This window comes from Micromonospora sp. NPDC051227 (genome assembly GCF_044455385.1).
Lineage (GTDB): Bacteria > Actinomycetota > Actinomycetes > Mycobacteriales > Micromonosporaceae > Micromonospora.
The window spans coordinates 228453-341986 of the sequence record NZ_JBITET010000005.1 but is presented as its reverse complement, the minus strand read 5'-3'; the positions used below and the strand labels follow the sequence as shown (position 1 = coordinate 341986).

Annotated in this window: 105 protein-coding genes and 6 pseudogenes (2 of these 111 cut by a window edge); 63 read left to right on the top strand and 48 right to left on the bottom strand. The window is 69.2% G+C overall.

Going from position 1 to position 113534, the window contains the following annotated elements; all coding sequences use genetic code 11:
- The 7 genes from ACIA47_RS16475 to ACIA47_RS16445 all read left to right on the top strand — a co-directional run.
- A protein-coding gene (locus ACIA47_RS16475) for a MurR/RpiR family transcriptional regulator (RefSeq protein WP_112674899.1) crosses the window boundary here: on the top strand, nt 1-416 show its 3' portion. Its footprint begins 502 nt before the window's first position; the window shows 416 of its 918 coding nt (coding positions 503-918); the start codon falls outside the window, past its left edge; its stop codon occupies nt 414-416.
- On the top strand, nt 413-1162 hold the full coding sequence (locus tag ACIA47_RS16470; RefSeq protein ID WP_203119494.1) for an SIS domain-containing protein: 750 nt from the start codon (nt 413-415) through the stop codon (nt 1160-1162). Before ACIA47_RS16475 ends, ACIA47_RS16470 begins: the two co-directional genes overlap by 4 nt.
- Nucleotides 1163-1178: 16 nt before the next feature.
- Nucleotides 1179-2603, top strand: coding sequence for an N-acetylglucosamine/diacetylchitobiose ABC transporter substrate-binding protein (gene ngcE / locus ACIA47_RS16465; protein WP_396708658.1), 1425 nt, complete (start codon nt 1179-1181; stop codon nt 2601-2603).
- Nucleotides 2603-3511 (top strand): carbohydrate ABC transporter permease, encoded by a 909-nt coding sequence (locus tag ACIA47_RS16460; RefSeq protein ID WP_203119492.1) that lies wholly within the window; start codon nt 2603-2605, stop codon nt 3509-3511. The genes ngcE and ACIA47_RS16460 overlap by 1 nt, the downstream gene beginning before the upstream one ends.
- A complete protein-coding gene (locus tag ACIA47_RS16455) occupies nt 3508-4395 on the top strand; it encodes a carbohydrate ABC transporter permease (RefSeq protein WP_396708655.1) in 888 nt (295 codons plus the stop codon). Before ACIA47_RS16460 ends, ACIA47_RS16455 begins: the two co-directional genes overlap by 4 nt.
- A 38-nt stretch (nt 4396-4433) precedes the next feature.
- Nucleotides 4434-5624, top strand: coding sequence for a glycosyl hydrolase (locus tag ACIA47_RS16450; protein ID WP_396708653.1), 1191 nt, complete (start codon nt 4434-4436; stop codon nt 5622-5624).
- A gap of 121 nt (nt 5625-5745) precedes the next feature.
- Entirely contained in the window at nt 5746-5877 is a 132-nt protein-coding gene (locus ACIA47_RS16445; RefSeq protein ID WP_396708651.1) for a hypothetical protein, read from the top strand.
- Between the two features lie 47 nt (nt 5878-5924).
- On the opposite strand, the gene ACIA47_RS16440 is transcribed toward ACIA47_RS16445, so the two are convergent.
- Both ACIA47_RS16440 and ACIA47_RS16435 read right to left on the bottom strand, forming a co-directional pair.
- The gene (locus tag ACIA47_RS16440) at nt 5925-6824 is read right to left on the bottom strand and encodes an AraC family transcriptional regulator (protein ID WP_203117866.1); all 900 of its coding nucleotides are present in this window, start codon (nt 6822-6824) and stop codon (nt 5925-5927) included.
- Between the two features lie 189 nt (nt 6825-7013).
- Nucleotides 7014-7772: an SDR family oxidoreductase gene (locus ACIA47_RS16435; protein ID WP_203117864.1), complete on the bottom strand. Its 759-nt coding sequence runs from the start codon at nt 7770-7772 to the stop codon at nt 7014-7016.
- 338 nt (nt 7773-8110) lie between these two features.
- Between ACIA47_RS16435 and ACIA47_RS16430 the strand changes: the two genes are divergently transcribed.
- Complete coding sequence (locus ACIA47_RS16430; protein ID WP_203117862.1) at nt 8111-8572, top strand: nitroreductase/quinone reductase family protein; 462 nt, start codon at nt 8111-8113, stop codon at nt 8570-8572.
- A 189-nt stretch (nt 8573-8761) separates the two neighbouring features.
- Here the strand turns inward: ACIA47_RS16430 and ACIA47_RS16425 are convergent, their stop codons facing one another.
- Nucleotides 8762-10186, bottom strand: a complete 1425-nt coding sequence (locus ACIA47_RS16425; protein ID WP_396708648.1) for a PLP-dependent aminotransferase family protein — start codon at nt 10184-10186, stop codon at nt 8762-8764.
- A 47-nt stretch (nt 10187-10233) separates the two neighbouring features.
- Here ACIA47_RS16425 and ACIA47_RS16420 point away from each other — a divergent pair, with 47 nt between their 5' ends.
- On the top strand, nt 10234-11583 hold the full coding sequence (locus ACIA47_RS16420) for an FAD-binding oxidoreductase (protein WP_396708646.1): 1350 nt from the start codon (nt 10234-10236) through the stop codon (nt 11581-11583).
- 107 nt (nt 11584-11690) lie between these two features.
- Here ACIA47_RS16420 and ACIA47_RS16415 read toward each other — a convergent pair whose 3' ends face one another.
- Nucleotides 11691-12188 carry an LURP-one-related family protein gene (locus ACIA47_RS16415; RefSeq protein WP_203117852.1) on the bottom strand — a complete coding sequence of 166 codons (498 nt, stop codon included), beginning with the start codon at nt 12186-12188 and terminating at the stop codon, nt 11691-11693.
- Here ACIA47_RS16415 and ACIA47_RS16410 point away from each other — a divergent pair.
- The 6 genes from ACIA47_RS16410 to ACIA47_RS16385 all read left to right on the top strand — a co-directional run bounded on the left by ACIA47_RS16410 (nt 12178) and on the right by ACIA47_RS16385 (nt 18566).
- A complete protein-coding gene (locus ACIA47_RS16410; protein ID WP_396708644.1) occupies nt 12178-13911 on the top strand; it encodes a protein kinase in 1734 nt (577 codons plus the stop codon). The two genes, ACIA47_RS16415 and ACIA47_RS16410, sit on opposite strands and share 11 nt — an antisense overlap.
- Nucleotides 13912-14117: 206 nt before the next feature.
- Entirely contained in the window at nt 14118-14954 is an 837-nt protein-coding gene (locus ACIA47_RS16405) for a lysostaphin resistance A-like protein (RefSeq protein WP_396708642.1), read from the top strand.
- Nucleotides 14951-16111 (top strand): sensor histidine kinase, encoded by a 1161-nt coding sequence (locus tag ACIA47_RS16400; RefSeq protein ID WP_396708640.1) that lies wholly within the window; start codon nt 14951-14953, stop codon nt 16109-16111. Before ACIA47_RS16405 ends, ACIA47_RS16400 begins: the two co-directional genes overlap by 4 nt.
- Entirely contained in the window at nt 16108-16767 is a 660-nt protein-coding gene (locus ACIA47_RS16395; protein WP_203117843.1) for a response regulator transcription factor, read from the top strand. The genes ACIA47_RS16400 and ACIA47_RS16395 overlap by 4 nt, the downstream gene beginning before the upstream one ends.
- A gap of 32 nt (nt 16768-16799) precedes the next feature.
- The gene (locus ACIA47_RS16390; protein WP_396708638.1) at nt 16800-17126 is read left to right on the top strand and encodes a DUF1963 domain-containing protein; all 327 of its coding nucleotides are present in this window, start codon (nt 16800-16802) and stop codon (nt 17124-17126) included.
- Between the two features lie 336 nt (nt 17127-17462).
- On the top strand, nt 17463-18566 hold the full coding sequence (locus tag ACIA47_RS16385; protein WP_396708636.1) for a winged helix DNA-binding domain-containing protein: 1104 nt from the start codon (nt 17463-17465) through the stop codon (nt 18564-18566).
- A 69-nt stretch (nt 18567-18635) separates the two neighbouring features.
- Here the strand turns inward: ACIA47_RS16385 and ACIA47_RS16380 are convergent, their stop codons facing one another.
- Nucleotides 18636-18866, bottom strand: a complete 231-nt coding sequence (locus ACIA47_RS16380) for a hypothetical protein (protein ID WP_396708634.1) — start codon at nt 18864-18866, stop codon at nt 18636-18638.
- A 168-nt stretch (nt 18867-19034) separates the two neighbouring features.
- Here ACIA47_RS16380 and ACIA47_RS16375 point away from each other — a divergent pair, with 168 nt between their 5' ends.
- From ACIA47_RS16375 to ACIA47_RS16345, 7 genes are all read left to right on the top strand, one after another.
- A complete protein-coding gene (locus ACIA47_RS16375) occupies nt 19035-20261 on the top strand; it encodes a sensor histidine kinase (RefSeq protein ID WP_396708632.1) in 1227 nt (408 codons plus the stop codon).
- Nucleotides 20249-20905, top strand: a complete 657-nt coding sequence (locus ACIA47_RS16370; protein WP_030333728.1) for a response regulator transcription factor — start codon at nt 20249-20251, stop codon at nt 20903-20905. The genes ACIA47_RS16375 and ACIA47_RS16370 overlap by 13 nt, the downstream gene beginning before the upstream one ends.
- Before the next feature lie 111 nt (nt 20906-21016).
- A complete protein-coding gene (locus tag ACIA47_RS16365) occupies nt 21017-21778 on the top strand; it encodes an ABC transporter ATP-binding protein (protein WP_396708629.1) in 762 nt (253 codons plus the stop codon).
- Nucleotides 21775-24246 carry an FtsX-like permease family protein gene (locus ACIA47_RS16360; RefSeq protein WP_396708627.1) on the top strand — a complete coding sequence of 824 codons (2472 nt, stop codon included), beginning with the start codon at nt 21775-21777 and terminating at the stop codon, nt 24244-24246. The genes ACIA47_RS16365 and ACIA47_RS16360 overlap by 4 nt, the downstream gene beginning before the upstream one ends.
- 349 nt (nt 24247-24595) lie before the next feature.
- On the top strand, nt 24596-25555 hold the full coding sequence (gene pip / locus ACIA47_RS16355; RefSeq protein WP_396708625.1) for a prolyl aminopeptidase: 960 nt from the start codon (nt 24596-24598) through the stop codon (nt 25553-25555).
- 537 nt (nt 25556-26092) lie between these two features.
- Nucleotides 26093-26569 (top strand): hypothetical protein, encoded by a 477-nt coding sequence (locus tag ACIA47_RS16350; RefSeq protein ID WP_203120858.1) that lies wholly within the window; start codon nt 26093-26095, stop codon nt 26567-26569.
- Nucleotides 26570-26640: 71 nt separating this feature from the next.
- Nucleotides 26641-28455 (top strand): glycoside hydrolase family 15 protein, encoded by a 1815-nt coding sequence (locus ACIA47_RS16345; protein ID WP_396708623.1) that lies wholly within the window; start codon nt 26641-26643, stop codon nt 28453-28455.
- Here the strand turns inward: ACIA47_RS16345 and ACIA47_RS16340 are convergent.
- The 4 genes from ACIA47_RS16340 to ACIA47_RS16325 form a co-directional block, all read right to left on the bottom strand.
- Complete coding sequence (locus ACIA47_RS16340; protein ID WP_203120852.1) at nt 28412-28618, bottom strand: hypothetical protein; 207 nt, start codon at nt 28616-28618, stop codon at nt 28412-28414. The genes ACIA47_RS16345 and ACIA47_RS16340 overlap by 44 nt on opposite strands.
- 327 nt (nt 28619-28945) lie before the next feature.
- Nucleotides 28946-29458 (bottom strand): hypothetical protein, encoded by a 513-nt coding sequence (locus tag ACIA47_RS16335; protein ID WP_396708620.1) that lies wholly within the window; start codon nt 29456-29458, stop codon nt 28946-28948.
- Entirely contained in the window at nt 29448-31247 is a 1800-nt protein-coding gene (locus ACIA47_RS16330) for a RyR domain-containing protein (RefSeq protein WP_203120848.1), read from the bottom strand. Before ACIA47_RS16330 ends, ACIA47_RS16335 begins: the two co-directional genes overlap by 11 nt.
- Nucleotides 31248-31323: 76 nt before the next feature.
- Nucleotides 31324-35535 carry a HEAT repeat domain-containing protein gene (locus tag ACIA47_RS16325; protein ID WP_396708617.1) on the bottom strand — a complete coding sequence of 1404 codons (4212 nt, stop codon included), beginning with the start codon at nt 35533-35535 and terminating at the stop codon, nt 31324-31326.
- A gap of 297 nt (nt 35536-35832) precedes the next feature.
- Between ACIA47_RS16325 and ACIA47_RS16320 the strand changes: the two genes are divergently transcribed.
- Nucleotides 35833-36789 carry an SCO2521 family protein gene (locus ACIA47_RS16320; RefSeq protein WP_203120844.1) on the top strand — a complete coding sequence of 319 codons (957 nt, stop codon included), beginning with the start codon at nt 35833-35835 and terminating at the stop codon, nt 36787-36789.
- Between the two features lie 6 nt (nt 36790-36795).
- On the opposite strand, the gene ACIA47_RS16315 is transcribed toward ACIA47_RS16320, so the two are convergent.
- From ACIA47_RS16315 to ACIA47_RS16295, 5 genes are all read right to left on the bottom strand, one after another.
- Nucleotides 36796-37752 carry an SCO2522 family protein gene (locus ACIA47_RS16315; RefSeq protein WP_238410928.1) on the bottom strand — a complete coding sequence of 319 codons (957 nt, stop codon included), beginning with the start codon at nt 37750-37752 and terminating at the stop codon, nt 36796-36798.
- A gap of 5 nt (nt 37753-37757) precedes the next feature.
- Entirely contained in the window at nt 37758-38687 is a 930-nt protein-coding gene (locus tag ACIA47_RS16310; RefSeq protein WP_203120842.1) for an SCO2523 family variant P-loop protein, read from the bottom strand.
- Nucleotides 38688-40529 (bottom strand): SCO2524 family protein, encoded by a 1842-nt coding sequence (locus ACIA47_RS16305; RefSeq protein ID WP_396708615.1) that lies wholly within the window; start codon nt 40527-40529, stop codon nt 38688-38690. It lies immediately after the preceding gene.
- Between the two features lie 228 nt (nt 40530-40757).
- Nucleotides 40758-41549: an SCO2525 family SAM-dependent methyltransferase gene (locus ACIA47_RS16300; RefSeq protein ID WP_203120836.1), complete on the bottom strand. Its 792-nt coding sequence runs from the start codon at nt 41547-41549 to the stop codon at nt 40758-40760.
- Between the two features lie 147 nt (nt 41550-41696).
- Nucleotides 41697-42926 (bottom strand): MFS transporter, encoded by a 1230-nt coding sequence (locus ACIA47_RS16295; RefSeq protein WP_396708612.1) that lies wholly within the window; start codon nt 42924-42926, stop codon nt 41697-41699.
- A 317-nt stretch (nt 42927-43243) separates the two neighbouring features.
- Here ACIA47_RS16295 and ACIA47_RS16290 point away from each other — a divergent pair, with 317 nt between their 5' ends.
- The 5 genes and pseudogenes from ACIA47_RS16290 to ACIA47_RS16270 all read left to right on the top strand — a co-directional run bounded on the left by ACIA47_RS16290 (nt 43244) and on the right by ACIA47_RS16270 (nt 48629).
- Nucleotides 43244-43963, top strand: coding sequence for a VOC family protein (locus tag ACIA47_RS16290; protein WP_203120834.1), 720 nt, complete (start codon nt 43244-43246; stop codon nt 43961-43963).
- A 394-nt stretch (nt 43964-44357) separates the two neighbouring features.
- Nucleotides 44358-45851: a glucose-6-phosphate dehydrogenase gene (gene zwf, locus ACIA47_RS16285; protein WP_203120833.1), complete on the top strand. Its 1494-nt coding sequence runs from the start codon at nt 44358-44360 to the stop codon at nt 45849-45851.
- A 109-nt stretch (nt 45852-45960) separates the two neighbouring features.
- Nucleotides 45961-46118, top strand: a pseudogene (locus tag ACIA47_RS16280) (cupin); the annotation flags it as partial.
- A 74-nt stretch (nt 46119-46192) separates the two neighbouring features.
- Complete coding sequence (locus ACIA47_RS16275; RefSeq protein ID WP_396708609.1) at nt 46193-48013, top strand: hypothetical protein; 1821 nt, start codon at nt 46193-46195, stop codon at nt 48011-48013.
- 80 nt (nt 48014-48093) lie between these two features.
- Nucleotides 48094-48629 (top strand): annotated as a pseudogene (locus tag ACIA47_RS16270) (PP2C family protein-serine/threonine phosphatase).
- On the opposite strand, the gene ACIA47_RS16265 reads toward ACIA47_RS16270, so the two are convergent.
- Nucleotides 48541-48903 (bottom strand): STAS domain-containing protein, encoded by a 363-nt coding sequence (locus ACIA47_RS16265; RefSeq protein WP_396708811.1) that lies wholly within the window; start codon nt 48901-48903, stop codon nt 48541-48543. The pseudogene ACIA47_RS16270 and the gene ACIA47_RS16265 overlap by 89 nt on opposite strands.
- Before the next feature lie 218 nt (nt 48904-49121).
- On the opposite strand from ACIA47_RS16265, the gene ACIA47_RS16260 reads away from it, so the two are divergent.
- Nucleotides 49122-49547 (top strand): ATP-binding protein, encoded by a 426-nt coding sequence (locus ACIA47_RS16260; RefSeq protein ID WP_203120829.1) that lies wholly within the window; start codon nt 49122-49124, stop codon nt 49545-49547.
- A 651-nt stretch (nt 49548-50198) separates the two neighbouring features.
- On the opposite strand, the gene ACIA47_RS16255 is transcribed toward ACIA47_RS16260, so the two are convergent.
- On the bottom strand, nt 50199-51152 hold the full coding sequence (locus ACIA47_RS16255; protein ID WP_396708607.1) for a hypothetical protein: 954 nt from the start codon (nt 51150-51152) through the stop codon (nt 50199-50201).
- Between the two features lie 1221 nt (nt 51153-52373).
- On the opposite strand from ACIA47_RS16255, the pseudogene ACIA47_RS16250 reads away from it, so the two are divergent.
- A pseudogene (locus ACIA47_RS16250) lies at nt 52374-52694 on the top strand (sigma-70 family RNA polymerase sigma factor); the annotation flags it as partial.
- A gap of 131 nt (nt 52695-52825) precedes the next feature.
- Nucleotides 52826-53302: a response regulator gene (locus ACIA47_RS16245; protein ID WP_396708605.1), complete on the top strand. Its 477-nt coding sequence runs from the start codon at nt 52826-52828 to the stop codon at nt 53300-53302.
- Between the two features lie 474 nt (nt 53303-53776).
- On the opposite strand, the gene ACIA47_RS16240 is transcribed toward ACIA47_RS16245, so the two are convergent.
- Nucleotides 53777-54733, bottom strand: coding sequence for a LysR substrate-binding domain-containing protein (locus tag ACIA47_RS16240; RefSeq protein ID WP_396708603.1), 957 nt, complete (start codon nt 54731-54733; stop codon nt 53777-53779).
- 70 nt (nt 54734-54803) lie between these two features.
- Between ACIA47_RS16240 and ACIA47_RS16235 the strand changes: the two genes are divergently transcribed.
- The 3 genes from ACIA47_RS16235 (at nt 54804) to ACIA47_RS16225 (ending at nt 56926) form a co-directional block, all read left to right on the top strand.
- Complete coding sequence (locus tag ACIA47_RS16235; protein WP_396708601.1) at nt 54804-55688, top strand: hypothetical protein; 885 nt, start codon at nt 54804-54806, stop codon at nt 55686-55688.
- Nucleotides 55689-55715: 27 nt separating this feature from the next.
- Nucleotides 55716-56345, top strand: a complete 630-nt coding sequence (locus tag ACIA47_RS16230) for a LysE family translocator (protein ID WP_396708599.1) — start codon at nt 55716-55718, stop codon at nt 56343-56345.
- Between the two features lie 68 nt (nt 56346-56413).
- Entirely contained in the window at nt 56414-56926 is a 513-nt protein-coding gene (locus ACIA47_RS16225) for a GNAT family N-acetyltransferase (RefSeq protein ID WP_396708597.1), read from the top strand.
- 173 nt (nt 56927-57099) lie between these two features.
- Here ACIA47_RS16225 and ACIA47_RS16220 read toward each other — a convergent pair.
- The 4 genes and pseudogenes from ACIA47_RS16220 to ACIA47_RS16205 all read right to left on the bottom strand — a co-directional run.
- Nucleotides 57100-57224, bottom strand: a pseudogene (locus ACIA47_RS16220) (IS3 family transposase); the annotation flags it as partial.
- 69 nt (nt 57225-57293) lie between these two features.
- Nucleotides 57294-57857, bottom strand: a complete 564-nt coding sequence (locus ACIA47_RS16215) for a GerMN domain-containing protein (protein ID WP_396708595.1) — start codon at nt 57855-57857, stop codon at nt 57294-57296.
- Complete coding sequence (locus ACIA47_RS16210) at nt 57854-59209, bottom strand: sensor histidine kinase (protein ID WP_396708593.1); 1356 nt, start codon at nt 59207-59209, stop codon at nt 57854-57856. The genes ACIA47_RS16215 and ACIA47_RS16210 overlap by 4 nt, the downstream gene beginning before the upstream one ends.
- Nucleotides 59206-59895 carry a response regulator transcription factor gene (locus ACIA47_RS16205; protein WP_396708591.1) on the bottom strand — a complete coding sequence of 230 codons (690 nt, stop codon included), beginning with the start codon at nt 59893-59895 and terminating at the stop codon, nt 59206-59208. Before ACIA47_RS16205 ends, ACIA47_RS16210 begins: the two co-directional genes overlap by 4 nt.
- A gap of 148 nt (nt 59896-60043) precedes the next feature.
- Between ACIA47_RS16205 and ACIA47_RS16200 the strand changes: the two genes are divergently transcribed.
- The 5 genes from ACIA47_RS16200 (at nt 60044) to nhaA (ACIA47_RS16180) (ending at nt 63519) form a co-directional block, all read left to right on the top strand.
- Nucleotides 60044-60466: an STAS domain-containing protein gene (locus ACIA47_RS16200; protein ID WP_396708589.1), complete on the top strand. Its 423-nt coding sequence runs from the start codon at nt 60044-60046 to the stop codon at nt 60464-60466.
- Nucleotides 60467-60616: 150 nt separating this feature from the next.
- The gene (locus ACIA47_RS16195) at nt 60617-61234 is read left to right on the top strand and encodes an STAS domain-containing protein (RefSeq protein WP_203118308.1); all 618 of its coding nucleotides are present in this window, start codon (nt 60617-60619) and stop codon (nt 61232-61234) included.
- Between the two features lie 12 nt (nt 61235-61246).
- On the top strand, nt 61247-61522 hold the full coding sequence (locus tag ACIA47_RS16190; protein ID WP_396708587.1) for a GlsB/YeaQ/YmgE family stress response membrane protein: 276 nt from the start codon (nt 61247-61249) through the stop codon (nt 61520-61522).
- A 193-nt stretch (nt 61523-61715) separates the two neighbouring features.
- Entirely contained in the window at nt 61716-62015 is a 300-nt protein-coding gene (locus ACIA47_RS16185) for a BON domain-containing protein (protein WP_203118304.1), read from the top strand.
- A 184-nt stretch (nt 62016-62199) separates the two neighbouring features.
- The gene (nhaA, locus tag ACIA47_RS16180; protein ID WP_396708585.1) at nt 62200-63519 is read left to right on the top strand and encodes a Na+/H+ antiporter NhaA; all 1320 of its coding nucleotides are present in this window, start codon (nt 62200-62202) and stop codon (nt 63517-63519) included.
- Between the two features lie 15 nt (nt 63520-63534).
- Here nhaA (ACIA47_RS16180) and ACIA47_RS16175 read toward each other — a convergent pair whose 3' ends face one another.
- From ACIA47_RS16175 to ACIA47_RS16165, 3 genes are read right to left on the bottom strand one after another with little or no spacing between them, the layout of a single operon-like run.
- Nucleotides 63535-64584, bottom strand: coding sequence for a PucR family transcriptional regulator (locus ACIA47_RS16175; protein ID WP_396708583.1), 1050 nt, complete (start codon nt 64582-64584; stop codon nt 63535-63537).
- A gap of 60 nt (nt 64585-64644) precedes the next feature.
- The gene (locus tag ACIA47_RS16170) at nt 64645-65433 is read right to left on the bottom strand and encodes an ABC transporter permease subunit (protein WP_203118293.1); all 789 of its coding nucleotides are present in this window, start codon (nt 65431-65433) and stop codon (nt 64645-64647) included.
- On the bottom strand, nt 65411-66337 hold the full coding sequence (locus ACIA47_RS16165) for an ABC transporter ATP-binding protein (protein WP_396708581.1): 927 nt from the start codon (nt 66335-66337) through the stop codon (nt 65411-65413). The genes ACIA47_RS16170 and ACIA47_RS16165 overlap by 23 nt, the downstream gene beginning before the upstream one ends.
- A 208-nt stretch (nt 66338-66545) precedes the next feature.
- On the opposite strand from ACIA47_RS16165, the gene ACIA47_RS16160 reads away from it, so the two are divergent.
- Nucleotides 66546-67436 carry an ABC transporter ATP-binding protein gene (locus ACIA47_RS16160; RefSeq protein WP_396708579.1) on the top strand — a complete coding sequence of 297 codons (891 nt, stop codon included), beginning with the start codon at nt 66546-66548 and terminating at the stop codon, nt 67434-67436.
- Complete coding sequence (locus ACIA47_RS16155) at nt 67433-69034, top strand: ABC transporter permease (RefSeq protein ID WP_396708577.1); 1602 nt, start codon at nt 67433-67435, stop codon at nt 69032-69034. Before ACIA47_RS16160 ends, ACIA47_RS16155 begins: the two co-directional genes overlap by 4 nt.
- Nucleotides 69035-69353: 319 nt before the next feature.
- Here the strand turns inward: ACIA47_RS16155 and ACIA47_RS16150 are convergent, their stop codons facing one another.
- From ACIA47_RS16150 to ACIA47_RS16130, 5 genes are all read right to left on the bottom strand, one after another.
- Nucleotides 69354-69632: a BON domain-containing protein gene (locus ACIA47_RS16150; protein ID WP_203118285.1), complete on the bottom strand. Its 279-nt coding sequence runs from the start codon at nt 69630-69632 to the stop codon at nt 69354-69356.
- Nucleotides 69633-69713: 81 nt separating this feature from the next.
- Entirely contained in the window at nt 69714-70142 is a 429-nt protein-coding gene (locus ACIA47_RS16145) for a PRC-barrel domain-containing protein (RefSeq protein WP_203118283.1), read from the bottom strand.
- Nucleotides 70143-70325: 183 nt separating this feature from the next.
- Nucleotides 70326-71210, bottom strand: coding sequence for a glycine betaine ABC transporter substrate-binding protein (locus ACIA47_RS16140; RefSeq protein ID WP_396708574.1), 885 nt, complete (start codon nt 71208-71210; stop codon nt 70326-70328).
- 78 nt (nt 71211-71288) lie between these two features.
- Complete coding sequence (locus ACIA47_RS16135) at nt 71289-72182, bottom strand: ABC transporter permease subunit (protein ID WP_203118268.1); 894 nt, start codon at nt 72180-72182, stop codon at nt 71289-71291.
- A complete protein-coding gene (locus ACIA47_RS16130; RefSeq protein ID WP_396708809.1) occupies nt 72179-73429 on the bottom strand; it encodes a glycine betaine/L-proline ABC transporter ATP-binding protein in 1251 nt (416 codons plus the stop codon). The genes ACIA47_RS16135 and ACIA47_RS16130 overlap by 4 nt, the downstream gene beginning before the upstream one ends.
- Before the next feature lie 573 nt (nt 73430-74002).
- On the opposite strand from ACIA47_RS16130, the gene ACIA47_RS16125 reads away from it, so the two are divergent.
- Nucleotides 74003-75982 (top strand): acyl-CoA dehydrogenase, encoded by a 1980-nt coding sequence (locus ACIA47_RS16125; RefSeq protein ID WP_396708572.1) that lies wholly within the window; start codon nt 74003-74005, stop codon nt 75980-75982.
- Between the two features lie 49 nt (nt 75983-76031).
- On the opposite strand, the gene ACIA47_RS16120 is transcribed toward ACIA47_RS16125, so the two are convergent.
- The 4 genes from ACIA47_RS16120 to ACIA47_RS16105 all read right to left on the bottom strand — a co-directional run bounded on the left by ACIA47_RS16120 (nt 76032) and on the right by ACIA47_RS16105 (nt 79991).
- Nucleotides 76032-77498 carry a metallophosphoesterase gene (locus tag ACIA47_RS16120; protein ID WP_203118258.1) on the bottom strand — a complete coding sequence of 489 codons (1467 nt, stop codon included), beginning with the start codon at nt 77496-77498 and terminating at the stop codon, nt 76032-76034.
- A 127-nt stretch (nt 77499-77625) separates the two neighbouring features.
- Nucleotides 77626-77964: an STAS domain-containing protein gene (locus tag ACIA47_RS16115; RefSeq protein WP_203118256.1), complete on the bottom strand. Its 339-nt coding sequence runs from the start codon at nt 77962-77964 to the stop codon at nt 77626-77628.
- Between the two features lie 127 nt (nt 77965-78091).
- The gene (locus ACIA47_RS16110) at nt 78092-79150 is read right to left on the bottom strand and encodes a PP2C family protein-serine/threonine phosphatase (protein WP_396708569.1); all 1059 of its coding nucleotides are present in this window, start codon (nt 79148-79150) and stop codon (nt 78092-78094) included.
- A 49-nt stretch (nt 79151-79199) separates the two neighbouring features.
- On the bottom strand, nt 79200-79991 hold the full coding sequence (locus tag ACIA47_RS16105) for a potassium channel family protein (RefSeq protein ID WP_203118251.1): 792 nt from the start codon (nt 79989-79991) through the stop codon (nt 79200-79202).
- A 48-nt stretch (nt 79992-80039) separates the two neighbouring features.
- Between ACIA47_RS16105 and ACIA47_RS16100 the strand changes: the two genes are divergently transcribed.
- The 3 genes from ACIA47_RS16100 (at nt 80040) to ACIA47_RS16090 (ending at nt 81823) form a co-directional block, all read left to right on the top strand.
- Complete coding sequence (locus ACIA47_RS16100; RefSeq protein ID WP_203118249.1) at nt 80040-80552, top strand: MarR family transcriptional regulator; 513 nt, start codon at nt 80040-80042, stop codon at nt 80550-80552.
- 95 nt (nt 80553-80647) lie between these two features.
- Entirely contained in the window at nt 80648-81004 is a 357-nt protein-coding gene (locus tag ACIA47_RS16095) for an STAS domain-containing protein (protein WP_203118239.1), read from the top strand.
- Nucleotides 81005-81010: 6 nt separating this feature from the next.
- Nucleotides 81011-81823 carry an ATP-binding protein gene (locus ACIA47_RS16090; protein WP_203118237.1) on the top strand — a complete coding sequence of 271 codons (813 nt, stop codon included), beginning with the start codon at nt 81011-81013 and terminating at the stop codon, nt 81821-81823.
- Here ACIA47_RS16090 and ACIA47_RS16085 read toward each other — a convergent pair.
- Both ACIA47_RS16085 and ACIA47_RS16080 read right to left on the bottom strand, forming a co-directional pair.
- Nucleotides 81755-83002 (bottom strand): cation:proton antiporter, encoded by a 1248-nt coding sequence (locus ACIA47_RS16085; protein WP_203118235.1) that lies wholly within the window; start codon nt 83000-83002, stop codon nt 81755-81757. The two genes, ACIA47_RS16090 and ACIA47_RS16085, sit on opposite strands and share 69 nt — an antisense overlap.
- A 137-nt stretch (nt 83003-83139) precedes the next feature.
- Nucleotides 83140-83655: a DUF421 domain-containing protein gene (locus ACIA47_RS16080; protein ID WP_396708565.1), complete on the bottom strand. Its 516-nt coding sequence runs from the start codon at nt 83653-83655 to the stop codon at nt 83140-83142.
- A 214-nt stretch (nt 83656-83869) separates the two neighbouring features.
- Here ACIA47_RS16080 and ACIA47_RS16075 point away from each other — a divergent pair, with 214 nt between their 5' ends.
- Nucleotides 83870-84265, top strand: a complete 396-nt coding sequence (locus ACIA47_RS16075) for a hypothetical protein (protein ID WP_203118225.1) — start codon at nt 83870-83872, stop codon at nt 84263-84265.
- 210 nt (nt 84266-84475) lie between these two features.
- Nucleotides 84476-85402, top strand: a complete 927-nt coding sequence (locus ACIA47_RS16070; protein WP_396708563.1) for a mechanosensitive ion channel family protein — start codon at nt 84476-84478, stop codon at nt 85400-85402.
- Here the strand turns inward: ACIA47_RS16070 and ACIA47_RS16065 are convergent.
- Nucleotides 85380-86609, bottom strand: a complete 1230-nt coding sequence (locus tag ACIA47_RS16065) for a cation:proton antiporter (RefSeq protein WP_203118222.1) — start codon at nt 86607-86609, stop codon at nt 85380-85382. The genes ACIA47_RS16070 and ACIA47_RS16065 overlap by 23 nt on opposite strands.
- A gap of 137 nt (nt 86610-86746) precedes the next feature.
- Here ACIA47_RS16065 and ACIA47_RS16060 point away from each other — a divergent pair, with 137 nt between their 5' ends.
- Nucleotides 86747-87952, top strand: a complete 1206-nt coding sequence (locus ACIA47_RS16060) for a DUF2254 domain-containing protein (protein WP_396708561.1) — start codon at nt 86747-86749, stop codon at nt 87950-87952.
- A 49-nt stretch (nt 87953-88001) separates the two neighbouring features.
- On the opposite strand, the gene ACIA47_RS16055 is transcribed toward ACIA47_RS16060, so the two are convergent.
- Complete coding sequence (locus ACIA47_RS16055) at nt 88002-88277, bottom strand: hypothetical protein (RefSeq protein ID WP_396708559.1); 276 nt, start codon at nt 88275-88277, stop codon at nt 88002-88004.
- A gap of 95 nt (nt 88278-88372) precedes the next feature.
- On the opposite strand from ACIA47_RS16055, the gene ACIA47_RS16050 reads away from it, so the two are divergent.
- A complete protein-coding gene (locus tag ACIA47_RS16050; protein WP_396708557.1) occupies nt 88373-89674 on the top strand; it encodes a low temperature requirement protein A in 1302 nt (433 codons plus the stop codon).
- 157 nt (nt 89675-89831) lie between these two features.
- On the opposite strand, the gene ACIA47_RS16045 is transcribed toward ACIA47_RS16050, so the two are convergent.
- On the bottom strand, nt 89832-91031 hold the full coding sequence (locus ACIA47_RS16045; protein WP_396708555.1) for an aromatic acid exporter family protein: 1200 nt from the start codon (nt 91029-91031) through the stop codon (nt 89832-89834).
- 164 nt (nt 91032-91195) lie between these two features.
- Here ACIA47_RS16045 and ACIA47_RS16040 point away from each other — a divergent pair, with 164 nt between their 5' ends.
- Nucleotides 91196-91738: a hypothetical protein gene (locus tag ACIA47_RS16040; RefSeq protein ID WP_396708553.1), complete on the top strand. Its 543-nt coding sequence runs from the start codon at nt 91196-91198 to the stop codon at nt 91736-91738.
- Nucleotides 91739-91770: 32 nt separating this feature from the next.
- Here the strand turns inward: ACIA47_RS16040 and ACIA47_RS16035 are convergent, their stop codons facing one another.
- The 3 genes and pseudogenes from ACIA47_RS16035 to ACIA47_RS16025 all read right to left on the bottom strand — a co-directional run.
- Complete coding sequence (locus tag ACIA47_RS16035) at nt 91771-92859, bottom strand: Rieske 2Fe-2S domain-containing protein (RefSeq protein ID WP_203118206.1); 1089 nt, start codon at nt 92857-92859, stop codon at nt 91771-91773.
- Complete coding sequence (locus tag ACIA47_RS16030) at nt 92856-93686, bottom strand: c-type cytochrome (protein ID WP_396708551.1); 831 nt, start codon at nt 93684-93686, stop codon at nt 92856-92858. Before ACIA47_RS16030 ends, ACIA47_RS16035 begins: the two co-directional genes overlap by 4 nt.
- Before the next feature lie 149 nt (nt 93687-93835).
- A pseudogene (locus tag ACIA47_RS16025) lies at nt 93836-94184 on the bottom strand (cbb3-type cytochrome c oxidase subunit I); the annotation flags it as partial.
- Nucleotides 94185-94587: 403 nt separating this feature from the next.
- Between ACIA47_RS16025 and ACIA47_RS16020 the strand changes: the two are divergent.
- The 3 genes from ACIA47_RS16020 (at nt 94588) to ACIA47_RS16010 (ending at nt 96380) form a co-directional block, all read left to right on the top strand.
- A complete protein-coding gene (locus ACIA47_RS16020) occupies nt 94588-95325 on the top strand; it encodes a hypothetical protein (protein WP_396708549.1) in 738 nt (245 codons plus the stop codon).
- A 136-nt stretch (nt 95326-95461) separates the two neighbouring features.
- Nucleotides 95462-95878: a hypothetical protein gene (locus tag ACIA47_RS16015; RefSeq protein WP_203118202.1), complete on the top strand. Its 417-nt coding sequence runs from the start codon at nt 95462-95464 to the stop codon at nt 95876-95878.
- 175 nt (nt 95879-96053) lie between these two features.
- Nucleotides 96054-96380 carry a hypothetical protein gene (locus ACIA47_RS16010; protein ID WP_396708547.1) on the top strand — a complete coding sequence of 109 codons (327 nt, stop codon included), beginning with the start codon at nt 96054-96056 and terminating at the stop codon, nt 96378-96380.
- Nucleotides 96381-96466: 86 nt separating this feature from the next.
- Here ACIA47_RS16010 and nhaA (ACIA47_RS16005) read toward each other — a convergent pair whose 3' ends face one another.
- The 5 genes from nhaA (ACIA47_RS16005) to ACIA47_RS15985 form a co-directional block, all read right to left on the bottom strand.
- On the bottom strand, nt 96467-97798 hold the full coding sequence (gene nhaA / locus ACIA47_RS16005; protein WP_396708545.1) for a Na+/H+ antiporter NhaA: 1332 nt from the start codon (nt 97796-97798) through the stop codon (nt 96467-96469).
- Nucleotides 97799-98042: 244 nt separating this feature from the next.
- The gene (locus ACIA47_RS16000; RefSeq protein ID WP_238410431.1) at nt 98043-98645 is read right to left on the bottom strand and encodes a TetR/AcrR family transcriptional regulator; all 603 of its coding nucleotides are present in this window, start codon (nt 98643-98645) and stop codon (nt 98043-98045) included.
- Nucleotides 98646-98946: 301 nt separating this feature from the next.
- Nucleotides 98947-99279, bottom strand: a complete 333-nt coding sequence (locus ACIA47_RS15995) for a hypothetical protein (protein WP_396708543.1) — start codon at nt 99277-99279, stop codon at nt 98947-98949.
- 481 nt (nt 99280-99760) lie between these two features.
- Complete coding sequence (locus tag ACIA47_RS15990) at nt 99761-101356, bottom strand: peptide chain release factor 3 (RefSeq protein ID WP_396708541.1); 1596 nt, start codon at nt 101354-101356, stop codon at nt 99761-99763.
- A 90-nt stretch (nt 101357-101446) separates the two neighbouring features.
- Entirely contained in the window at nt 101447-101881 is a 435-nt protein-coding gene (locus ACIA47_RS15985) for a MerR family transcriptional regulator (RefSeq protein ID WP_238432701.1), read from the bottom strand.
- A 406-nt stretch (nt 101882-102287) separates the two neighbouring features.
- On the opposite strand from ACIA47_RS15985, the gene ACIA47_RS15980 reads away from it, so the two are divergent.
- The 4 genes from ACIA47_RS15980 (at nt 102288) to ACIA47_RS15965 (ending at nt 107450) form a co-directional block, all read left to right on the top strand.
- Entirely contained in the window at nt 102288-104447 is a 2160-nt protein-coding gene (locus ACIA47_RS15980; protein ID WP_396708539.1) for a HelD family protein, read from the top strand.
- A gap of 465 nt (nt 104448-104912) precedes the next feature.
- A complete protein-coding gene (locus ACIA47_RS15975) occupies nt 104913-106205 on the top strand; it encodes an MFS transporter (protein WP_396708537.1) in 1293 nt (430 codons plus the stop codon).
- An 83-nt stretch (nt 106206-106288) separates the two neighbouring features.
- Nucleotides 106289-106498 (top strand): DUF2795 domain-containing protein, encoded by a 210-nt coding sequence (locus ACIA47_RS15970; protein ID WP_203118185.1) that lies wholly within the window; start codon nt 106289-106291, stop codon nt 106496-106498.
- A gap of 70 nt (nt 106499-106568) precedes the next feature.
- Nucleotides 106569-107450, top strand: a complete 882-nt coding sequence (locus tag ACIA47_RS15965) for an ADP-ribosylglycohydrolase family protein (protein WP_396708535.1) — start codon at nt 106569-106571, stop codon at nt 107448-107450.
- Between the two features lie 257 nt (nt 107451-107707).
- Here ACIA47_RS15965 and ACIA47_RS15960 read toward each other — a convergent pair whose 3' ends face one another.
- On the bottom strand, nt 107708-108226 hold the full coding sequence (locus tag ACIA47_RS15960) for a VOC family protein (protein ID WP_203118169.1): 519 nt from the start codon (nt 108224-108226) through the stop codon (nt 107708-107710).
- Between the two features lie 328 nt (nt 108227-108554).
- Between ACIA47_RS15960 and ACIA47_RS15955 the strand changes: the two genes are divergently transcribed.
- From ACIA47_RS15955 to ACIA47_RS15945, 3 genes and pseudogenes are all read left to right on the top strand, one after another.
- Entirely contained in the window at nt 108555-109526 is a 972-nt protein-coding gene (locus ACIA47_RS15955; protein WP_396708533.1) for an ADP-ribosylglycohydrolase family protein, read from the top strand.
- Between the two features lie 111 nt (nt 109527-109637).
- Nucleotides 109638-109826 (top strand): annotated as a pseudogene (locus tag ACIA47_RS15950) (hypothetical protein); the annotation flags it as partial.
- On the top strand, nt 109823-110725 hold the full coding sequence (locus ACIA47_RS15945; protein ID WP_396708531.1) for an ADP-ribosylglycohydrolase family protein: 903 nt from the start codon (nt 109823-109825) through the stop codon (nt 110723-110725). The pseudogene ACIA47_RS15950 and the gene ACIA47_RS15945, both read left to right, overlap by 4 nt.
- Before the next feature lie 65 nt (nt 110726-110790).
- Here the strand turns inward: ACIA47_RS15945 and ACIA47_RS15940 are convergent, their stop codons facing one another.
- Nucleotides 110791-110979 (bottom strand): hypothetical protein, encoded by a 189-nt coding sequence (locus ACIA47_RS15940; protein ID WP_203118162.1) that lies wholly within the window; start codon nt 110977-110979, stop codon nt 110791-110793.
- 121 nt (nt 110980-111100) lie between these two features.
- Here ACIA47_RS15940 and ACIA47_RS15935 point away from each other — a divergent pair, with 121 nt between their 5' ends.
- The 3 genes from ACIA47_RS15935 to ACIA47_RS15925 form a co-directional block, all read left to right on the top strand.
- Complete coding sequence (locus tag ACIA47_RS15935) at nt 111101-111961, top strand: hypothetical protein (RefSeq protein ID WP_396708529.1); 861 nt, start codon at nt 111101-111103, stop codon at nt 111959-111961.
- Between the two features lie 48 nt (nt 111962-112009).
- Nucleotides 112010-112342, top strand: a complete 333-nt coding sequence (locus ACIA47_RS15930) for a phosphatase PAP2 family protein (protein ID WP_396708527.1) — start codon at nt 112010-112012, stop codon at nt 112340-112342.
- A 234-nt stretch (nt 112343-112576) separates the two neighbouring features.
- Nucleotides 112577-113534, top strand: the 5' portion of a protein-coding gene (locus ACIA47_RS15925; RefSeq protein ID WP_396708525.1) for a SulP family inorganic anion transporter. It continues 542 nt past the right edge of the window; 958 of the gene's 1500 nt are visible here — the first part of the coding sequence; the start codon lies at nt 112577-112579; the stop codon falls past the right edge of the window.

Genomic DNA, 113534 nt, shown 5'->3' with positions numbered 1-113534 from the left:
GGTACCGCGCCGACACGCACACCGCCCTCACCAACGCCGCACTGCTCGGGCCGGGCGACGTCGCGATCAGCCTGTCGCACTCCGGTCGGACCCGAGAGGCGATCGAGATGCTGGCCGAGGCCGCCGATCACGGCGCGCTGACCGTGGCAGTCACCTCGTACGCCCGCTCACCACTGGCCGAGGTCGCCGACGTCGTCTTCACCACCTCGGTGCACGAGACCACGTTCCGGCTCGCAGCGCTCTCCGCGCTGCACTCGCAGTTGCTGATCCTCGACCTCATCTACGTCGCCGTCGCACAGCGCACCTACGAACGCACCACCGAAGCTCTCGAACTCACCGTGCGGGCCGTCGACGCACACCGAATGCCGGACACCAATGCGAACCGCAAGCGAGCACGGAAGGAAAGGCCGCTGTGACGATCACAAGCGCGGACTATGTCGAGGTCATCACCAAGGCGATCGAACGTGTCGGGACCACCCAGGGCGACCGGGTGGCGCGGGCCGCCGATCTGCTGACCGCGACGCTGCAGGCCGGCGGGGTGATCCAGGCGTTCGGCTGTGGACACTCCGAGGCACTCGCCATGGAGATCGCCGGTCGGGCCGGCGGCCTCGTGCCCACCAACAAGATCGCCCTACGCGACATCGTCCTGTACGGCGGCGAGCCGACGAACGTGCTCGGTGACCCGCAACTCGAGCGCACGCCCGATGTCGCCCACCGCCTCTACGCGCTCGCCCCGATCAAGCCCGACGACGCGTTCGTCATCGCCTCGAACTCCGGCGTCAACGGCGCGGTCGTGGAGATGGCACACCTGGTGAAACAGCGCGGACACCCGTTGATCGCGATCACCTCGGTCGAACACTCCGCCCGGGTCGAGTCGCGGCACGACAGCGGGCTCAAGCTCGCCGACCTCGCCGATGTCGTGCTCGACAACGGCGCACCGTACGGCGACGCGTCCCTCGACTACGGCGACGGCGCGGTCGGGGCCGTCTCGTCGATCACCGCGGCGCTGCTGGCCCAGCAGATCGTCACCGAGGTGGTGGCACGGCTGTTGGCGCTCAACGTCACCCCGCCGGTCTATCTGTCCGACAACGTGCCGGGCGGGCGGGAGCACAACAAACTCATCGAAGCGCGGTACGCCGGGCGCATCCGGCGTACCGCATAGGGAAAAGGCCCAGCTGATGAACCGTTCACCCCTGTCCGGACCGTACCCCACAAGACGAACCGTGCTGCGCGCGGCGGTGACCGCCGGTGTCACACTGCCCCTGCTGAGCGCCTGCGTGACCGGTGGTAGCGAGGACCAGGACCGATCCGCCGGAAACACCGGCGCCAAGAGCGCCGACAACCCGCTGGGCGTCAAGGCGGACGCGCCGCTCGAGGTCGTGATCTTCAAGGGCGGGTACGGCGACGAGTACGCCAAGCGCGCCGAGACGCTCTACACCCAGAAGTACACGGGCGCGAAGATCGACCATCAGGGCATCCAGAAGATCGGCGAGGCGTTGCAGCCGAGATTCGTCGCGAACACCCCGCCGGACGTCGTGGACAACACCGGTGCCAGCCGCCTCGATATCGCGACGCTGGTCTCCGCCAAGCAGGTCACTGATCTCAGCGAACTGCTCGACGCTCCCGCCTTCGACGACCCGGGCAGGACGGTGCGCGACACGCTACTGCCCGGCGTGGTCGACGACGGCACGTTCGACGCGGTCCCGCTGACGCTCAACTTCACGTACACCGTCTGGGGACTCTGGTATTCCAAGCCGCTCTTCGCGGCGAAGGGCTGGACCTTCCCGACGACCTGGGACGACATGCTCGCGCTCTGCGCGACCATCAAGGCGGCCGGCATCGCGCCCTGGACCTACCAGGGCAAGTACCCGGAGTACATCAACGACCCGCTGCTCAGCATGGCCGCCAAGACCGGCGGACCGGCGCTGATCAAGGCCGTCGACAACCTGGAGCCGAACGCGTGGAAGGCGCCGGGGCTGATCGGCGCCGCCGAGGCGTTCGCCGAGCTGGCCGGCAAGGGTTACCTCATGTCCGGCTCCGAGGCGCTGTCGCACACCGAAGCGCAGGCCGCCTGGTCGCAGGGCAAGGCAGCGATCATCCCGTGCGGGTCCTGGCTGGAGAGTGAGCAGAAGGGTGTCACGCCCGCAAATTTCGACATGGTCATGGCCCCGGTGCCCGCACGGACGACGGCGGACGCCCTGAAGCACACTGCGGTGCAGGCGGCGAGCAGCGAATCCTTCCTGGTGCCGGCGAAGGCCAAGAATCCCGCCGGTGGCATGGAGTATCTACGGATCCTGTTCTCCAAGCAGTCAGCGAAGGCGTTCGCCGAGACCGCCGGGACCCTGCCCGCCGTGGCCGGGGCCACCGACGGCCTCACCCTGAGCAGCGGCCTCGGCTCGGTGCGCGACGTGGTCCAGGCGGCCGGCACCGAGACCTTCACCTACCGCTTCCGCACCTGGTACGCCCCACTGGCCAAGGCCGTCGACGACGCCACCGGCGAGTTGGTGAACAGGCGGATCACCGCCGGTCAGTGGTCCGACCGGATCCAGAAGGCGGCCGATGGGCTGGCCAAGGACTCCACTGTGAAGAAGTACGCCCGCTGATGAGACACGGTCGGTGGCGGTTTCTGGCCGGCGCGCTGGTGCCCGCGCTGGTGCTGCACGCCGTGTTCGTGCTGTCGCCGTACGCGCAGGCCTTCTACCTGTCGCTGACCGACTGGACCGGCGTCGCCGGCGAGGCGCGTTTCGTCGGGGCGGGCAACTACGCCCGCCTCGGCGGCGACTCCCTGTTCCTGCACGCGGTCCGGAACAACGCGGTGATGCTGGTCGTGGTGCCACTGGTGACCATCGGCATCGGGTTGTTCCTGGCGAGCATGATGCACCTCGGTGGCCGCGGTGGACGACGGGGAATCGCGGGCTCCGGGGCGTACCAGATCATTTATTTCTTCCCGCAGTTGTTGTCCCTGGTGGTCATCGCGGTGCTGTGGGGGTTCGTCTACAACCCCAACAACGGGCTGCTGAACGGGGCGCTGCGGTCGGTCGGCCTGGAGGGGTTGACCCGGAGTTGGCTCGCGTCGCCGTCTCTGGCGCTGATCGCGGTGATGGCGGTCCTGGTCTGGTCGTCGGTGGGCTTCTACGTGGTGCTGTTCAGCGCGGCGATCGACAGCATTCCGCGGGAACTGTTCGAAGCGGCGTTGCTCGACGGAGCCGGCGGCTGGGCGACCTTCCGCACTGTGACGTTCCCGCTGATGCGAGAGGGCGTGCACGTCGCGTTCGTGTACCTGGGCATAGCCGCACTGGACGCCTTCGCCGTCGTCCAGGTGATGACCGTCGGGCCCGGCGGACCGGACGGCGCGACCGAGGTGATCGGGCTGTCGCTCTACCGCAACGCCTTCCAGTACGGGAAGTTCGGCTACGCCTCAGCCATGGGAGTCGCCCTGTTCTTCGCCACGCTGACCCTGGCCGTGCTGGCACTGCGGTCGGGCCGCAAGGAGAGGCTGGAGCTGGCATGACCGTGACACGTGAGCGAGCGGCGGCGGTCACTGCCCGGCCCGGCCCGGTACGTCGCGGTCGGCGCCCCGGAACCTCTTTCCCGGTGCACCTCGCCATGCTGGCCTGGGCCGTCGTCACCGCGCTTCCGCTGCTCTGGGCGGTGGTCAGTTCCTTCAAGACCGACGACGAGATCCTCAACGACCCATGGTCATTGCCCGCCGCACCACAGTTCGACAACTGGTCCCGGGCATGGACCCAGGCCAGCATCGGTAGCTACTTCCTCAACAGCGTCGTCGTCGTGGGTGGCGCGCTCGCGCTGACCATGCTGTTGGGCTCGCTGGTCGCCTATGCCCTGGCACGCTACGAGTTCCGCGGCAACCGGTTCATCTACTACACCTTCGTCGCGGCGATGTTCTTCCCCGTGTTCCTGGCACTGGTGCCACTGTTCTTCGTCGTCCAGCAGCTGGGCCTGCTGGGCACGTACCACGGTCTGATCCTGGTCTACGCGGCGTACGCCGTACCCTTCACGGTCTTCTTCCTGCACGCGTTCTTCCGCACGCTGCCTGGCGAGGTGGCGGAGGCGGCATTCATCGACGGTTGCTCGCACGGCGGGGTGTTCTTCCGCGTGATGCTGCCGATGGCCCGGCCGGGCCTGGTGGCGGTCGGCATCTTCAATTTCCTCGGGCTCTGGAACCAGTACCTGCTGCCACTGGTTCTCAATCCCGACCCGGACCGGTACGTCCTGGCACAGGGTCTGGCCGCCCTGTCGGTCAGCCAGGGGTATCGCAGCGACTGGAGCGGTCTGTTCGCCGGTTTGACCATCGCCATGCTGCCGGTGCTCGTCGCCTACGTCGCGTTCCAACGGCACATCCGCGCCGGTATGACCGCCGGCGCGGTCAAGTAGGTCCCCTTTCCACCCCCACCCATCGGAGGACCCAGCTCATGTCCATCGACAAACGTAGATCAATAGGGTTCGCGGGAGTAGCGGCCCTGCTCGGCACGCTGGCAGTTTTCGCCAGCGCACCGAGTGCCTCCGCCGCCGAATGCGGCTACCTGTTCGACGACTTCTCCTACACATCGTCGAGTGACAACTCCCTGACCGCGCACGGCTGGACCCCGCGCAGCTACGCCGGCGGTCCGGGCGTGCCCGGGGCGACCTGGTCACCGAACAGCATCACCTTCCCCACCGTCAGCGGCCAGAAGGTCATGCAGCTCACCGCCTCGACCGACGGCACCGGCGCCGGCACCAACCAGGCGGAGCTCTACAGCACCCAGAAGCGCTACCTCGAGGGCACGTACGCCAGCCGGGTGCGCTTCACCGACACCCCCACCAGTGGGAACGACGGCGACCACATCAACCAGACGTTCTTCACGATCAGTCCGTTGAACGGTGACCTCGACCCGACCTACAGCGAGCTGGACATCTCCGAGTACCTGCCCAACGGCGGGTGGGGCGAGACCGGCCCGATCAACTACCAGACCACCTGGTACACCTACCGCAACGACCCCTGGTACGCGGACAACATGCACTCGGAGCAGCGCAGCAGTCTCAACGGTTGGCACGACCTGGTGGCGACCGTCGCGAACGGACACGTCATCTACTACATCGACGGCGTCCAGGTGGGCGACCACTCGGGCAAGTTCTACCCGCGGCAGACCATGACGATCAACTGGAACCTCTGGTTCATCGACACGGCGGCCCACACCGGCGGACTGAGCACCTACATCCAGCAGGTCGACTGGGTGTTGTTCGCGAAGAACCAGGTCCTGACCCCGGCGCAGGTGACGTCGAAGACGACGGCGTACCGGTCGGCGGGCAGCACGTTCGCGGACACTGTCGCCACGACGGGCACCTGCTCAAACCCGACGAACCCACCGACCACGCCGCCGACGAACCCGCCCACCACACCGCCCACCACGCCGCCGCCAGCCGGCAATTGCTCCACCGCACCGGAGTGGGCTTTCGGCACCGTCTACACGGGCGGACAGACCGTGAAGCACGAGAAGAGCAGGTACGGCGACCCGAGCGGTCCGTCGTCGGGTGACGGCAAGCACCTGTGGCGGGCACGGCACTGGACGCAGGGATCCGAGCCCGGCTGGACCCAGCAGTGGGAGGACCTCGGCCGCTGTTGAGCGGCAGCTGAACGAGGGTACCGACGGCCGCCCGCCCAGGCACGGCGAGCGGCCGTTCGGCCCGACTCGACGAGATTGCGACGTCTCTGTTCGCACTCGTCGGTCGCCCTCCGCTGTGGCGATGGTCCTCGCCGCCACGGACCCGCGGGAACAACGTCCTGATCTGGTCGCCCTGACCGAGAAGCAGGTGACGGAGGAGCTGCGCCGCGGCGGCTGCATCGGCCTTCGAAACAGCTCCGAGCATGTCCGCTGATCATGCTGCCGCACCGGGAAACACCAAGATCCCCGACAGGGTCAAGCTCAGGGCAGCGCAGTGACGAGTTCTGCTGGCGGAGTGCGGAGTTGGGTGTCCTTGCTGGGCGGTGTGCCGAACATGCGGCGGTATTCACGGCTGAACTGGGAGGGGCTGTCGTAGCCGACGCTGCGGCCCACGCCGGTGATGTCCGTGGGGTGGCTGGCGAGCAGGAGCCGGGCTTCTTGCAGGCGAATGCGTTTTTGAAACTGGATGGGGCTCATCCCTGTGACGGTCTGAAAGTTGCGGTGGAACGCCGAAACGCTCATGCCGGCGATTTCCGCCAGGTCCTCCACGCGGAAGGCCGTGGCGTAGTTCTCCCGGATCTGACGCACGGCGCGGTTGATGTGGGCCAGTCCGCTGTCGGCGAGACCGAGCTGGCGGATGGAGACTCCCTGCTCGCCGCGCAGGAGATGCCAGAGGATTTCCCGTTTGACCATGGGAGCGAGGATCTTGCGGTCTGCGGGCTGCTCCAGCAGCCGCAGCAGGCGCACGATGGCGTCCAGTAGTGAAGGCGAGGCCGTGGAGACGGCGATGCCGGGTGATGCGGTGCGTGGGGTGACCGGCAGGTCTCGGGGGTCGGCTTCCAGGAGGAGTTCAGCAAGGGCTGAGGGGTTGAGAGTCATGCCGAAGCCCAGGGTGGGCTCCCCGGTGTCCAGGACATGGCCGGTAACGGGGAGGTCGGCAGAGGCGATCAGGTACTCGCCGGGCCCGTACTCGTAGAGGCGCTCGCCCAGGGCGAGGCGCTTGCCGCCCTGGGCGATGACTGCGAGCACGGTCCCGGACATCCCGGCCGCCGAAGCATTCGGATGGGTGAATTTGCATACCCGGATGCCGTCGATGGCCGTGCTCATGTCGGGCCGCGCATGCCGGTTAAGAAGCTCACGCATCTCGTCCAGGTCAGACATGACTCCATTCTTGCATGAACCTCCAGATAGGGACGATTGCCAGGCAGGATTGGGCACACATTGATCGCTACAGGCGGGGCGGCCTGTCGGCGGCTGTCTGGGCCCGTCGCGGAGTGAGCCGTGCGCGCGCCTGCGTGGACGAAAGGGGCTTGGCGTGGCGCACAGCTCACAGCTCACAGCAGGAGCAGTTCAGAGGTTCTGGCCTCCGGAGACTTCGATGTCCTGGGCGGTGATCCACCGGCCTTCCTCGGAGACCAACATGGCGATGACCATGCCGATGTCGTCGGGCTCGCCGACGCGGCCGAGAGTGAAGGTCTTCGCCAGTTCCGGGATGATCTGCGGGTTCTTGCTGAACGCGTCGTCGGCGAAGCGGGTGACGGTGGCTCCCGGTGCGACCGAGTTCACGCGGATGCCGCGGGGACCGAACTCCTTGGCCATGTAGCGGGTGAGCACCGCCACGGCACCTTTGAGCGCCGCGTAGACGGAGTATCCCGGCGCGGTCACCTGGGGCAGCGTGGAGTTGCTGGTCACGTTGACGATGGCGCCGCCGTCAGCGAAGAGCGGCAGCAGGGCCTGGGTGAGGAAGAAGGGCCCCTTGAACAGGCCGTCCGTGAGCCGGTCGAATTCCTCCTCGCGGGTGTCCTCGATCATCGCCATGCCGGCGAATCCGGCGTTGTTGACCAGGTGGTCGAAGGAGTGCCGCTGGAAGGTCTCGCGGAGCACCTCGGAAACGGTCTCCCGGAAGATGGTGAATCCCGCCGTGTCGCCGAGATCCAGGTGCAGCGCCACGGCAGTGCCACCCTGCTGCTCGATCCGCGCGACGGTGTCCTTGGCGCCCTGTTCGTTGGAGTTGTAGGTCAGGATGACGCCGGTACCGCGCCGGGCGATCTGCAGGGCGGCGCTCTGACCGATGCCTGAGCTTGCACCGGTGACGACGGCTACCTTCATGGTGTGCCTCCTGGGCATGAGGATTCGTCGGAATCCGTGAGAGCGTGTCCCTTCCAGGAGACCGCTATGGCGGGCTCGCGAAAAGAATGGTCCTCTTCGCCTCTTGCCCAATCCTCTTGGATGGACGGGGCATGGGCCGCTTCAGCCGTGCCTGGCCACTGCCCGAGGGTGCAGGGGTGCGTTGGGCCTTGCGTGACTGCCCGGCTCGTCGCCGTGCTGTGCCTGGGTGTGGGGAGGATCGTGCAAGGATCCGCCAGGATGTCCCTAGCAGCCCTTCCGCCGTGACGGTTGACTTGCACCAAAGCCATTTTCGTCAGGCACGAGTGAGGCAGCCGATCATGACCGACACCGCGGACAGAAGCTACGACGTGGGCGCGGTCAGGCGCGCTCTGGCCATCGGCCCGGGCTCGCCGCGCGAGGCACGCACCATCGACATCACCACCCTGGGCCGGCACACCGGTCGCCCGCGGCGCATCGAGATCTGGTTCCACCATGTCGACGGCCGCTGGTACCTCAGCGGAATGCCGGTGCCCCGAAGCTGGCACGCCAACCTGTCGGCGCACCCGCACTTCACCTTCCACCTCAAGAACGGCGTCCGGGCAGACCTGCCGGCCACGGCAGTGCCGGTCAAGGATCCCGCGGTGCGCCATCGCGTACTGTCCGCGGTGGTCGCCCTGCAGGACGAGCCCGGTTTGCGCACGCGCGTCACCCAGCGCCAGCGCCTGGAGGACTGGCTCGAGCACAGCCCCCTGATCGAGATCGTTTTCGACGACGAAAGGCTGCGCCCGCCGCTGAGCTGATCGCCTTGGGCGACATGGAGCCGCAGTCCGCGCGAGCATGGCCGCCCGGGCCACCTCGTCGGCTGTCCGCTCCCCGCAGCTGGACCGGCACGCACCAGAGTCTGGGTGCACCCCGCCGCCGGATTCGGACGGCCGCCTCGCTCGCCGTCTGTCACCAAGGCCTTCACGACGCGGCAGGCGGGGCCACCGTCAGCGGCAGATCTGCGCGCGGACCTCTGCGACCGCGTCGGCCAGGGCTTCCACTCCGTCGGTGATCAAGCGTTCGGTGAGGGTGGCGTAGCCGAAGATCAGCCCGCCGGGTCCAGCGGGGCTCAGTCGGTACCGGGAAACGCCTTGCACGACCAGTCCGCGCCGGGCGGCAGCAGCCACGACCGGGGCCTCGTCGAGGTCGCGCGGGAGCCAGGTGACGACGTGTTGGCCCGCCGCGACACCGACCGGCTCCAGTTCGGGCAGGCGTGCGCGCAGCGCGGCCAGGAGTGCGTCGCGGCGGCGACGGTAGACCGGGCGCATGCGCCGTAGGTGCCTGTCGAACTCGCCGCGGGTGAGGAAGTCGGCGAAGGTCAGTTGGTCGATGACGGGAGAGCCGCGGTCGGCCCGTACCTTGGCCGCCGTGATGTCGTCGACCAGGTGTGACGGCGCGAGCAGCCACCCGAGACGCAGCCCTGGCGCCAGGGTCTTGCTCGCTGTGCCGCAGTAGACGACGGAGTCGGGTGCCAGCCCTTGCATGGCGCCGACCGGCGAGCGGTCGTAGCGGTACTCCGCGTCGTATTCGTCCTCGATCACCACGGCGCCGCGACGCTGCGCCCAGCCGATGACGCGGGCCCGTGCGGTGGCCGACAGGACGCCGCCGGTGGGCCACTGGTGCGAGGGCGTCAGCACGACGGCGTCCGCGTCGGTCCGTTCGAGCTTCTCGACGAGGATGCCGTCCGGACCGACCGGGACGCCGATCACGTCCAGGCCGAGGGCGGCCGCGACGAGGCGGGCGTCGTCGTCCGCGGACGGGTCCTCGACGGCCACCCTGCGGGCGCCGCGCGCCGCGAGCACCTGGAGTATCAGCGCGACGCCTTGGCCGTAGCCACTGCAGATCACGACGTTCTCCGGGCGGGCCGATGTGCCGCGGACCCGGCTGAGGTAGTCGACCAGGGCTGTGTGCAGTTCGGGTACGCCACGCCCGTCGAGGTAGGCGAAGCGTTCGTTAGGCGTGGTGGTGAGGACCGTTCGCACCGAACGCAGCCAGGCGGCGCGGGGAAATGACGTCACGTCGGTGCGGCCGTACCCGAAGTCGATCCGGGCCGCCGGCCGATTCCCGCCGCGCCGACCCGTTGACGGAGGAACCGGCTCGACCGCGACCTGGGTGTAGCCGCCCGCCCGACTGGTGAGGTAGCCCTCGGCGACGAGTTGCTGGTAGGCCTCGACCACGACGCCGCGTGAGACTCCCAGATCGGCGGCGATGGTGCGGGTGGGCGGCAGGGACGTCCCGAGAGGCAACCGGCCGGCCCTGATGCTGCCCCGGATCGAGGCGGCAATCTGCCGGTGCAGCGGTTCGGCCGCGGACCGGTCGACATGGATGAGCAGGTCCTCCGCCGTGCTCGAATTGGTCCTGGTACGGCCCATGAAATCGGACCTTACCGGCTGTACCGATTTCCGTCAGGCTCAGACGTATGACAACGACCAGTCCCCGCTTCGACGGCCGCCTCCTCGCCCCGGGTGATCCGGGTTACGACGCGGCCCGCACCGTCTGGAACGCCATGATTGACCGGCGCCCGCGGATGATCGTGCAGGCCGCGAGCATCACCGACGTGGTGGCCGCGGTACGCCTGGCCCGCGAACTCGACCTGGAGATCGGGGTGCGCTGCGGCGGGCACAACGTGGCCGGCCTCGCCGTCCCCGCGAACGGCCTGATGATCGACCTGACCCCGTTGAACGGCGTTCGGGTCGACCCGATCCGGCGACGTGCCCGAGTCCAGGGCGGCGCGCTGCTCGGCGCACTCGACCGAGCGTCGCAGCCATACGGCCTCGCCACGACCGCCGGCAACGTCTCGCACACCGGGGTCGGCGGCCTGACCCTCGGCGGCGGTATGGGCTGGCTCGCCCGCCAACACGGGTTGGCCTGCGACAACGTCGTTTCCTACACGATGGTCACCGCGGACGGGGAGGTGGTGACCGCGAGCCGAACCGAGAACCCCGACCTCTACTGGGGCCTGCGCGGTGGGGGCGGCAACTTCGGCATCGTCACCGACTTCGACTTTCAACTGCACCACACCGGAACGCGGACCCTCGTCGCCGAGTTCGACTTCCGCGCCGAGGACGCCGTACCGGTGCTCGAAGGCTGGCGGAACCTCAACGGCGTCGCACCGCGGCAGGCGACCTTCACCGCCGACGTCCACAGCACGGCCAAGGGCCCTCTCGCCACCGTCGGCTTCGTATGGGTCGGCGACCCGGCACAGGGCCACCGGTTGCTGCCGGCACTGCGCGCGCTCGGCCGCCCGGTCGCCGAACGGGTCAGCACACCGTCGTACCTCGAACTGCAACAACGCGACGACACTGTCGGCGGCCACGCCTACCGCCGGTACTCCGGTGCGCACTACCTGCGGCAGTTCCCCACCGCCGCGATCGAGGCGTTCCTGCTGCGCGGCGCGTCGGACCTGCACACCGGCGCCCACCTGGCCAACGTCGGCCTACAGGCGCACGGCGGCGCCATCGCCGACGTCGCGGATGCCGAGGCCTCGTTCAGCCACCGCGGCACAATGTTCGAGTTCGGCGCCGGCTCCCGCTGGACCGAGCCATCCGAAGACGACATCCGGATGGCAGCGGCTCGCAGTGCCGCTGCCGCGCTCGACCCGTACGCCGACGGCGTCTACGTCAACTCACTCGCCGCCGACGAGGGGCAACGCGGGGTACGCCGCGCATACCCGGGCGACAAGCTCGCCAGGCTCACCGCGCTGAAGACGATCTGGGACCCGCACAACATGTTCCACCTCAACCACAACATCCAGCCCCACAGCCAGTAACGCAGCCGGCTGCTCCTGCCCAGCCCGGTGATGAGCTGTTCGCGGCGTAGGAACGCGTCAGACCGTCCTGGCCACGAGCCTCAGCAATGCGGCTGGCGCCCAGGGGGTCAGTCGTCGTCGCCCTTCTTCTTGTCGCGGTTCATGGCCAGGTCGAGGGCGAGGACGCTGCCGATGATGAGCAGCGGGTCGACGCCGGCGGTGACCTGCACGGCGTAGGTGTCCCGGATCGTCAGCCACCGCTTGGAGACCGAGGCCACCTCGGTGCCGCCGCGTTCGATCACGTACTCGTGGTCGAGCAGGTCACCCTTCATCTCCAGGTCGTCGGGCCCCGGCACGTCGATGGTGAACTTGTCGCGGAACGGGGTGAGGAGCTTCTTGCGGACCTCTGCGGCCTTCTCGCCGCCGATCCGGATCTCGTACGTCTGACGCAACGCCACCAGGTGCCGGTGCAGCGTGGCGACCTCATGGCCGGACGCGTCCTCGATGACGACCTTGTTGCGGACGCTGAGCACCTTGCCGTCGACATGGAAGACCTTGGTGCCGTGCTCGTCGAGCACGTCGAAGTCGTCGCCGATCGAGAAGAACCGCTCCTTGATGACAAACATGATTCGATTCTCCCCCACCGCGGCGACGAGTCGAGTCGTCCGCAGCGAACCGGTCACGCCTCGGTGGCCTCGACGAAAGCCTCGATCAGGTGCGGGGGGACTCGTGACGCAGTTGGTCAGGCGCCGGGCGATGAGGCGGGTAGAGCCGAGCGGACGGCCGGTGACCAGCATCGGAGTAGACAGTCATGCCGCTGCGAGTCCACTCTGGCAAGCTGTCCCAGTGATGGTCGGTGATCTATTGGACGACAGGTATCAGGTCGAGAGCCGTCTCGGTACTGGTGGCATGTCGGCCGTCTGGCGGGCGTGGGACCGGGTCCTCGAACGCGCGGTGGCCGTCAAGGTCCTGGCCGGCGCGCAAGCCACCGCTCGAGGCGCACGACAACGCATCCAGGCAGAGGCCCGGGCCGCTGCCGGCCTCTGGCACCCGCACGTGACGAGTGTGTACGACTATGGCGAGCACACCGATGCCGCCGGCCGCCAGGTCTCGTACGTGGTGATGGAACTGCTGCCCGGCCAGACCCTGTCCCAGCGACTTGCCGCCGGTCCGCTGCCGCCGGCCGCCGCGATGCGGACGTGCGCGCAGGTCGCCGAGGCGCTCGCCGCCGCGCACGAACGTCAGCTGGTGCACCGGGACATCAAGCCGTCCAACGTGATGCTGACACCGGCCGGTGTGAAGGTGGTCGACTTCGGTATCGCCACCACTGTCGGCCGGCCGGAGCTGGAGGCGGACGGACGGCTGTTGGGCACTGCGGCCTACCTCGCGCCCGAACGGCTCGCCGGTGGCAATGTCCTGCCTGCCTCCGACGTCTACGCGCTCGGACTGTTGCTGTACCGAACGCTGACCAATGAGCTGCCTTGGTCGGCGGAGACCCCCACGCAGATGTTGACCGCTCACGTGTACGTCGATCCGGCACCGCTGCCTGACATCGAGGGAGTGTCCCCCGAGGTTCACCACCTCCTCGACCGTTGCCTCGCCCGGGATCCGGCGGATCGGCCGGACGCCGCGGAGGTGGCCACGGCCCTGCACGGTTTGACCGATGACGCCGAACGGCGGGTGAAACAGGCGGAGCAGTCGGCAGCCGTCTCGACCGTGTCGGCCCCGACCACCGCCGGTCCCCCTCCCGGTCGGCGTCGCCGCATCCCGAACGCCGTGTTGATCCCCGTCCTCATCGCGACGGCGGGGACCATTTCGCTCCTGCTCCCCCAGTTCATACCCTTCGATGGCAGATCGGGCGGGGTCGCCACACGTGACGGTGCCACCCCGCCCGACGCCGCCTTCGATGTGTCTGCCACTGAGGCACCTCTTCCCCGCCAGGCCTCCGCGGGGCCCACACCAGTCTCACGACCGAGCCGCACGGTGACCGCTCCGGCTGGGCCGGCTGAACCAACCGCCAGAGCCGGTTCGACGGCCGGCCCTGGCCCTGCAACGTCACCCGGTGCCGAACAGCCGACGGGGCCGTCCAGTGCCGCGTCGGCGCCGATCTCTCCGAATCCAGGTACGCCTCTTCGGGCACTCGGTGGCGTGGTGACTGTGCTCTGCACCGGCGATCAGGCTCGCGTTGTCGACGTCGCTCCTGCCCCCGGCTACCGCCTCAAGGATTACAACGCCGGGCCCGTGAAGGAGATCCACGTGGTGCTGCTGTCCGCGGGCAACAAGAGTGAGATCAGGGCGCGGTGTGACGACGGCACGCTATTGCCAAAGATAAAGGAGAGCCGTCAGTGAGCGGATGACGCGCGCCCTGAGTGGTCATGGAGGCCCACCGGTTGGTGTCGTCATCTTCGGATGCCGTTCGACCCCCCGTAGGCTCGGCTGTCCCCCGTGCGAGCTACCCGCAAGTGTCCACTGCACGGTGACGATTGTGGCGGCGGAAAACCATAGGTTTCTTCGTGTCCGCCGGCGCTCCGGTCGCGGTCTACAAAGGAGTCGCCATGCGATTCGTCAAACAGTTTCTCGCCGTCGCCGTCGCCGCCCTCGTCGGCTGGCAGAGCGTCGCCGCCGTCGAGGGCAGCTTCTTCCTCACCTTGGTGATCGGCGCTGCGGCGGCAGTGCTGGGCGTGGTCGTCTACCGGTGGGTCGTGCGGCGCACCGAGCGCCGTGAGCCCACCGAGCTCGGCCTGGACGGCTGGGGCGGGAAGCTGGGCCGCGGGACGCTCATCGGCTTCGCCATGTTCGCGGCCGTCATCGCCAACATCGCGTTCCTCGGCGGTTACCACGTCGAGGGCTGGGGTTCGCCGACGGGAGCGTTGGGTCTGCTCGGGTTCATGGCGGCCGCCGCCGTCACCGAGGAGCTGCTGTTCCGGGGGGTGCTGTTCCGCATCATCGAGGAGCGTACGGGCACCTGGATCGCTCTCGCCCTGACCGGCGTGGTGTTCGGTGCGATCCACCTGGCGAACCCGGACGCCACCCTGTGGGGGGCGACCGCCATCGCCATCGAGGCCGGGTTCATGCTGGCCGCCTGCTACGCCGCCACCCGGAACCTGTGGGTCCCGATCGGCCTGCACTTCGGCTGGAACTTCGCCGCCGGCGGCATCTTCAGCGTCGTGGTCTCAGGCAACGGCGAGTCGAAGGGGCTGCTCGAGGCCTCGACGTCGGGGCCGGTCGCGCTGAGCGGCGGTGCTTTCGGGCCGGAGGGCAGCCTGTACGCGGTGCTGGCCGGCGTGGTGCTGACCGCGGTATTCCTGTGGCTGGCCAAGCGCCGCGGGCACATCATCCCGCGCCGCCACCGCACGGCGCAGGCCCCGGCAACCGCTACAGTCACCCAGTGATCAAGCTCCGGAGGCTCCCGGATCTGTGGCGGCAGTGGCCGATCACGGTCCGGGATCTCCCGATCGCCCTGGCCCTCGCCCTCGCGACTGTGGTCCCGGCCCTGGAGCGACAGGGGACGCAGCTCGGCGACCTCCCGGACCGCCCGTACGACGCGCTGACCATCGGTGTCGTCGCCCTGGAGTGCCTGCCGCTGGCCGTACGCCGTCGGTGGCCGGCTGTCTGCCTCGCGCTGGTGTCGCTCGGCTTCGCGATCGACCAGCTCCGCGGCTACCACACCATCGCGGGTACGGGACTGGCCATCGCGCTCATCAGCGCCGGCACCCACCTGGAACGGCGCCGCTGGACCGTCGCGGGTCTCGCCTCGGCGGCGTACGTGCCCCTGGCGATCTCCCTCGACCGGCTCGGATCTGGTGAGGGCGTCGCGGGGTTCACCACCTTCTACCTGCTGCTGGCGCTCGCGTGGGGCATCGGGGCGTGGCTGCGCCAGAACCGGGCCACCGAGGCGGAGCGCCGCCGCCATGTCGAGGAGGCCACCCGTACCGCAGAGCGCACACGCATCGCCCGGGAGCTGCACGACGTTGTCACCCACCACGTGACGGCGATGGTCGTGCAGGCCGAGGCGGCGCGCTACCTGACGGGCGCCCCGGACAAGTTGAACCAGACCTTGACCGCGATCACCGGGACCGGCCGCCGGGCCATCGGCGACCTGCGGCAGCTGCTCGACCTGCTCAATCCGGATCACAACAGCACAGGCGATCCGCGTACGCCCTCCGTCGGCGACCTGGACGCCCTCGTCGAGCATTCCCGGCAGGCCGGGCAGCCGGTCGAGCTCGTCCGGGAGGGCACGCCGGCGGCGGTCACCGACAGCGCCGAGGTGGTGGTGTACCGGGTGGTGCAGGAGGCGCTGACGAACGCGCTGAAGTACGCGCACGGCAGCCGGACCAGGGTTCACGTTCACCACGGGGAAGGAGAGACGACCGTGGAGATCAGCACCGACGGCTCCGGATCTGACAGCGCGTCCCCGGGCGGCAGCGGGCGCGGCCTCGCCGGGCTCCGCGAGCGGGTCACCGTCCTCGGTGGCGACTTCAGCGCGGATGCGCAGGCTTGCGGTGGCTTCCTCGTGCGGGCCCGGATCCCGGCTGGAAACGCGTCGTGACCGCGCCGGTCCGGGTGCTCGTCTGCGACGATCAGGAGCTGATCCGCGCCGGATTCGCGACGATCATCGACGCCCAGCCCGACATGGAGATCGTCGGCGAGTGCGGCGACGGGCGCGCGGCAGTCGACCTGGCCACTCGGCTCCGGCCGGACGTGGTGGTGATGGACATCCGGATGCCGGTGCTCGACGGCATCGAGGCGACCCGCCTGCTGGCCGGCGCGGGGGTCCCCGTGCCGGTGAAGGTCCTCGTGGTGACGACGTTCAACCTCGACGAGTACGTCTACGAGGCGCTGCGCGCGGGCGCCAGCGGCTTCCTGCTCAAGGACGCCCCACCGGCGCAGCTGCTCCACGGCATTCGCACGGTAGCGACGGGTGCCGCGCTGCTTGCCCCGGAGGTGACCAGGCAGCTGGTGGGCAGGTACGCGGCCCGCATCCGTCCGGCCGAGGGTGACCCGGACGGCGGCGCGCTGACCCCACGCGAGCTGGAGGTGCTCCGGCTCATCGCGGAGGGGCTCTCCAACAGCGAGATCGCCGCGGCCCTGGTGATCAGCCAGGAGACGGTCAAGACGTACGTGTCCCGCATCCTCACCAAGCTCGACCTGCGCGATCGGGTGCAGGCCGTGGTGTACGCGTACCGCCGGGGCCTGGTGACCTGAGACGCTGAAGGCCTGGCTTCGATGGCACCCGGGTGTTGAGGAGGTCTGCCGGGACCGTCTGCTGCGGCACGACCATAGCCGGTACACCGGTGGCCGCCCACCGTACGGCTACGCCGCTGGCGGACGGCGCTCGGTGGCGGCAGGTTGCAATCTGGGTGGGTGCCGGCAGTGACTGGGACGGAGATGTCGTCGGGCAGAGCGGTGGGCTGCCCCGGCTACGGGCGGGCGCGGAGTGGCCGTCCCACGGCGGGGATCCGTTGCCGTTCGTCGCTTCCCTCGACTGCGCGGCGCTTCCGAAGATCGAGAAGCTCCCCTTGCCGGTCCGGCGCCGGGCCTGTGCCGTGAGGTCCTGGGCGTAGTCGGTGGAATCGTCAGGTCAGGCGTTGGGCTTGACCTCTTTCGACGGGATCCCCGGTCGGGCAACTCGGCTGGAACGCGCAACTGCTCGGCCCGAACCTCGACCCGGACCACGTGCTGACCAACACGATGGTCTACTGGCTCACCGACACAGCCGCAGTCGGCCCGCCTCTACCGCGAGGACTTCCCATGCGGCTGACAAGCCGACCGAGCCGACGACGCTGGTGAGCGACATCCGTGGCTTCTTTCGCCAACTCCACTGACCCACACCCAGCAGGTACGCGCGGCGGGCGCCCGCCGCGCATACCCCTGATCTCAACCCTTCGGGAAGGCCACCCGTGCAGACCCTGACCCGCCGCGCCCTCAACCGCGCCACCCTCGACCGGCAGTTGCTCCTGCGCCGCGCCGACCTCACCCCGCTGCAGGCCATCGAGCACCTCGTCGGCCTTCAGGCCCAGACCCCGCACACCTGGTACGTGGGGCTGTGGACCCGACTCAGCGAGTGCCGACCCGAGGACATCGGGACGCTGCTCACCCAAGGACGGTTAGTGCGGATCGCGCTCATGCGCTCGACGATTCATCTCGTCAGCGCGTCCGACGCGCTGGCGCTACGCCCGCTCGTGCAACCGGCGCTGGACCGCGACCTGTTCACCAACCAAACACACGGCCGGTCCATGCGCGGACTGGACACCGCGGACCTCGTCGCTGCAGGCCGGGAACTCCTCGACGAGCAGCCGCGCACCCCGAGCGAACTCGGCCGGTTGCTGGCCCAGCGGTGGCCAGATCGGAACCCAGCGAGCCTCGCCTACGCGGTGCGCAACCTGCTGCCGGTCGTGCAAACGCCGCCGCGCGGCGTGTGGGGCGCCAGTGGCCAGACCGTCCACGCGCCGCTCGAATCGTGGGTCGGCGCGCCGCTGCGCACCGACCAGCCGATCGACCAGATGATCCTGCGATACCTGGCCGCGTTCGGCCCGGCGACCGTACGCGACGCGCAGACCTGGTGCGGTCTCACCCGGCTGGCGGAGGTGCTCGACCGGCTCCGGCCCCGCCTGGCCACGTTCCGCGACGAGAACGGCGTCGAACTGTTCGACCTACCCGACGCACCCCGACCCGACCCGCAGGTCAGCGCGCCTGCCCGGTACCTGTACGACTTCGACAACCTGCTGCTGTCCCACCACGACCGGTCCAGGGTGGTCACCGACGGGCTCCGCCAGCAGAACTTCGCCCCGCACGGTCCCGTCCCCCGCCTGGTACTCCTCGACGGCTTCACCGCAGCGACCTGGACGGTCGCCACGGCACGAGGCGCGGCGACCCTGACCGTGCATCCGTTCGAACCATTGTCCGCGTCCGACCGCGAGGCATTGACCACCGAGGGCAGCGAGCTGCTGGACCTGCTCGCCCCCAAAGCGTCACACGGAATCCGTTTCACCGCACCGACCTGAGAACCGCCCTCCCGACACTGGAGGACACGCTGCCGAAGAGGGTCGCCGCCGGGGGTGAGGTTTGTGTCCCTACGACTCTCGCGCGCGGTTACGGCGGTGTTGGACGATCAGCGCGACCGCGCAGAGCAGCGCCACCAGGCCGAACCCGGAGCTGATCCACTGGTTGTCCGCCGCTGTCGACAGCACCACGTTGGCCGCCGCGCTGACGAAGAGCACCAGCCACAGCAGCGGGCGTAGCAGGCCGCCCGGCTTCTTCGACGCGGCGACCGGGGCCTCGGTGATGCGGTACGGATCGGTCATGACTGCCTCCTTCGGCGAACGTTCCTCGACGCCGTCAACGCTAGGTAGGCGGCGCGGCGGGGACGATCCCGCCAGCTCGACGACAGTGGTACAGCAGGCTGTACCTTCCGCGCCGGGCGTTGCCGGGCGGGGCCTGCGGTGGCCTATGTTGGCGGGGGAGGTGGGTCGATGGCGTACGTGCGGGGCCGGGTTCGCGCCTCGGTCGACGCCCTGGAGCACCTCGTCGGAGGGCTGGGCACCGCCACGCTGGCTCTGGGCGCGCTGCTCTGGGCGGCGATCGTGGCGGTGGCCTGCCTGGGCGGGGTGGGGTTGCTGGCGGCGCCCGGTGCGTTGCGGGCGGTGCGCACGGTGGCCGACCGCGAGCGGGCCCGGCTGTCCCGCTGGGGCGAGCCGATCCCCACGCCGGGGCCGGTGCCGGCCGCATTACGGACGGCGACGCGCGATCCCTTCGTGCGCCGGGAGCTCGGCTGGGTCGGGCTGTACTCCCTCATCGGCCTGGTGACCGGGCTGGTTGGCATCGCGCTGCCGCTCTATGCCGTGCAGGACGTCACCTTCCCGCTGTGGTACCGGCTGATCCCTGCCGACGCCGGCGCGCCGGGGATCGTCTGGTGGCGCATCGACGGATTGTCCGAGGCACTCGCGGTCGGCCTGCTCGGGGTGGGCTGGCTGGCCGCCGCGATCTGGTTCAGCCCGGTCCTGGCCCGTCTCCAGGCCTGGCCGGGCCGGTGGCTGCTGCCTCCGCCGCCGGGTGTCGACCTGTCGTTGCGGGTGGCCGAGCTGACCGCCACCCGCGCTGCGGCGCTGGACGCCCACGCTGTCGAACTGCGCCGGATCGAGCGGTCGCTGCACGACGGCACCCAGAACCGTTTGGTCGCGGTCAACGTGTTGCTGGGCGCCGCGCGGCGGGCCGTGCGCCGCAATCCGGACCGCGCCGACGAGATCCTCGGGCAGGCGCAGGACGCTGCGGAACAGGCGCTCGGCGAGCTGCGTACGGTGGTGCGCGGGATCCTGCCGCCGGTGCTGGACGACCGGGGTCTCGCCGGCGCGCTGGCGGGGCTGGCCGGCAGCTGCGCGGTGCCCTGCCGACTGGAGGTGGACGTGGCGGTGCGGTGCGCGGCCTCGGTCGAGGCCACCGCGTACTTCGTGGTGGCCGAGGCGCTGACCAACGTCGTCCGGCACAGCGGTGCGAGCCGCGTGGACGTGGCCGTGCGCCGCGAGCGCGGCCGGCTGCTGGTGAGCATCGAGGACGACGGGCACGGCGACGCGGACGAGACACGTGGCTCAGGGCTCACCGGTATCCGGCGGCGGGTCGAGGCGTACGACGGCCGGATGACACTGACGAGCCCACCGGGAGGGCCGACGAGAATGGACGTGGAGCTGCCATGCGGATCGTGATCGCCGAGGACGACCCGCTGCTGCGTGAGGGTTTGGCGCTGCTGCTGCGGGCGGAGGATCTGGACGTGGTCGCCACGGCCGGTACTCCTGGCGAGTTCCTGGTCGCCGTCGACGAGCATGCGCCGGACGTCGCGATCGTGGACGTACGGATGCCGCCGACCCACACCGACGAGGGCATCGTGGCCGCGGTGGAGGCCCGGCGGCGGCGCCCCGGCCTCGCGGTGCTGGTCCTGTCGGCGTACGTGGAGCAGGCGTTCGCCACCGACCTGTTCTCGGTCGGCGCCGTCGGGCTGGGCTATCTGTTGAAGGAGCGGGTGGGCCGGGTCGAGGAGTTCCTCGCCGCATTGCACCGCGTCGCGGGCGGCGGCAGCGTGATCGACCCGGAGGTGGTGGCGCAGTTGCTCGCCCGCAACCGCCGGACGGACACGGCGCTGAGCGAACTGTCGCCGCGTGAGCGTGAGGTGCTGGGGCTGATGGCCGAAGGGCTCGGCAACAGCGCGATCGCCGAGCGGCTGTTCGTCACCGACGGCGCGGTGCACAAGCACATCCGCAGCATCTTCTCGAAGCTTCAGCTTCCACCGGACGACAGTGCCGACCGCCGGGTCACCGCGGTGCTGCGCTACCTGGACGGCGATCGGCGGTAGCGCCTGCTGTACCCGGACCTGGCAGCCCGCGGGATGGTCGCCGTTCTCCCACGTCAATAGCGTTTCTGGTGCGCGCAGTTCTTGCCGATGACACGGAAAGAGGCCACCAGAATGCCGGACTATCCGGGACAGACCATCGAAGCAGCGGTACGCGTCGAACAACTCACCCGCGTGTACGACGCCGGCCGTAACCAGGTGACTGCGCTGACGGGCATCGATGTCGGCTTCGACCGGGGCACCTTCACCGCGGTGATGGGCCCCTCGGGCTCCGGCAAGAGCACGCTGCTGCAAACCGCGGCCGGGCTCGACCGGCCCACCTCGGGGCGGGTGGTCATCGGAGGCACCGACCTGTCCGGGCTGTCCGAGACCCGCCTGACCGAGCTGCGTCGTACCCGGATCGGGTTCGTCTTCCAGGCATTCAACCTGATCGGCGCGCTCACCGTCGAGGAGAACATCGTGCTGCCCCTGCGCCTGGCCGGCGTCCGTCCGGACCGGGCCTGGCTGACCCAGGTGGTCGAGCGGGTCGGCCTCACCGACCGACTGCACCACCGGCCGGCCGCGCTCTCCGGCGGCCAGCAGCAGCGGGTGGCGATCGCCCGGGCGCTGGCCACCCGCCCCGAGGTGATCTTCTCGGACGAGCCCACCGGCGCCCTCGACTCGCGGACCGCGGCGGAGGTGCTGACTCTGCTTCGCGCGGTCGTGGACGAACACGGGTTGACAGTGGTGATGGTGACCCACGATCCGATCGCCGCGTCGTACGCGGACCGGGTGCTCGTGTTGGCCGACGGTGCGATCGTCGCGGACCTTCCGCAGCTCGGAGCCGCCGGTATCGCCGAGCACCTGGCGTCGCTGGATCGGCGGGTCCTCCGATGACCGGGCTCGCCGCCCGCCTGCTGCGGCACCGCGCCGGCCCCGCCGCCGCGACCCTGCTGGCCCTGATTGTCGGCGTGCTGATCCTGGTGGCGATGGGCACCCTCGTCGAGTCCGGGCTGCGTTTCCGCGCGGAGCCACGGCTCTGGGCGGCGGCCGACGTGGTCGTCGCCAACCGCACGGTCAGCCACACGTTCAAGGAATTCGACGGCGAAACCACCACGAGCACCGTCACGCTGCCCGAGGGCGGCACTGTGGACGCGGCAGTGGTGGACCGGATCCGCCAGGTGCCGGGCGTCGCGGCCGTCGCCGGCGACGAAGGGGTGCTGATCGGCTCACCCGCCGCCGTGGGCCACGGCTGGGACACGTACGCCTTCACCGGTCGTCCCCTCGCCGCGGGTGCCGCGCCACGAACCGACGACGAGGTGCTGGTCGACACCCGGCTCGGCGTGGCACCCGGCGACCGCATCGACCTGGTCGTCGGCGGGGTCGGACGGTCGTACCGGGTGAGCGGAACCGCCGAGACCGGTTCGGCGGCGGTGTTCTTCACCGACGCGCAAGCCACCCGGTTGTCCGCCCATCCGGGCCAGGTGGATGCGATCGGCGTGCGGATGGTGCCCGGCTCCGACGTCGGCGCGGTCCGCGAGATCGCGTCGGCGGCCGGTGCCACGACGTACGCCGGAAAAGACCGTGGGAACGTCGAGCAGTCGGAGAACCAGGCCGCCCGGACGTTGCTGGTCGAGGCCGGATCGGCCTTCGGCGGGTACGTCGTCCTGCTGATCGTCTTCGTGGTGGCCGGCACCATCGGGCTGTCCGTCCGGCACCGTCGACGTGACCTGGCGCTGCTGCGCGCGGTCGGGGCAACGCCGGGGCAGGTGCGCCGCATGCTGATCGCCGAGGCCGCGCTGCTCGCCCTGGTCGGCTCCGCCATCGGCGGCCCGGTCGGCCTGCTGGCGGCCCGCTGGGTGCACGGCGAGCTGGTCGGGCGGGGCTTCGTGCCGGCCAGCTTCCCAATGGTCGGCGGCCTGTTCGCGGTGCCGGCCGCTGTCGGTACGGCGGTCCTCGTGGCGGTGCTCGCCGCGTTGGTCGCCGCACGCCGGGTCACCGGGATCAAGCCGATCGAGGCGCTCGGCGAGGTCGCTGTCGAGCCTCGGCGTAGCGGCCGGGTGCGGCTGATCGCCGGCGTACTGACGCTGGCGGCGGCCGGCACCTCCGGGGCGTTCACGCTCGGTGCCGCCGGGTCGACCGGGGCACTGGCCGGCGCGGTCGGCATGCTGTACCTGTTCGTCATCGCGGTGGCGCTGCTCGCACCGACGATTAACGCGTACGCGGCACGCCTGCTCACACCGTTGTTGCCGCGGGTGTGGCGGGTCAGCGGCTACCTGGCTGCGGCCAATCTGCGGGCCAACGCGCAGGGCATGGCGACCGTCCTGACCGCCCTCGTGCTGTCCGTGGGGTTCGGCGGCTCGGTCTGGTTCCTGCAGACCAACCTGGAACGGCAGACCACCACGCAGAGCAGCGCGGGAACCCTCGCCGAGCGGGTGATTGTCGCTCCGGGTGGGCTGCCGGCGGACACGGCGCGGAAGATCCGCGAGTTGCCCGGGGTGCAGGCGGCCACTGGTGTGCACCGTACGCAGGTGGTGGTGCGAGGGCTCGACGGCATCGAGCCGGTCAGCGCGCAGTCGGTCGACCCGGCGGGCATCACGTCGACGATGGACCTCGACGTGCGCGAGGGCAACCTGGCCGACCTGCGCGCTGGCACTGTCGCCCTGTCCGCGATGCAGGCGTCCTCGTCCGGTTGGGACGTCGGCGATCAGGCGGAACTCTGGCTGGGCGACGGCACCCCGGTCACGTTGGACGTCATCGCGATCTACGGCCGTGGCCTCGGCTTCGGCGACGTCACACTGGCTGCCGATACGGTCGCCGGGCACACGGCCGGGGACACCAACGACGAGGTCCTGGTCAGCGCCGGCCCCGAAGCCGACACCGCGTTGGCCACGTGGTCGGCTGGGCAACCGGGCACCACAGTTCTCGACGCCGCCACCCGTACCCGCCTGATCAGCACCGATCTGGCGCTCGGTGCCTGGCTGAACCGGCTGCTGATCGGCGTGATGGTGGGGTACGCGGCGCTGGCGGCGGCCACCACGATGGTGATGGCCGCGCTGGCCCGCCGCCGCGAGTTGGCGTTGCTCCAACTGGTCGGGGTCACCCGCCGTCAGATTCGGGGAATGATCCAGGCCGAACAGGTCGGGCTGCTCGGCACCGCGGTGCTGATCGGCGCGACGATCGCGGCGCTGACCCTGAGCGCGGTCGTCAACGGACTGACCGGCAGCCCGATCCCGTACGTCCCGCCGCTCGGTTGGGTGGCGGTGCTCGGTGGCACGACGCTGCTGGCGTTGGCAACCACTGTGTGGCCCGTCCGACGGCTGCTCAGCGCCCCTCCGATCGACAACATCGGTGTGAAGGAGTAGGCGTCGCGGCAAGAGTATCGGCGACCGTGCCGCCTCCGCGTACATCGCTGGGGCGACACGGTCGCCCTGGTGTCCCAGCTACGGGTAGACCACCCCGGCGAGTTGGGCGGCTGCGCAGCACCGCAGAGCACTTCACCGCAGAGCACTTCGTGGGAAACAGGACGCCGCACTCCCGGCTTGTACCTCAGATCGCTGGGTGCGGGCATCGGCCCACCATCGCGTCAGGGGTGAGCCACCCTCAGCGTTCTGAGCACCGACGGCTGGCTTGTCCCTGGCTACTACCATGCCCACAGGCATGAGCGTCGTATTGGGCGGACGTATCCAAACTAAAATTCGACGGAGTTGAATAATGGACTGGTATCCGCCCATCGAGCCGTACGACTCCGGGATGCTCAGTGTCGGCCACGGTAATGAGCTCTACTGGGAACTGTGCGGGAATCCGGGCGGCAAACCCGCAGTGTTCCTGCACGGCGGTCCCGGCGGTGGGCTGCTCCCGGACAATCGGCGGTACTTCGACCCGTCCGGCTACCGGGTCGTGCTGTTCGATCAGCGAAACTGCGGTCGCAGCCGGCCCTTCGCGGGCGACCCGAAGACGTCACTGGAACACAACACCACCCCGCACCTGGTGGCGGACATCGAGCGGCTGCGCGAGCACTTGGGGATCGAGCGTTGGCTTGTCTTCGGCGGCAGTTGGGGCAGCACCCTCGGCCTGGCCTACGCGCAGGCCCATCCCGAGCGGGTCAGCGAACTCGTGCTTCGTGGGGTGTGGCTGGTTCGCAGGTCAGACGAGGCATGGGCGTTCACCCCGGCGGGCGCGGCGCACCTGTTCCCCGCCGAGTGGGCGGCATTTCGTGCTGCGATCCCCGTCGCGGAACAGGACGACCTCGTCGGCGCCTATGGCCGCCGCATCACCGACCCCGACCCCGCGGTCCACGGCCCGGCGGCCCGCGCCTGGATGAGCTGGGAGCTCTCGGCCAACACCCTGCTGCCGATGACGCCGCCCGGCATCGACGACACCGACCTGCTGGCGTTCGCCCGCATCACGCACCACTACATCAGCAACGGCGGCTTCCTCCCGCCGGAAGGTCTCCTCGCGGGCGTCGACCGCATTCGACACATCCCGACGGTCATCGTGAACGGCCGCTACGACATCAAGACGCCGCCGAACCAAGCCTGGGACCTGCACCAGGCCTGGCCCGAGGCGAAGTTTCACATCGTGGAGGACGCCGGCCACAGCGGCTCCGAACCTGGCACCCGCAGCATGCTCATCGAAGCCACCACCCAGTTCCTCGCTTCGATCCGATCTTGAGGCTGCTCAACAGCTCCTTGAGGGTGAATCGGTCCTAGGTGTGATCCTTGCGAGACGGATTCGGTAGATCCGACAGGAATTGATACCCGACGGCCGGGTCCCGCTGTTTCTGGCGCTGGCGGGAAACCGCCCTCGACGAGGCCCTGCGCGGCGTCGGGGCGCTGCCGAAGCTACCAGGTCACCTCGGCATGAGCGGACGTTGCTGCTTTGGCGGGCGTCTCGGTGAGCAGGCCAGGGCGACAGGTCCCGTGGCTTATGGTGGAGAGCTGGGCGGCACGGTCCTCGCATGTTGTGTGCGACCGGTGGCCGGTCCGAGCCTGTAGGACTATCAGGTTGTCCAGCCGGAGGGTGGACCGATGACCGCGAGCACCCCGGCGTGCCCGGTGGCGACGGCTGGAAACCGCTGTTCGGCAGTCAGTACCCACCCATTTGCGCGGCTGACCGAGGCCGACGTCGCAAAACCTGGCGTCCTGTGCGTTTGCGTCGCCCAAGCGGCAGTGCCGACTGCGAACGCCCGCGACGTCAACCACTGCTGAGATGGACTGGGCCGGATGGGCGTTGTTCGGGTTGGTGGCCACCGCGGCGCTCACCGCGGCGATGATAACCGCGCAATTGGCCGGCCTCACCCGGCTCGACTTTGCCCTGGTGCTCGGGACCCTCGTCACCGAGGATCCCGACCGGGCCCGGGTCGCCGGATTCTTCCTTCACCTCTGCGCCGGTCAGGGTTTCGCCCTCGGTTACGCGGTCACGTTCGCCCTGTTGCACCGCGCCACCTGGTGGATCGGGGCGCTGCTCGGGATCCTGCACGTCGGGATTGCGCTGACAGTGATTCTGCCGCTGCTTCCAGGTGTCCACCCGCGCATGGCCTCGGAGCGTGCGGGGCCGGCCAGCACGGCCGTGTTGGAGCCGGCCGGCCTGTTCGCCCTCAACTACGGCATCTCGACTCCCGCGGTCGCGGCCGTCGTCCACATCATCTACGGCGTCTGTCTCGGACTGCTCCTCAAGGGCAACTGACCCGCACCCCGCTGGTGTCCCCGCCGGAGGGGTTCCTGTGCGCCGGCGCGACTCGTTAGGAATCGATCTTCATGGACGGTGGGTCCGACACGACATGTCCCCGGCCTTCGCCGCCGATCAGTGACTACGGCCTGGTGGGTGACACACGCACCGCTGCCCTGGTCGCGAGCGACGGCGGGATGGACTGGCTCTGCGTGCCCCGCTTCGACGGCGAGCCCCTGTTCGGCCGGCTGGTCGGAGGCCCGCAGGCGGGAACGTTCCGGATCGGACCGGACCGGCCGGCCGCAGTCGTCGGACGACGTTACCGGCAGCACACAGTCACCCTGGAAACCACCTGGGCGGTGGGCAGCAGTCGGCTCAGCCTCACTGAGGCCATGGTGGCGGAGGTCAGAGGCCGCCTGCTGCCCACGACACTGATCGTGCGGCGTCTGTCGGCCGAGCACGCACCGGTCGACGTCGTCGTGGAGTTCGACCCCCGCCTCGGCGAACGGCACCGCAGGCCCCGAGTCCACCATCGGCGCCAGGGCCTCGTATGTGAGTGGGGGTCGCTCGCGGTCTCGCTGAGCAGCACCCCCGAACTCAGCATCGAACCGGGTCGGCCTACCTCGATCACGGTCAGGCCAGGCCACCCGGTCACCCTCGTACTGGCCGTGGCACACCGCGAACCGCTCATCCACGTCGAGCCGGCAGCCGCCTGGGAACTGGTCAGCGACGACGAAACCCGATGGCGGGCCTGGGCCGCGGAAATCGACGAGACGCTGCCATTCCGCGAACACGTCGTGCGAAGCGTGCTCACCCTGCGGCTGCTGACCTACTCGCCCTCGCGAGCCCCGCTTGCCGCACCCACCACGTCATTGCCCGAGGATCCCGGTGGGGTACGCAACTGGGACTACCGCTACGTCTGGCCCCGTGACGCCAGCATCGGCGTCAGCGCCTTTCTCAGACTCGGCAAGACCGACGAGGCCCGCGGGTTCCTCGCGTGGCTGTTGCACGCCAGCCGGCTGCAACGGCCACGCCTGCCGGCACTGCTCACCCTGCACGGCCGCCACGTGCCAGCGGAACGCGAATTACCCAACTGGCCCGGCTATCTCGACAGCCGTCCGGTACGGATCGGCAACGGCGCCGCCAGCCAACACCAGCTCGACGGCTACGGCTGGGTGATCGACGCCGCCTGGGCCTTCGCGCAGGCCGGACACCGCCTCTACACCGAGACGTGGCGGACGGTGCGCGGGCTCGCCGACGTGGTCGCCCACTGTTGGCAGAGGCCCGACGCCGGCGTCTGGGAGGTCCGCGAACCCGCCCAACACGTCCATTCCAAGCTCATGGGCTGGCTCGCCCTGGACCGTGCCCTGGCCATCGCCGACACTCACCCCCTGCGGGGCCGCCAGCGTCGACGCTGGCAGAAATCCCGTGACGCCATCGCCGCCGAGGTCCGAACACGCGGCTTCGACCCGACGGCGACCAGCTACGTCCGCAGCTATGGCTCCCAGGAACTCGACGCGGCCCTGCTGGTCCTGCCGCTGCTCGGCATGGACGACGTCCGGTCGCCCCGAGTACGCGGCACCATCGACGCCATTCGGGACAGGCTTTCCGCCGGCGGTCCGCTCCTCTACCGCTACCCGCCGGGAGGCGACGGCCTGCCCGGCACCGAAGGCGCGTTCCTGCCCTGCTCATTCTGGCTCGCTCAGGGCCTCGCGCGCACCGGGCGTCGCATCGAGGCCGTCGAGCTGTTCCAGGCCATGCTCGACTACGCCAGCCCACTCGGCCTCTACGCCGAAGAGTTGGACCCCTCGACGGGGGCACACCTCGGTAACTATCCGCAAACGCTGACCCACGCCGCCCTCATCCAGGCCGCACTCGCCATCCGGGACGCTCCCGACGACTGATTGCCCCGGTGTCGGTGCCGGTCTTGTTCATCACCTGGATGCCGGCGGCCGACCAGGGGTCGTGGTGGATGGTGTCGGCGACGAGGGTGCGGTCGGTGTTACGGGCGAGCCACCCACGCAGCAGTTCGGACGCCCGCTGGCCCTGCCAGGTTCCGGTCGCCACGTCCGCGAGGAGGGCGCAGCGGGCCAGCCGGGAAGGAAATCATCTTCCGCACGTGGACGGTGGGCGTCGGTACAGTCGGCGACCTGCACACCAACCCGGTGTCGTACGCGCAGGTCCTCGGCGGGCTCGACAATCCGCATCTGATCGTGTCCGACAAGTACACCCTGGGCGATCGAAGATGTCACCGCCGAGGATGTGCTCGTCGCCGCATCGCGGGTGGGTTCGGAGCCTCAGCCGGCTCACGCCGAACGAGGAGATCAGCCGACCGACGACGACGCCAGCAGGCCCCCTTGCCGGTGCTGCGCCACTGACAGCAGGACCGGCCCGTCAGCCCTCGATAGGCGTTCGGCGGGCACCGACGGGCCAGAGGATCGTGGTCGGGACGCCGTGGTGCCGCGCCCAGTGGATGGTCCGGTCCGTCGACGCGGGGTGACGGCCAGGCTTGCCGTCCCACACCGCCACGAGTCGCTGCACCCGTCGGACCAGCTCCCGGTTGGCAACCACGTAGGCGGCGGTGTCCGAGCGGTCGTAACCGGTGTGGACGACCGCTGCCGCCCGGTCGATCAACTCGTCGAAGGCCAGCCGGTTCTCCGGCCTGATCACCGCGACCCGGTAGTCGCGGGCCGGCAGGATCACCTCGTAGGTGCCGCCCAGATCGAGGATCGTGCGCGCGAAGACCTGGTCTGCACCGGCCGCCAGGCAGGTCACGCCGTGCACAGGCCGGTCGCTGATCCCGCCCAACTCGACGCGGAGAGCGTCGGCGACGAGCAGCTCGGTGTCGCGGGTCAGGTTGATGTGCCCTGTCACGCCGACGCGGACCGGGCCGAGGTCAGGCGGCATCCCTCGGGCCTCTCCGCTGCGCGGGCACCGGGGGCGCCAGCCGGATCAGCTCGAACCCGCTGTCGGACAGCACGTCGGGCAGTGCCCGGATCCCCTCACGATTCTGCTCCTGCACGTCGGACGGCAGTTCCTCCCACGGCCGCAGGGCGGGATGCCGCCGCTGGACGTCATCACGCGGGTCGCCGTAGGCCCAGCCGTCGCCGCGCCGTTCCCGGCACCACCGGTCGTGCTCCAGGCGGGCGAGTTCCTCGATCCGGTCGTCGATGGCCTGCCCGGCGGCCGAGGCGTCACCAGTGCCACCGTGCCGGGGCGCCACGACGCAACCGAGATCCAGCAGCTTGCCGGCGATGTCCTGCACGTGGGCCCGGTTGGCCCGCCGCAACGACTCGGGTAGTCGTGACCAGTCCACCATCGCCGGGGCATCGCCGAGTCGTACCCCGGCGCGCTGCTGGGCCTGGACGTACCGCTCGTGGATCAGCCGGGCCAGCCGCTCGGTGAGGTCCTCGGCGATCAGCCGGGCGTCGCAGGCGTGGGTGAGCACCGGATAGAGGCGGAGCTTGCCGTGTACTTCGTCGAGCAGGTCGTGACGGGAGTCGCCGTGGAAGGCCGCGGCGAGCGCCGCCTGCCGGTAGACCGGCACGAACACGGCACTCTCGGCGCCCTGCCACAGGGCGGGCGTGTCCAGCACGAACTGCAGACCGCTGATCTCGTCCGGTGCGCAGACGTAGATGCGGTCGTAGCGGTCGCGACCGAGACCGACGACGCCGTCGAGATCCAGGTCGTACGCGGTCAACTGGCAGACGGTGGCCAGGAACGGGTAACGCGATGACGCTAGAGCGATCTCGGTGCCGGCATCCGGTGCGACGACATCCACCTGCAAGGGTGGCACGGCGTTGCCCCCGGGGACGTCGGCTCGGGATGCGCGCCAGTGCCGGGCGGTCTCCACCAGGAGAGCCCGACGGAAGGTGCCGGTGCCCGCGATGAGGATCCTGGTTGGTTGGTCTCCCCCGCTGGGCAGCGGGTGGAGCCGGTGCAGTGCGCGTGCGGCGACGTCGTCGACGTGGAAGTAGTCCAGCCGCAGCCGGCTGGACCCCGCGGCACCGAGTCGTCGGGCCTGCAGGGACAGACACATCTCCGAGTCGTGAACCAGGATGTAGACCCGCGGTGGTTGCCGTCGGTCCTGGATGAGCCGGTTGGCGGTGTTGGCGATCGCGTGGTTGCGGTCGTCGTCCTCGCTACAGGCGTAGATGGTGTGGGCTCGGGGCAGGCCGGCGCCGCGTAGCACCTCGGGGCTGGTCGGGTCGCCGACCACGCCGAGGTACCGGCGCCACCGGTACTCCAGCGGCCCGAACGGTTCGGAGCGCACCACCACCACACGTTCACCGTCGGCGAAGAGCCGGTCGGCGAGCATGTGCGCGAACTGGGAGTCGCCGCAGACCAGGACGTGACCACGTGCCCGCCGGGCGCGCAGGCGGCGACTCTCGGCGGCCAGCAGCAGCCGGCTTGCCTCGGCCACGGCGAGGAGCGTGAACAGCGGGGCAGCGAACCGGGCGACCTGCAGCTGCCACGGGTAGGGGCCGGCGTTCTGAAAGGGTTCGGCGCCGAAGACGAAGAGTTGCAGGTCGTAGTAGAGCAGGTCGTACGGATCGTGGGCGACGTCCGGTCGGGCCTGGAGCAGGCGCTCGAAGCCGACGTAGCCGAGGACGAGAGCGGACAGCCCGATCAATCCGAAGAGGACTCGCAGACTCCAGCCGGCCGAGCGGGACGAGCCGGCGACCGGATCCGTCATGAGCTCATGGTATTTGACGAGGTCGATCGGATCGTCGCTCGACGCGCACGCGTGTGCACCTACGGCTCCGGATCGATCACGGAAAGTCGTCGGGTCGGGTGTCGGGCAGCGTCGCCAGCAGTTGCCCGGCCAGCCGCCGCACCGCGCCGTCATCCTCCTGATGCGCGAGCCGCACGAGCACCTCCCGGGTCCGGGTGTCCCTGTCGTAGTGACGGGTCAACGCGAGCAGCGCGGTCCGGCGGATCTCCCAGTCGTCGTCGTCAGCCAGCCGCAGCAGCAGGTCCCGTACCCCCGTGCGGCCGGCCAGGCTGGCGCCCAGCTGCTCCACGGCTCGGCGGCGGACCTCCAGAGCCGGATCGTCGCGGACCAGCCCGACCAGCAGCACCTGAACCTCCGTGTCGGCGCCGAAGTGCTCGCCGAGCGCGGCGGCGATGCGGGCGCGGATCGCCGGGTCCTGGTCCGACAGGCGGCGCATGAGCCGCAGCGTCACCGCCATGGACGCCGAGCCCTGCTCGGTCAGACAGCGCACGGCCGCATCGAACACGGTCGGGTCGGTGTCGGACTCGACGCATTCCAGCAGCACGTCGGTCACCAGTTCCGGGCTCCCGTACGCGCAGAGGGTCTGCACGGCGGCCAGCCGGATGCCGACGTAGCTGTCTCGCCGGGCCCGCCGGCAGAGTGTCTCCATCAGGCCCGGGGCGTCGCCGTGGCGGGCGAGCGCCTCGGCGGCGGCGCACAGCACGTTCGGGTCGGGGTCCCGACTGACCTGCTCGGCAAGACACTCCCGCACCTCAAGGTCCGCCGGGTCGGCGAGACGGGCCAGGCTACGGGTGACCCGCAGCCGGACGATCGGGTCCCGCTCCTGGGAGGCGCGGCTGATGAGCAGATCTCGGGTCGCGTGGCCGAACAGCGGTCGCCCGGTGAGCAGGTCGACCGCGGCGAGCCGGACGCTCGCGGTCGGATCGCGTCGAGCGCTCTCCAGCAGCAGTTCCCCGGTGCGGTGGTCGGGGTAGGCCTCGGCCAGCGCGCGCACCGCGGCGAGGCGTACCGTCGCGTCCTCGTCGACGTGAGCCGAGCGGGCCACCACTGTCCACCCGGTGTCGTCGGCGCGGTCCCGGTCGATCAGAGCGGTGACCGCTGCGGCCCGCACGGAGGACTCCTCGTCCTGCTCGATCTGATCGATCAGCCGGGCCCGGCAGCGCCCCTCCGGGTCGGGCACGAGCGCCAACCGCTGCACGGCGACCACGCGGACCCGCGCGGACGTGTCCGAGCAGGCCAACTTCAGCAACAGCTCGGTGCTCTCCGGGCTGGGTCGCTCGGGCAGCAGCTCGCTCAGAATGCGGCGTCGGACCTCGTCCGGGGCATCGCCGGTGACCCGCTGCAACGCTGTGGTCCGTGCGGTCTCGGCGTACTCCGGCAGAACCAGCAGACCCTTCAGCACGCACTGCACCACACCGGGGTCGGTGTCGGTGGCCAGCAGTCGCTGCATCGTCTCGGGTGCGTCCGGCAGGTCGGCGCATCGCGCCGTGAGCACTCCGGCGGCGGCTCGCCGCACCGCGACGGCGGTGTCCCCGGTGGCCCTGGCCAACACCTGACGGACGTCGTCGGAGAGTTCGGACCGGGTGCCGAGGGACTGCACGGCCAGCGCCCGCACCGCGAAATCGGGGGAGTTGGCGAGGTCGCGCAGCACGGCCACGAGGTCGAGGTCGGCGCCGAAGTGGGCGACCAACGCGCGTACGGCGGCCTGCCGCACCGCGGTGGAGACCTCGGCCTGCGCCTGGGCGAGCAGGATGTCCCGGCATCGGTGACTGCTGCCGCCGGTGGCCTCGAGGCGGCCGGCGGCCTCGGCCAGCCCGGCGACCAGGGTGAGGTGGGCCTGCCGCTCGCGGCCCTGCCCCAGCTCCCGGACGAGCAGGTCCTCCATCTGCTCCTCTGCGGTGGACAGCACCGCCGCGATCCGGGTGGCGAAGGCAGAGCCGGATCGCCAACTGGTCCGGACCCCACGACGGCGGTACCAGTGCAGAAAGATCTCCCGGCCGGGCCAACTTGGGCCGAGCGCCCGGATCGAGGACAACAGCTCCTGCTCGGTGAGATCCACCAGGTTCGGGTCGTCGACGGAGATGCCATGCTCGATGAGACGCACGACCTGGCGCAGCACGGCGTCGCCCGCGCCGGCCAGTTCGGCGGGCTGCGGCGCCTCGGCCACGCACTGCGCCGCCAGCACCAGGTTCCACGGCGGCCCGGTCAGGTTCAGCGGCGGCCACTGTTGAGTGGCTTCGGTGGCGAGCACGGTGACCAGCTCGTTGGCGGTCTGGGCGGGCAGGGCGCTGGCGACCAGTCGAAGCACCTCCCGCCACGACGGATCCGCCCAGTGCTCGCGAAACAGCGAACGCAGACGATCGAGGCCCCAGGTCGGATCGTGCTCGCATCTGTCCACGATCTCTTCGGCACAGAAGAACTCCAGGAACGCGCGGTGCACGAACCCGAACAGTCGCAGTCCGTAACGTTCCAGGATGAAGCTTCGCTGCCGCAATTTGTCGATCATCGAGTAGGCCATGGCGAGCGCCCGCTCATTCTCAAAACCGTAGAACGCGACGAGGTGGTCCCGGAAGATGCGCGCCAGTTCGTCGGATTCAATGTAGTTTCCGGCGGGGCCGGACTCGCGGAACTGCATCCAATACGCCAGGTGACGCAGCAGCCGACGCTTCGCCTGCAGGTCCAGCGACGGCACGTCGCCGTGGCTCTCGCGCAGCTGCTTGGTCACATCCCACTCGGAGATCAGTACGTCGGTCACATGCGCGTAGAGCCGGCGTCGATTGCGGGGCAGCGGGTGACCCCGGCCGACGATCGCCATGAGCATCAGCAACAGGGGGTTGCCGGCGATCTCGCGCATCGCTCGAGAACTGCCCACCACGTCGAGGATCTGCCGCCGCTGCCGCTCTGCCTCCACGGCCGGCGTGGGCATCACGTAGCGGTACCAGTTGCCGAGAAACCTCGCGATCTGCTCGTCGTCGAGATCCTCCAGTGTGAAGTGGTCGAAGCCTGCGTTGGCAAAGGTGTGCCGCTGGTAGCCGGCTGCCCGCGACGTGACCACAGTCAGCACCCCCGGGTACTCGTTGGCGAACGTGGCGATCTGCGCGGCCACCTCTTCCCGCTGCGCCGGGTCGAACACCTCGTCCAGGCCGTCGAACAGGAACAGCGCCTGGCCGCCCTGGCGCAGGTACGCCTCCAGCACGTCCTGGTCGACACCGGCCAGCCCCTGCTGGTGGCGGTGGCCGACGTAGTCGAGCAAGCCGTCGCACCGGCCGTCCCCGTGATGGGTGGCGTAGGAGCGCAGCTCGATCAGGACGGGTAGGTACCGGTCCAGCGCACTCAGTCGAGGCTCGACGCAGACCTCGGCCAGCGCCAGCGCCAGGTACCGCGCGGCCGCGGACTTGCCGGAGCCGGGGTCGCCGAGCAGCACGATCGTGCGCCGGCCCGGGTCGGACACCACGTCGAACAACGACAGCTCGTCCTTGGCCGCGTACTCCTCCCAGAGCCGCTCCACCTCCTCCGGGTTGACCACCCCGGGCAGCCCGCCGACGTCGTCGCCCGGCGTGGACCCGGCCCAACGCCACCATGCCAGCGGCATCTCCGGTCGCGCGTCCTCGTGGACGCGGGGCTCCACGAACACCTTGGGCAGCCCGACGGTGAGGTAGCCGATGGTCGGACGCGGCGAGACCGCGTCCACCGAGACGGCCTGGTATCTCAGCGACAACTGCTTGTAGTACTGGTTGCGGACGGCCGTCGGCAGGTGGGTGTCCGGGTCGGCGGGCTCGCGCGCCGGGGACCTGCCACTGCGTACGTCGGCCAGTGCGGCGGTCACCTTGGCGGTGAGGTCGTCCACGCCGGAGAAGAAGGCGCAGAGGTGGCGCTCCTTGAGCTCGCGGCGCAACGCGACGATCTGCTGCCAGTCGGCATCGCGGTCGATCATGTCGACCGGCCAGGGCGTGTCCTCCGCGAGCAGGAAGACCAGGCAGGGCTTTCCCGCCGCGAGCGCCTCCCGGTATTCCAACTCGGTGATGGAGGACTCCTGGCCGGGCGGCCGGAACCCGTACCGCCAGGCGAACAGCCCCACATAGAGATCGCACCGGCGCACGTCGGCGAGGCAGCGTTCCAGCGGCGGCCGGATGTCGGCGCCGTACGCCTCCATGGCCACGTCGTCGATCTCGAGACGGCGAGCCACGGCGTGCACGGCAGCGCGGTATTCCAGCAGGTCCTTTTGTGTGGCCGAAATGTAGACCTTCATGAACGGCAAACTCCAGGGGGTGGCTGGCGACCGCACCATTGAAAATATCAGCCGCTGTCACGTCCGTCCGACCCGCGAACACTCCGAACGCCCGCCGTACATGGGATTCCCGCCGACCCCGGGCTTATGATGGCCATCAACAGATACGGATCCGGGCGGTCGAATCTCGTACTCGCGGAGTTTCGATTGTCCGACGCGGATCCGTGTCAGTGCCGGTCGCGAGGGGTGTACGTCAATCAGCATGAGCCGCATACCGCGGGATGAGCGCGGGTCGGTGGCAGCGTTGCGGAGGAAGCCATGCTCACGGTCGGTGAGGTGCACACCAGCCTTCTGCAGCACAGCACGGCGTTGGCCCAGGAGCAGAGCGCCGAAGTGCTCAGCCTGATCGAGGGCGAGGCCGTGCTGACCTCCCGGCGTCCATCGCTGTACGCGGTGTCACCCGATGTCCGCACCGGTGTCGACTGCTGGCTCCCGAGCGCCAAGATGCGCCAGTTACGTGGAGTGGGAGCCGTCGTCACCCGGGCCATCATCACCGGCGGCCGGATCGTGCAGGCCTCCTCGGTCATCCACGTCGTCGCCGGCGAGCGCCGCCAGCCGTGGTCGCACTATCTGGCCAACCCCGGTGTCCTGGAGACGGTCGGCAAGCTGGACGTCGCCGACCTCAGCGCGGGCTTCCTGCACGGCAACAACGCCGACGTGCTGAACCTGGAGGCGATCACCGGCAGGGTGCTCGACGGTGTGCAGATGTCCGACCTGCTGGACCGGCGCCCTCCACTGCGCACCGCCCGCACACGGCTGCGCTGGACCGCGCAGGCCGACGAGCGTCCGAACCGGGACGTCTCGGCGGTGGTCACCGTGGACTCGCCCACCCTGCGTACGGTCGAACTCGTGCTCGACCCGCAGGACGTGCCGGCCGCCGTGGCCGGGCTCTGCGAAGATCTCGCGTTGCACGACTGGCTGCTGACCATGCTGTCCTCGCTGGTGGAGTCCGTGGTCACCCGATCGGCCTCCGGGCAGGAGCACGTCGAGCGGCTGCGGCCGGTGCTGGAGCACCTGCTGCACCTGTGGCTGCCCGGCGCGCGGGTGCACCCGCGGCTGCGGCCTATCTGGGACCAGTTGGAGCAGGTACCCGGGTTCAGCCGTCAGTGGAACTCGTCGGTCAACTGGATCCGGGATCAGATCAGCGTGAGCAACATGGCTCTGCTGCGCGACCTGGCCGGCCGGGTGGCAGTCGACGAGCCGTGCCGGCGCTGAGCACGCTCAGTCGCTGATGAACACGTAGCTCAGCCGGTCGACCAGCTCGCTGGGCAGGTGCAGGCCCTCGCCGCCGGCCCGTTTGGCGACCTGCTGCGCGACCGCCGGCGGCACCGCCACCTGGCCGAGGATGGTCCGTACGGCCAGCTCCACCGGCAGGTACTGGGTGCCCATCAGGGTCAGCGTGCGATACGCGCAGAACGGCGCGGCCGTCGGGTTCAGCTGGACGATCGCCGGCAGTTCGTCCCAGTCCGTCGGCAGCTCACCGGCGAGCTGACACGGCTGCGTCATCGTCTCGCCCCGATGCCGTAGCACGCCGAGTCGGGTCATCTGCCAGACCGAGGCGAGCAGGGCGCAGGCCCACACCCGGGCGTCCGGCTCGTCGGACCAGAGCTCGATGTCGACGAAGATGGAGTGCCGGGGATCGCCGGACTGCAACGGCGGAGACCACGGACGTGGCAGGGTCATCGCCGGCGCGTCGACGTGCCCGGGAGACCGTTTACCGTTGGACAGCCAGCCCGACTCGCTCAACGGTGGACGACTGCCGGTGGTGTGCCGAGGTGGTTCCACCACCAGTGTGTCGACCACCAACCGGGCCAGCTCGGCGCCGTCGTGCCGGGCGAAGCTGGACTCCCGGGCCACGTAGTCCAAGATCAGGCCGTGCTCCGCCGCGGCGCTCTGCACCTGCGGGATCACCTCGCGGGGGGTACCGAAGCGGTGGAAGTAGTCGTCCAACATGAAGCAGGTGCTGATTCGCGGCTCCCGGTGTGCAGGCAGCCCTCGTCGGGCCAGAGCCGGGATCGCGGCCGACCAGTCCGCAATCCGCTCGAACTTGCGCCTCAGCTCCTCACACCCGTCGCCGAAGTCCTCCGCGTAGAAGTGCCCCAGCTCCACGGACAGATGCGAGTACGCCACGCTCTCTGTACGACGCACCGCAGCTGCCTCCTGGAACCTGACATCCATGCCGATCACGCGGTGTCCCATGCCGTCTCGTCGAAAAGCTTCTCGGTCAGGTCAACGAACGCGTCCACCGTCTTGACGTTGGCAATCTTGGATTGCACGTCGTGATCGGAGATCAGCTGCTCCCGCCACTGAAGCAGAGGATCCAGCGGCACCACGCCGAGCAGCGTCGTACGCCCGACACCTCGTCTTCGGGCCAGCTCCGACAGCTCCGCGTCGCACTTGCGCAGGAAGGCCTGCTGGGCGAGGCCGAGGTGACCGACTTCCGGGCCACGTGAGTCGATCACCGCCGTACGGATGAAGCGCAGCGACTCCCGTAGCCTGTCCGGCTCGTGGCCGTACTCCTTGCCCATGGCCACGATCCCACCCGCCTCGAAGGCCAGGTCCGCCGCTGCGGTGACGTGCTGGGGAGTCCACCGGTGGAAGACCAACCAGCGCACGGCGACCTTGCGCAGGGTCGAGGTCGCGGTGGCGGCCAGCGCGATCTGACTGGCGTACGACCGGCCGGCGCTGAGGTCCACCAGGGTCAGGTCGAACTCCTCCTCCAGCCGGAGGAAGAGCTCGGCGCAGCGCTTGGCGATGTCGTTGGTGAAACCGAACTCGCTACCGTTGCGTTGCCCCGGCAAGAGCACCAGCGGACCGGACCCGATGGGCCTCTGACGCAGGCTGGCACGTTCGGAGGTGCCCCACACGTCCAACTGCTCCGGAGACGGGATCTCCCCGCGCAAATATCGGTGCAGGCCGCCACCGTTGGGCCCGGCGCCCTCCACGCCATTGACGGCCTGCGGAATCTGGAACGTGATGCCGGCGGTCGGCGAGCCGAAGTCGTAATCCAGGTAGCAGGTGGGGCGACCGGACAACGCGCTGCGGTAGGCGATGTTCGCCGCGGTCACCGACCGCCCGGTGCCGCCCTTGTGCGACGTGACGAAGACCAGCATTCAGATCCCCTCGCTGGCCTTCTGCTGTCCGGTGGCGACATCGTTGAGTAGCAACAGGAGAGTGTTCACCAGAGCGGCCGCCGTGCCGGGACGCTCGTCGACCAGCAGCTGCGCCCGGCCCAGGCTGGCTCGGATGCTGCGCATGCTGCGCTGCATCGCCTCACCGTCGAAGGTGCCGCGCATCAACTCCCGGTCGAACAGGTATTCGGCCTCGTCGATGAGATCCTGCGCGTAGTCGGCCAGCCGGCCGGCCCGTGGGAACGGCCGCTCCCACAGCAGCTGACCGGAGGTGACCAGAGCCTGCACCACCCGCTCGGTCAGATACCAGGAGGGTGCGTCCGGCTTCGGCGCCAGGCCGGGAAAAGCACCACCGGCGTGGTCCCACAGCCCCTGGTGCCGGCCGTCCGGGATGCGCCGCAGCAGCAGGTGGTCCCACACCTCGTCGGCCAGCTCGAGCAGTTCACTGCGCCGTCGGGCGTTGCTCAGCAGACCGGCGACGGTGGTCGCCCGCTGTAGCAGCACCGTGGAGAATTCGTTCACGTTCCACGTCATGATCGGCTTTGACGTGTCGTCGTTCAGGGTCACCCGTTTGCCTGGCGCGTGCACGAACAGCGCCGGCTCGCCGGGCGACGCCCGCCGGGTGATCCGCGCCCGCTGCGCCAGCTCCACCAGCACCGAGGCGATCCGCCCGAGCTCCTCGTCACCGCCACGCCCGACGGCGATCAGACCCTTCACGGCCAGCGACGTGGCCTGGAGGGTGTAGTAGTCGGTCCGGTCACCGTCGGTCGTCCGCCAGGGGATGTCCTCGATGGGCCACCGCCGTCGGTTGCCGAAGGTCGCCACCGTCGCCCAGTACGTCCGGGTGAGCTCCCAGCGCAGTTGCAGCGCCCGGGACAGCCGCTGCTGCTCCTCGTTGAGCAACCCGAGCAGCCGGGTGCGTTCGGAGTTCAGATCCTCGATGGCGTCCATCGCGATCACCGTGAAGTAGAGGTAGGGGGCGTTCTCCGCAGAGCCCTCACGCTGCAGGCCGATCGGTTCGGTGGTCGGGACCTCCTCAGCCCCGGAGATGATCCCCCACGACCAGCCGCACTCGAACAGCATCTCGCTGTTGTCCAGGTCCTCGGTCACCCGACCCGACCCGATGATCACGCTACGCAGGCTCGCCATCGTGTCCCGCAACTGCTCGCGCAGCGCCGCCACCAGCTCGCGGCGCGGCAGCTCGTCCTGGTTGACCATGTCGCACAGACGAGTGCCGTACTCGTCGGTGGAGGTGAAGACGAAGGTGCTGAAGCTGCGGAGCAGGCCGACCATCGCCGCCGTGAGGCGCGCGCCCGCCATCGCGTCCAGTTCGTCCAATTGCGCCAACAGGTCGCGCCGTTGGGTGGAGCCCCGGTAGACCTTGACGAAACCGATCGTCGCCAGCGTGAGTGTGACCGACACCGCGAACGAGTCGACGATGTCCAGGGAACGCTGCTCGTCGGTGAGCTCCGGACCGCCCTCCAGCGGGGTGAGGTAACTGCCCCCGCCGAAGATCGGGGCGCCGGCGTCGTCGGTATACCGCCGGAAATAGTCGATCATCACGCTGACCAGCCGGCGGGGAATCTCGATCGCGCCGCCGATCGGGCTGAGCGCCTCGATCACCTCTTCGTCGGCGCGGTCCGGGTCGTCCAGTGACAACACGGGGACCTTGGCCGCGGGGAGCAACAGGGTCAGCAGTTGCTCTGCGTCGCTGATCGAGTTGGTACCACTTCGGCTACCCCAGTGCCATTCACCGTTCGCCCAGCAACTGCGAACCGTAGCCCGCCAGATGTCGAGGATTTCCTGGCGCGGCTGCATCCGCATGACCCACCGCCGTCTGTTGTAGTCGTCGACTCGAAACCTCTGGTATTGCCGTGCCCACAATGGTCCACGATGACGTACAGCGTCATGGTAGCGGGCCAGTCGAGTGCCACTCGAAAGGCTTCGATGGCCGCGTGTCGACACTCCGGCCAATCGGGCACGATGGAATGCCGCGCCGCCACGCTGCGCCGACAGCACGACGTCGGCGCATCCCACAGGCACGCATCGGCGCTATCCGCGGGTACGGCCCGTGGCCAGCAGCATGCTCAAATACCCGTCCCGCAGCGGCGGCCTCGGCCGCACCTCGTGGACGTCCAGGTCGTACGCGCCCGCCGCGATGCTGGCCACCACGTCTGCGCGCTGCAGTGCCACCGCCGGGAACATCCGCCGACCGACGCTGTAGCCGAGGGACCCGAGCATGACCGTCACGGCGAAGGGCGACCCGGGCCGCAGCGCGTCCAGAAACCGACCGATCGCGTGCTCGGCCTCGGCCCGGTCGGCCGAGATGGAGCAGGCCACGAAGAACATCGTACCGGCGCTCCAGACGTGCCTCGGCAGGGTGAAAACGCTGGCCCGCACCACCCGGCCCACCTGTGCCAGGCGCCGGCGCGGGTCCGCCAGTGCCGCGTACGCCGGGTGCTCCGCGCACACCTGCCAGTACGGGTCCCAGAGCTCGTCGTAGCTGTCGACCTGCGTGCGCAGCCAGTTCACGTTCGCCGTCGACCATTCACACAGGTCGACGGCCTTTGCGAACGGCAGAAGCGACAGCGCCGGATAAAGGTTCGCTCCCGACCCCACGTCGACGCACCGTGCGTCGGAGAGCTTCGCCTCGGCGAAGAAGTCCCGGATGCGGCAGAGGATCTCCCGATCGTCGGACCGCAGATCCGCGTAGTTGTGCCGGACATATGCCTGCGGGTCGAAGCTGTCCCACTCGACGTCGGAATTGACCGGCCTCGGCGACTGAATCGGCGAGCGTGGCGTCGACTCGCCGCAGCCGCCCCCAGTCGCCGGGGTCAACGCCATGGACGGGCCTCCATCGGGTCGGCGAATCACATTGGTCGCTGAAGCGGCGCTCAGTGCACTGCCCATTATGTATCGGAGATAGTGTTGATCACCACCAGCATAGGCACCCACAGCACACCAACCATCAACCTGCACGAAGGCCGGAGCTCAACCCCTGCTGGCGATTTGTTCGGTCTTTGGCCCGACGGCGTCGTCGGGGCATGAGTGGTGGTCAGCTGACATAGTTCGGTTCGTCATAGCGAGGGCGGCTGCCGCGAGTAGGGGCGGCAGCACGAACGGGGCACGGTTCCCGGATTGCTCCACGAGCAGGCCGGCGAGTGACTGGCCCGCAGCCGTGCCGACGGGTCCGGCGGCGCAGACGATGGTCATGGTGATCGCGACTCGGGTGGGTGCCAGCCGCTCGGTGATGGCGTAAATAGTGATCATGTAAGGCGTGATGGCGATTCCCGCTACCAGGACGACCGGCGCAAGTGGCAGCCGCGCCCCGCCGACTGGCAGCAGAACCATGGCGACCAGAAGCCCGAGAGCGAAGAGGCGATAGCGGGTTCGCAGGGCCACCCGGGATGGGATCCAGGCGTAGGCGATGCCGGCGATGGCGCTGCCCGCACCAAGCGCGGCGTAGAGCAATCCGCCGGCAGAGGGATTGTCTGCCGCAGTGGCGTGTGCCGTCACTCCTACCTGAACGGTGCCGAAAATGGCGCCCATGATCGCCATGGCCGCACACATTGCTGCCAGCCCTGCCCGAGGCAACGGCACCGTCACGGATCGCGATGGTGCCCGCTCGGGAGCGGTCGTGTACAGCAACGCCAAGGGAACCGCCGCCGCAAGGAGAAGCACGATGCAGGCCGTGAGCGGCGCACCTGCTGGGACGGGAGCCCAAACCGCGGCGAGAAGCCCGACAACAGCAGGCCCAGCGATGAAGCTCGCCTCGTCCGCAGCAGCTTCGTACGACAGTGCGGTGGTAACCAGGCCTGGCTGTTCAGGCCGTGCCCGCGCCAGATGAGACCAGTGAACACGGATCAGCGGACCTATCTGTGGTTGAGTCGCGCCGACGAGGACAGCAGCGCCAAGAAGTGTCGGACGATCAGCGGAGGTGGCGGCAAGCAGACCGGCCAGAGCGACGGCGTTCGCAACGGCCATGAAGACGCCAAGCTGACGGATGCTAGTGCGATCGGCCAGCCGTCCGACGATGACACCTCCCATGCCAATGGCGAGGCTCTGAGCTGCGGCGGCCGCGCCAGCGAAGGCGAAGCTGCCCGTGGCATGCTGCAACAGCAGCAGCGTGCCCAAGGGCGTCATTGCATACGGCAACCGGGCGAAGAATCCGATCGGGAATACCAGGGAACGGGACGCACGGGCAAGCTCCCGGTATGACAAGGGCGTTCTCCTCGCATGACGAAGAGACGCGTCTACCCAGCCACCGGACGCGTGCAAATCCCGATTCTGACCGGAGTTTAACAACGTCGACGCCCGCAGCCGCATCGGTCGACCGGGGGCACGCCCACGATGGCCGCGCCTTGCCGGCGGCAGATCAGGCACCTGATCTTGGCGGGACATACGGCAGGCAGGAAGGCACCGCCGATGGCCCGACTGCGCAACGTTGCATTCTGGGTCATCAGCCGATCGGACGACCGAAAGCGATGATCGGCTATTTCCATGTGCGACGGACACTTTGCGACGCTTAGGAAGGAGGCATGACCAACGAGCGGACCGTCCCCCTGCTGCCGTGCGCATCCATTGACGACATCGAGACCTTCTATGGAGTTCTCGGTTTCCGCACCACATACAAGCAACGCAAGCCCAACGCGTGTGTGGGGGTGCAGCGCGAAGACCTGCATCTGCAGTTCTTCGAGATCGCCGGATTTGACCCGGAGCAGTCCTACGGCTCCTGTCTGGTACTCACCGCGGACATCGAGGGACTACATCGGGCATTCGCAGCCGGCATGCGCGCCGCGTACGGCAAGGTACTGGTGTCCGGAACGCCGCGGATGACCCGGCCCAGGGCGCGGAAGAACGCCGACGGGTTGGGCGGATTCAGCGTCATCGACCCGGGCGGAAACTGGATCCGCGTCTTTCGGGACGCCGCCACCGCGCCCATGCCGGCCGCCACGCCTGCCGGGCGGCTAGCCAAGGCCCTCGCGAATGCTGTCGTGCAGGCCGATTCCAGGGGAAGCGTCGGACAGGCCGTTCGGATCCTCGACAGCGCGTTGGCCCGCCCGCAAGCCGACGACGACCCGGTCGAGCAGGTAGAGGTCCTGGTCTACCGCGCCGAACTCGCGATGGTGCTGCACGATCCAAAGACTGCGGTCGAGATGCTGGCCCGCGCCCAGTCCGTCACGCTCACGGAACACGAATCCGACAGGGCGGCACCCGCGTTCGACAACGCCGCCGAACTCGCAGCAGCACTGCGGTGACTCGCCACACGAACGCCTCCCTCCTCTCGACATGAGCGGACGCCGCTCGACTGACGACCGGGACCAAACTGGCTGACCCCTTCGTGAAGGGCCTGGTCAGTGGTGCTGCGGCGCGAGCACACTGGCGGTCCCCGGCGCCGCCGTCGGCGAGCCCGTTGACCTCCGCGGGCTGCCTGGCCACGATCATTCGTACCACCACCTCGTACGCCGACAGACCGCACCGAATCGCCACCGAGTCGCCTACCCGTCAGCCCGGCATGCGACGCTCAAGCTCCGTGACCAACGGGCCACACCGCGTGGCCCCGGACACTAGCGCCAAAGCCCGCACCATCCCTGGCATGACAGCACGGCAGCCCCCAACCCCACACCCCTTGTGCCCGGAGGAACGTAGACCATGGACCACGCATCTCAGCTCATCCAGGAGCGGAGTGCCCCGCCGGCCACGCTGGTGATCTTCGGTGCCTCCGGTGACCTGACCCGGCGTAAGCTACTGCCCGCAATTGAGAGCCTGGCTCGGCACGAGCGGCTCCCGGACCAGTTCGCGCTGGTCGGCGTCGCGCGCACGTCGATGACCGACGAGCAGTTCGCCGAGAGCGCCCTCGGCGAACGCACCCTTGCCAGCAAGCGCCAACTCCAGGGCGGCGTGCGGTACGTGGCTGGCGGCTACGACGACCCGGAGACCTACAAACGGCTCGTGGAGACCCTCGACGAGCTGGACGTACAGCGTGGCACCTCCGGCAACCGGCTCTTCTACCTGTCCACACCGGCCGGGGCCTTCGAGCCGGTGATCAACGGACTGGCCGGTGTCGGGCTCAACCAGCCACGCGAAGGCTCCTTCTCCCGCCTGGTCATCGAGAAGCCGTACGGGCGCGACCTGGTCACGGCCCGCGAGCTCGACGGCGTCGTGCACAGCGCGTTCGACGAGCACCAGGTCTTTCGTATCGATCACTATCTGGGCAAGGACACCGTCCAGAACGTGCTGGCGCTGCGCTTCGCGAACTCGATCTTCCAGCCCATCTGGGATCGCTCCTGGGTCGACCACGTGCAGATCACCGTCGCCGAGACCCTCGGCGTCGGCAGCCGCGGCGGCTTCTACGAGGACGCCGGCGCGATGCGGGACATCGTGCAGAACCACGTGCTTCAGGTTCTCGCGCTGGCACTGATGGAGCCACCGGCCTCATTCGAGGCTGAGGGCCTGCGCAACGAGAAGGTGAAGCTGCTGCAGGCGATCCGGCTCCCCACCGACCGGGACATCGCCGAGGCCGCGGTCCGGGGACAGTACACCCGGGGCGGCACGCGGGAGGAGCTGATGGCCGGCTACCGCGAGGAGGCCGGCGTGGACCCCTTGTCGCGGACCGAGACCTATGCCGCTATGCGGCTCAACGTGGACAACTGGCGCTGGGCCGGGGTGCCGTTCTACGTACGCACCGGCAAGCGCCTGCCGGCCCGGCTCACCGAGGTGGCACTGCAGTTCCAGCGGCCGCCGCACCTGCCGATCCCGACCGACCAGCTCACCGGCCTCGATGCTGACGCGCTGATCCTGCGGATCCAGCCGAACGAGGGCATCTCGCTGCGCTTCGGTGCCAAAGTGCCGGGCCACTCCTTCCGGGTCCGCACCGCCACGATGGAGTTCTCCTACGACCAGACGTTCGTCGAGGAGTCCCCCGAGGCGTACGAGCGTCTGCTCCTGGACGCGCTGATCGGTGACGCGTCGCTGTTCATCCGCAGCGACGAGGTGCAGCAGTGCTGGCGGATCGTCGACCCGATCATCGACAACTGGGAAAAGGACAACTCGCCGATCCCCACCTACGAGGCCGCTTCCTGGGGCCCGACCGACGCCGACCGGCTCATCGGCCGGCACGGCCGCAAATGGCGCAACTCCGCGTGACCCTGCCACGACGAGTGGCACCGCGTTGCTGAGCCCGATCGCTTGGTCGCACCATCGACGGCAGCGGTGGGTGGGAGCCGGCTCCCACCCACCGCTGCGCCGTACTCGCCGGCTGGAGCCGGGTGAGCGGCAGCCGCTGCACGGCACGGCCACCCGTACCTGGTGGTGGCGATCCAGGACGCGAAGAACGTGGTGCAGGCCGCCGTCCACATGCTGAGCAATGTGGGCGGCACCAGGTACATCGCGCGCCTGGTCGAACTGAGGTGACCGCTGGCGCGGTGGTCGGGCCTGAAACCGACATTTCGTAAAAACCGCCGTATTAGGTGCGTAACGTGCCGGGCATGTTCTCTCGCACATGGCGTAACCTGTTGCTCACAGCGCTCGGGATGGGCATGCTCGCCGGTGCCGGTCAACTTGGCATCGCGTTCAGCTTCGGCATCGTCCCGCTCGCCGGCGCCTCCACCGGCGCCGCCGTCAACCAGTGGCCTGCCCAGCTCGTCTGGGTGGGCTGGTTCGCGGCACACGCCGCCGTAGCCGGCACCATCGTCGCCGCACGCCTGGCCCGCCGGTACGGGGTGCTCGGGAGCACGGGCAGATTGGTGGCCGTCGCCGCCGCCGCCGCGCTGGGCGCCACCGTCGTGGCACCGCTCTGCATCCGGCCGGCCCAGGCCGCCGAGCACTTCTCTGTGGACCCGATCTGGGCCGTCGGCATCTGCGCGACCCTCGGCGCGCTGGTTGGCGCGGGTGCCGCGATCGCCGTACTGGTGAAGCCGCCGCTGGGTTGGAACATGGCGGCAGTGGGCGGCGTGGTTTGGCTGCTGGCGCTCGTCTCGGTCGTCCCGTCGCTCGCAACCGCCGGGCCGTTGCCCGCCGTACGGCTCGGTGTGCTGGAGCCGGCCGGGCTCGACGCCGACGCGGCACACCGGCTGGCGATCCTGACTCTGCCGTCGGTGGCCCTGCTCATCGGCGCGGCGACCGGCGGGCTGGCCCGCTGGCGCGGGCATCCGCCGCTGGTCAACGGCGTGACCGGCGCAGCCGGCACGGTGCTGGTCGCGTTCACCTATCTGACCGCTGGTCCCGGCGACGCCGTCGACCGGTACCAGATCACGCCGTACTACGGGGCGCTGCTCGCCGTCGCCGCCGGTGTGCTCGGCTCGGCCGCCGCCGCGTTGTTCCGCTGGCCGCTCCTGCCGCGCACCGCCGGAGCACGGGTCGCCGAGTCAACCGACATCCTCCGTCCGCTGGCCGCCGGTCCCGCCGTACGGCGGCCCATGAGGCCGGCCGTTGGTGGTACGACCAACGAGCCGGAGCCCGTCGACCTGACCGGCACGGGGCCGGTCGCCGGCGCGACCGCAGCGCAGCTCCCGACCGCAACCGAACCGCTGGGCCTCGGTGCACCGGCTGTTACCGCCGCATCGGCCGCACCCGCCGACCTCGCCACACCGGCCGACCTCGACGACAGCCCGGAGACATCGGAACCGGCCCCCGCGACGACGGCTCACCTTCCCGCGGGACCTGGCGGGGACGGCTCCGGGACGACGGAGGCGGCGGTCGACAACACCGAACCCGAAGGGATGCCGCCCGACGGGGCCCTCGTCGCCCCGGGGACCCTCCGGATGTACCAACCGCCGAAGACCGACCGGACGCAGGTTCAGGCGACCTGGCCGGTCGTTCCGGCGCGGCGGGTGCCGCCCCCGGCCGAGCCCGCTCCCGGCGCCGAGGCAACCCAGTCAGCCGGCACGCAAGAGAGGCCCGAACCGGCGCTCCCACCTCGGCACCGGCCGCCCCTACCCAACCTGATCCGGGCTGCGAACTGGGACGCCCTCGCGACCGCCCAGCGCGCCGGGCCCCCGCCCACGACCGATGCCGTGCCGGCCCGCCCCGCCGGGACCGACCCGGTCCTCGCGCCGGCCGACCCGGCATCCGTCGTCGAGGCGGGACGGGCCAGCGGGCGGCTGGGCCTGTTCCGGCGCAACAAGTCCCGGGCCAACGCGGACGGCGCGGGCACCCCGGCGGACGGCGAGCCGCTGCCGAGGCAGGACGCGGAGTTCGTCGACTGGGTGACCCGGCTGGGCAATCCGGTGGCGGACAACGAGCCGGATCAGGAAGGCGGTCGCCGGTCACTCCGCTTTACCGGCAGCCACCACAGCGACCGTTCCTGACCAGCGGAGGGCAACGACCCCTCGCGCTGGCCTGGGAAACCGTCGATTAACTCGGAGCGTGGACGGTCCGTGGCAGTTTCGTGACCGCCGTGCTGGGCCGTCTCGATTTGCACAGCAGGGTGTGCGCGCTGCTCAACGCCGGGCACGTACCGCCGATGCTGGTACGCGACGAGGACACCCGGGGGCTGCCGCTGCCGGGAAACTTCCCCTGGGCATGTTCGCCGAGGCCTCATACCGGGCCGGCGAGGTCACCCTGCGCCCCGGCGACCGTCTGGTGGTGGTCACCGACGGCGTGCGGGAGCGCAACGCCGCCAGCCTGGATCTGCCGGCCATGTTGCGGTCGATCGCCGGTCTGCACCCGCGCGAGGCTGTCCGGGCGTTGGCCGACGCCGTGCTCGAGGTCAGCGGGCCGACGCTGGCCGATGACGCCACCCTGCTCATCGTCGACTGGCACGGCGCACACAGCGAGGACCGAGACCAGTGCCGGCGCGAACCAGGCGCGCGCCAGCACCCCGCTGCCCGACTGACTAGCTGCCTGACGTGTCAGTGGGACGCATGTCGGCTTCAGCTGCCAGCACGCTGTCGTAGACGTCGATGGCTTGATCCACCGACGTGACCGTCAGAACGCTGCGCACGGCGGGCTGCGCCGCAGCCAGGCACAGCCGACCGCCGACGTCGCGCAATGCCTTGAACGTCACGACCAGCGCGCCGAGCGCGCTGGAGTCCATGAAACCCACTCCAGCCAGGTCCACCAGCACCCGGCGGTTACCGGCGTCGACCAACCGTTGCAGACCCTCGCGCAACTGCGGGGACGTCGCCATGTCCAGCTCGCCGCGCACCTCAAGCACGGTGCAACCCCGGCCAGCCCGGACCGACAACTGCAGATCCACCACAACCTCCCCCACGCCGATGATCCCCGCTTACCCTATTCCGCCGGCGGACGAACGCCGCCGGCCGGTGTACATCGGGCGGACAACCCACCCGTTTCACCTCAGCTAGGCCGGGTAGCGGTGAGACGTCGGGTAGCGGTGATCAGAGCCAGCGCATCCCGCCTTAGGGTGTGACCGGGGGTCCGGCGGATCAGGCACGGGCCGGGAGGAGTGAGCAGATGCGGGTGAGTATGACGCTGTCACTCCCTCGCCAACCGTCCTCGGCGACCCGCGCCCGCCATGTACTCACCACCCTGCTGAGCCTCACCGACGTCAGCGAGGACACCCGCGCCAACCTCGCCGTGCTGATCAGCGAGGCATGCGCCAACGCGGTGATCCACGCCGACCCCGACAGCGACGTCGACATCACCATCGACATCGACGACCACGCCTGCCTGATCGAGGTCGGCAACCGCGGCCGCAGCCCCGACAACACCCAACTCGACGCTGGCCTCCCCGCACCACTCACCATCGGCGGCCGTGGACTGCCCCTGATCGGCGCCCTCGCCGACACGGCCGCCTTCGTCACCGGTGCACCGCGCCAGGTGCTGCTCCGGATCACCAAACACCTCACCACGCAGCAGCACCCACCCGCTGACCGGTAAGTCGAGTACGTTGCCGCAGCCTGCCCGTCACGAACGGCACGCTGCTCAAGCCGACCACGGCCTGGCGCACAGTCGTTCGGCAACCGGTGCCGAAACTCAGCGACAGCTCGTCGCCTCGCGGCTTCCTGCGGGGTGACCCGCGCAGTGCTAGCACGCCACACAGCGGCGCATACAAGATTGCGCAGGCTGAGCATGAGAAGCGCGTCTGCCGAGCGGTCGATTCACGTCCGCTCACCCAACAGGAAACGGGCTGCTGGAGGTCAATGCTGCCATTGACCAGGAGAGTAGACCCGATATTGATGACTCCAACGCGGGCCACCACACCGAACAGATAAGGTGCTCGATTCCTGCCGCCAGGTCAGCCAGCCCCTCGGCCAGCTGCCCACTGAGGGGGATGGTCGTATCGTTGCGGAACATCGCTGGTCAGGGCGGCTCCCCCCGTGGCTGCCCTGACCAGCCAGACGTGTCCTGATCGGGCTGGATGTGCCCAACGAGTGCACGCTTCTCGGCCAACCCCCGTGGCACCAGTTGGTCAGCGAGGCGCGCGCGACCGCCCGGGTGAAGGCCTCCACTAAGCCGCTCATCGGCGGTTCTGTTGGGGTTTCCCGCTCCGGGCGGGAAACCCCAACAGAGTGGATCACCGAGTTGGTGTCACTGGTTCAGGAAGAGCCGTGAGCGTCGGGCGGTGAGACGGCCGATCGCGCCGATGGCGATCATGGCCGCGCCGGTGCCGAACAGCCACCAGGCCGCGCTCATGTCGGTGCCGGTGACGGGTAGCGCAGGCGTCGTGGTCGGTGGGGCAGTTGGCGGCTGCGTCGGATCTGTGGTCGGCGGCGCGGTGGGCTGCGTCGGGGACGGGGTGGGCTGGGTGGGCGTCGGGGTCGGCGAGGCAGCCAGCGGTCGCTCGCAGCGCGCCTCGGCCAGGATGACGGTGCCGACCGGGATGTCCAGCAGGGGCCCGCCGACGATGGTGCCGGTCAGGCGCAGGGTCGCCTGGACCGCGATGGCGACGGCGCCGTCGGCGGTGACCGTCTCCACGCTCGTCACTGTCGCGTTCAGGGCGGCGCCGGTCAGTCCGGCGACGGTGACCGCGGCGCTGGCGGTGACGCCGGGAGTGTTTGGCACCAGGTCGATCGGCTCGCCGAACAGCTCCAAACCAGTGAAGGTGGTGTCGGCGGTCTGCGCACCGACCTGAGGGCAGGTCACGGCCGCGGTGATGACATCGGCGTCGATGACCGGGGTGCCGAGCACCGCCAGGGCGAGATCGGCTATCTCGGCGTTGGCGGAGGAAGCGGTGTCACCTCGGGTGGCGCTGACCTGCACCACGGTTCCCGAGGCCGTCACGCCGAGCGCACCGGGAACGGTGATCGCGAGTGCGGTGTCGGTGTCGGTGCCGCCGCCTGCCGGTGCGGTCGCGCTGCCGATCACTGCGTCGGCGGTGATCACCGGGATCCCGGCTACCGTCGCGGCCAGGTCCACCACCACACCGCGGGCGCTGGCGTCGCCGGGGGCGGCCATCGCCGGTGCGGCAGCCGACACGGCTACCGCGCCTGAGACCGCGACCGCTATCGCGGCAGTCGCGGAAAGTCGCTGGAACAGTCTCACGTCTAGGCCTCTACTCATTCGGGTGCCCCTCGACCTTCGAGGAGCAACGCGACGCTATCCCGAATACGGGCGTAACTGGTCTAAATGGGATAATTCGCGGCAGTATCGCAGGCGGAGGCAGTGGCGCAGCGGCCTTGGATCGGCTCAGCCGACGAGACCGAACGAGCGTGATGAGGGGATGGAAGGTACGCACGACCGAGACGCTCTGGTGCCGTTCCTGCTGGAAGGTCGACCAATCGCCGCCTCACTGTCGCCGGAGGACTCCTCGCCGCCACCAATCGGGCGGCGTCAGGCGCCGGGCCGGCCTTCGGCACGTCGAGTTTCCGCAGGTGCTCGTCGTGTCCCTGCAGACACTGCTCGATACGTCCCTTGTCGAGGCCGCGAGTGTAGGCGGCAGAACTCCAGCGGCCCTGCGCGGCCTTCCGACTGAGGCCATTCATGCACGGCCGCCGAGACGCCCCGGTCATCCGGCTGCATTCGGCGAGGTGGCAACCAATGGGACCGTCGGAGGCCGGCACCCTTGTCTGGTCGGTCGCCGCTGACGCACCGCCACCGTCGATCGATGCACCAGTCGCACCACGCGCGCAAGGAGAAATCCATGCTCGAATCTGACAAGCCGCAGGTCAGCGGCCTGCCCGGTGGCCAGTGGACAGAGACCTCACACATCAGCGAGGCGTCCTGCGGACACGCGGGTCGTCGTCGCTGCGCTGAGGATCCTCGTGCTCGGCGGTGACCTGCGTAATCACTGCCACGGTCACTGAGGGCGTCAAGCCGAAGTCCGGCGGCCAGGTTGGTCGGCCCGGACAATACGGGAGCCGAACCGGTAGCGGTGCGGCGCGGACCCTGATATCGATGGACTCGGAGTGATCCCCGGCCAGGACCGGAGCACTCCGGCGGGTGCCTCCGGTCAAGCAGCTGGCCGGCGGGCATCCGCGCGAACCCTCGCGCCGGCGCTCGCCTCACGCCGTCGACTGACCCGGTACCGCTCCGAGTCGATCGCGTCGACCCCCGCCGGCTGCCTTTGTCTCTGGCCGGCGGACAGGCGGCGGGCAATGGTCGGCAACAACGAATCGGACGAAGGACTCCACGCGCGTTCGCCACGGTCCCGTTGGCCTACCTCACTGCGGTCCACGCGCCCAGCGCAGCAGACCCGTCCGCCGGTATAACCCAACAGTGACCAACGCCCACCCGGGGAGCGGCGGGCCGGGGTGATGGCCCATCATGCTGCAAACGCTGGGGCGTTCGCCGACCGTCGCTGACATCGCCGCGCCCATCGGCGACGGCGAGCGCGGCACCGAACTGGGCGAGATGCTGGGCGGCGAAGACCCCGATATCGCCAAGGCCGAGCTGCGAGTGGCACTCGGCCCCGCGCTGGCCACGCTCAACGAGCGGGAATAGAAGATCCACACCCTGCGCTTCTACGGCGACCAAACCCAAAGCGAGATCGCCGACCAGATCGGCATCTCGCGGATGCACGTCTCGCGCCTGCTAACCCGCGCACTCGGCAAGCTACGAGCGCACATGGCCGACGCCGCCTACTGATCTGGGTGAGATCCCCTAGCGGTAGCCCCTGCTGACAGCACCCGGGGGCGGGTACGGCCGGTGGTCGAGACCACCAGCCAGCAGGACACACGTCATGGTGGCTGATGCATTTCGGTCGTAGGCTCGTGCGCGTGAACGCTGTCGCCGATGCCAACGGCACCCGGGCTTCCGCACTGCGCATCCTGCTCGTCGAGGACGACCCGGCCGACGTCGCACTCATCGAAAGCGCCATCACGGCGTGCGGTCTGCCCACCGAGCTGCACCTGGTCGGCGACGGCGAGGAAGCCATGGCGTTCCTGAACCGCACCGGCGCCCATACCGACGCACCACGTCCCGATTTGATCATCCTCGACTTGAACATGCCCCGGATGAACGGTGGCGAGGTCCTGTCGGCGGTCAAAGCTCACGACCAGCTGAAAATGATTCCCACCGTGGTGTTCACGACCTCCGCCGTCGACGCGGATGTGCTCAACAGCTACGCCGCCCACGCGAACGCCTACGTCACCAAACCCCTCGACCTTCCCACCTTCGAGCGCGTCGTCGGCGACATCCACCGCTTCTACAGCACGATCGCCTCGCTTCCTCCTGCACCGTCGGACCTCGGCTAGGTGTACTGCCGGGCCTGTCTCGCTAACCGCCACCACCAAGATCGGCGGCTTGGTTCGCGCGAAATCAGGCTCTCTCGCGCGCTGGACTGACACCTGGCACGCGGTGAAGCACCGCGGCCTCGGCGTGCGATGCCGCCCTAGCTTGCCCTTGTGAAGCGCGCAGCCGATCCGCGGTCACCTACCCGGAGGAGCCCGGGAAACAGGTCCCCGCCGACCCCTCCATCGCCGGCGGCCTGCGAATCGGGGTGATTGCCCGGCGCGGTGAGATCTCGAAACAGGCGCTGCGTCCACCGTGTCTCGTCCTCCATGGTCCAATCGCCCCGCGCGAGGCCCTCTGCCCAGCGGCCGACCACACGCTCGGCCGTACGGCAGGCCGTGCCGGCCTCCGCCAGGGCCAGTTGGTGGGACGACGATGACGAGACCTCGCCGTGGCCCGCTGGGACAGAACGTTTTGCAGACCGGTTAGGGATCACATCAACGAAGTTGGCTTGTCGGAACCGCCGCGGGCTGCAGAGTGGGTTGGATGCGTCGGCGATCTTTGTCGAGGGCATTGGTCAGGCATTGCGTGAGGTGCTCGACTGCGGGTGACCGATCGGCGACTCGGGTGGTGACGTAGATCTTGCGCATCAGGCCGGATGGTCGGACGATCGGGAGGTAGGTGATGCCGCGCTGCGGCGCGACCGCCAACTGTGGGACGATCGTCACGCCGAAGCCGGCCGCGACCAGCGCGAGGGCGAACTGGTAACTGTGTGCGCGGGAATTGATCTGGGGTTCGAAGCCGGCGGCACGGCAGGCCATTTCAGTAACTGCCTGGAATCCCGTGGCTGTGCGGGCGGCGATCCAGTTGGTGTTGGCGTAGTCGGCCAGCTGGACGGGCCCGATTTCGGAGGATCGTAGGTGCTCCGGAACTGCCAGCAGCAGCGGCTCACAATGGAGCGCGAGTTGTTTGAGGCCGCGCAGGTCTGGACGGGACAACGGCGGGTATTCGTGGGTTATAGCCACGTCGATCTCGCCGGCCCTGATCGCAGGAAGGGCCTCGTCTGATTCCAGTTCTGTGAAGGAGAGGTCGATCCGCGGGTGGTGACGTCGGAACGTCGCCAGGGCGGGAATCACGAAGCTTGCTCCGGCGGTGGCGAAGGCCGCTGCCCGGAGCACGCCGCCGCGCAGTCCCGCGACGTCGTGGACCGCGCGTTCAGCGTCGGCTAAGGCGCTCAGCAGGCGGTTCGCATGGTCGGCCAGGACACGGCCGGCCTCGGTGAGTCGGACGCTGCGCGCTGATCGTTCTAGTAGCGGTGTGCCGACGTCGCGTTCGAGGCTGGCCAGTTGCTGGGAAGCAGCGGCGGCGGTGCAGCCGGCGCGCATGGCCGCGGCGGCGATGGTGCCGGTGTCAGCGACGTCGCGCAGAAGCTGAAGCCGGCGCGGATCGAGCATAAGGAGATCCTACGCTCAGCTACCTCAGCTACGTATGGATCTTGCTCTTCCGAGGTGTCAGGCTGTCCGGGTGTACGAAATCAACGAGACGCGAATCGGCTACCCGCACGGGCAGACCGAAGGATGCGGGCGCGTCCTCGCCGTGCTGCCGTATGCGGCGGCCGGCGACACGAGCCGGGTGGTCGTGACCGATCGCACCCCGTTCCATCCGGTGGACCACACGTGGCCGGATCAGCCCGCCGACCACGGCATGATCTCGTTCGGACCGACGGCGGTCCCGGTTGTGGACACTCAGATCCTCTCGGTCGAGCCGGCGACCGGTGAGGTGCGGATCGGGCCCGAGGTATCCGCGCGCCGCGGCGACAGGGATCGGGTCTTCGCTGTCGGGCACATCGTGAAACCCGTGGAAGCCGATATCGCTGAATGGGTCGGGCAGATCGTTTCACTCGAGGTCGACGTCGTACGCCGGGCCGCGCTGAGTGCGGCGCACACCGGCTGCCATCTGGTCGCCTTCGCTGTCAACGAGTGCGTCGATGGGTTGTGGACCAAAGACGCCATCCGTGACTCCAGAGGGAACAGGAACTTCGACGCGGCGGCGCTTCTGGACACCCGGCACCACGTCGGCGGGAGCATTGACCGGTACCGGTTGGGAAAATCCCTACGGAAGAGGGGGTTCAACCATCCGGCATTGATCGCCGAACTCGACGCCCACGTTCTGCGCGCCAACGACCTACTCGCGGCCTGGCTCGCGTCCCAGGCGGACGTGACCGTGACCGGCAGTTCGGACCGCCTCACCGCTGACCGGGTCTGGCGATGTGCCATCTCTCCACCCGCCGTCATGCGGTGCGGTGGAACGCACGTGTCCGACCTGGGGCAGATCGCAGCGATCGATATCAGTGCCCAGTTCGACGACGACACCAATGTGCTCACCCTCGCGGCCTCGACCCGGCCGTGACAGGAAACCCATCAGAAAGTTACCGCCATGCCGATCACCGAACAGGCACTCGTGGCATTCGCCCTTACCACCACCATTGCCATGATCACCCCGGGGCCGGACATGCTGTTCGTGCTTGGCTGCGGGATCCGCGGCGGTCCGCGCGCAGGGCTGCTCGCCACGGCCGGGATAGCCACCAGCGAGGCGGTGCACATCGCGGTGGCGGCCGCCGGACTTGCCGCCCTCTTCGCGGCCGTACCGCCCGCCTACATGACCGTCCGGATCCTCGGCGCCGCCTACCTGGTCTACCTCGGCGTACGGATGATTCGTAGCCGCAACGACGACCAAGCCGACACGCCGCTCGCTGGCGCGCTCCCCGGCCGCCGGGCCTATCTCAGCGGGCTCATGACAAACCTGTTGAACCCGAAGATGGTCGTGTTCACGATCGCCTTCCTACCGCAGTTCATCGACCCACGACAGGGTGCGGTGTGGGCGCAGTTCGTGGTGCTCGGCGCGATCATGATCGTCTTGGAGTTCCTTGTCGACGGCGCGGTCGGCGTATTCGCCGGACGGATCGGCGGATGGCTTCGGCGCCGCCGTGCCGCTCGCCGACGCATCGACGTCGCGACCAGAGGAATCTTCATCGGACTGGGAGTCCGGCTGGCTGTCCAGCGGTAGCCTCGCGGCCACCACAACCCGGCAAGAGCTTGGGAGCCATAGTGGATCGATCGGCACGCGAGCCCGGCGTGGACCGCTTGGACCGTCGAGCGGGAGAGACGCTTTACCACCTGGAAATGCGCTCGCCCGACGACGTGCAGGCCTCGCGGCCCTTGCCCGCCGACGTGACGTTGAGCGAACAGCGAGACCCGCTTCTCATCCGTGCGGTCACGCTCAGCATCGGCCAGCCGTACGATTGGCCCAGCCAACACTGGAACGACAGCCGCTGGGCCGACCACCTCAACCGCCATAACCTGCGCCATTGGACGGTGCAGCGCGCGGGCGACATCCTCGGCTTGGCGTCGTTGCGATTCGACCAAGCGGAAGTAGAGCTCGACACCTTCGGATTGGTCCCACGACATGTCGGCACCGGGCTCGGTGGGCCATTCCTCGCGCTCGTCGCCGAGCTCGCCTGGCGAGAGGCCCCGCAGACCGAACGGCTGTGGTTGCACACGTCAAGCGCGGACCACCCGTACGCCTTACGCAACTACCTGGCACGGGGATTCCGGCAGTATCGGCCAGTCCTGCCAACCGACTGGTGATCGATCCAGGTGACGATCGCGGTCCTCAACTGCTGGCGGGTGGTCCAGGTGCGCCGGTCGAGGACGTTGTTCTGTAACAGGCCGAAGAACGCCGGCCACCGAGCGGCGACGAGCTATGGGGTTGTGCAGCGCGGTGACGGCCAGGCGGGCGTTCGCGCGGTAAGCGGCAACAAGTTCCGCGTCGCTGAAGGGCCGGCGAGCCACCGGTGGTAGGGCTGACGAGCGATCTTCAATACCCCGACACGTCACCGCAACGGGGACCCCCGTCAGCGGCCAGCTCGCTCACGAGCGGGTAGAGCCTTTCGCCTGCGACAGGTAAGCAGCCGGCCCCGAGGCTCAAGCGGGTCAGGCGCAGTAGAGACGAGGGTCAACGAGGGGTGATCAGTGGTGCGAAATCGGCGCGAGTGAGCGGCTGGTCGGACAGTGAACCGTCCGCGCGAGGCACCCTGAGAGGTCGGCCATCACGGGAAAACGTGACGGTGGTGACCTCGTCGCGACTGGTGAGGGTGCAGACGATTTGCGCGAAGGCGAGGACCTCGTCGCTGCGGCCGGCGTCATCGCCGGGTTTGTCGACCACAACGCGGGCCTGGGTGCCGGTCGCGGTGACACCGGCGGCGTTGACCGCTCCCGGCAGCGCGCTGGTCAAGTCGGTGTCTCGTTCGGCTGCGGTGGGTCCGGCCAGCAGATGCCGAAGTTGGTCCTCGATCGTTGGTGGCCGGTCGACGCGCCGGACGAACGAGATGATGCGGTTGTCGCGGACAAAGCAGAGCGTCTCGGCGGCAGGGCCGACTGGTGCGCTGGTGTCGGCGGGCGCAGAGCTTTGGAATGGTCCTTGCGGTGCCTGTACTACCCGGGGGGCATCATCGGTGGGAATGCTGCAGCTTGTCAGCAGCGTGGCAAGCGCCAGTACGACGAAATGACGATGGTTCATGGCAGACTCCCCGGCAGGGTGACAAGGAAGCAGGCGCCTCCGCCGGGCCGGTCGCCGACGGTGACGTGTCCGCCGTGTGCTGTGGCGTGCTGTGCGACCAGCGCGAGTCCGAGCCCCGTGCCGTCGCCTGTGCCGCGGGTGTGAGCTGCTCGTCCACGAACGAAACGGTCGAAGATCGCCTCGCGGTCCTCGACGGGCACACCGGGTCCGTCGTCCTCGACTTCGATGATGCCGGCGCTACCGTCGCGGCCCAGCCGGACGCCTGCAGGACCGCCTCCGTAGGTCACCGCGTTGTCGAGCAGGTTCGCCAGGACCTGTGCGACACGGCGCCGCTCGACCAGCCACGTCGCCGGTACGTCGGGTGCGAGATGGACGAGCGCCGTGGGCAGGTCGAGGGCGCGGCAGGCATCGCGGGCCAGCGCGACGACGTCCACGGAGGCCCGGTGGGCGGGCTGGTCACTGCGGGCCAGGTCGATCAGGTCGTTGACGAGCCGCTGGAAACGGTCGATCTCGTCGGCGACGAGCCCGGCCGCGATGGCGGTTCGTTCGTCCTGGTGTTCCCGACGGCGGGCCAGGACGCTGGCCGCCGCGGCGAGGGTCTGCAACGGGGAACGCAGCTCGTGGCTGACGTCGGCGGCGAACCGGCGGTCCCGCTCGATGCGGTGCGCGAGCCGGTCGACCATCTGGTTGAACGACGAGGACAACCGGGTCAGGTCGGGGTCGGTGGCTGTGTCGAGGCGGGCGGTGAAGTCACCGGCGGCGATCTTCTCGGCCGCGTCGGCGACCGCCGTCAGCGGCCGTAGCCCGTGCCGGGTGGCGTACCAGCCGAGCGCCGCGCCGGAGCCGGCGACCATGATCGCGACAGTGGTCAGCGCGAGCGCCAGAACCTGGAACGTCTGTTCCAGCTCCCGCAGCGAGTTGACCTCGAAGTACGTCGCCGACTCCGACAGGGGCACCCCGACGACCAGGACAGATTGGCCGTCGACGCGTACCCGCTGCACCGCGGGCTCACCGGCCGCGACGACCCGACGCAGCTCAACCGGAATGGCAGCGGTGGTGCCGGGGTCGGCGGCCCGCGCGTACCACTCGCCGTTCAGGTGCAGCACCGGCCGCCGACTCCCGCCGGTGTCCAGCGACCGGAGCACCTCCACCACATCGGGGGTTTCGGTGTCGAGCCCGGCACGGACGACGGTAGCGTCGAAGTAGGCCGCGCGCAGGGCGGCGCGTTCCCGCTCGTCGAGCAGAGACCGACGGGTCAACTCATAGGAGACCAGGGCCATCGACGCCGAGAGCAGAAGCGCGCCGACGGCGAACGCGGCGGTCACCCGGGTACGCAGTCCGAGGCGTCTCATCGCTGCAGCTTGTAGCCCAGGCCCCGCAGGGTGACCAGGTGCCGGGGGTTCGCCGGGTCCGGCTCGATCTTCTGCCGCAGACGGCCCACGTGCACGTCGACGAGCCGTTCGTCGCCGCTGTCGTACCCCCAGACCCGTTCGAGCAGTTGCTGACGGGACAGCACCCTGCCGGCGTGCTCGGCCAGCTCGCACAGCAGCCGAAACTCGGTGCGGGTGACCGGTACGGGTTGTCCGGCGCGGTGCACCTCTCCCCCGTCCGGGCTGATTTCCAGCTCGCCGACCACGAGCACGGGCACGGGCTCCGGCGCGTGCCCCGCGCCGCCGCTACGGGCGCGGCGGCGCAGGGCGCGCAGCCGCGCGGTCAATTCCTTGATCGCCACCGGCTTGACGACATAGTCGTCGGCGCCGGCTTCAAGAGCGGCGACGATGTCGTGCGTGTCGTCGCGGGCGCTGACCACCACGATCGGCACGTCGTCGTCACGGCGCAGCTGTCGAATGCACTCGAAACCGTCGAGGCCGGGCAGCATCAGGTCGACCAGCACGTAGTCGGCCGGGTCGCGGCGCTGCACGCGCAGGCCCTCCTCGGCCGTGGCCGCGCCGAGAGCGTCGTAGCCCTCCTCCTCGAGTGCGAGCAACAACGCCAGACGGATTCGGTCGTCGTCCTCGATCACCAGTACGGCCGTCATACCCGGCATCATCCCCAGACGACCGGCTCGGCGGCCAACCGTGGCAGCCGGTTGGCTGATTTGTCACGGAACTGTCACAGATCCGCGTGGTGACCGCCAAGCCGGCACGGCAGGGTCCTAGACGACCGCGTCCGTGAAGGAGAGGGGTGTGCCCGTGACAGGGCCGCTGGCAACCACGCCGTGCACGCTGCCGCTGGTCGAGGTGTGCATCACCGAGTTCGACCTGGCCTGCCTGCCGGCGACCGGAGCAGTGTTCGACCGACTGTTGGCCCTGCGTCCCGCACAGGTCGTGGTCGACCTGTCCGGGTGCCGGCACATCGACGCCGCTGCCATCGGCCTCCTGCTGGATGTGCACCGGCGGCTGGCCCGTTCCGACGGGGTCCTCACCGTCCGCAACCCGAACCCGCGCATCCGACGCATCCTGCACACCGCCCGCCTGGACCAGATTCTGCCGGTCGTCGACACTGCCTCATCGTCGCCGTCCTGCACGCCCACGACGGGGCAGGAACTCACCTCCACACCGCCGGCGTTGGTCGCTCATGGCCGCGCCTCGGTAAGAGCCCCGCACTGACGATCGCCAGCGCTCTCACCTTTCCCACCATCGAGGTCGACCGCCACCCGGCAGGAAAACACCAGATTCGGGAGCCAGCTCCGCTTCGGCACTGCACGAATGCCGTGTCACACAGCACGGAGTGACATGGCCCCAGGAAGGACCAGCACAATGACCGTTGTCCCAGACGACCACCTGATGACCCTGATCTGCGACACCTGCGGCGACACCGTCAAGGCCACCGCGTGCGTGCTTCCCGACGCGGAGGTCGTCTGGACCCTGGTGTCCGAACAGGGCTGGAGCGGTTCCCCGTTCGCCACCGGCCCGCACCGCTGCCCGCACTGCAGCCTCCTGCCGCTCCCCGGTGGCGGCCATGCGTCGTGCGGCGACCACGGTCCTGGTGGCATCCTCGGCATCGACCACCTCGACGACGTGACCGTTGTCGCCGCCGCCGGTGACGTCGATCTCGATACCGGGGACACCCTGCGCACCGCCCTGCGCCACGCAGCCGACATGGGCGGGCACGTCGTGGTTGATCTGAGCCGAGTACACCTCATCGACTCCACCGGCCTCGGTCACCTCGTCCGTGCCCACCGCGACGCCCGAGACCGTGGGGCCATCCTCTGCCTGGCCGCGCCGTCGCGGTTCATCCGTACCGTCCTGCACACCATGCGCCTGGACGGAGCCTTCCCCATCTTCGACAGCCGCGAAGAAGCCCTCGCCCAACTGTCCAAGGGGCCGGTTTTGGCGCAACCCACCGCAGCCGCCGCGACGGCCACTCGTTCCTGATCGAGGCAGCCCATGAGCATCGCTGGTCTCGTCACCGCGCTCCTCGTCGGCGTCGCTATCGGCCTGCTCGGCAGGCTCGTCATTCCAGGACGCCAGGAGGCCCCGATCTGGCTGACCGTCTCCGTCGCGGTGGTCGCCGCGCTGGCGGGCAGCATCGTCGCCCGTCTCGCGGGCGTCGATACCAGCACCCTCAACCTCCTGACCCTGGTCATCCAGGTCGGTCTCGCCGGCATTGGCGTCGTGCTCGTCATGGCCACCGCCAGGCCCGACCCATCCGACTCCCCCTGAACCCGGAGACGACGCAGCGCCAGCACCAGAGGCCAGCCGCAAGAACGGTCAGGCCGGTTTCCGTTCAAGGTGGCCGAGGAGCAGGAGTGAAATTTCTTGAGCCCCACCCGATCGCGTTCCTGAGCGGCGTGAGAACGCCACCGGCGCGCCGTCCGCCATCCCCCCGGCCTCGTCACAACCCAAGGAGCTGACCGTGTACCTGCCATGGCCGTTGCCCGATGAGAACTGGTCCGCCGACACCTCGCACCAGCCCGAGCCGGACCACGAGGACCTGAGACTCGAGGCGCTGGTCGCGCAGCGATTGAGCATCGACTGGACCACACGGCGCCAGCAGATCACCGTCTCCGTGCAGAACCGGGTCGTCATCCTCGCCGGCGTGGTGGGTGACGCGAACGCGCGGCAGGTGGCGGCGGACCTCGCCTACGACGTGCCGGGCGTCTTCGACGTCTGCAACACACTGCGGCTCAGCGGCCCGCGGCGTAGTCACCGGTGACTCCGGCTCAGGGCCACATCGAAGGCGCGAATGACCTCCCAGGCTGCACGCTGCCTGGCCGTCGGTGACACGCTCTCGTTTCAGGGGTGGTGACAGGCTGATGGCCGTCGTTTGGCTAACGTAGTAGCCGGTGTGCCGGGAAGACTGGTCGGCGACTTCGTCACCGATCCACCGGAGGACCACGATGAGCCGCCCACCGGCTAACCGCACGCCACTCCTGCTCAGCCGCAGGAGTTGGCCTGAGGTACGCCGGATCGGGGACATTCTCCGGACCGAAACGGTCGGCGGGGTACTGCTGCTGGTTGCCGCCGTGCTTGCCCTCGCCTGGGCGAATTCCCCCTGGTCCGACGCGTACCGGTCGCTCGCCGACGTCACCGTGGGCCCCGAAGCGCTGCATCTGGACCTCTCATTGGCGCAATGGGCCGCCGACGGCCTGCTAGCGATCTTCTTCTTCGTCGCCGGGCTGGAGCTCAAGCGCGAGTTCGTCGCAGGTGACCTGCGCGAGCCCCGCCGGGCGATGCTGCCCGTCGCCGCTGCGCTCGGCGGCATGACGCTGCCGGCGCTGATCTACGTGGCATTCAACGTCGGGGCCGGCGACGGGGCGTTGACCGGGTGGGCGATTCCGACCGCCACTGACATCGCGTTCGCCCTGGCCGTGCTCGGAGTGATCAACACAAGCCTGCCCTCGGCGATGCGCACGTTTCTGCTCACCCTCGCGGTGGTCGACGACCTGCTGGCCATTGTGATCATCGCGGTCTTCTACACCAGTACCCTGCACTTCGGGTTGCTGCTGCTCGCGCTGGCCCCGATGGCGCTGTTCGGTCTGCTGGTTCAGCGCCGGGTGCGGTCCTGGTTGCTGCTGCTGCCGCTGGCGGTCGCGACGTGGGCGCTGGTGCACGCCTCCGGGGTGCATGCCACCGTCGCCGGGGTCGCGCTGGCCTTCACCGTGCCGGTGCTACGCCGCAAGCCGGGACCTGGCCCTGGCCTGGCGGAGCACTTCGAACACCGAATCCGGCCCCTGTCCGCCGGGGTCGCGGTGCCGGTGTTCGCGTTCTTCGCCGCCGGAGTCTCGGTTGCCGGGGCGGGTGGCCTCGGCGCAACCCTGACCGACTCGGTCGCCCTGGGCGTGATGGTGGGGTTGGTGGTGGGTAAGGCGGCTGGCGTTCTCGGTGCCACCTGGCTCGTGCAGCGGTTCACCCGGGCCCGGCTCGCGGAAGGGCTGGCCTGGTGGGACATGGTGGGGTTGGCGCTGCTGGCCGGGGTCGGTTTCACCGTGTCGCTGCTGATCGGTGAATTGGCGTTCGGCGCCGGCACTGAACGCGACGACCACTCCAAGATCGGCGTTCTGCTCGGGTCGCTGCTGTCGGCGGTGCTGGCAACCGTCGTTCTACGCGCTCGTAATCGGCATTACCAGGGGATCTGCGCGCTGGAGGAGCGTGACAGCGACGCCGACGGGGTGCCCGACGTCTATGAGGAGCAGCCGACCAGGACGACGCCGTCCTGATCTGGCGCTCCTGGGCTATGGCGGCCAGCCGAGCAGTCGAGCGCCGAGTACGGCTGTCTGCAGCGTGAACCGCTGGGTCGGCTCGCCGGGGTGGTAGCCGGTCAGGTCCCGGATGCGGTCGAGTCGGTAGGTGATCGCGCGGACGGACAGGTGCATCTGCCGGGCGGTCGCGGTGTGGTTGCCCTGGTTGTCGAAGAGCACGGTCAGGGTCTCCAGGTACGGCTCGGCACCGCCGCGCGCCGTGATCAGTGGCCCGAGGACCGTGGTCACCAGGTCGGTGATGGCGTCGCGGTCACGCAGAAGCACGGGGAAGACCAGCAGGTCGGCAGCATTGAGTACGGGCGTGGTGAAGCCGAGCCTGACGGCGTAGTCGAGGGTGTGGCGGGCCTCGTCGAGGGACGTGGCCAGGCCATGGACACCGGGTTGAGTGCGGCCGACGGCGATCTGCCAGTTGCCCGCGCCGAATTCGGTGAGGAGCAGGTGGGCGAGTTCGGCAGCGATGCCGCGTAGGCCGCCGGCGCTGATGCAGACCACGTCGCCGTCGCGGAGGGTGGTGAGGGTGTTGCCTTCGCCGAACCTGGAGGCCAACGCGGCATCGATGCGGTGCGTGATGCCGGGAGTCAGGCCGGCCGCGCGGGCGATGAGGACGGTGTGGGTGGCCGACAGGCGGATGCCGTACCGGTGTGCGCGCTCGGCCAGACCGCCCGGGTCGGCGCGACCGGTGAGCAGGTCGTTGACGAATGCGGCACGTTCGTTGTCGTGGCGATCCAGCTCGGCGCGGTTCTGCCGGGTGTACCCGTCCACGGCATCGGTGAGCAGGACACGGGCGGTGTCCAGCAGTGTCTCGGCGCGGGAATGCACGGCGACGGCGGTGTCGGTCGACGCGACCGGGGTGGCGCTCCAGTGGGCAGTGGTGGCATCCAGCAGACCGGTGACAAGCTCGGGCAGCGTCAGCCCCTCATCCGCTGCGCGGGCACCCAGGTCGGCCGCTGCCCGACGCCGGGCACTGGCCGGGACGTACAGCAGATCCTGGCAGTTGGCCGTCAGCCAATTGTCGTCGCTCATGGGCTGTTCCTCGTGGGCGTGCTGGTGGCCGCCGGTAACCGGAGGCCACCAGCCTCAGGTTTACACACCGATGTCGCGACGGTCGAACACGATGACTCCGGCGGTCGTGGCTGCGGCACCGAGGAGCACGAGGGCGAGAAGCTCGACCGGATGCCAGCCGGTGTGCAGCGGGTCCGTGCCGATGAAGTAGTGGAACGGTGACAGCCAGCGCACCCAGTGCCACCCGTCGAGCATGCCGCCGATGGCGTTGGCCATGTAGGCGGCCACGGCGAGGCCACCGGTGATCGCGAGGACGACAGCCCGTTTTCCGGTGGCGGCGCCAACGAGGAATGCGACGCCGGCGAAGCTCCACACCAGGGCGACCAGGCCAGCGGACGCGGCGGCGACGTTGGACAGGGGGATGTCCATGCCGATCCAGGGAACAATGATCATCAGCAGGATCCCGGGGATGGCGGCGATCCCGGTGAGCGCGCTGCCGGCGGCGGCCACCCGTTGCCAGGCGAAAGCGGTGCGCGAGATCGGGTTGGCCAGCATCAACTCCATGCCGCCGTCCTCCTCCGGCCGAGCGATCGTGCGGGCAGTCAGCGTGATGGCGCACATCAGGACCAGCAGTGGGCCGACCAGGCTGAAGATGGTCGCCTGCAGATAGCCGGCGGGCGACAGCATGTCGGCGATGCCGAGGAAGTCCAGCATGCCCTGGGGCAGTGCGTCCTGCTTCAGCTCCGCGGCTCCCTGAAACTGGCTGTAGAACGAGGTGTAGATGGCGGTGAAGGCGGCGACGCCGCCGGCCCAACCAATCAATGCCAGGCGGTCGTCACGCCAGGTCTTACGCACCAGCGCGGGAGGCATCGCCGGCTCCTTCCCCGTGGTAGTAGAACGACAGGAACGTCTCTTCCAGGTCGGGTTCGGCCGACAACATGTCCACCACGTCATGACGCGCCGCCGCCTTGATCAGCGGATCGATGCGACCGTCGACAGTGCATTTCAGCACCGGGCCGGACACCACCACGTCACTTACTCCGGGCAGGACACTGAACTCCGCCGGGTCCACCGGATCATCGAAATGAATCTCGACGGCGCGGACCGCCCGCTTCCCCAGTGACTCAACCCGCTCGACCGCGGCCAACTGGCCGTCGCGGACGATGGCGACCCGGTCGGCCGCCTGCTGCACCTCCGCCAGGACGTGAGAGGACATGAAGACCGTCTGCCCAGCACCACTGGCGTCGCGGACCATGGCCAGGAACTCCTGCTGCATGAGTGGATCCAGCCCACTGGTCGGCTCATCCAGGACCAGCACCGCCGGCCGGTGCATGAACGCCTGCACCAACCCGACCTTCTGCTTGTTGCCCTTACTCATCGTCCGTACCGAACGCGAGAGGTCCAGGTCGAGCCGCTCCGCGAACTCGGTAACCTGCGACCAGGCCACGCCGCCGCGCGCCGCGGCGAAGAAGCGCAGCAGGTCCTCCGCCTTGTCCCGCCCGGGAAACACGAGCTCGCCGGGCAGATAGCCGATCTGACGGTGCAGTGCGGCCCTGTTCCTGCGCGGGTCGAGCCCGAGCACGGTCGCGTGTCCACGAGTGGGGCGCAGGAAGTCCAACAGCAGCCGGATCGTGGTTGTCTTCCCGGCTCCGTTCGGCCCCAGGAATCCCACCACCTCCCCGGCGCGAACCTCCAGGCTGAGCCCCTCGATACCGCGGCGCTGACCATAGAACTTGGTCAGGTCCTCGGTGAGTAGGGCGATGTCGCTTGTCATGCCCACATCGTCGCTGGCCTTCCGACCCGGCATCCAGGTCAGCATCCGGCCGACATACCGCCGAGGCCGTTGCCGAACGTCGGAAGCCAGTAGCCCGAACGCCAGCCCGGGCGGCCTCCGCGCCGCGACCGCCGGGAGTACTCTCACCCCAGGTGCGCCGGGAAGTCTGGTCGGCAGGTCATGTCGTGCTGCGGCTCTGGAGGCTCCGATGGGCGTTTCTGCCCTGCGCACCGAACATCTGTCCAAGCGGTACGGGCGGCTACTTGCCCTCAACGACCTCACCCTCGACGTCCCGGCGGGCGAGGTGTTCGGTTTTCTCGGCCCCAACGGCGCCGGGAAGTCAACGACTATCCGGCTGCTGCTCGGCCTTGCCCGACCCACCTCCGGACGGGCGTGGATCTTCGACACCGACGCCGCCGATGTCGCCGCCGCCCACAACAGCCTCGCCTACGTGCCGGCGGATGTGGCGCTGTGGCCACGGATGACCGGCGCCGAGGTGCTGGACCTGCTCGCCCGCATCGGCCCGGGCACGGACACCGCCTACCGCGACGAGCTCATCCAACGATTCGCGCTGGACGTTTCCAAACCGGCCGGCACCTACTCGACGGGCAACCGGCAGAAGGTCGCCCTGATCGCGGCGTTCGCCACCCGGGCGCCTCTGCTGGTGCTGGACGAGCCGACCAGCGGCTTGGACCCGCTCATGGAACTGCAGTTCCGACAGGCGGTCGGGGTTGCCCGCGACAACGGGCAGACGGTGTTCCTCAGCTCCCACCAGCTCGCCGAGGTCGAGGCCGTCTGCGACCGCGTCGGCATCCTGCGCGCCGGTCAACTGGTGGAGGTGGCGTCCGTCGCACAGCTGCGCCGACTGCACCACACCGAGGTGGCCGCGACATTCACCGGCACGCCACCGGACCTCACCGGCGTCCCCGGCGTCCACGACCTGCACGCAGACGGCGCCGCGACCGTGCGGTTCACCCTGAGCGGCTCCCCCACCGCGGCGCTGCGCGCCCTGGCCAACGCCGATGTGGCGACGATCGTCGTCCGGGAGCAGAGCCTCGAGGAGATCTTCCTCGCCTACTACGGGCAGGACGCCCGATGATCGCGACCACGGCGGCAGCAGCCCGCCCGGAGCGAGTGCTGAGGGGGCTCGCGCTACGCCAGGTGCGCCGTGGTGGCCTGGTCGTGACCGCTGTGTGCGCGGGCATGTCCGCCCTGGTGGTTGTCGGCTACCGCAGCGAGGCACTGGATCCGGCGGCCTTGGCGGCGCTGGCCCGCAACCCCGCGATCCGCACCCTGTTCGGCGAACCGGTCGCGCTCGACCAGGCGGGCGGGTTCACGGTGTGGCGCACGGGCACCGTCCTGGCGGTCCTGCTCGGGGTGTGGGCGATGCTGGCCGCCACCCGGATCACCCGTGGGGAGGAGGACGCTGGCCGGTGGGGTCTGTTGCTGTCCGGCCGCATCACCCTCGCCGGGGCTGTACGCCAGCACCTCGGTGTGCTGGCCGTCGTTCCGGTCCTCGTTGGAGCGGCGACCGCAGCGGCGATGATCGCTGCGGGAGTGGACGCCACGGGTGCGTTGTTGCACGGCGCCGGCCTCGCTGCCGTCGGGCTCTTCTTCGTCGCCGTCGGGGGCGTCACCGCACAGATGTTCGTCAGCCGGTCGGCGGCCAACGGTGTCGCGGCCGCCGTCCTGATTGTCGGGCTCCTCATGCGGATGGTCGGCGACGGTGTGCCCGCGCTGGCGTGGCTTCGGTGGCTGTCCCCGTTCGGCCTCTTGGCGCTGACCCGCCCGTTCGACAGCAATCGGGGGTTGCCGGTGTCGATGCTGGCGTTCGCCGCGGTGCTGCTGCTGGCCCTCGCCGGTCGGCTTGCGGCGCGGCGTGACGTCGGCGCGGCGATTCTTGCGACGCCCGGCAGTCGGCCGGCGCGTACCGCGTTGCTCGGTTCGGTGCCCGCCTTCGCAGTACGGCGCACCACGCGACCGCTGGCCGCATGGTCGGCCGGGATCGGCGCGTACTTCCTGCTCCTGGGTTTGATCGCCCGGTCCATGACCGAATTCCTTACCGGCAATCCCGAGTTCGCGGCCATGGCGGCCCAGGCCGGCTTCCCGGCACTCGGCACGGTCGAGGGCTACGCGGCCACCCTGTACGCGCTGCTGGCCGTTCCGGTCGGGGCGTTCGTCGCCGTGCGGCTCGCCGCCACCGCCGCGGACGAGAACGCCCGGCGTCTCACCCTGCTACTGGCCGCACCGGTGACCCGGGTACGGCTGTTGGCCGCCGAAGCGGCCGTCGCTGGCTGCGCCGCGCTGGTCCTGGTCACGGAGGCGGGCGTCGCCATGTGGGCCGGCACGGCCACTGTCCATGCCGGCCTTGGGGCCGGCGAGGCGCTCGCCGGCGCCTGGAACGTCGTGCCGGTCGTGCTGCTCTGTCTGGGAGCTGCCGTCCTGGCGCTCGGATGGACACCGCGAGCCGTCGCGGCGATCGGCGCTCTTCCGGCCGCCGGCGGGTTCCTGTGGCAGGTCCTTGGCGACAGCATCGACGCGCCCTTCTGGATCCGTGCGCTGTCCCCGTTCGCGCACCTGGCCGCGGTGCCGGCCACCGCGCCGGCCTGGGTCGCGGCGTCCGTGATGGCCGGCATCGCCGCGGCAGGAGTGGTCGCCGGCACTATCGGCTACCGTCGGCGTGACCTGGGTGCCTGACCAGCCCCATCAGCAACACGCTTCAGGGTGTTGCGCACTCAGACGTCGCACCATCCGCGCACGAGGGTGGCGGCGATTTCGGGCCGACTGGCCGAAGGCGGCCGAGGTCTGCCCATCATCAGCGCCCTGGCGAGCGACTAGCGTGCAGTGGTACCGCGGCGCGGCTGCACGTCGGTGACGACTTGCAGCACACACAGCCGGAGAGTTGAGAGCGGCCGGTCCGAATTCTCCGTCATCAGACCGGTCCGCCCTCACCAGCGGCCACCGTATGTGCTGCGGCGGGTCACCCACCGCCAGCGGCGTCCGTTAGACCGGCCGTTCACCGCTCCAACGGACGCAGCCGGTTGTTGACGTCGTGCACTCCCGGGGTGCTCCAGGCGCGGGCGTGGGCCTCCGTGCTCACGTCGGCGCACGTGACCACGCCGTCCAGGATGACCACACGGTTCTGCACTTCGATGCAGATGCGTTCGTGACGCAACCGGGGATCCCGCTGCATGCTCTCCAGCAGGCGGCAGGCCAGCCGGGCATCCTCAGAGGCAGGCTGGATCTGGATCAGCGATCGAAAGTCGTCGGGCAGGAACCAGGGGACGTAGGTCATGGTGTTCCCTCAAAGGTGCTTCGGTGCTTCGGCGGCCGTGTCCGGCCGCCGAGATACCGGCCGGTTGGGGGTAGCTGGAACTCAGCGTCGGGTCGGGGGCACCGGGTACGGCGGAGCGACCCCCCTCGGGCTGAAGAACGGCGCGTAGCCGTAGTACCAGTACACGTCCTCGTAGTAGCCGGCCTCCTCGACGACCTCCGGGTCGTACGTTGGGGCCTGCTCGATCTTCTCCCGGGTCAGGTCGACTCGTACCGTGTCGTCGGTGACGTCGCTGATCGCCTCGACCGGGAGGAAGGTGGCGGTGGCGCCGATGCCGAGAATTCCTCCGTGCTCAACGCGCAGGAACCGCACCCTATGCTCCTCGCGATCGATCAGCAGATCGTCAACCTTGCCCAGGTCGTCACCGTCGGCGTCGAGGACGCGCCGACCGCGCACGTCCTGGTCGGCATCCGCGATCGTCTGCCCGGAGTCACCGAGCTTGACCAGAATCGCAGTCGTGTCGTGTGGCATGAGCTGCTCCTTCCGTAGCGTCTGATCCTTATGCGCTACCCAAAGGACGGCCGGGACAATACGACGAAACGATGACGCTTCCGGCCCGCTTTCGTGACGACTGAACGCCCCTCCGTCGCTGGCCTGTGCGGCGGAGACGTCGAGGGGCCCGCCGGTCCGGCAGGGCCCCTCGACCCAGATGACTCAGGAAAGCGTGTTCAGGTAGTCGGGGTTGGCCTTCAGCCACTCCTCGACGGCCTTCTTCTCGTCGCCCTTGTGAGTGTTGAACATCAGGTCCTCCAGAGACGCGAGCTGCTCACCGTCCATCTTGAACTTCTTCAGCATCGCGGTGACCTCGGGGAAGTCGTCGCCGAAGCCGGTGCGGGCGAGGGTGTTGATCTGCTCGGCCTGGCCGAGGGTGCCCTTGGGGTCGGCGAGGTCCTTCAACTCGTACTTGGCGTAGGCCCAGTGCGGGTGCCAGAGAGTGACCACGATCGGCTTCTTGTCGGCGATCGCACCGTCCAGCGCGGCCAGCATCGCCGGGGTGGAGGAGGTCTTCAGCTTCAGCTTGCCGTCCAGGCCGTACTCGGGGATGACCTTCTCCTGGGTGGCCTTGGTCAGACCTGCGCCCGGCTCGATGCCAATCAGCTGCCCGTCGAAGCTGCCGGCCTTGTCAGCCAGGTCGGCCAGCGAGTCGACGCCCTCGACGTATGTCGGCACCGCGATGCTCAGGCTGGCGTCGTCATACCAGACGCCGAGCTTTTCCAGCTTGTCGCCGTACTTCTCCAGGTAGGAGGCGTGCGTCTGGGGTAGCCAACTGTCCAGGAAAAGGTCGATGTCGCCGTTGGCGAGACCGCCGTAGACGAGACCGGCCTCCAGGTTCTTGAGCTCGACCTCGTAGCCCTTGTCCTGCAGGATGTCCTGCCACAGGTGAGACGCCGCGATCGCCTCGTCCCAGGCCATGTAACCGATGGTGATCTTCTTGCCGTCGTCGGACGCGTCGTCCTGCTCGCCGCAGGCGGCAGCGCCGCCGAGGGCCAGGGTGGCGGTCACCGTGAGCGCGAGGGCGCGCTTCAGTGTCGTGAACAATGGGTTGTCCTTCCTCTTTCGGGTATGCCGGCGGACCCCGCGTACGCGGGAAAGGGATTGCCGGCGGAGAGCGACGGTTCAGGCGGCCTGCCGCGCGAGGCGTTGCGCCCGTGCGGACGGGAAGCGGTCGCCCGCCGAGTCGGTGAGGCGGTCGAGTACCACGGCGAGGATCACGACGGCGATCCCACCCTCAAAGCCGCTGCCCACCTCGACCTGGGACAACGCGAACATGATCACGTCGCCGAGGCCTCCAGCGCCCACCATGCCGGCGATCACCACCATGGACAGGGCCAGCATGATGACCTGGTTGACGCCGGTCATGATCGTGGGCAGTGCCAGCGGCAGCTTGGTCCGCAGCAGCACCATCCACGGTGGCGCACCGAACGACTCGGCGGCCTGGACGATCTCCTTGTCGACCTGGCGCAGACCCAGCTCGGTCAGGCGTACGCCGGGCGGCATGCTGAAGACCAGGGTGGCCAGTACGCCCGGCACGGTGCCGATGCCGAAGAAGAAGATCGCCGGAATGAGGTACACGAACGCGGGCATGGTCTGCATCAGGTCCAGCACCGGCCGGGCCACCGCTGAGGCACGCTTGTTCTCCGCGACGAGCACGCCCAACGGGATAGCCATCAGCAACGCCAGGGTGCTGGCCACGAGCACCTGAGCGAGCGTGCTCATGGTCTCCTCCCAGTACGGCATTCCGGCCACCAGGCCGAGGCCGACCGTGGTGCCGAGGGCGAACTTCCACCCGCGCAGCCACCAGCCGAGCCCGGCGAGCACCAGCACGACCACCACCGCCGGTACGCCGGTGAGCAGGTCGTTGAGCGGTCGCACCAGCGCCTCGACCACAGTGGCGACACCGTCGAAGAACGGACCGAGGGTGGCGGTGGCCCAGTCGACCGCGGCCTCGGTCCAGGCGCCCAGCGGCACCCGGGGCAGCCAGCTGTCCAGCGGCGACTGCGTCAGACTCATGCTGACTCTCCCTTCGTTCCGACCAGTTCCACCTGGTCCTGGTCCTGCGTCGGCTCGTCCGGGGTCGCGGCGGCCAGCGCGCTGAGCAGGGTGATCCGGGGGATCACCCCGATCAGCCGGTCGCGTTCGTCGAGGACGGCGACCGGGTGCTGGCTCTCCGCGCAGTCGCCGAAGAGGTCAGCCACCGAGGTGTCCGCGGTGACCGTGCGGACCCGCTCGGTCGACACGTAACCGTCGAGGTGGGGACGCCCCTCGCGGAGTGCCCGCAACACCTCATCCTCGGTGACCGTGCCGAGGAACTTCTGCATCGGTCCGGTTACGTAGACCACCGAGGTCTGGCTTTCCCGCAGCGCCTTTGCGGCGACCCGGGGACCGGCGTTGACGTCCAGCACCTGCTGGGGCTTCTCCATCACCGATGCGGCGGTGAGGATCCGGGTCCGGTCGACGTCGGCGACGAACTGCGCCACGTAGTCGTTGGCCGGATCGGTGAGGATCTCCTCGGCGGTGCCGATCTGGACGATCCGACCGTCCCGCATCACCGCGATCCGGTCGCCGAGCCGCATGGCCTCGTTCAGGTCGTGGGTGATGAAGATGATCGTCTTGCCCAGTTCGGCCTGAAGTTCCAGGAGTTGGTCCTGGATCTCCCGGCGGATCAGCGGGTCCAGTGCCGAGAACGCCTCGTCCATCAGCAGGATCTCGGTGCCGGCCGCGAGCGCGCGCGCCAGCCCGACCCGCTGCCGCATACCGCCGGACAGGTCGTGCGGCAGGTTGTCCGCCCACTCCGTCAGGCCCACCATCCGCAGCGCGTCCATGGCCCGCTCACGTCGCTCGGCCTTGGGCAGCCCGGCGACCTCCAGCGCGTACCCGGCGTTCTCCAGCACCGTCCGGTGCGGCATGAGCGCGAAGTGCTGGAACACCATGCTGATCTTCTCCCGGCGCAGCTTGCGCAGCGCCGCCGGCTTGAGCGTGGTCAGTTCGACCCCATCGACCCGCACGCTGCCCCTCGTGGGACGCAGCAGGCCGTTGAGCATCCGGATGAGGGTTGACTTTCCCGAGCCAGAGAGGCCCATGACGACGAAGATCTCGCCCGGGCGTACCTCGAAATTCGCGTCGATCACGGCGGCCGTGGCCGGCAGCCCGGCCAAGGCCTCGGCACGCGGCCTCCCGTCCGCCAGACGTCTTACCGCTTCGTCGGCTCGACTGCCGAATATTTTGTAGAGCGATTGCACTGTGAGCGCGGACACGATCCCCCTTCCGAGACGGAAACCGGTTGGCGTATCGCGCCGTGGGCGCCCTCTTCGCGTCTCATCGTCGATATCAACATCGATCACATTCAGCGGGTCACATAGGCCCGGCGGCGAAACCTACCGGCGTCATCGCGACAAATCCAGTCGGCACCGCAGGGCTGTGGATATGCACACAAAAATTCGCAGGTGCCGTGCCGGATTGATCGTCGGCACATGTTGCGCGATTCATTGACCCCACACTGTTCCGACCAGGGAAGGTCCGGTGCCGCCTGCGCCGATCGTCCCGCTGAAACACCCCCTCAGCAGCCGTTGCCGCCTACCTGGAGAGCACTTCCAGAATTTGTTGGGGATGATAGAGAACTGTCACGCAACTGTCATATTCCATCGCGGTTCGATCGCGTAATCTCACCGTCGGTGCAGTGTCGCGGCTCCCGATTACGGCCGAACTCGGGCAGGCGGATTACGTGGCTGGTGTCCCCTCTCACCACGATCTCCCTCAGCGACTCACCGGGGCGTCGGTATTCTTGATTGGGTACGGCCTGCACCCATACGCTTGTTAGTTGAGGGGGAACCGTGCCCTATCAGATCGACCTCGCTCGCCTGCGGGACGTGCTCGACGGACCGTGGGCCGCAGTCCGCAACGCGCACCGGGAGCACCTCGACGCGCGTTTCCTCCCGGTCTACGGCGAGACCGGTGACCAGGCACGGGAGCGGATCACCCGGTTGCTTACCGAACTCCCCGCCGAGCTGGGTATGGCGTCGGCCTTCCCCACCGAGTACGGCGGCAGCTCCGACGTCGGCGGCTCGATCGTCGCCAGCGAGATGCTGGCGCAGGTCGACCTGTCACTGATGGTCAAGGCCGGAGTGCAGTGGGGCCTCTTCGGCGGCGCGGTCGCGGCCCTCGGTACCCGCCGGCACCATGACGCCTATCTGCGGGACATCGTCTCGGGCACGATCTTCGGCTGCTTCGCCATGACCGAGACCGGGCACGGTTCCGACGTCCAGCGGCTGCGCACCACCTGCACGTACGACCCGCAGACGCAGACTTTCGACCTGCACACCCCACACGAGGCGGCCCGCAAGGACTACATCGGCAACGCCGCCCGCGACGGGCGGATGGCGGTGGTCTTCGCGCAGCTGATCACGAACGGTGAGCGGCACGGCGTACACGCGTGGTTGGTGCCGATCCGCGACGCGCAGGGCAACCCGCTGCCTGGCGTGCGCATCGGCGACGCCGGACCCAAGGCCGGCCTGCTCGGCGTGGACAACGGGCGGCTCACCTTCGACCACGTACAGGTGCCGAGGGACATGCTGCTGGACCGCTACGGTCAGGTCGCACCGGACGGGACGTACTCCAGCCCGATCGAGAACGACTCCCGACGCTTCTTCACCATGCTCGGCACCCTGGTCCGCGGCCGCGTGAGCGTCGGCGGCGCCGCGTCGGCGGCCACCAAGTCGGCGCTGACCATCGCGGTGCGCTACGGCGATATCCGCCGCCAGTTCGGCACACCCGACGCCGACCGGGAGGTGCTGCTCAATGACTACCTGGCCCACCAGCGCAAACTGCTGCCCGCCCTGGCCACCACGTACGCGCTGCACTTCGCCCAGACCGAGCTGGTCGCCGCGCTCAGCGAGGTGCAGGGTGGCGACGGGCCGGTCGACGAACACCGGCAACGGGAGCTGGAGTCCCGGGCCGCCGGTCTCAAGGCCGCGCAGACCTGGCACGCGACCCGCACCATCCAGATGTGCCGCGAGGCGTGCGGTGGCGCCGGCTACCTGGCCGAGAACCGGCTACCCAGCCTCAAGGCCGACACCGACGTCTTCACCACCTTCGAGGGCGACAACACGGTGCTGTTGCAGTTGGTGGCCAAGGGGCTGCTCACCGGCTACCGGGACGAGTTCGGCTCGCTGGACGGCTGGGGGCGCACCTCCTTCGTCGCCGAGCAGGTCCGCGAGATGGTGCTCGAACGCACCGCCGCGCGGTCGCTCATCGAGCGGCTGATCAGCGCCGTACCCGGCCGCGACGACGAGGTCGCCGTCACCGACCGCGGCTGGCAGCTCAAGGCCTTCGAGGACCGCGAGAGGCACCTCCTCGACGGCGCGGTCCGCCGCCTGCGCAACGGCGCGGCCACCAAGAAGAACCGACCCTTCGACATCTTCAACGACGTCCAGGACCACGTCCTCGCCGTCGCCGCCGCACACATCGACAGGGTCACCCTGGAGGCGTTCGTCGCCGGCATCGAAGACACCGCCGACCCGGCGGTCCGGGCGCTACTCTCCCGCGTCTGTGACCTGTACGCGCTCAGCGTCATCGAGGCCAACAAGGGATGGTTCCTGGAGCATGGCCGGCTCACACCGGCCCGATCCAAGGCGATCACCGGCGTGGTCAACTCCCTACTCAGGGAGCTACGCCCGCACATGCGCACCCTCGTCGACGGTTTCGCCATCCCGGACTCGTGGCTGCACGCCGCGATCCTGCGCGAGGAATCGCACCGGCAGGAAACCACGACCGCCCACGACGACGCCGGTGATCCGCAGGCCGTCCCGGCCTAGGACGAAGGTTCCCGTGACGTTGACGTCTGGGCGAAAGGCTTGCAAAGACCTAATTGTCGGCGGGGGTCGCGGACGGAGCAGCCGGATTCACTGGTGGTTTGTCGTCGACCACCTTGCGGTTGAGGCTCACCTGTGCGGTGCCGGTGCCTCCGACCTGAATGTCGTCGTATGCCTGGAGCCGGTGATCCGGGCCGAGGTAGAGCACCGACATGACCAGGGGCATCGGTTCATCACCTTCGAGTCCGCGCAACCCGGCCCCGCCGGTGGAACCCTGCACTGCCAGCCGGGTGGTGACCGTGCCGGTCGGCGGCAGCGTCGTCACCTTCCGCTGGTGTGTGTGGCCGGCCAGGACGAGTGGCGTGGCACCGTTGAGCGCGGTCGCTGACGCGGGGTCGTGCACCAGTGCGATGTCCACCGGTAGGTCCAGCGAGCGGATCGTCGTGGCGAGCTGCTTCCCCGTACCCTCGACCGTCGTGGCTGGCTCCTCCCAGGGCCCTGCCTCGGCCTCCTGCTTGTCGGGCGTGAACCGGGGGTCGCCGATGCCGGCGATCGTCACTCCGGCAACTGTCGTGACGGAGTCGTTCAGGACGACCGCGTTCGGCTGGCTGGCCACCGTCGCTGCGGTTCTGGGTGAGTCGTGGTTACCGCGGATGTAGACGTACGGTGCCTTGAGCTGGCCGATCATGGAGACATACGACGTCTCGGGTTCGCTGCCCCAATCGGTGATGTCCCCGGTGTCGATGACGAAGTCGATGTCGTACTGCTCGACCACGGTCTTGATCATTGGCCAGGCGGCGGGGTTCAGGTGCAGGTCCGAGACGTGCAGGATTCGGGTGGTGTCGGGCGCTGCCTGGTAGATGGGCAGGGTCGACACGGTGGTGTAGAGCTCGCCGACGTTGCCGACGAGGCGTTGGAGTTGCTCGGCGTAGCGGCTGTAGTCATCGGCGATCCGTTGCGCGTCTCCGATCAGCGCCGGGGCGTTGACCAGCAGGCCCTCGTACCGGGGTTCGGCCAGTGCCTGCGGTCGCACCGTCAGGGCGGCCGTGCCGAGGGTGCCACCGGTGACCAGCAGCGCGAGACCACCCGACCAGGCGACACGACGCACGGATCGGAACGTCAACCCCGCGAGCAGCATGGACGTGAGGACCGACACGCCGACCGTACGCAGCCCGAGGCGGACCAGGGCGTCGCGGAGATCGTCGGGTGCCGTGGTGCCGGCGTGAGCGAGGCCGGCCGGGTCGTTGAGCAGTGCCTCGGTGCGTCGCTGGTCGAGTGAGTCGAGGCGGACGGTCAGTCGCGCGGGGCCGTCGTGGCTGTCGAGAAAAAGCGATCCCAGCGGGGGTATGGCGATCTCCGTGCCGCCGTCCGTGGATGGGGTCAGCTGGAAGGCGACCCGGAATGGCCCGACGTCACTGGCGCCCCTGGCACCGAGGAGGGTGCCGATCGTGATACCCGTGGCGGTTATGGCGACCAGCGCGACCGCAGCCAGGACACGACCTGCCCACGGCGAGCGCATGAGCTGGATCGGCCGCGCGGCAGCGTTTCTGAGGCGTTCGGCCAGGGCAATTCGGCGCGGAGGCGCCGCGTCCGGAGGCGGAGTCACGAGCGGGGTCCGATCTGTGGGAACCGAGGGGACGGTGGGGTCAGTTCGATGGGGCGCCCTGGTCGTCTTCCCCTCCGCAGAGCAGGCCGAGCAGGCCGGCGGCGAAGAGTTGCCGCCGGACGAAATGCGCGAGGTGCTCCAGCCGCAGGGCGCCGCCACGGACCGTGACGGCGCGTTGGCAGGCCACGAGCGTTCCCATGCCGGTGGAGTCGATGAAGGTGAGATCAGTGAAGTCGAGGATGACGTCTCGCACCGAATCGCATGCCAACGCCGCAATGACCGCGTCGTGCACGAGTCCGCTCGTTGCGAGGTCCATCTCCCCCGCCAGCCGGATGCGGGTGACGGCACCAACCTGCATCGTGTCGACTGTCAACTCCACCCACGACTCCTAACCCGGGCACCACCAGGTGAAACATGCATGGATGCAATGAATTGTTTTCGCAGGGCAGCCTATCCGCCGAAGGGAGCTGCTTCCAAGGTCGGCAAGCCCGAGGCGTACTCGTCGCTCATTGGGCCACGGGCCGGCGCTCAACCAGCAGAAGTGCGATGTCGTCGTGCGGTTCGCCCCCCACGTGCCGGTGCACGGCGGCCCAGACCGCGTCGAGACACCTGTCCACCGATGGCTCGGCCAGACACGCCCCCAGCGCAGACGTCGGCAAGAAGCGCCGCTCGCTGTCGCGCGCCTCGAGCAGGCCGTCGGTGAGCAACAGCAGCCGGTCACCGACCTCCCAACGGCCGACACACTCCGGTGTCCGCGGCCCACCCAGACCCAACGGTCGATCCGGCGGGGCCACCGTCAACTCCTCCAGCTCTCCGGAGCAGTGCCGCAGAATCGGCGCGGGGTGACCGCAGTTCACGGTCCCGATCTCGCCTCCGCGTAGCTCGACCAGGACGGCGGTGACGAACGTCGCTCCCCGGGCGGGAGTCGGCTCCCGGGCGACGAGATCGTCCAGGTCGCGCGCCACCTGCGTCAAGTCCGACCGGATGATCGCCGATTGTCGGAACGCTCCCGCCACCGCCGAAGCCAGTCGCACCGCTGCGAGCCCCTTGCCGCAGACGTCACCGACGATGATCCGCAGCCGGTCCTGCTCGGCCACCACCTCGTACAGGTCGCCGCCCACGCCGGCCTCCTCGTAGGCCGCGACGTACCGAGCTGCCAGTTCCACCCCGGCCGCATACTGCGGCGGCTCGCGCAGAATGGCAGCCTGGGTGATCCGCACGATCTCGGCCATCCGGCGCAGACGCTCCTCCCGTCCCGTTCGAGCCCGCGCGACGTACACCGCCATCAGGCTGACCGTGATGACCACCGCCACCCGGAGCAGGTGATCGAGGCTGCCGAGCATCCCGCTGGGGAACCCGGCCGCCACCGCGGCCGTCGTCGCCGTGGCCGACACCACTGCGGTGCGGCGCGGGCTTTCGACGGCGGCGGCGAACAGCGGGGCGAGGGCCAGAAAACCAATGAGTACGGCATGGGTGCCCGCGGCAACGTCGATCAGCAGGACCACCGCGACGAACCCGATGGCCAGCCGCAGTCCGAGCCAGCGGGTCCACCTGCCTGCCACCACACCGTCAGCGCCGGCGGAACGGGCCGTTGCCAACCTGCCCGCAGCGCGCTCAGCTAGACGATCGGGCCGCATGGCTCCGCCGATCCGGGTCATCGCCTGCTGTCGACGTCTCTGGGTCGAGTTGCCGACGTAGCGCCTCGATCTCCGCGCGCAGGGCCGCGATGTCGTCGGCGGTCGCCGCAGCCGTTCCGCCCTTCTGGGAGACCCGATCCACGATCCAGGTTGCCAGTGAGCCGGTGACGAACCCGATCAGGCCAATGCCGCCGATCATGAGCCCCAACGCGACGAACCGACCCGTCCCGGTCACCGGGAAGTGATCGCCGTACCCGACGGTGGTGATGGTCACCGTCGCCCACCACAGGGCGTCATCGAACGAGGCGATGTTGCTGCCCGCTGCGGACCGCTCGGCGTCCAGCACCGCCAGCGCGGATACCAGCACCAGCAGCGTGGTGGTGGCGCCCACGTAGACGGCGAGCCGGCCACGCGCCCACGACTCCGCCCGTCTGTTCAGGCTCAGCACCACGGTGATCAGCCGCAGGGCGCGCAGCGGTCGCAGGACCGGGAGGACCAGGACTGCGAGGTCGAAGAGGTGACCCCGCAGAAAGCGCCGCCGATCTCCGGCCAGGACCAGCCGCACCACGAAGTCGACCCAGAACGTCAACCAGATGAGGACCGTCGTCGCCTCACACGCCCGCCGCCAGGACTCCGCCAGGTCCGGCCGCAGGATCGGTACGGCGTAGACCACGAGAAACAGGACCGCCAGGAGCATCAGCGGAAGTGCGGTCAGCCGTTCCCACCTCGCGGCCCGGTCGGCGGCTGACGCTTCAGTCCTCACCTGCATGGGCGGCCCATCCAACGACTATAGGTGCATCCGTGCAATCATTTCCGGGTGAAACCGTACGCGGAAGGCTGCACTCCGTCGACAGCAGCTGAGGATGAGCTGCTTGACGGTTTGTCCGCGTTGAGCCGCGCATTGGTAGGGATCACCGCCCGATCTCTGGGCTCACTGGACGCGGAAGTCACACTGCCGCAGTACCGGACACTGGTCATCCTCGCCTCACGCGCCCCGTTGCGCACCGTGGATCTCGCGTCGTTGCTCGCTGTGCATCCGTCGACCGCGACCAGGATGTGCGATCGCCTGGTACGTCGGAATCTGGTGGCCCGCCGCCAACAATCCGACGACCGGCGGGTTGCCTGGTTGACTCTCACCGACGGCGGCAAAACCCTCGTCGGCGATGTCATGCGCCACCGAACTGCCGAGATTCGCCGCCTCTTGAGAACGGCCGATTCCGGACGCCCGCAGACGACCACCGACCTGATCAACGCGCTGGTGACCGCCGCCGGGGAACCGTCGGAGAAGCTGTGGTGGCGGCACTGGGAAGAGTCCAGCGCCAGCCCCTGACGACGGAAGTCATCGGGCAGGTACCGTTGCGCCCTGAAGATACCTGCAATCATGCAGGTATCTAGGCGGTCGACGCAGGAGGTGGCAGGAGTCTCATGTTCACCATCCGGTCCTCCGGTGTGGGGCTCGCGCCGAGGACTCTCCACCTCTCCGGGGAACTGGACATGGCCTTCTCCGGCCACCTGCGCGAGGCCGTCGAGCGCACGCTCGCGTCAAGCGCCAGACAGTGGCTGATCGTCGATTTGCGCGACACCACACTGATCGACTCCGGTGCGGTCAAGGAGTTGGTGGATGTCCACCGGCTCGCCGCCCAGCAGGGGCGAGTCCTGGTCCTGCGCAACGCACGCGGAATCGTCGCCGAGGTGCTCCGGATCACCGGCGTGGCTGCCACGCTTGAGCGTCCCGCGACGCGGCCGGCCGGCACGATCTACGGCTCGTTGAACGGCAGCTAGAACTCCATGGCCCGGTTGACATGGACAGTCCTGCGTGACTTCGACGGTGGTAGTACGCGGATCGCCCTCGCGGGCAACCTCACCCCCGAAGCAGAACCGCACCTTGGCGCACTGCTGCTCGAAGGCTCCCTCGACGCTCCGCTGACCCTCGTGGTCGACCTCAACGCCCTCACGACGTCGGACGTTGCTCCCATCGCCGCGTTCCTCGCCCGGTGGGCCCCGGACCGGCCCGACGGACCGGAACTGACGTTGTCGACGAATCCTCTGACTCCCACGGGGAGACTGCTCCGCGCCACCCTCAGTCAGCACGCGATCCTCGGGAGGGCTCTCCTCGAACAGCCTGCCGCCGGACGTGAGTTGCCCTCTCCGCGCCGTGCGCACCTGCACCTGCCCGCCCGCGCGCAGTCGCCCGCCGCCGCCCGCCAGCTCGTCGCCCGGCAGTGCCGCGCATGGGGCATGGAAGCCGTGGCCGACCGGGCCATGGTCATCGCCTCGGAGCTGATCAGCAACGCCGTCCAACACGCCGGGACGGACATGGATATCACCGTCGCCCACGTGGCGGGGTCGCTCAGGATCAGCGTGCGGGACCGGGGAGGCGACACCCCCAGTTCCACCACCCCGACACTCCCCCGTCAGATGTCCGAAGGTGGTCGTGGCCTACCGATCATCGCCGCCCTCACCACTGACTGGGGCTTTTTCACCCTCGGTGACGGCAAGACCGTCTGGGCCGCCATCGGCGCTCCCAACGGATCAACCGTCGGCGGACGACCTGTCCCGATCTCGCCGCCAGGGTCGCAGCGGCCGCCGAGCCCGATGTAGCACGCCGAACCAGGCAGGCGTCTCCCGGGACTCGTCAAAGGCTTGCGCTATCACGACATCGGTCGACGAGTGCAACAGGATGGAGATCACGATTGTCAGAGCGACGAGGTGGAACACCTCGTCGCCGGCCGCGATGCCGGACTCCAGGACCAGCAGCCCGTAGACGACGGAAGCGAAGCCCTTCGGCCCGAACCACATCGCCGCGGCCTGCTCCCTGGCGCCGAGCCCGGAGCGGAGAAACGAGATCCACAACGCGACCGGACGAGCCACGAAGATCGCCAGCACCGCGAAGGCCCAGCCGGTCCAGGAGATCTCGCCCAGGAACCGAACCGAGATCAGCGCGCCGAAGACAAGCAGCGCGGCGAGTTTCAACAGCTCGGCGACGTTCTCCCCGAAATGCTCGAACGCCGCCCGCTCCCGCGGCCCGAACGTGGCCACGGTGATCCCCGCGGCGAACGCGGCCAGGAACAGGTTACCGTGGGTGGCCTTGCCCAACGCCAACACCAGAAGCCCGATCGCCACCCCGTTCAGCGGCGCGTACGCAGCGGACGCCGCAAGCCAGCGGGTGCGCTCCAACGCGATTGCCAGCAGCGGCACCAGCACACCGATGAGCAGTCCCATCGCGAGTTCGCCGGCGATCTCTCCCAGGTGCAGGTCGTCCGAGCCGGCGGCGACAGCCAGAAGCAGCACCACGAAGGGGAGGGCCAGCCCGTCATTGACGCCCGACTCCACGTTGAGCAGATGCCGTAGGCGGGCCGGCACCTTGTCATTGCCCACCAGCGCCGCCGCGAACACCGGGTCGGTGGGGGCCAGGATCGCGCCGATCAGCAGCGCCTCCGGCCAGCCCAGGCCGGCCACATAATGGGCCAGCAGCGCCGTGATCAGCAGGGTGAGGGGTAGGCCCCAACCCAGCGCCCGGCCGGGCAGCCGCCATGCCGAGCGCAGGTCTGCCCAGCCGACCCGCATCCCGTCGGTGAACAGCACCGCGAACAGGGCAAGCTCCGCGAGTTGCGCCACGATGGGGGAATCGGAGTGCAGGTGCAGCAGCCCGGTGGTGTCCTCGCCGAGGATGAACCCGGCAACCAGGAACAGCGCCGCGGTAGACAGGATGGTGCGATGAGCCAGTGCCGAGAGCAGCACGGCCACCAGCAGGACAACGGCGAACGACAACAACAGCATCGATCACGCTCCACAGACGTGCGTCATCACGATGCCGACCAGACCTCGCGGCGCCCCACCGATTCCGAACGATCATACCTGCGACGGCGGTTGCCTCGGTGCCCACCAGGAGCGGCGCAGACACCTGTGCCGCTCAGCTAGCCCGCGTGGTCGACGACGTCATCGAGGCTGCTGCCGTCACCAAGCTTACTGCTGGGGATGACGCTGAGACTGCCGTCGGACTCCAGCACCACCGCGGCCAACTCGCTCAGGTCTCCGATGCCGTTACCGCGGGCCGCCTGCCGGATCTCACTCTCCGCGATCCGAGCGCGTCGCAGGGCCGCGTGCCGCACCCGACCGTCGCGCAACAGCATCGTGGGGCGCGCCTTGAGCAGGCGCTGCGACGGCGGCCAGCGTACGGCGAGCAGTGCCACCACGTACTGCAACGTCACCAGCAGGGCCAGCGCAAGGATCCCCTCCAGCAGTGACACGTCCCGCGAGAGCAGGATCGTCGCCAGCGTGGACCCCAGGGCCACCGTGACCACGAAGTCGAACGCGTTGAGCTTGGACAATGTGCGTTTGCCGGAGAGCCGCAGGATCAGCACCAGCGCCGGATAGACGATCGCGGCGATGACGAGCAGCCTGAGCAGGTCCCCAGGGTTCTTCAGCACCATCCGGTTGACGTACCCACCGCTCGTACGCGGGACACGCCGGCTGGTGCCACGATCCAGAGCCGCTACTCCAAGGCACCGGTCGACGGCGGGAATCGTCACCCAACCGTCACAGGCTTTGGCGGTCGTACCGCGACATCCGGGGAAATCCTTGACCAAGCGCCACGACGGCGAGGAGGACCCACGAATGGGCAACTGGAATGGCCGGGTGCGTTCAATGGCAGCGCTACCAGCGGTGGTCCTGCTCGCCGCAGGCTGCACCAGCAGCCCCGTGACTCCGCAACCCAGCCCCGAACCGACGCTCACCACCACACCAGGAACGGTCGCGCGGGCCGAGGTGGGCGACCTGCTCACCGTGACCGCGAGCGTCGAGCGGGTCATCACCGACACGGCGTTCGTCGTACGCGACGTGGATCTGACCGATGGAACCCTGCTCGTGCTGTCGACGGGCCAGCCGGTGCCTACTCCGCCGCAGCTGGTGACCGTGCAGGGCACGGTGATCCGGTTCTCTCACCGCGACCTCACCGACCGTTACCAGCTCGGGCCGTCGGGACCGTACCGGGCCTTCGAAGGCGGCCGGGCGCTCGCCGCTCGTGAGCTGACAGTCTGGTGATCACGAGTTGCTGCGGGGACGGGTCATCGCGGTACGACCTGTGCGCTGACCGACAAGCTCACCCGCTGCGGATGAGCGGGATGACGTACGCGTGGCGCTGGCCCGCCACGGGACGGGCGTTTGCGAGATTCCACCGTCAGCTGCTGCATATGGTGGAAACGACGCGACGGACCCCCATCGGCCGATCGCCGGGGACGATGGGCGAGCAGCATGGAGCGGTTCCTGGAGGCATTCTGGGACACGAGCAGCGTGAGCGGTCGCCTCGTGACCAGCGTCGTCCTGGTGGTGTTGGCCGTCGTCATCGGCCCTGTCGCTGGCCGTCTGGCGACCCTGCGGGTGAGCGACACCACCAATCGCTACTACCTGCGCAAGGCGGTGCATTACCTGACCGTCGTGGCGTTGCTGCTTGCGCTGGCACTGCTGTGGCGGCCGTTCGCCGGCCGGATCGGCCTGGTCGTCGGACTACTCGGCGTCGGTCTCGCGCTGGCCCTGCAGGAGGTCATCGGCGCGTTCGCCGGGTGGATCGCCATCCTCACCGGCCGGCAGTTCCGCGTCGGTGACCGGATTCAGATGTGCGAGGTGCGCGGCGACGTCCTGGACATCACCCCGCTGCGGACCCGCATCCTGGAAAGCGGATCCTCCACCGACCCGGAATCCTGGATACGCGGCCGCCAGTACACCGGACGGGTGGTGTCCCTGTCGAACCGCTTCGTGTTCTGCACACCGGTCTACAACAGCAGCACCGTGTTGGACCACCTGTGGGACGAACTGACCTTCCCCATCCCCTACCAGGCGGACTGGCACCTCGCGGAGCGCATCCTGTGCGAGGAGGCGCAGAACATCTCCTCGACGGCCGAGGCGCGGCACGCCATCGCGCAGATGCGTCACCGCTACCCGGTCGCCGAGGCAGAGGTCGATGCCCGCGTGTTCGTCCGCGCCACCCCGAACTGGGTCGAACTGTCAGCACGGTTCGTCGTGCCGGTCCGAGCCGCCCGTCAGGTCAAGGACCAGGTCACCCGGCGAGTGCTGGACCGGTTTGCCGAAAACGGCATCCGGGTGGCGTCGGCGACCCAGGACATCACCGTCCACACACCCGAGGCGCCGGAAGCTCTCATCAACCGGGCGGACCGCCGGTAGCGGTCGCCGGCTCCGCACGGTGCGCGTACCAGCGACGACCGGGCATCGCGGTGACCCCGTGCACCACCGTGCTCGCCACCACCACCAGACTGCCGGCGGCCCACAGCCGAGGATCCCCGGCTCCTTCCTCCTGGCTGTAGGTGAGATAGAACAGCGCCGACACACCGATCGGTCCGAACCAACCCAGGAACACCGCACTGCGCCAGGACAGCCCCAGGGCCGGCTTCAGCGCGAGCACCACCGGCAGCCGGCGCAGCACCAACACCGCGATGACGAACGCCACCAGCGTCCAGCCCGACTCGCGCCACTCACGCCACGGCACCTCAACCCCGAGCAGGAAGAACAACGGCAACACCAGATAGCGGGTGAGCGCGTCGTCGAGCCTTTGCTCCGACGCGCGAGATCGGTCCCCGATCACCGCGTTGTAGGCGAGGCCAGCGACGAAGACCGCCAGGATGCCGTCGGTACGCGCCAGCCTGGCGACTCCCAGCGCCGCGACGCCGAGTACGACCGTGAAGACCAACAGCGAGCCCTGATCAACGTCCTCCCGGGCCCCAGCCGCCACGACGGCCCGGCCGGCGGCGTAACCGACCACCACGCCGACCACCACGGCCCCCACCACCCCCCACACCGCCTCCAGAAGGTGACCACCGACTGATCCAGAGGTCACGGCGCACAACGCGAGCACGACGAAGACGAAGGCGAGCCCGTCGTTCGCGCCCGACTCACCGCTGATCACCTGACGCAGACGAGCCGGCAGCTGCCGCTCCGCCGGCCCTCCGGAGACGACGCTGGAAGCCAGGACCGGGTCCGTCGGCGTCACACAGGCGCCCAGCAACGCCGCCAAAGCGACGGGAAGGCCGAGGACAAGCCCTGCCAGGCCGGCGCTGACCACCGCCATGCCAACCATCGCGACGGCGAGGAGCACGCCGACCGGGCGCACCACCGACCGGTAGTCCGACAGCGGAAAACGCAACGCGACCGCCATCAGCGAGATGGCCAACAGGACCCGGCTCGCCTCCAACGTCAACACGGACGCCTCGTGATGCGGCAGGTCGATCAGCCCGAGAATCGGACCGACCAGCACCCCCACCAACAACGCGAGCAGCGGCTCACTGACCGGGGTCCGACGAATGGCGCTGGACCAGAAGGCCAACAACACCCCCAGAATCCCCACCAGGGCGTAACTGAGGTGCAGCGCATCCATCCCTCGCCGCTACCCCGTTTGTCCCAGGTTCACACCCGGGGCCGCGTACCGGAGGCGTCGCAGAGATCGGCAGACGATGCGCGCCGCATCCGGGCGTGCGACACGATGGAACATGTGTTGACGAAGAACTGCGCATTGTGAGCCGGCCCCGCACCGCGTCAGCGCGCCTGGCCGAGGTACGGGAAAGCTTCTGGCTGGTGCCGGCGATCTTCTCGGTTGGTGCGGTGTTGGCGGCGGTCGGGCTGTCGGCGCTGGAGCTGCAGTTGGATCTGCCCTTCGGGGGGATCGTGCCCAGCGGCCCCGCCGGTGCACGCTCGCTGCTGTCCTCGATCATCACGGCGATGATCTCCTTCACCGCGCTGGTCTTCTCCATCACGGTCGTGGCCCTGCAACTGACCAGCAGCCAGTACTCCCCCCGGGTCCTGCGGACCTTTCTGCAGGACCGGATCATCCAGGCAACGCTCGGTACGTTCGTCGCCACCTTCCTGTTCGCGATGGTGGTGCTGGCCGCTCTGCCAGATCAGGAGGGCCAAGGGCTACCGGAGCTGTCCCTCGCCGTGTCGATAGCCCTCGTCCTGGCCAGCAGCGCCACGTTCATCTACTACCTGCACCACATCACCACGGTGATGAGGGTTTCCCACATCATCGGCTCCATCGGCGCGCAGACCCGACGGTCGATCGCCCGTCTCCCCCCACCCGACGAGCCACCGGCGCGTGTTCCCGGAGAGGTGACACAGACGGTGCCGGCCTCGGAACCCGGCATGGTCAACAACGTCGACCTCGTCCTGCTCGGGCGGTTGGCACGGGAGCACGAGTGTGCGATCTCCGTCGTCCCTGCCCCGGGTGACTTCGTCGCCTCGGGAGCGCCCCTGCTGCGGGTGCACCGGACCGCCGGTGGTGCGGCCCGTCCGGTGCCGGCCGACCGCGCCGGGCTGGGCGTGACCATCGGCGTGGAACGCAGCCCGGGCCAAGACCTCGGATTCGGCTTCCGGCAACTCGCCGACATCGCCGAACGCGCGCTGTCCCCAGGAGTCAACGACGTCACCACCGCCGTCCGGGCCGTCCAGGAGGCACACGACCTCCTCCGCCGGCTCGCGACCCGCCCCGATCCCACCTACGCCGTCCGCGACGACGACGGCACCGTCCGCGCCCGGATGAGCAACATCTCGTACGACACGGTCCTGGCCATGATCGTCGACGACATCCGACTCGTCTCCAGCGACCAGCCACGTGTCTTGCGATTGCTGGACTCCATCGTCCGTGACGTGGCCTCCATTGCGCTTCCCGTCCACCGAGCGGCGATCGATCGTCGGCTACCAACGGCAGCCCACGACGGTAGCTGACGACCCCGGGGTGCCCTCCGCGAGCGACGGTCTGCGCGGGCGAAACGGGTCAGGCAGTGTCGGTACGGCTTCCGGCGGGCTGCTCGCAGACGTCGGGGATGTTGTCGCGGTCGGCATCGACGGTCTCCGCGTCGTGGATGCGCCGGTAGGTGCGGTTGCGCAGGCGCAGGATGACCGTGGCCAACAGCGCGGCGGCCAGCGAGTTGGTCAGCAGAGTGACCGTGACGTCGTCGACCGGGCGCACCTGCAGGTCCTCGACGAAGCCCGCAAGGTCGTCGCGCTCGCTGCCGAGACCGCAGACCAGTTCACCGATCAGCAGCGACACCGTGAACCCGCCCCGGCGAGCGCAGCTAGACCGAGCACGGCAGGTGCCGCCGGATTTCGGCGTCGGGCGGCTGCGCCGGCTGGAACACTACGCGGGTGGGCACAGGATCGGCTGTTCGAGCCTCCCGGTGGGTGCTTCCCGGCGCGCCGGGGAGTCGCGTCACCCGACTAGAGCTGCTCTATGACTTGATCTTCGTGCTCGCATTCCTCAACGTCACCGTCCTGGTCGGTAACACCCTGCGACCCAGGACGCTGCTGGCCGGACTCGTGGTGCTGGCTCTGCTGTGGTGGTGCTGGACCGGCTTCGCTGCACTCGGCAACATCGTCCGCGCCGATCAAGGCGCGCTGCCGTTGATCGGATTCGCGATCATGGCCGCCGCCTTCGTACTGGCACTGACCATCCCCCAGGCATTCGCGGACGAACCCGGTGAGCTGCGCGGACCGGTGATCTTCGCGGTGGCCTATCTGACGGTGCGGGCGTTGACGATCGGCGCGTTCTGGTTCGTCACCGCACCCGGCACGCTGTCACGCCAGCGGTTGTGGCTGCATACCTTTGCGGCACTAGTTGTGGCCGTCCTAGTCCTGACTGCCGCTCTCACGCCCCTCTGGCTCGCCACCACAACCGCGGCCGCTGTGTGGATCCGAATCATTCTGTGGAGCGCGGCAATGATCATGGAAGCGATAGCGGCCCGGAGTCCGCCCTACATCGGCTGGGCCGGGCTCTCTGCTGGTCACTGGGCGGAACGCCACGCCCTGATCGTCCTGGTGGCGATCGGCGAGTCCGTGATCTCGCTGGCCCTCGGTGCCGGCACCCTGGCCCACCTCACGCTCACGGCGCCGATCATCATCGCGGCCGTGCTGGGGATAGCGCTGGTGGCAACCCTGTGGTGGCTGCACTACGACACGCTCGCGTTAGCGGTCGAACACGCCGTCCACGCCGTCCGCGACGACCGGCGCATCCCATTGACCCGGGACCTCTACACATACCTGCACCTGCTGTTGGTCATTGGGATCATCGCCACCGCTCTCGGGCTCAAGCTCCTGCTCAAGACCGTGGCCGACGGCGCCACGCATCCGCTAACTCCGATCGAAGTCCGCATCCTCTACCTCGGGGTCGTCGTGTTCCTGCTCGCCGAGATCGGCACCGTCGCGCGCACGTTCCATACATTTGCCACCCCGACGCTGGTCGCGGCCGCCGCGTTCACCGCTGCGGCCGGTGCAGCTGATCGAGTTCCCGCGCTCGCGGCCCTCGGATTCCTCACCGCAGGATGCGCCACCCTCGCCCTGCTGCAACGACTGCGGCAGGCAAACGCTCGGCAACAGGTACGGAACTCGGCACTGCAAGAGGAACACGCCGTAGAGACCGCCCTGAGCCAGTGGCGGCTTGAGCACCGCTGACCCTGCCCGCAGCCCTGGCTCCACGCTCACGGCCCTCGGACAGCTGTCTCGCCAGGGGCGCTTCCGGCGATCTTGGTTAGTAGGTTTCAGGGCGGCCGCGACGCCTGGGACACCTTCTGGCGGGACACACACGTGAGCCTCTGTGTCAGCTACCGGGCTAATCGCCCCGACCGCGACGAACGCCGTCCTCCTGCCGACGCTCAACGCGTCGCTCTGGACAACTCGGGAGATGGGTGGCCAGTCGGACCCGACGATTAGCGTCGTCAACCGAACAGCCGGTGGTGCGGAGCATGTCACTGGCAGCGACGCGTACCTGGGTGGCGACGGCCGCGCCGAAGGTCTCCAGGCCGAAGATCCGCCCGCGTTCCGCCTGAACCGCGGCGTACAGAGCGAAACGGCGGGTCTGTTGATGGGATCGGGCGGAGTGCCGGACATCGCGGTGCAGTTGGTCCACGGCGTCGGCCAGCGCGGCGACTGCCCGGGGGAGGTGTTCGGGTAGGTGTTCGCGGTATTCAAGGGCAGTCGCAGCACGCCGGGCGAGATCCTGGCTGTCATCGATGACACGAACGAGGTGACGGACGCCCCAGTCGTAGCGTTCGAACTCCTGACGGCGGCTCCAGCGGGCCGGCGCGATGGTAACCACTTCCTCCGCGCCCTTGGTGGCGTCCTGCATACGCTCCACGTCCGGCCCCAGGCTGCGTAGAGCCTCCATGGCGGCCACGGCCTTCTGGTTGTCCTTCAGACGCAGCGCCTGCTCGAGGCAACGCAGCTGGCCGGCGAGCGTGCGGAATACCGGGCCGGCGGCCCGGTTGATGATCCGGATCGGATGCAGGGGCAGCAGAATTGCCACAACGACGAGCCCGACGAGACTGCCGACGACCGCATCGACGACGCGGGGTATCTCCAGGTTGCGCTCGCTGGAGGAGAGTGTGGCGATGAGGACGGCCGTTCCCCCGACCTGACTGACGACGGTGCCACCCCGCCCAACGAGTCCGAGGGCGATGCCAATGGCGAGCGTGACGATGACGCCGGTCTGCCACGCACCGCTACCGATGAAGTACACCAAGGTGTCGCCGACGAGGATCCCCAGCCCGATCCCGAGCAGCAGTTCGACAGTACGGCGCGTGCGTTGACCGAGTGCGGCGGCGATCGTGCCCACTGCTGCGGAGGGAGCGAACACCGGATTCGGGTTGCCAAGCAGATTGTGAGCGATCCACCACGACAGACCCGCGGCCACGCCGGCCTGAACGGCGATCATGGTGATGATCTCCAGTTGCCGCAGCCGGAGACGAGCCGTCCTGCCTCCCCAGCGACCGGCCCCGGTGGCTGTCCTGCCGAGATAGCGGGTCAGCACCATCAGGGGTGGCCGGTATCCGGAGATGGGCCGTGAGCGTACGGGCGTCATGGCCGGAAATACCCGCCGTACCGCGTCCCAAGCCTCACGAACAACCACCGGCGAGCCCACCCCTGCCGAGTTTGGTGCCCCGCCTGTCGGGGACCCATCCCCTTCTCTTCGAGGTAGTGGCGGCGGCGAATGAGCGTCGCGTACGGCAGGAGCAGCCGATGGATGGTCGACGACGGGGCGAGCCGAACGATCCGCGCCAACTGGAGCCGCCGGTGGGTGCGATCGCCCCGCCGCCGAGTCCGGGAAGCCGGCTACCTCTCGTCGGACCGCTGACCCTCAGCGCCGTCCTCAGCGGCTGCGCCGTCCTCGCCGGTACCTGGGTGGTGTTCGCCCCACACCTGCTTCAGTACGCCTCGGAGAAGCCGGTCGCCACCTGGAACCAGACACTCACAGGATTCATCATCGCCGGTACGTCACTCATCCGATACTTCAGACCACGCCACCTGCCCGCGCTCAGCGGGATCGCGGCAGCCGCGGGCCTGTGGCTGCTCGCGTCGCCCGTCCTACTCGGCCACCTCGACCGTCCAGTGTCCGCGCCCGCCTTGTACACCGACGTCGGCGCAGGGTTGCTGGTGGCTCTTGTTTCTTCTGGCAGCGCGATGCGCACCTTGCGGGATGGCAGGCGCAGGCGTGGCGTGGCGACCACCGCACGCCACTGACCCGGCATCGCCAGGGCTGGCAGCCAAACCGGTCAGGGGCGTTCCCAGAAGTCCGGGCCGATGGGGTCTTTGTAGTCGGAGGAGGCGACGAAGAACCCATCGTCGTCGACCTCGATCGGGAGTTGGGGCAGCGGCCGACTGGCGGGGCCGAAGATGGGCTTGGCGTTCTCTGTGATCAAGAACTGCGACTGGTGGCAAGGGCACAACAGCCGGTTGGTCTGCTGCTCGTAGAGGCTGGCGGGGCAGCCTGCGTGGGTGCAAATTTTGGAGTAGGCGATGTAGTTGCCCCACATCCAGTCGGTCTTGCCGGCTTCCTCGTTGTTCTCCCGGGCTTTGAGTGCGTCTTCGGCGCGGAGGTGGATGAGCAGGGTGACCGAGTCGGCGTACTCGTTGCTCACACCGTGCGAGATGCCGGGAAAGACGGTGACCTGCCCGCCGGGTAGCAGATCCGCCGGGCGCACCGGGCGGCCGTCTTCCCGGACCAGGCGGATGCGGGTGATCGCGCCCTGCTCGTCGGCGGGGGCGAAGCCCGTCTGATACAGCTCCCGGTCCGTGTGCGGGTCACGGATGAGCCCGCCGACCAGCGGTGCCGCGACGACCGCGACGACCGGGACAAGGCCGGCGAGCAACGAGACGCCCAGCAGCGGGCGGCGTTTCACGCCGAGTTCGTCGGCCATGTACAGCATGGTCTGCCCCGTGATCCGCCGCTCCGCGGGAGAAACGGCGCCCTCGTGCCGGTCCTGGATGGACACCTCCTTGGGCAGCACCTTCTTGCCCCACAGCAGGATGCCGAACCCGACGGCCAGCAGCGCGATGCCCATGGTCCCGCCGAGCAGCGGCGTGTAGTACTCCTCGATGTCGGCGACAAGGCGGTAGCGCCACGGCCACCAGATAAACACGGCCAGAAAAGCCAGCGAGGCCAGCCCGGCGACGGCGAACAGCGCCGCGACGGTACGCACCAGCCGCCGCTCGGCCTTCGAGCCGGGCAGGACCTGCGGCTCGTAGTGGACGATCTCGATGTCGTCACGCTTGGCGCCCTCGCGGACGATGTCGAAGCGCGACAGCGTGGGGTCGTTGACGTCAACCGGCTCCCGGGCCTGCTGGACAACGTGCTCGCTCACGACTTGCCCGCGATCCACAGGCTGGCGAAGACCAACGCAACGATGCCGACCAGAAAAACCGCCAAACCCTCAGTCGAGGGGCCATAACGGCCCAGGTTGAACCCGCCTGGATCGTGGTCGGACTGAATCACCCGCTGGATGTAGGCGATGATGTCAGCCTTCTGCTCCGGGGTGAGCGTGTTGTCGCCAAAGATCGGCATGTTCTGCGGGCCGCTGAGCATGGCCGCGTAGATGATCCGGTCGCTGGCCGGGTGGAGGCTCGGCGCGTACTTGCCCGACGACAGCGCTCCGCCGCCGCCGCCGAACGCGTGGCACTGCGAGCAGTTGACCCGGAACAGCTCCCCGCCCCGGGCCAGGTCCGCGTCCTCCACCCGCGCGCCGATGTCATCGGGCACCACCGGCCCGACGCCGAGGGAGTCGATGTACGCCGCCAGCTGGCGGACCTCCTCGTCGGTGAAGAGCTGTGGTTTGCGCTGCGCCTGCGCCTCCTGCCGGGCCAGCGGCATCCGGCCAGTGCCCACCTGGAACTCGACGGACGCCCCGCCGACGTTGATCAGACTCGGTCCCCGCCCCTCTACCCCACCGGCACTACGCCCGTGACACGTGATACAGCTGACCTCGTACAACGCCTCACCTTCGGCGGCAGCAGGGCTCAACCGCGGCTCCTCCTGCGCCCGAGCCGCGGGCGCGAAGAAGGCGTACACCCCGCCGGCCAGCAGCAACGCCACCATCAGCCGTACAGCTGCGCTGAACCGCCGACGGACCGGTCCTGCTGATGATCCACGGCCCCGCGGCCCCGCAGAAACCGGCCGTGACGTGTTCCCCACGAATCCCCCGCCTCACTGATGCGGACATAGAGTGAGCTCTTCTCCCGAGGGATTTTAATCCATTTAGGGAGAGATGGGCCCATTTCAGACGGTCAGAAAGCCCTCGCCGCCCTCCGACGGCTGTCACACCGAGCTGAGGTTTCTGCGTATGCCGTGATCGCGATGGTGGCGAGCACCAGCCCGGTGTAGCCGAAGATCGGCTTGCGGGAGAAGACCGGAATGATCTCGGTGATGATGCCGAAGAACGGCAACGCGATGCCATATACCTCGGGATGCCCGAAGTACCAGAACAGATGCTGCCAGAGCATCGGGCCGCCGGTCGCCGGCTCGTACACGTGGCTGTCGAGCACGCAGGGTCAGGATCGTCGTGATCAGGTTCACCGCGCCGAGAATCGTACCCAGACCCGAGATCACCAGGCCGATGATCCACATGTTGCTGCCCACGCCCGGCGAGTGCTGCTCGGTGCTCAGCGGCGTGTGCTTGGTTTGCAGCCAACCTTCGGCATGCCGGAGCGGCCTGCTCACCGCCTCGCCGTTCACCCTGGTGATCGCCAGCGTGGAAGTAGCTCTGGGGGGATGCCCAGCGGCTACCCCGTGGAGCAACGCCGCTCCAACCGCCCTGACGGCCGCCGCCGTCGGCCGCCGCCGTCGGGCTCGCAAGGCGGGCATGGCGGCCCGCATCGGGGCTTGGTAGATAGCCTGCCGGGCGTGTTGGCGGTCCCCGGCCATCGACGTCGTCCCGCTCGCCACGAGCGGCCCGTGATTCGAGGACCACGCCAGCAGGTGGCATTCCCGGTTCGGCACGCGGGCGTGAATCAGGCCCAACTAGCCTTTACCCCAGTCTGCGCGGGCATGGCACAGGCCCCCGCGCCGGGGCGGCATCATGACGAGGAGGACTGACGTGACGCGCTCGATCAGCGGTTCCTGGCGGAGGGCCCCGCTGCTGTTCGGGGCGGCGGTGGCTGGGGTGCTCCTGTCCGGGTGCGGCGCCGGCCAGGTCGCCGAGACCGTCAACAAGGAGCCGTCGGTCCAAGGCGTCAACGTCAAGTCCGCCAACGGCGAGTACGCCGTCCGCGGCCTGCTGGTGGCCTACCCAGGCTTGGACGGCTACGAGGCCGGCGACAACGCAGTCCTGAACGCAGTGCTCTACAACGACTCGCCGAACCACGTCAGGGTGACCGTCTCCACCGAGGACGCCCGCGAGGTCGTCATCACCGACGCCGACCCGGCCGCCGGAATCGCCGCCGCACCGACGGAGATCCCGGGGGCCACGTCCTCGCCCGGCGGCACCGAGTCGCCGAGCCTGGGCGCCAGCCCGACCGCAAGCGTGTCGCCCACCCCACCCGGCCAGCCGCCCCGGGTGGAGATCCAGCCGCTGAGTCACGTGCAGCTCAACACCGAGGGCCGGCAGGTGCTGCAGCTCCTCGGGCTGGACGAGTCCCTACGCTCCGGCCAGAACGTCTTCGTGACCTTCGACTTCGGCAACGGCCAGAAGATCACTGCTCCGGCTCCGGTCGCCGTGCCGCTGAGCCCGGCCGCTCCCCCGCCGCCGATGATTGAGCGCGGGGGCAGTCACGAGGGCCAGATTGAGGACGGGCACGGCGGCGAGGGCGGCGCCGGAGGCCGACTCACCCCATAACGCTTCGACCGCGCGCTCGTCGTGCGAAGGTGCTGGCGGTCACCGGCGGGCTCACCCCGCCCGCGGCCGTGATCGTGCTGATGCCGCTGACCCCCTGCGCACTATCGAGCGGACCGCATCCCCGACACTGGCCGCGTTGTCGGGGCACCTCGCCGCCACCGGCGCCGCGCTGTGCCGGCGCGACGCGGCCGCCGCCGCCGAGGCGCTACGGCGGCTACGCGACATGGACAGGCTCCTCGCCGCAGCGCCGTCGCTGGCGCAACACCTTACGGCCCTACAGCGACGCAGCCGTCCATCTCGACCGCCCATCGCCGACCATGAGACTGACCTGCACGAGCTGGGCGTCGTCGTGAGCACCCTCGCCGCGGCCGTCACACGGCTGCAACGGCCCCTGACCGCGGTCGGTCAAGCCGGGCGAGCCGCCCGCCACAACCTCGACTTGCCCGGCACCGTGGTCATGACGCAGGTCCGCACCATCGCCAGTAACCCTTTGCGCGCCAGCGGCATCGACCGGTCCGACCCCAACCGCCTCGTCCGCGACGCATCCCGCTGACGCGTGAGGAGCGACTGCCGCTGCCTCACTCCGGCGGGTCGGGATGCTTCCCGTCGGTGCCAGTCTTCTGCACCCGGCAGGCCGTTCCTGATCTTCCTCAGTGCGGTCAGCAGCACTCCTTCAGTACGTGGCTTGCTGGCAAAACTCCCTGCCCTGCCCCTGACCGGGGCAGGCGATGCGCCCCGTCGACGCCGAATCTGGACGCCGGGCTGCCGTCTGGGCGGGCGTCGCCGCGACCGATGGCAATCTGAGCCTGCTGCCGCCCATGCGCGAGGCCTGCAACGCACTGCCTGTTGTGCTGCTCAGCCTCGGCGCGGCCACCCTCGCCACCGGTTGGGAACCCCGCGTGACCGCGATCGCCGGGTCGCTGCCCGCGACCGGCAGCTCCCTCCTGCTGGTGATCGCCGACAACATCGCTGCACCGGGGTGGGTCGGTGTCACCGTTCGCTCAGGTGGCCCCTGTCTCGCTGACTGGCGTCGATTGAAACGCCCCTGGCCATGACTTGCTCGGCCATGATCATGGTGGGCGGCCGCAGCCCTGGGCTATCGGCCGCGGGATCTACCCGGGTGTGCGTGCGAGGCCGTCTGTCAGGCGGTGTCGGTACGGCTTCCGGCGGGCTGCTGGTAGACGTCGGGGATGTTGTCGCGGTCGGCATCGACGGTCTCCGCGTCGTGGATGCGCCGGTAGGTGCGGTTGCGCAGGCGCAGGATGACCGTGGCCAACAGCGCGGCGGCCAGCGAGCCGGCCAGCACCGCGACCTTGACGTGGTCGTCGCGGTCGCTGCCGAGACCGAAGGCCAGTTCCCCGATCAGCAGCGACACCGTGAACCCGATCCCGGCGAGCACCGCAAGACCGACCACGTCGATCCACGCGAAGCCGCTGTCCATCTTCGCCCGGGTGAACCGGGTGACCAGCCACGTCGCGGCGGTGATCCCGATCGGTTTGCCCAGCACCAGGCCGACGATGATGCCGATCGCGACCGGGTCGGTGAAGGCGGAGCCGAGCCCGCTGAGCCCGCCGACCGCGACGCCGGCGGACATGAACGCGAAGACCGGCACGGCAACGCCGGCGGAGATCGGCCGGAAGCGGTGCTCAAAGTGCTCGGCCAGCCCGGGACCAGCGTCCGGGCCGCCCGCCTTGCGGCTGCGCAGCACCGGGACCGCGAAGCCCAGCAGAACCCCGGCGACGGTGGCGTGGACGCCGGAGGCGTGCATCAACGTCCAGGTGGCGAACGCCAGCGGCAGCAGCAGCCACCACGATCGGACCCGGCGTTGAACCAGGACGGTGAACGCCGCCAGCGGGACCAGCGTGGCGAGCAGCGGCAGAATCGACAGGCTCGCGGTGTAGAAGACGGCGATGATGACGATCGCGAGCAGGTCGTCGACCACGGCGAGGGTGAGCAGGAACGTACGCATGGCACGCGGCAGGAATCGGCCGATGACCGCCAGAACCGCCAGCGCGAAGGCGATGTCCGTGGCGGTCGGGATCGCCCAGCCCTTGGCCTGCCCATCAGCCGAGCTGAGGTTGATCACCAGGTACAGCACAGCGGGGATCAGCACGCCGCCGACCGCCGCGGCGATCGGCACCGCGGCACGCCGCGGATCACGCAGGTCCCCTGCTACGAACTCACGTTTCAGCTCGAGGCCAGCGACGAAGAAGAAGATCGCCAGCAGCCCGTCGGCTGCCCACGTCGCGACCGACAGGTCAAGGTGCAGCGACTTCGGGCCGATCGTGAACCCGCGCAGTGTCTCGTAGCCGTTCCCCCAGGGAGAGTTCGCCCAGATCAGGGCGAGGACCGCACCGGCGAGCAGCAGGACGCCACCGATGGTCTCTTTCCGCAGGATGTCGCCGATGCGCCGATCTTCGAGCCACGACCCTCGGCCGAACAAGCGCGGGCTTTGCGGCGGTGTTGCTGTCATGAATGCTCACTTTCGGGGTCGGGTCGGACGTTGCCGACCAGACTTCCCGGCGCACCGTTTGCAACGGTACCGGCATCGGCCGTGTGGACTGTACGGACGTAGCTGCGGCAAACATCACCATCATGTCGGGTTTGACTGCGGCGGACCGGCGACGTGCTGGACGCCCGACGCCGATGCGCCGGCGCGGCGCTCTACGACGCTGCTGGCGTCGTTCGGTAGGTGCGCTGGCTCGCCGATACGGCTGTCACGCCGCCCTGCCGGTCGAGTAAGCGCCGTGGAGGAAGAGGTCGACGAGCTGGCGGGTGTCGATTCCGGTGTGCTGGTGCAGGTTTCGGCTCCTGCCGAAGAACATGCCGAGGAACAGGTCGGTCAGAGTGTGGGCCGGAAGCCGTAGGTGTGGCTGCTCGGGTTCGATCAATTCGAGGATCGCCTGCCGGGTGGCTGCCTGCGAGGCGTCACGCCCCGCGGATCGCTGCCGTGGCTGGGCGGGTTCCGCGGTGCCACGCCCTGATCTGCGGTTGGGGTTGCCGGAGGCGTGCAGGGCACCGATGACCGCGCCCATGCGGTTGAGGTAAGCGTCGAGCGCGTCGACCGCTTCGACGAGTCGGTCCACCAACGGTTGCGCAAGCGAGATCGATCGCAACTGTTGAAGGACATGGGTGGGATCCATGGCTGCGGCGACGCACGCGTCGAGCACGGCGTCCTTGTCGTCGAAGACGCGGAAGACCGTGGCTTCACCGATGCCCGCGGCCCGGGCGATCTGCGCGGTCGTCACGGCGGCCCCGCGCTCGGCCACCAGGGGTAGAGCAGCGCGGATGATGGTCTCGCGTCGCTGTTCGGCAGTCATGCCAGTCGCTCTGCGTCGGTTCGGGGTGGAAGTCATACAGCCGACGCTACGGAGTGAGTGCTCACTCCGTCAACCGGATTGCGCCGCCGCAACCGGGAAAGCGTCACATCATCGGCTCTATCGGCGCAGCTGTCCCCAAGCGTCAACGACGTCATCACCGCCGTCCGGGACGCCCAGGAAGCACACGACCTCCTCCGCCGGCTCGCGACCCGCCCCGATCCCGCTACGCGGCCGCGCAACCGTTGTGATCCTCGCCAACGGAAGAGCGGGCGTCCGGAGTTTCGATCGGCCCGGGCCGACACTATTGACGGTCACCGTCATCCTGGCGGTTCGCCTGCTCAGCGCTACGCGCGGCCTGCCGGACCCGCCGATTCGCCTCGTCCACTTGGCAGCCGGTCGCACGGAGCAGGTCGCTGGCTGCCAAGCGAGCCTGCGTGGCCACGGTGACCCCAAAGTTCTGCAACCCCGCACCGGTGGCCCAGCCGGCTTCCTCGGCCGCCCGCAGTGCGAGGCGGCGAGTCTGTTCGTGGGGTTTGTCGGTTCGCGTCTCCCGCTGCAGCTGCTGCACGGCTTGCGCCAGTGCCTCGATGGCGTCGGGAAGATGCTGGGGTAGTCGCTCTTGATACTTGATCATTGTCGCTGCCTGTCGGGCGAGGATCCGACTGCTATGGATGAAGCGGACTAGATGTTCGACGCCCCGGTCGTACCGTTCGAGATGCTGCCGCCACTGCCACCGGGCCGGCGCGACCGTCACCACCTCCTCGGCCCCGCTGAGCGCTCCGCGTAGCCGCTCCACGTCCGGCCGCCCAGCAGGTCGTGCGCCAGCCACCAGGCGAGCGCTGCCGCGAGCCCCGCCTGAGCGCGATCAGCCCGATGATCTCCATCTGGCGCCGCCGCAGCCGAGTTGCCTGGCTCCCTCGCTGTCGGGTACCGGCAGCCAGGTCCCGAATGCGGCCACCCAAGGCGACGAGCGGCGCCTGGTTGCCGGATCGGGATCGGGAGGTGACCACGGCGAGAGGTACCCGCAACGCCCTTTCCAAGCGTGTCGCTCAGCGCCGCCACCGAATGGCCATTGATTTTGCTGGCAATACGATCCCCGTCCGTGGTTCTGCTGGTCAGGCGCTGACGAGCAGGGGGTCCAAGGTGAGGCCCGGGATGCTGTCGCCGATGGCGCGCAGCCGCCAGCCGTTGGTGAACAGAGCCAGCAGTGCGCCGTCGCGGACTCGGGTGAACACCTCCGCGCCGGCGACTCCGCGCAGTCGCTCTTCGCTGGCCCGGTCGGTGCGGCGCGCCAGCTCGTAGGGGAGGTGTTCCAGCCCGGCGGTGACACCGAACTCGGCGTCCAGGCGGGCCATGGCGACCTCGAACTGCATCGGGCCTACGGCGGCGAGGACGGGGGCCTGTTCGCCTCGGCGGTCGTTGCGCAGCACCTGGACCACACCTTCGGCGTCGAGCTGCTCGACGCCTCGCTTGAACCGCTTGTGGGTGGAGGTGTCGGCGGCGCGGAGCACGGCGAAGTGTTCCGGGACGAACGAGGGCAGCGGTGGGAATGCCACGGCCGGGCCGTCGTAGAGGGTGTCGCCGATGCCGAGGGCGGTGGCGTTGACCAGGCCGACGACGTCTCCGGGGTACGCCTCGTCAATGGTCTCCCGGTCGGCGCCGAACATCTGCTGTGCGTACTTGGTGGCGAAGGGCCGACCGGTGCCGGCGTGGATGGCGGTCATCCCTCGGGTGAACCGGCCGGAGCAGACCCGGACGAAGGCAACCTGGTCGCGGTGCGCCTTGTTCATGTTCGCCTGGATCTTGAACACGAAGCCGGCGAACGGCGCGTCGACCGAACGAGGTTGACCGTCCGCGTCCGGGCGCGCCTGCGGTGCGGGGGCGTGGCTGGCGAGCACGTCGAGCAGTTGTCGTACTCCGAAGTTGGCCACTGCCGCGCCGAACAGCACGGGTGTGGTGACGGCGGCGGTGAAGGCCGCCTGGTCGTGGTCGGCGCCGGTGAGGGTGAGCAGCTCAAGCTCCTCGACCGCCCGGCGCCAGTCCTCGCCGTAGCGCTGCGCCGCCTGACGCGGGTCGAACTGCTCCTCGACCGCCGCGGTAGCGCCGCCGGGGGTGCGGTGGAAGGCGGTCATCTCGCCGGTGCGCCGGTCGATCACACCGTGGAACTCACCGGCGATGCCGACCGGCCAGGTTATCGGGGTGGGACGAAGCTTGATCCGCTGTTCGATCTCGTCCAGTAGTGCCAGCGGCTCCTGGCCGGGGCGGTCCCACTTGTTGATGAAGGTGATCACCGGGATTTGCCGGGCCCGGCAGACCTCGAACAGCTTGAGAGTCTGCGGTTCCAGGCCTTTGGCGGCGTCCAGGAGCATGACGGCGCAGTCCACGGCGGTGAGGACGCGGTAGGTGTCCTCGGAGAAGTCGGCGTGGCCAGGGGTGTCGAGCAGGTTGATGATCAGGTCGCGGTAGGCGAACTGCAGGACCGCGGAGGTGATCGAGATGCCGCGTTGCTGCTCCATGGCCATCCAGTCGGAGACCACTCCCCTGCGGCCGGCTTTGCCATGCACGGCACCGGCTTCGCCGATCACCTGGGCATGCAGGGCGAGCGCCTCGGTGATGGTGGATTTCCCGGCGTCGGGATGGGAGATCACCGCAAAGGTGCGCCGCCGGGCCGCTTCGGCGGCCACTGCTGTCGTCGTTGTCGCCGTCGGCACCTGCGCCCACCCCCTCTGTCGCTGACTCCAGCACAACAATACCTTCACGTGAGGGTTGCCCGGCTGGGCGGGGGTGACGGGGTTCGGAGGTCAGCCGCTGGCCGTGGCGCGGGAGGCGGTCGGTGACTGAAGACCGTCCATGTGGCCGGTGAGGGTGGCGGCGAACTCCTCGGCGGTGGCGAGCTGCGCCCGTAGCGCCGCGCACCGCTCGTGGACGGCCTCGCGGTAGCCGGCGAGGGTGTCGAGCAGCCGTTGACGTTCCGCCTTGGCCAGTCGGGCGCCGCCGGAGAGCTGATCGACGATGGCCAGCAGGTCACGCATCTGCTCCAGGCTGAATTCCAACGGCTTCATTCGCTTGACCACCTGCAGCCGGTCCACGTCGGCGTCGGTGTAGAGGCGGAAGCCGCCCTGACTGCGGGCGGAGGGGACAATGAGGCCCACCTCTTCGTAGTAGCGGATCGTGCGCAGGCTCAGCCCGGTCCGCTCGGCCACTTCGCCGATCTGCATCAGTGCGCCGTCACCCATCGCTTCCGTCCCGCCTCCCGATCGTGCTCGCAACCCGGTGAGCGCCCACCGGTCGACTGCCGTCCAGGCTAGCCGGCACCACTGTCACCGCCGGCACGACTGCGCGCCGGGCACCGGCCGGTCGCCAAACTGAACCACAACCCTACCCGCACGGAAGAGTTTGCGCGGGGTGGTGGCTCCAGCGGTCACGGAGGACGCCGCCGGAGGGAGCACGTCAGCAGCCACCTCCCGCAGTGGGTGTTCGCCTTCGACGAGTCCGACCCCTGGCGATCCGCACGCAAGCCGGATCCGAGATGGCACCCCTGCGGGACTCGGTGCCGGCCGGCATCTGTACTCGCACGTTAGGGTAGAGGTGGAGATGGCGTCCGACCGTCCCATACGTGCAGGAATCGAACCGGAGACAGCTGTGACAGATGTGCAGACTCGAGACGAACAGCTGGAGCGTCAGCATCTGGCCGAGACGGTGCGTCTGCTGACGGCGGCGCTGGAGCGTCTGACCACCACCATCGACAGCTCCGCCAGCGCCATCCAGGCGCACAAGGAGCACATGTGGACGCACTGGCGCGACATGGACGGCGTCGAGAAGGCGAACGTCCGCGTCGAGGTGAACACGTCGGTCACCTTGGCCGAGCACGCGGTCACGGTGCGGAAACGCATCGAGCGGCTGTTGACGTCCCCCTACTTCGGGCGCGTTGACTTTCACGCGAGCGGCGAAACGGAGGCCAGGGCCCACTACATCGGTGTGCACAATTTCTCCGACCCGCAGACCCAGGAGATCGTGGTGCACGACTGGCGTGCCCCCGTCTCCAGCCTCTACTACGACTTCGAGTCGGGAGAGGCGTTCTTCCAGGCCCCCCAGGGAATCGCCCACGGCGAGATCACCGGCAAGCGCCAGTACAAGATCCAGGACGGGCGCCTGGAATACATGTTCGAGAGCGCGCTGAACATCGGCGACGACGTCCTGCAGCGGGAGCTGAGCCAGTCCGCCGACGACAAGATGAAGAACATCGTGGCGACGATCCAGCGGGAACAGAACGCGGTGATTCGCAACGAGACAGCGCAGGTGCTGATCCTGCAAGGTGTGGCGGGCTCGGGGAAAACGTCGATCGCCCTGCACCGGGTGGCCTTCCTGCTCTACCGCTTCAAGGACACCCTCTCCTCCGACAACATCATGATCCTCTCCCCGAACAAGGTCTTCGGCGACTACATCGCCAACGTGCTGCCCGAGTTAGGTGAAGAGCAGATCGCCGAAATCGACTTCACCACCATCGCCGGCAGGTTCCTCGCCAAGATCACCGACTACGAGACGTTCAGCGAACAGGTGGTCAACCTGCTCGACCGGGTCGACGACGCGGCAGCCGAGCGCATGCGCTACAAGGCGACGCCGGAGTTCGTCACCCTGCTCGACGCATGGATCAGCGCGCGGGCGGACGAGGAATTCACCCCCGCCGAGATCGTCCAAAAGAACAATCGGCTCTCCGCCGGGTGGGTCGCGGCGACCTTCGGGCAGTCACCAACACTTCCGATCTTCACCCGGCTGGACCTGCTGGCCGACACCGCCGTCCACCTGCTCAAGCAGCAGGCTTCGGACAGAGGCCGCACGTGGACGGCCGCCGACACCACCGCCGTGCGCCGGCAGGTCCGCGCCATGTTCCCCCACAAGGACGCGCTCGCCGTGTACAAGGCCTTCTACTCGCACCCGGCCCGCCGCGGCCTGTTCAAGCCGCTGGGTCGGAAGAAGGTCGAGTACGCCGACGTCTTCCCGTTGATCTACACCATGATCAGGACATCTCGCCAGGAGAGCTACGGACGCATCCGCCACCTGCTGATCGACGAGATGCAGGACTACACGCCCATCCAGTACGCCGTGGTGCGGGAGCTGTTCTCCTGCAGGATGACGATCCTGGGAGATGCCAACCAGTCGGTCAACCCGTTCAGCTCCTCGTCACCGTCGACCATCCGCAGCATCTTCCCCGAGGCCGACTGCCTGGAGTTGCGCAAGAGCTACCGTTCCACGACCGAAATCACGGATTTCGCCCAGCACATCTCCCGCAACGACAAGATCGTCCCGGTCGAGCGCCACGGACGTCCACCGCAGGTCATCGCGTGCGCAGACCAGAAGGGTCAACAGACCCAGATCCTGGCCCTCATCGAGCAGCACAGAAACAGCGAACACCAGTCTCTCGGCATCATCTGCAAGACCATCGCCCAGGCGACGACGCTCTACCAGGCCCTGGCGGAGGCCGGCGTCGAGCTGACGCTCCTCGACTACGACAGCGCAGAGTTCGCCAGCGGCATCGTCATCACCTCGGCGCACCTCTCCAAGGGACTGGAATTCGACACGGTGATCGTCCCGCAGGTCGACGACACGAACTACGCCAACGAAATGGACAGGTGCATGCTTTACATCGCCTGCACCAGGGCCATGCACGAACTCCACCTGACCCACGACGGGCCCGTCTCACGCTTCCTGACGTTCGCCGGCCAACCCCGGGGCGATCTCGGAGTTGGCCACTGCGAAGCCGGGGAGATCCGCGATCACGCGACGGTCGCGCGGGTCGGCTGACCCGACGGCGACCGCAACAGCAGGCGGCGTCGACACTGACCCCTGCAAGCGCCACCACCTGATATGGATACTCGTACGTTAGGGTAGGGTTTTGGAGCGCCGCTCGTCAGGCCGGCGCCGCGACGCCTCGGGGCGACGGGTTTTCGTCCTACCCTCCCGCCTCCCCGGGGCGAAGCCGCCCGCCCGAGCGACGCGGGGCCACCGGGGGCACGCCGGCAGCACTTGACCCGGTTAAGGAGCACCCCCGGACCGGGAGGATCATCGTCACCGGTGAGCGTCGCGGGACTGCGTGGACGTGCGGAGAGGCCCGCGGCCCGCCGCCGGGAACCGGGCGAACCGGCTCCCGGCTCCGGCATGTCCATCCTGCCGCCCATGGCGGTAGACAGCCCGATTCCGACCCGCACCGCGGGTGGCCTACACCGGCCCACCACCCGGCGAGGCCCCGCGTCAACAGCTTTGAGGCCCATGACTACCACCCTGCCCTCGACCAGCGCACCGACGCCTACTGGCGGCTTCCACGGCTGGCGGATCGTTGGCTTCGCCGCTGTCGCGCTGGCGATGACCGCGCCCGGCCAGACCGTGGCGGTGTCGGCGTTCGTCGACCCGCTCATCGCCGACCTGGGAATCAGCCGCTCAGCGATCTCCACCGCGTACCTCATCGGCACCCTGACCGGCGCGGCGGCGCTGCCGGCGGTCGGGCGACTGGTCGACCGCTATGGGGCGCGCCGGTGCATGTTGGTCATCGGCGTGGTCTTCGGCGCCGTGCTGGTGGCGCTGTCTGTGGTGTCGGGGATCGTCGGTCTCACCGCCGGGTTCGTGGGTATCCGGATGGCTGGGCAGGGTGCCCTCGGGCTGGCCGCGACCACGGTCACCGCGCACTGGTTCCGGCGGCGGCGGGGTTTCGCGCTGGGCGTTGTCTCTGCGGTCGGCGCGGCCGGGATCTCCCTGGCCCCGCTGCTGCTGGAGCGGTTGATCGCCGTTCATGGCTGGCGCACTGCTTGGCTGGTGGAAGGGCTGGCCGTGTGGGCGGTTGTCATTCCGGTCGCGGTGTTCGGCATCCGCAACCGTCCCGAGGACGTCGGTCAACGGGTTGACGGCGGCGAGGGGGACGCCCGCTTCGGCTGCGGTGTCCTGGCCGACCTCAGTCACCGCCGGGCGCTGCGTACACCGTATTTCTGGGTGCTGGCCGCCAGTGTCGCCACGTCCGGAATGCTCACCACGGCCGTGGCCTTCCACCAGATCAGCCTGCTCACCGAACGTGGGCTCACCGCTGCTGCGGCGGCGGCGAATTTCTTGCCGCAGACCATCGCGGGGATCGCGGCGACGCTACTGGTCGGCGCGCTGATCGACCGCACCAGCCCTCGGGTGGTGCTGCCGGCTGCCATGGTCGGACTGACCGTCGCGCTCGTCTGGGCCACCCGGGTCGGCCCGGGATGGTCGGCGCTGGGATTCGGTGTGGCGATCGGCGCGGCCTCCAGCGCTATCCGTACCGTCGAGGCGGCCCTGACGCCACGGTTGTTCGGGCTCGGGCACCTGGGCGCCATCCGCGGGACGGTCACCGCGGTCAACGTCGGTTCGACCGCCTTCGGCCCCGTCCTGTTCGCCGTCGGCCATGACATCACCGGCAGCTACACCCAGGCCCTGCTCATCGGCTCGACCCTCCCCCTGGCCGTCGGTGTCGCAGCGATCCTCGCTCCCCTGCCCGGCGCCGAGCGGCGGTCGCGTCGCCGACGACCGCGTGACACCTTCCCGACCTAGGGGCCACGGTTAGTAAATACTCTTACGTTAGAGTAGGGATAGTGCCGCGGTCCGCGTGGCACGACAGAACGCAGGAGGAACCGGTGCACGACGTGACCCGCATCGAACTTCTCGACCACGTCCGAACAGCCTTCGACGATGGTCCCGCCAGCCGCAACGCGTTGCTGGCCGCGGCTGCGGCCAGCAACGCGCGGCCCGAGGTCATCGCCCTGCTGAACCGCCTGCCCGAGCGCGACTTCCGCCAGGTACGCGACCTGTGGGAGGAGATGGCGGACGTACCGGTCGGCGCCTGAGGCGGGCGACATCCACCACGCCGCGGAAGTGGGCGTGGCCACAGGCCGGTTTAGCAGAACGGGGTGATCCATGCACGGCCCACGGTTGACGAACCTTGGCGATACGGCGGGTTCTCTGGCAGGCAGCCGCGGTCGCGCCGCCCTGCTCGCCGCCGCCGCTGCGGAGGCCACCTCTGCCCGCCTGCAGGAGCGAGGCGCACCAACCGCCGCGGAGATCACCGCGGCGCTGCGCAGGCACGACGGCAGCGCCCCACCCGGACCGCACACCGCCTCGGCGATGACTCTCGCCCGCCGCCTGTCCGGCTCGGCCGGCACGGTCGACGTGGACGCACTGACGGCCGGCCTGCAGACGGTGGGCCCGGTCGCCCGCACTGCCGTCCACGTGGCCGAGGGCACCATCGCGAATGGCTCGGTCGGGCCGGCGGCCTGGATCTGGCCCGTGGGACTGCTCACCGCCCTGCCGCTGGAAGAGGTGGCGGCCCTGGCCGGTGAGATCGCCGTACGGTGCACGACCGTTGCGCTCAGTCAGGACACGGCCGTCGCCCACGCCGTCGCCACCGCGCTGGCGGCGCGCCGCATGGACATTGAGCCGGACGTGTTCGTCGACGCCGTCGCCGCCCACACCGTCACGCCGCCGCTGCGGGAGGCAATGCGGGTGACGAAGATGCTGTTGCGCGCCCGCGCCGAGCCAGAGTTCGTCGCCGCCCAGTTCCCGACCCGCCGCCGTTCCCCCCGGCGGTGTCTCGCCTCGGCGCTGACGGCTTTCCTGCTGCATCCGCGCGATCCGGTGGCGACGGTCCGCACGAGCCTGGCCCAAGCGGGTGCCGTCAGCGAGGTGGCGGTGATGGCCGCCGCCCTGGCCGGCGCACACACCGGTGAGCGGGCCCTGCCTGCGGCCTGGCGGTCGCGGGCCGCCCGGGGCCCGCTCGCGCGGTGGCCGACTCCAGCCTGACCACTGCCACGCCGAGCGAGCGCACCTGGCGGAGGCGACCGCAGTGCCTTCGAAGCGGATCCCTCGTGGCCGTAGACGGCACGGTGGTCGACCTGCGAGCTGGAAGCGCCGAGATCACCGGCACGATCGTCCCGTTGACCGAACTTCTAGCCGCCCCGTAGTAGCGGATCGTGCGGATGCTCAGCCCCATGCATTCGGCGGCCTCGCCAGTCTGCATGCCCCTCAGCCCAACGGCTCATGCGCGGCTGCTAGCTCGGTCACTGCGGCCGAGATCGCTGTGGCACGTCGTTATAGCGAGCGGTCAGCACTTCAAGCATGTGCTTGTCCGGGCCCAAAAAATACAGTCGTCGGCCGGTCCCGTCACGATTGACCTCACCGACCTCGGAAGGCCGCTTCCCGGGCGGGTCGGCTGTGTACGGCGTACCGTCGCTGTCGAAGCGGGACTTGATGCGGTCGAAAAGTTCGTCGCTCACCAGGAAGGCGTAGTGCTGGGGCTGCACCTCGACCGGCGGGGCCGCGAAGTTGATGACAACCGAATCATCGAGTTGCACCGACTGGAAGAAGCCGTTCTCCCAGGGTTCGCGCAGTTCGAGCAGGCCCACGAAGTAGCGGGCGGCAACGTCGCGATCCGACACTGGGATGATCATATGATGCAGTGACGCGGGCATAGTCGTTCCTTGATGTTGTGTCACCTCCATCACCACAACGTCGTTGCGGCCAGACGCGATGACACCTCGCGACGAGGATAAACCGGATGCACCCGGCACCTCAAGCATGCCGCCCACCCATCAGCCGCTTAACCAACCTCGCTGGGCAGTACATCTAGCGCAGCGAAGCCGACGAGGTCGGCCCGCTCACCGCCGACGCCCCACGCAGGCGGTGCGGGACGGCAACGCCGACGTCCACGAGCTTGAACAGCGGATGCGCCGGGTCGTTGGCGACGATCGACCGGATCTACCGGCGGTGACCGCTGGTCCCGTCTGTCGTGGTGACGGTATAAGCACGTGGTCCGGGCGGCGATCCGCAACTCCCGGGGCCATTGAATACTCTACCCTCGCGTTAGGGTAAAGTCCGTCGGGAGGGATCATGGGAGACGGTGAACCGATGCTGAGGACAGAATTGAGCTGGTCACACCGGGTACGCGGGGCCATGGTGCTGGCGGCCTGCGGCGACGCCCTGGGCGCACCCTTCGAGGGCCGTGAACCGGCGGATCCGGCCGAGATCGACGACTGGATGCACCGCTCGACCCAGCTGATGCGATTTACCGACGACACCGCCTGCACTCTCGTCCTGGCCGACCATCTGACCCGACGCCGGGGCATCGTGAACGAGGACGAGCTTGCCGACGAACTCGCCCGCGAGTGGACGCGCGAACCCGGCCGCGGCTACGGCCAGGGCGCCGCCCAACTGTTCGCCGAGATCGCCCGCGGCGCCGCGTGGCGGCAGGCGGCCGCGGACATGTTCGACGGACATGGCTCGCTCGGAAATGGTGCGGCGATGCGCGTCGCACCGGTCGGCCTGTTACCCGGTCTGGCCCTCGGCGCCGTGGCCGGACGCGCGCGCCGGACCGCGATGGTCAGCCACCAGCACCCCCAGGCGCTGGACGGGGCGGCGGCACAGGCGGTCGCGACCGCCCTGGCCGCACTGTCGATCCAGGACACCCCGCTGGACGCCGACCGGATGGTCGCGGCGATCTGTCAGCACGTGCACACCGCCGAGTTCCGCGCCGCGCTGCGGAAACTGCCCGCACTCGTCGCCCGGGCCGCCAGCGGTGCCGACGTGGCCGGCGAGGTCGGCAACGGTGTTGCGGCGGTCCAGGCTGTGCCCGCCGCGCTGGCCGCGTTCCTGCGCCATCCTGATGACGTCCCTGCGGCGATCGGCTTCGCTATTGGTATGGGCGGCGACACTGACACCATCGCCTCGATGACCGGCGCGCTGTGTGGCGCCCGCCGGGCGGAGAAGGACCTCCCCGTCATGTGGGGCCTTCGACTGGAGAGTGCGTCGCGCGTTTGGACAGTGGCCAGTGCGCTGGCCGGGCTCGGCAGGCCGGGAGCCGGGCCGCTGCCGCCCGGATGACCCGGCGCAAGATTTACCCCCGACCGCCCCCGGCGCCGCAGACAGGCAGGTCCCGCGCCGCGGCGGCTCACCACACCGGGCAGTCCAGCCAGGCAGCATCGCGCGGGCTTCCTCATTGAGTTGGCCAATTTCCGCAACGCCGGCCCGGTCACCCTCGGCGAGCTGGTCGGCGGCCGCAAGGTCGTCGACGGGCGCACCCGCCGCGACCCGGCACTGTGGGCCCAGGCGGGCTGGGGGCACCGGGGCAAGGGTCGCCCGGAGCCGGCACCACGACACTTCTTGGAGAGCGACAACCGATGACCGACCTGTCCAGCAATCCGACCGCTGCCTGGCAGAGGTGGCGACACCGCGTCGGCGGCTGCCTACTCATGATCGCGTGCGCCGAAGGTTTGCAGCGCGGGATGACCGCCTCCGTCTCGGTGGAGGACACCGACCGGTTCATGCCGTCACCCACTCGGGAGCTTGAGTACGGTCCGGTCACCGGGCACACGCTCAGCCTCGCGGTGCATCTCATCCGCCGTTCGACCTACCCGGTGACGCGCCCCCTCCTGACCGGCCGGCGCCCATCGCACCGGATCGATGCGCTGCACCTGGACGACCTTGACGTCACCGGCTTCACGACGCCGGGCGCCGCGGCGGCGTGGATCAGTCCACTGGGCCTCTTGCCGCGTCTTCCGCTGTCCGAGGTGGCCGAGGCCGCCCGCCGCACCGCTGCCCGATGCGGCGCCGACCATACCGCTCAGGACATCGCCGCCGCGCAGGCCGTTGCCGTGGCCGTGGCGGCTCTGCAGGAACCCGGCCGGCCGCCGCACGTCGACCACCTCATCGCGACGATCGCCGCGCACACCGACACCGTGCCGCTGCGCAGAGCGCTACAGACGGTACGGGCGCTGGTCGGTCGGCCCCTCAATTCAGAGGATAACGTTGCCGAGATGGCCGGCGAGCCAGCTGTCATGGCCTTCGCGGTAGCTCTGCGCCTGTACCTGACCTGCTACCGAGAGCCTCACCCGGCGCTGCGTCGAGCGATGCTCGCACCCGCGTCGGACGCGACCGTCATGACGGCAGCGCTGCTCGGGGCGCACGGCGGAGACGACCTGGTGCCGGCCGAATGGGGCGCGCGCCTGCGTTCCTCGCTGCGCGTGTGGAGCGTTGCCGGCGAGCTCGCCGAACTGGTGACCCACGCCGCACCGCAACGATGACCCCAGCCGCCGAGGTGCACGACATGCCGGTGTCGGGCCCAGTGCCGCCCGGCCGCGTGCAACGGCTAGACGTGTTCGATGCGCTCGACCCGCTGCACGTCCTCCCACCGCAGTGCGGACACTTCGCGCCAGTGGGTGGTGCAGGCGGTGCCGGTGCGGCGCTCGAAGGTCATGATCCGTCGATCGTGACGGCACCGGTCGGCGGCGACCGTCAGCAGGGTGCCGTCGGTCAGCCACACGAAGAACTGCGTCATGACACCTCCCTGGCCTGCGGACCGTTGTCCGCCCGACACGCCAAATCTACTCTGACGTTAGCGTTACCGAAAGAGCGACCCTCCCTCGCTGCACCCTTACGTTAGGGTAGAGTTTCGAGTGATGGCATTCATCGACCAACCCTTGGCGCGGCTACGCGATCGCAGCCGTGGCTGCCTGGTCGCGGCCCTTCACCGCCCCGGGCAAACACCCGCCGCGCGCCTGCCCACCACGTGGCCCACCGGGCCGCTCGACCAGCCCGCCGCACGGGTCGTGGCGCACGCACGACACCTCGTAGCCCACGCCGACGCCTGCCCAGAACCGCCGGGCTACATCGAGGACCTGATGGCCGCGATGACCGTCACATGGGGCCGCACCGACGGCCAGGCGACACGGCATCCGGTCGATGACGGCGTCCACCTGCTGTGCGCCGTCCCAGCCGGGCTGCTACCGGTACCGCTGAACGACCTCGGCCGGCGCGCCCGTCTGGTCAGCGCGGTGCTGCGAGGGGACCCACCCGCGCAGCAGGCCAGCGTGGCCGTGGCCTACGCGGTGGCGCTGGCGTACCGCGCCCAGAACACTCAGAACATCGACCGTCTCGACTTCTGCTACCGCCTCGCGCAGCTGGGCGGCGACGGCGTCCTCGCCGACCGCCTGGCGCGGGTTGCCGCCCTTGGCCAGCACAGCGCCGCGGAGGCCACCGTCCACCTCTCGCCCGACACCAGCGACCGTTGCCGCATCAGCGTCGCCACGGCCGCATTCCTGCGCCACCCGGCACGGCCCGCCGCAGCGGCGGCCTTCGCCGCCGCCGTCGCCGACCCGGCCAGCGCGCGCATCGCCGCAGCCTTGGCCGGCGCCTACAGCGGAACCACCGCGCTCCCCCACGGTTGGCTGCGCGACACCACCCGCACCTCGATAGTCAGCGACGCCGCCGACGAGTTGGCCGCGCTCGCGTCCCGGCGGCAGTCGCTGCGCACGGGGTGACCCAGCCCTGGGCTGACCGCCCGTGTTGAACCTGCGTCATCCCCGGGGATGACTGTCGTGGCGGTACCGCTGGCAGCGCTTGCGGCCCTGTCCAGGGTCGTCGTGGGGGTGCACTACCCACACGACGTACTGGGCGGGACGGCGCTCGGCGTCGCGCGCGATCACTGCAGCCGTAGCAGCAGGAGCGGCCTCACCCATGTCCCGCCTGGCCGTGCATGTACGCCAACGACTGCGCTGAAACCAGCTATCGTTCGTCCGATTCCTCCCTGGTGGCCGCCCGAACGGCTGTCGTGTCGCAAATCGGACTCGAGACCCCGGCGCGATCCGGGCACCACGCCTGCGACACACCCAACGGGCGCTCAGGCCCGGCATTTCCGGTGACACCTCCGGTGATGATCATCACGAAGAGCCGAACTCTACCCTCACCGGAAGGTAGGTTCGGTGCAGGTCGTCGAGCTGCGGCTGCTGGCCCCTCGAGGTCTTCTCCCGGGCGACGATGCCCGGAAACGGTCCGGAAACGTCCGACCGGTCTGATATGAACGTCAAGCGCCGTCCCCTGGCGGGCACGGCAGCGCGTGTGCGCTCGGCGCGTACACCCCGAACGGAAACGGCTACATGTCTTCTGTGCTGTCCGCGGTCACCCGGCCGCGTCTGTCCCGTCCGTCCTGGCTGTCGCCGAAGGTGTTCCGCACCGAGGTGCTCGCCGGCCTGGTGGTCGCCCTGGCGCTGATCCCCGAGGCGATCAGCTTCTCGATCCTGGCCGGGGTCGACCCCCGCGTCGGGCTGTTCGCGTCCTTCACCATGGCCGTGGTCATCTCGATCTGCGGCGGCCGGCCGGCGATGATCAGTGCCGCGACCGGAGCGATCGCGCTGATCGTCGCACCGCTGGCGAAGGAGCACGGCCTCGGCTACCTGATCGCGGCGGTGATCGTCGGCGGCATCATCCAGGTGGTTCTCGCGGTGCTCGGGGTGGCGAAGCTGATGCGGTTCATCCCGCGCAGCGTCATGGTGGGCTTCGTCAACGCCCTGGCTATCCTGATCTTCGCTGCCCAGGTTCCCTACCTGCTCGGCGTGCCGTGGCTGGTCTACCCGCTCGTCGGGGTCGCGTTGGCGATCATGGTCGGGCTGCCCCGGCTCACCAAGGCCGTACCCGCGCCGCTGGTCGCCATCATCGTGCTGACCGTGATCACCGTCGCCGCCCACGTGCTGGTGCCGACCGTCGGTGACCAGGGCGCCCTCCCGGACAGCCTGCCCGTGTTCGGTCTGCCCGACGTGCCCTACACCCTCGACACCCTGACCCTGATCGCCCCCTACGCCCTCGGCGTGGCGTTGGTCGGGCTGATGGAGTCGCTGATGACCGCCAAACTGGTCGACGACATCACCGACACCCGCTCCAACAAGACCCGCGAGTCCTGGGGGCAGGGCGTGGCCAACATCGTCACCGGCTTCTTCGGCGGCATGGGCGGCTGCGCCATGATCGGCCAGACGATGATCAACGTGAAGGCATCCGGGGCTCGGACCCGCCTGTCGACGTTCCTGTCCGGCGTGTTCCTGCTCATCCTCGTCGTCGCGC

Excerpts from the sequence above, each read along its gene's own strand:
- ngcE (WP_396708658.1), top strand. The coding sequence starts at position 1,179 with ATGAACCGTTCACCCCTGTCCGGACCGTACCCCACAAGACGAACCGTG.
- ACIA47_RS16460 (WP_203119492.1), top strand. The coding sequence starts at position 2,603 with ATGAGACACGGTCGGTGGCGGTTTCTGGCCGGCGCGCTGGTGCCCGCG.
- ACIA47_RS16455 (WP_396708655.1), top strand. The coding sequence starts at position 3,508 with ATGACCGTGACACGTGAGCGAGCGGCGGCGGTCACTGCCCGGCCCGGC.
- ACIA47_RS16450 (WP_396708653.1), top strand. The coding sequence starts at position 4,434 with ATGTCCATCGACAAACGTAGATCAATAGGGTTCGCGGGAGTAGCGGCC.
- ACIA47_RS16445 (WP_396708651.1), top strand. The coding sequence starts at position 5,746 with ATGGTCCTCGCCGCCACGGACCCGCGGGAACAACGTCCTGATCTGGTC.
- ACIA47_RS16440 (WP_203117866.1), bottom strand. The coding sequence starts at position 6,824 with ATGTCTGACCTGGACGAGATGCGTGAGCTTCTTAACCGGCATGCGCGG.
- ACIA47_RS16435 (WP_203117864.1), bottom strand. The coding sequence starts at position 7,772 with ATGAAGGTAGCCGTCGTCACCGGTGCAAGCTCAGGCATCGGTCAGAGC.
- ACIA47_RS16430 (WP_203117862.1), top strand. The coding sequence starts at position 8,111 with ATGACCGACACCGCGGACAGAAGCTACGACGTGGGCGCGGTCAGGCGC.
- ACIA47_RS16425 (WP_396708648.1), bottom strand. The coding sequence starts at position 10,186 with ATGGGCCGTACCAGGACCAATTCGAGCACGGCGGAGGACCTGCTCATC.
- ACIA47_RS16420 (WP_396708646.1), top strand. The coding sequence starts at position 10,234 with ATGACAACGACCAGTCCCCGCTTCGACGGCCGCCTCCTCGCCCCGGGT.
- ACIA47_RS16410 (WP_396708644.1), top strand. The coding sequence starts at position 12,178 with ATGACAAACATGATTCGATTCTCCCCCACCGCGGCGACGAGTCGAGTC.
- ACIA47_RS16415 (WP_203117852.1), bottom strand. The coding sequence starts at position 12,188 with ATGTTTGTCATCAAGGAGCGGTTCTTCTCGATCGGCGACGACTTCGAC.
- ACIA47_RS16405 (WP_396708642.1), top strand. The coding sequence starts at position 14,118 with ATGCGATTCGTCAAACAGTTTCTCGCCGTCGCCGTCGCCGCCCTCGTC.
- ACIA47_RS16380 (WP_396708634.1), bottom strand. The coding sequence starts at position 18,866 with ATGACCGATCCGTACCGCATCACCGAGGCCCCGGTCGCCGCGTCGAAG.
- ACIA47_RS16375 (WP_396708632.1), top strand. The coding sequence starts at position 19,035 with ATGGCGTACGTGCGGGGCCGGGTTCGCGCCTCGGTCGACGCCCTGGAG.
- ACIA47_RS16370 (WP_030333728.1), top strand. The coding sequence starts at position 20,249 with ATGCGGATCGTGATCGCCGAGGACGACCCGCTGCTGCGTGAGGGTTTG.
- ACIA47_RS16365 (WP_396708629.1), top strand. The coding sequence starts at position 21,017 with ATGCCGGACTATCCGGGACAGACCATCGAAGCAGCGGTACGCGTCGAA.
- ACIA47_RS16360 (WP_396708627.1), top strand. The coding sequence starts at position 21,775 with ATGACCGGGCTCGCCGCCCGCCTGCTGCGGCACCGCGCCGGCCCCGCC.
- pip (WP_396708625.1), top strand. The coding sequence starts at position 24,596 with ATGGACTGGTATCCGCCCATCGAGCCGTACGACTCCGGGATGCTCAGT.
- ACIA47_RS16350 (WP_203120858.1), top strand. The coding sequence starts at position 26,093 with ATGGACTGGGCCGGATGGGCGTTGTTCGGGTTGGTGGCCACCGCGGCG.
- ACIA47_RS16345 (WP_396708623.1), top strand. The coding sequence starts at position 26,641 with ATGGACGGTGGGTCCGACACGACATGTCCCCGGCCTTCGCCGCCGATC.
- ACIA47_RS16335 (WP_396708620.1), bottom strand. The coding sequence starts at position 29,458 with ATGCCGCCTGACCTCGGCCCGGTCCGCGTCGGCGTGACAGGGCACATC.
- ACIA47_RS16330 (WP_203120848.1), bottom strand. The coding sequence starts at position 31,247 with ATGACGGATCCGGTCGCCGGCTCGTCCCGCTCGGCCGGCTGGAGTCTG.
- ACIA47_RS16325 (WP_396708617.1), bottom strand. The coding sequence starts at position 35,535 with ATGAAGGTCTACATTTCGGCCACACAAAAGGACCTGCTGGAATACCGC.
- ACIA47_RS16320 (WP_203120844.1), top strand. The coding sequence starts at position 35,833 with ATGCTCACGGTCGGTGAGGTGCACACCAGCCTTCTGCAGCACAGCACG.
- ACIA47_RS16315 (WP_238410928.1), bottom strand. The coding sequence starts at position 37,752 with ATGGATGTCAGGTTCCAGGAGGCAGCTGCGGTGCGTCGTACAGAGAGC.
- ACIA47_RS16310 (WP_203120842.1), bottom strand. The coding sequence starts at position 38,687 with ATGCTGGTCTTCGTCACGTCGCACAAGGGCGGCACCGGGCGGTCGGTG.
- ACIA47_RS16305 (WP_396708615.1), bottom strand. The coding sequence starts at position 40,529 with ATGCGGATGCAGCCGCGCCAGGAAATCCTCGACATCTGGCGGGCTACG.
- ACIA47_RS16300 (WP_203120836.1), bottom strand. The coding sequence starts at position 41,549 with ATGGCGTTGACCCCGGCGACTGGGGGCGGCTGCGGCGAGTCGACGCCA.
- ACIA47_RS16290 (WP_203120834.1), top strand. The coding sequence starts at position 43,244 with ATGACCAACGAGCGGACCGTCCCCCTGCTGCCGTGCGCATCCATTGAC.
- zwf (WP_203120833.1), top strand. The coding sequence starts at position 44,358 with ATGGACCACGCATCTCAGCTCATCCAGGAGCGGAGTGCCCCGCCGGCC.
- ACIA47_RS16275 (WP_396708609.1), top strand. The coding sequence starts at position 46,193 with ATGTTCTCTCGCACATGGCGTAACCTGTTGCTCACAGCGCTCGGGATG.
- ACIA47_RS16260 (WP_203120829.1), top strand. The coding sequence starts at position 49,122 with ATGCGGGTGAGTATGACGCTGTCACTCCCTCGCCAACCGTCCTCGGCG.
- ACIA47_RS16240 (WP_396708603.1), bottom strand. The coding sequence starts at position 54,733 with ATGCTCGATCCGCGCCGGCTTCAGCTTCTGCGCGACGTCGCTGACACC.
- ACIA47_RS16230 (WP_396708599.1), top strand. The coding sequence starts at position 55,716 with ATGCCGATCACCGAACAGGCACTCGTGGCATTCGCCCTTACCACCACC.
- ACIA47_RS16215 (WP_396708595.1), bottom strand. The coding sequence starts at position 57,857 with ATGAACCATCGTCATTTCGTCGTACTGGCGCTTGCCACGCTGCTGACA.
- ACIA47_RS16210 (WP_396708593.1), bottom strand. The coding sequence starts at position 59,209 with ATGAGACGCCTCGGACTGCGTACCCGGGTGACCGCCGCGTTCGCCGTC.
- ACIA47_RS16205 (WP_396708591.1), bottom strand. The coding sequence starts at position 59,895 with ATGACGGCCGTACTGGTGATCGAGGACGACGACCGAATCCGTCTGGCG.
- ACIA47_RS16195 (WP_203118308.1), top strand. The coding sequence starts at position 60,617 with ATGACCGTTGTCCCAGACGACCACCTGATGACCCTGATCTGCGACACC.
- ACIA47_RS16190 (WP_396708587.1), top strand. The coding sequence starts at position 61,247 with ATGAGCATCGCTGGTCTCGTCACCGCGCTCCTCGTCGGCGTCGCTATC.
- nhaA (WP_396708585.1), top strand. The coding sequence starts at position 62,200 with ATGAGCCGCCCACCGGCTAACCGCACGCCACTCCTGCTCAGCCGCAGG.
- ACIA47_RS16175 (WP_396708583.1), bottom strand. The coding sequence starts at position 64,584 with ATGAGCGACGACAATTGGCTGACGGCCAACTGCCAGGATCTGCTGTAC.
- ACIA47_RS16170 (WP_203118293.1), bottom strand. The coding sequence starts at position 65,433 with ATGCCTCCCGCGCTGGTGCGTAAGACCTGGCGTGACGACCGCCTGGCA.
- ACIA47_RS16165 (WP_396708581.1), bottom strand. The coding sequence starts at position 66,337 with ATGACAAGCGACATCGCCCTACTCACCGAGGACCTGACCAAGTTCTAT.
- ACIA47_RS16160 (WP_396708579.1), top strand. The coding sequence starts at position 66,546 with ATGGGCGTTTCTGCCCTGCGCACCGAACATCTGTCCAAGCGGTACGGG.
- ACIA47_RS16155 (WP_396708577.1), top strand. The coding sequence starts at position 67,433 with ATGATCGCGACCACGGCGGCAGCAGCCCGCCCGGAGCGAGTGCTGAGG.
- ACIA47_RS16150 (WP_203118285.1), bottom strand. The coding sequence starts at position 69,632 with ATGACCTACGTCCCCTGGTTCCTGCCCGACGACTTTCGATCGCTGATC.
- ACIA47_RS16145 (WP_203118283.1), bottom strand. The coding sequence starts at position 70,142 with ATGCCACACGACACGACTGCGATTCTGGTCAAGCTCGGTGACTCCGGG.
- ACIA47_RS16135 (WP_203118268.1), bottom strand. The coding sequence starts at position 72,182 with ATGAGTCTGACGCAGTCGCCGCTGGACAGCTGGCTGCCCCGGGTGCCG.
- ACIA47_RS16120 (WP_203118258.1), bottom strand. The coding sequence starts at position 77,498 with ATGCGCTCGCCGTGGGCAGGTCGTGTCCTGGCTGCGGTCGCGCTGGTC.
- ACIA47_RS16105 (WP_203118251.1), bottom strand. The coding sequence starts at position 79,991 with ATGCAGGTGAGGACTGAAGCGTCAGCCGCCGACCGGGCCGCGAGGTGG.
- ACIA47_RS16095 (WP_203118239.1), top strand. The coding sequence starts at position 80,648 with ATGTTCACCATCCGGTCCTCCGGTGTGGGGCTCGCGCCGAGGACTCTC.
- ACIA47_RS16090 (WP_203118237.1), top strand. The coding sequence starts at position 81,011 with ATGGCCCGGTTGACATGGACAGTCCTGCGTGACTTCGACGGTGGTAGT.
- ACIA47_RS16085 (WP_203118235.1), bottom strand. The coding sequence starts at position 83,002 with ATGCTGTTGTTGTCGTTCGCCGTTGTCCTGCTGGTGGCCGTGCTGCTC.
- ACIA47_RS16080 (WP_396708565.1), bottom strand. The coding sequence starts at position 83,655 with ATGGTGCTGAAGAACCCTGGGGACCTGCTCAGGCTGCTCGTCATCGCC.
- ACIA47_RS16075 (WP_203118225.1), top strand. The coding sequence starts at position 83,870 with ATGGCAGCGCTACCAGCGGTGGTCCTGCTCGCCGCAGGCTGCACCAGC.
- ACIA47_RS16070 (WP_396708563.1), top strand. The coding sequence starts at position 84,476 with ATGGAGCGGTTCCTGGAGGCATTCTGGGACACGAGCAGCGTGAGCGGT.
- ACIA47_RS16065 (WP_203118222.1), bottom strand. The coding sequence starts at position 86,609 with ATGGATGCGCTGCACCTCAGTTACGCCCTGGTGGGGATTCTGGGGGTG.
- ACIA47_RS16045 (WP_396708555.1), bottom strand. The coding sequence starts at position 91,031 with ATGGTGCTGACCCGCTATCTCGGCAGGACAGCCACCGGGGCCGGTCGC.
- ACIA47_RS16010 (WP_396708547.1), top strand. The coding sequence starts at position 96,054 with ATGCGCCCCGTCGACGCCGAATCTGGACGCCGGGCTGCCGTCTGGGCG.
- nhaA (WP_396708545.1), bottom strand. The coding sequence starts at position 97,798 with ATGACAGCAACACCGCCGCAAAGCCCGCGCTTGTTCGGCCGAGGGTCG.
- ACIA47_RS16000 (WP_238410431.1), bottom strand. The coding sequence starts at position 98,645 with ATGACTGCCGAACAGCGACGCGAGACCATCATCCGCGCTGCTCTACCC.
- ACIA47_RS15995 (WP_396708543.1), bottom strand. The coding sequence starts at position 99,279 with ATGATCAAGTATCAAGAGCGACTACCCCAGCATCTTCCCGACGCCATC.
- ACIA47_RS15985 (WP_238432701.1), bottom strand. The coding sequence starts at position 101,881 with ATGGGTGACGGCGCACTGATGCAGATCGGCGAAGTGGCCGAGCGGACC.
- ACIA47_RS15975 (WP_396708537.1), top strand. The coding sequence starts at position 104,913 with ATGACTACCACCCTGCCCTCGACCAGCGCACCGACGCCTACTGGCGGC.
- ACIA47_RS15965 (WP_396708535.1), top strand. The coding sequence starts at position 106,569 with ATGCACGGCCCACGGTTGACGAACCTTGGCGATACGGCGGGTTCTCTG.
- ACIA47_RS15960 (WP_203118169.1), bottom strand. The coding sequence starts at position 108,226 with ATGCTTGAGGTGCCGGGTGCATCCGGTTTATCCTCGTCGCGAGGTGTC.
- ACIA47_RS15955 (WP_396708533.1), top strand. The coding sequence starts at position 108,555 with ATGCTGAGGACAGAATTGAGCTGGTCACACCGGGTACGCGGGGCCATG.
- ACIA47_RS15945 (WP_396708531.1), top strand. The coding sequence starts at position 109,823 with ATGACCGACCTGTCCAGCAATCCGACCGCTGCCTGGCAGAGGTGGCGA.
- ACIA47_RS15940 (WP_203118162.1), bottom strand. The coding sequence starts at position 110,979 with ATGACGCAGTTCTTCGTGTGGCTGACCGACGGCACCCTGCTGACGGTC.
- ACIA47_RS15935 (WP_396708529.1), top strand. The coding sequence starts at position 111,101 with ATGGCATTCATCGACCAACCCTTGGCGCGGCTACGCGATCGCAGCCGT.
- ACIA47_RS15930 (WP_396708527.1), top strand. The coding sequence starts at position 112,010 with ATGACTGTCGTGGCGGTACCGCTGGCAGCGCTTGCGGCCCTGTCCAGG.